95 protein-coding genes, 1 tRNA gene and 2 riboswitches (3 of these 98 cut by a window edge) are annotated in these 115,343 nt (G+C 68.1%); of the genes, 61 read left to right on the forward strand and 35 right to left on the reverse strand.

All coding sequences use genetic code 11. The features are described 5' to 3' along the window. The 6 genes from FFI87_RS00545 to FFI87_RS00570 all read left to right on the forward strand — a co-directional run. On the forward strand, positions 1–68 hold the 3' portion of the coding sequence (locus tag FFI87_RS00545; RefSeq protein ID WP_006756468.1) for a F0F1 ATP synthase subunit delta. Its footprint begins 472 nt before the window's first position; the window shows 68 of its 540 coding nt (coding positions 473–540); its start codon lies off the left edge, out of view; it ends in the stop codon at positions 66–68. A 44-nt stretch (positions 69–112) separates the two neighbouring features. Further along, positions 113–1,654 (forward strand): F0F1 ATP synthase subunit alpha, encoded by a 1,542-nt coding sequence (gene atpA, locus FFI87_RS00550; protein WP_011655619.1) that lies wholly within the window; start codon positions 113–115, stop codon positions 1,652–1,654. Between the two features lie 69 nt (positions 1,655–1,723). Next, the gene (atpG, locus tag FFI87_RS00555) at positions 1,724–2,599 is read left to right on the forward strand and encodes a F0F1 ATP synthase subunit gamma (RefSeq protein WP_006751770.1); all 876 of its coding nucleotides are present in this window, start codon (positions 1,724–1,726) and stop codon (positions 2,597–2,599) included. Positions 2,600–2,665: 66 nt separating this feature from the next. Continuing rightward, positions 2,666–4,060 (forward strand): F0F1 ATP synthase subunit beta, encoded by a 1,395-nt coding sequence (gene atpD / locus FFI87_RS00560; protein ID WP_012362765.1) that lies wholly within the window; start codon positions 2,666–2,668, stop codon positions 4,058–4,060. Between the two features lie 152 nt (positions 4,061–4,212). Then, entirely contained in the window at positions 4,213–4,638 is a 426-nt protein-coding gene (locus tag FFI87_RS00565; RefSeq protein ID WP_006477288.1) for a F0F1 ATP synthase subunit epsilon, read from the forward strand. Between the two features lie 253 nt (positions 4,639–4,891). After that, positions 4,892–6,619 carry an AMP-binding protein gene (locus tag FFI87_RS00570; RefSeq protein WP_138846898.1) on the forward strand — a complete coding sequence of 576 codons (1,728 nt, stop codon included), beginning with the start codon at positions 4,892–4,894 and terminating at the stop codon, positions 6,617–6,619. Positions 6,620–7,320: 701 nt separating this feature from the next. Here FFI87_RS00570 and FFI87_RS00580 read toward each other — a convergent pair. Further along, complete coding sequence (locus FFI87_RS00580) at positions 7,321–8,133, reverse strand: transporter substrate-binding domain-containing protein (protein WP_138846897.1); 813 nt, start codon at positions 8,131–8,133, stop codon at positions 7,321–7,323. 149 nt (positions 8,134–8,282) lie between these two features. Between FFI87_RS00580 and hemE the strand changes: the two genes are divergently transcribed. From hemE to FFI87_RS00605, 4 genes are all read left to right on the forward strand, one after another. Then, positions 8,283–9,377, forward strand: coding sequence for a uroporphyrinogen decarboxylase (hemE, locus tag FFI87_RS00585; RefSeq protein ID WP_279607256.1), 1,095 nt, complete (start codon positions 8,283–8,285; stop codon positions 9,375–9,377). Between the two features lie 448 nt (positions 9,378–9,825). Beyond that, positions 9,826–12,087, forward strand: a complete 2,262-nt coding sequence (locus tag FFI87_RS00595; RefSeq protein ID WP_138846895.1) for a primosomal protein N' — start codon at positions 9,826–9,828, stop codon at positions 12,085–12,087. Between the two features lie 365 nt (positions 12,088–12,452). Then, the gene (gene putA, locus FFI87_RS00600; RefSeq protein ID WP_138846894.1) at positions 12,453–16,385 is read left to right on the forward strand and encodes a trifunctional transcriptional regulator/proline dehydrogenase/L-glutamate gamma-semialdehyde dehydrogenase; all 3,933 of its coding nucleotides are present in this window, start codon (positions 12,453–12,455) and stop codon (positions 16,383–16,385) included. An 84-nt stretch (positions 16,386–16,469) separates the two neighbouring features. Next, complete coding sequence (locus tag FFI87_RS00605; RefSeq protein WP_138846893.1) at positions 16,470–17,609, forward strand: branched-chain amino acid ABC transporter substrate-binding protein; 1,140 nt, start codon at positions 16,470–16,472, stop codon at positions 17,607–17,609. A gap of 106 nt (positions 17,610–17,715) precedes the next feature. Here the strand turns inward: FFI87_RS00605 and FFI87_RS00610 are convergent, their stop codons facing one another. The 4 genes from FFI87_RS00610 to FFI87_RS00625 form a co-directional block, all read right to left on the reverse strand. After that, entirely contained in the window at positions 17,716–18,003 is a 288-nt protein-coding gene (locus FFI87_RS00610; RefSeq protein WP_138846892.1) for a contact-dependent growth inhibition system immunity protein, read from the reverse strand. 12 nt (positions 18,004–18,015) lie between these two features. Further along, a complete protein-coding gene (locus tag FFI87_RS00615; RefSeq protein ID WP_138846891.1) occupies positions 18,016–18,849 on the reverse strand; it encodes an RNase A-like domain-containing protein in 834 nt (277 codons plus the stop codon). Positions 18,850–19,226: 377 nt separating this feature from the next. Continuing rightward, entirely contained in the window at positions 19,227–20,735 is a 1,509-nt protein-coding gene (locus FFI87_RS00620; RefSeq protein WP_138846890.1) for a class I adenylate-forming enzyme family protein, read from the reverse strand. Positions 20,736–20,785: 50 nt separating this feature from the next. After that, positions 20,786–22,438, reverse strand: a complete 1,653-nt coding sequence (locus FFI87_RS00625; RefSeq protein ID WP_138846889.1) for an acyl-CoA dehydrogenase family protein — start codon at positions 22,436–22,438, stop codon at positions 20,786–20,788. 119 nt (positions 22,439–22,557) lie between these two features. Here FFI87_RS00625 and FFI87_RS00630 point away from each other — a divergent pair, with 119 nt between their 5' ends. The 4 genes from FFI87_RS00630 to FFI87_RS00645 all read left to right on the forward strand — a co-directional run bounded on the left by FFI87_RS00630 (position 22,558) and on the right by FFI87_RS00645 (position 26,962). Beyond that, on the forward strand, positions 22,558–23,226 hold the full coding sequence (locus FFI87_RS00630; RefSeq protein ID WP_138846888.1) for a TetR/AcrR family transcriptional regulator: 669 nt from the start codon (positions 22,558–22,560) through the stop codon (positions 23,224–23,226). Between the two features lie 233 nt (positions 23,227–23,459). Next, on the forward strand, positions 23,460–24,614 hold the full coding sequence (locus tag FFI87_RS00635; protein ID WP_138846887.1) for a pyridoxal phosphate-dependent aminotransferase: 1,155 nt from the start codon (positions 23,460–23,462) through the stop codon (positions 24,612–24,614). Between the two features lie 115 nt (positions 24,615–24,729). After that, on the forward strand, positions 24,730–25,518 hold the full coding sequence (locus FFI87_RS00640; RefSeq protein ID WP_012362778.1) for an ABC transporter substrate-binding protein: 789 nt from the start codon (positions 24,730–24,732) through the stop codon (positions 25,516–25,518). Positions 25,519–25,531: 13 nt separating this feature from the next. Next, positions 25,532–26,962 carry an FAD-binding oxidoreductase gene (locus FFI87_RS00645; RefSeq protein ID WP_138846886.1) on the forward strand — a complete coding sequence of 477 codons (1,431 nt, stop codon included), beginning with the start codon at positions 25,532–25,534 and terminating at the stop codon, positions 26,960–26,962. 26 nt (positions 26,963–26,988) lie between these two features. On the opposite strand, the gene FFI87_RS00650 is transcribed toward FFI87_RS00645, so the two are convergent. The 3 genes from FFI87_RS00650 to FFI87_RS34740 all read right to left on the reverse strand — a co-directional run bounded on the left by FFI87_RS00650 (position 26,989) and on the right by FFI87_RS34740 (position 28,775). After that, complete coding sequence (locus FFI87_RS00650) at positions 26,989–27,561, reverse strand: PadR family transcriptional regulator (protein ID WP_138846885.1); 573 nt, start codon at positions 27,559–27,561, stop codon at positions 26,989–26,991. A 68-nt stretch (positions 27,562–27,629) separates the two neighbouring features. After that, the gene (gene cadR / locus FFI87_RS00655) at positions 27,630–28,061 is read right to left on the reverse strand and encodes a Cd(II)/Pb(II)-responsive transcriptional regulator (protein ID WP_012362781.1); all 432 of its coding nucleotides are present in this window, start codon (positions 28,059–28,061) and stop codon (positions 27,630–27,632) included. A 51-nt stretch (positions 28,062–28,112) separates the two neighbouring features. Next, the gene (locus FFI87_RS34740) at positions 28,113–28,775 is read right to left on the reverse strand and encodes a hypothetical protein (protein ID WP_261378575.1); all 663 of its coding nucleotides are present in this window, start codon (positions 28,773–28,775) and stop codon (positions 28,113–28,115) included. Between FFI87_RS34740 and FFI87_RS00660 the strand changes: the two genes are divergently transcribed. Together FFI87_RS00660 and FFI87_RS00665 are read left to right on the forward strand one after the other, a co-directional pair. Continuing rightward, positions 28,713–30,827 carry a heavy metal translocating P-type ATPase gene (locus FFI87_RS00660; RefSeq protein ID WP_138848520.1) on the forward strand — a complete coding sequence of 705 codons (2,115 nt, stop codon included), beginning with the start codon at positions 28,713–28,715 and terminating at the stop codon, positions 30,825–30,827. The two genes, FFI87_RS34740 and FFI87_RS00660, sit on opposite strands and share 63 nt — an antisense overlap. A 10-nt stretch (positions 30,828–30,837) precedes the next feature. Beyond that, complete coding sequence (locus tag FFI87_RS00665; protein ID WP_138848440.1) at positions 30,838–31,203, forward strand: zinc ribbon domain-containing protein; 366 nt, start codon at positions 30,838–30,840, stop codon at positions 31,201–31,203. 16 nt (positions 31,204–31,219) lie between these two features. Here FFI87_RS00665 and FFI87_RS00670 read toward each other — a convergent pair whose 3' ends face one another. Continuing rightward, complete coding sequence (locus FFI87_RS00670) at positions 31,220–31,699, reverse strand: GyrI-like domain-containing protein (protein WP_138848439.1); 480 nt, start codon at positions 31,697–31,699, stop codon at positions 31,220–31,222. A gap of 425 nt (positions 31,700–32,124) precedes the next feature. Here FFI87_RS00670 and FFI87_RS00675 point away from each other — a divergent pair, with 425 nt between their 5' ends. Further along, entirely contained in the window at positions 32,125–33,588 is a 1,464-nt protein-coding gene (locus FFI87_RS00675; RefSeq protein WP_011655639.1) for a mechanosensitive ion channel, read from the forward strand. Positions 33,589–33,625: 37 nt separating this feature from the next. On the opposite strand, the gene FFI87_RS00680 is transcribed toward FFI87_RS00675, so the two are convergent. Then, positions 33,626–33,877, reverse strand: coding sequence for a hypothetical protein (locus FFI87_RS00680; protein ID WP_138848438.1), 252 nt, complete (start codon positions 33,875–33,877; stop codon positions 33,626–33,628). A 277-nt stretch (positions 33,878–34,154) separates the two neighbouring features. On the opposite strand from FFI87_RS00680, the gene eat reads away from it, so the two are divergent. The 3 genes from eat (at position 34,155) to eutC (ending at position 37,867) form a co-directional block, all read left to right on the forward strand. Continuing rightward, entirely contained in the window at positions 34,155–35,567 is a 1,413-nt protein-coding gene (gene eat / locus FFI87_RS00685; protein ID WP_138848437.1) for an ethanolamine permease, read from the forward strand. Positions 35,568–35,678: 111 nt separating this feature from the next. After that, entirely contained in the window at positions 35,679–37,076 is a 1,398-nt protein-coding gene (locus FFI87_RS00690) for an ethanolamine ammonia-lyase subunit EutB (RefSeq protein ID WP_138848436.1), read from the forward strand. Next, on the forward strand, positions 37,073–37,867 hold the full coding sequence (eutC, locus tag FFI87_RS00695) for an ethanolamine ammonia-lyase subunit EutC (RefSeq protein ID WP_138848435.1): 795 nt from the start codon (positions 37,073–37,075) through the stop codon (positions 37,865–37,867). Before FFI87_RS00690 ends, eutC begins: the two co-directional genes overlap by 4 nt. 30 nt (positions 37,868–37,897) lie before the next feature. On the opposite strand, the gene FFI87_RS00700 is transcribed toward eutC, so the two are convergent. Continuing rightward, positions 37,898–38,782 carry a LysR family transcriptional regulator gene (locus FFI87_RS00700; RefSeq protein WP_138848434.1) on the reverse strand — a complete coding sequence of 295 codons (885 nt, stop codon included), beginning with the start codon at positions 38,780–38,782 and terminating at the stop codon, positions 37,898–37,900. Between the two features lie 154 nt (positions 38,783–38,936). On the opposite strand from FFI87_RS00700, the gene FFI87_RS00705 reads away from it, so the two are divergent. Further along, positions 38,937–40,544 (forward strand): MFS transporter, encoded by a 1,608-nt coding sequence (locus tag FFI87_RS00705; RefSeq protein WP_138848433.1) that lies wholly within the window; start codon positions 38,937–38,939, stop codon positions 40,542–40,544. 103 nt (positions 40,545–40,647) lie between these two features. Here the strand turns inward: FFI87_RS00705 and FFI87_RS00710 are convergent, their stop codons facing one another. Then, positions 40,648–41,076, reverse strand: coding sequence for a pyridoxamine 5'-phosphate oxidase family protein (locus tag FFI87_RS00710; protein ID WP_012362790.1), 429 nt, complete (start codon positions 41,074–41,076; stop codon positions 40,648–40,650). 317 nt (positions 41,077–41,393) lie between these two features. Between FFI87_RS00710 and FFI87_RS00715 the strand changes: the two genes are divergently transcribed. The 3 genes from FFI87_RS00715 to FFI87_RS00725 all read left to right on the forward strand — a co-directional run bounded on the left by FFI87_RS00715 (position 41,394) and on the right by FFI87_RS00725 (position 44,970). After that, positions 41,394–42,920: an aldehyde dehydrogenase family protein gene (locus FFI87_RS00715; RefSeq protein ID WP_011655645.1), complete on the forward strand. Its 1,527-nt coding sequence runs from the start codon at positions 41,394–41,396 to the stop codon at positions 42,918–42,920. A gap of 287 nt (positions 42,921–43,207) precedes the next feature. Then, positions 43,208–43,750, forward strand: a complete 543-nt coding sequence (locus tag FFI87_RS00720) for a hypothetical protein (RefSeq protein ID WP_138848432.1) — start codon at positions 43,208–43,210, stop codon at positions 43,748–43,750. 185 nt (positions 43,751–43,935) lie between these two features. Continuing rightward, a complete protein-coding gene (locus FFI87_RS00725; protein WP_138848431.1) occupies positions 43,936–44,970 on the forward strand; it encodes a helix-turn-helix domain-containing protein in 1,035 nt (344 codons plus the stop codon). Between the two features lie 60 nt (positions 44,971–45,030). Here FFI87_RS00725 and FFI87_RS00730 read toward each other — a convergent pair whose 3' ends face one another. Both FFI87_RS00730 and FFI87_RS00735 read right to left on the reverse strand, forming a co-directional pair. Then, the gene (locus FFI87_RS00730) at positions 45,031–46,134 is read right to left on the reverse strand and encodes a glycosyltransferase family 9 protein (RefSeq protein ID WP_138848430.1); all 1,104 of its coding nucleotides are present in this window, start codon (positions 46,132–46,134) and stop codon (positions 45,031–45,033) included. Next, complete coding sequence (locus FFI87_RS00735; protein WP_138848429.1) at positions 46,131–47,834, reverse strand: thiamine pyrophosphate-binding protein; 1,704 nt, start codon at positions 47,832–47,834, stop codon at positions 46,131–46,133. Before FFI87_RS00735 ends, FFI87_RS00730 begins: the two co-directional genes overlap by 4 nt. Positions 47,835–48,127: 293 nt before the next feature. Here FFI87_RS00735 and FFI87_RS00740 point away from each other — a divergent pair, with 293 nt between their 5' ends. Together FFI87_RS00740 and FFI87_RS00745 are read left to right on the forward strand one after the other, a co-directional pair. Further along, on the forward strand, positions 48,128–48,589 hold the full coding sequence (locus tag FFI87_RS00740; RefSeq protein ID WP_138848428.1) for a hypothetical protein: 462 nt from the start codon (positions 48,128–48,130) through the stop codon (positions 48,587–48,589). Then, positions 48,586–48,870, forward strand: coding sequence for a type II toxin-antitoxin system RelE/ParE family toxin (locus FFI87_RS00745; protein WP_138848427.1), 285 nt, complete (start codon positions 48,586–48,588; stop codon positions 48,868–48,870). Before FFI87_RS00740 ends, FFI87_RS00745 begins: the two co-directional genes overlap by 4 nt. A gap of 43 nt (positions 48,871–48,913) precedes the next feature. On the opposite strand, the gene FFI87_RS00750 is transcribed toward FFI87_RS00745, so the two are convergent. The 8 genes from FFI87_RS00750 to FFI87_RS00785 form a co-directional block, all read right to left on the reverse strand. Continuing rightward, on the reverse strand, positions 48,914–50,302 hold the full coding sequence (locus FFI87_RS00750) for an L-serine ammonia-lyase (protein ID WP_138848426.1): 1,389 nt from the start codon (positions 50,300–50,302) through the stop codon (positions 48,914–48,916). A 30-nt stretch (positions 50,303–50,332) separates the two neighbouring features. Next, a complete protein-coding gene (locus tag FFI87_RS00755) occupies positions 50,333–51,469 on the reverse strand; it encodes an alginate lyase family protein (protein ID WP_138848425.1) in 1,137 nt (378 codons plus the stop codon). Positions 51,470–51,621: 152 nt separating this feature from the next. Beyond that, entirely contained in the window at positions 51,622–54,549 is a 2,928-nt protein-coding gene (gcvP, locus tag FFI87_RS00760; RefSeq protein ID WP_138848424.1) for an aminomethyl-transferring glycine dehydrogenase, read from the reverse strand. Positions 54,550–54,608: 59 nt separating this feature from the next. Further along, the gene (gene gcvH / locus FFI87_RS00765) at positions 54,609–54,989 is read right to left on the reverse strand and encodes a glycine cleavage system protein GcvH (protein ID WP_006754103.1); all 381 of its coding nucleotides are present in this window, start codon (positions 54,987–54,989) and stop codon (positions 54,609–54,611) included. A 114-nt stretch (positions 54,990–55,103) separates the two neighbouring features. Further along, positions 55,104–56,222, reverse strand: coding sequence for a glycine cleavage system aminomethyltransferase GcvT (gene gcvT, locus FFI87_RS00770; protein ID WP_006754102.1), 1,119 nt, complete (start codon positions 56,220–56,222; stop codon positions 55,104–55,106). A gap of 84 nt (positions 56,223–56,306) precedes the next feature. Next, a riboswitch (glycine riboswitch) is annotated at positions 56,307–56,441 on the reverse strand. Between the two features lie 31 nt (positions 56,442–56,472). Continuing rightward, positions 56,473–56,577, reverse strand: a riboswitch (glycine riboswitch). 112 nt (positions 56,578–56,689) lie between these two features. Then, on the reverse strand, positions 56,690–57,058 hold the full coding sequence (locus FFI87_RS00775; protein ID WP_011655654.1) for a hypothetical protein: 369 nt from the start codon (positions 57,056–57,058) through the stop codon (positions 56,690–56,692). A 227-nt stretch (positions 57,059–57,285) separates the two neighbouring features. Then, positions 57,286–58,338: an oxidoreductase gene (locus FFI87_RS00780; protein ID WP_138848423.1), complete on the reverse strand. Its 1,053-nt coding sequence runs from the start codon at positions 58,336–58,338 to the stop codon at positions 57,286–57,288. Positions 58,339–58,562: 224 nt separating this feature from the next. After that, the gene (locus FFI87_RS00785) at positions 58,563–59,285 is read right to left on the reverse strand and encodes an SGNH/GDSL hydrolase family protein (RefSeq protein WP_138848422.1); all 723 of its coding nucleotides are present in this window, start codon (positions 59,283–59,285) and stop codon (positions 58,563–58,565) included. 282 nt (positions 59,286–59,567) lie between these two features. Between FFI87_RS00785 and FFI87_RS00790 the strand changes: the two genes are divergently transcribed. After that, positions 59,568–61,655: a UvrD-helicase domain-containing protein gene (locus FFI87_RS00790; protein WP_006751043.1), complete on the forward strand. Its 2,088-nt coding sequence runs from the start codon at positions 59,568–59,570 to the stop codon at positions 61,653–61,655. An 88-nt stretch (positions 61,656–61,743) separates the two neighbouring features. Here FFI87_RS00790 and FFI87_RS00795 read toward each other — a convergent pair whose 3' ends face one another. After that, positions 61,744–62,652 carry a c-type cytochrome gene (locus FFI87_RS00795; RefSeq protein WP_138848421.1) on the reverse strand — a complete coding sequence of 303 codons (909 nt, stop codon included), beginning with the start codon at positions 62,650–62,652 and terminating at the stop codon, positions 61,744–61,746. 261 nt (positions 62,653–62,913) lie between these two features. On the opposite strand from FFI87_RS00795, the gene FFI87_RS00800 reads away from it, so the two are divergent. Further along, positions 62,914–62,989 (forward strand) — tRNA-Arg (locus FFI87_RS00800). Between the two features lie 241 nt (positions 62,990–63,230). Beyond that, a complete protein-coding gene (locus tag FFI87_RS00805) occupies positions 63,231–64,817 on the forward strand; it encodes a TIGR04222 domain-containing membrane protein (RefSeq protein ID WP_138848420.1) in 1,587 nt (528 codons plus the stop codon). A gap of 27 nt (positions 64,818–64,844) precedes the next feature. Here FFI87_RS00805 and FFI87_RS00810 read toward each other — a convergent pair whose 3' ends face one another. From FFI87_RS00810 to FFI87_RS00835, 6 genes are read right to left on the reverse strand one after another with little or no spacing between them, the layout of a single operon-like run. Next, positions 64,845–67,634 (reverse strand): glycosyltransferase, encoded by a 2,790-nt coding sequence (locus FFI87_RS00810; RefSeq protein ID WP_138848419.1) that lies wholly within the window; start codon positions 67,632–67,634, stop codon positions 64,845–64,847. Beyond that, positions 67,631–68,839, reverse strand: a complete 1,209-nt coding sequence (gene rffA, locus FFI87_RS00815; protein WP_138848418.1) for a dTDP-4-amino-4,6-dideoxygalactose transaminase — start codon at positions 68,837–68,839, stop codon at positions 67,631–67,633. Before rffA ends, FFI87_RS00810 begins: the two co-directional genes overlap by 4 nt. A 60-nt stretch (positions 68,840–68,899) precedes the next feature. Beyond that, entirely contained in the window at positions 68,900–69,550 is a 651-nt protein-coding gene (locus FFI87_RS00820) for a class I SAM-dependent methyltransferase (RefSeq protein WP_138848417.1), read from the reverse strand. A 10-nt stretch (positions 69,551–69,560) separates the two neighbouring features. Continuing rightward, positions 69,561–70,268 carry a WbqC family protein gene (locus FFI87_RS00825; RefSeq protein ID WP_138848416.1) on the reverse strand — a complete coding sequence of 236 codons (708 nt, stop codon included), beginning with the start codon at positions 70,266–70,268 and terminating at the stop codon, positions 69,561–69,563. A gap of 5 nt (positions 70,269–70,273) precedes the next feature. Beyond that, positions 70,274–71,659 (reverse strand): NAD(P)/FAD-dependent oxidoreductase, encoded by a 1,386-nt coding sequence (locus FFI87_RS00830; protein WP_138848415.1) that lies wholly within the window; start codon positions 71,657–71,659, stop codon positions 70,274–70,276. Next, positions 71,656–72,441, reverse strand: a complete 786-nt coding sequence (locus FFI87_RS00835; RefSeq protein WP_138848414.1) for a class I SAM-dependent methyltransferase — start codon at positions 72,439–72,441, stop codon at positions 71,656–71,658. Before FFI87_RS00835 ends, FFI87_RS00830 begins: the two co-directional genes overlap by 4 nt. Before the next feature lie 404 nt (positions 72,442–72,845). Here FFI87_RS00835 and FFI87_RS00840 point away from each other — a divergent pair, with 404 nt between their 5' ends. Genes FFI87_RS00840 through FFI87_RS00865 form a run of 6 tightly spaced genes read left to right on the forward strand, consistent with a single transcriptional unit; the run spans position 72,846 to position 84,040 of the window. Beyond that, on the forward strand, positions 72,846–74,642 hold the full coding sequence (locus FFI87_RS00840; protein ID WP_138848413.1) for a tetratricopeptide repeat protein: 1,797 nt from the start codon (positions 72,846–72,848) through the stop codon (positions 74,640–74,642). Further along, positions 74,639–75,580: a UDP-glucuronic acid decarboxylase family protein gene (locus FFI87_RS00845; RefSeq protein WP_175661374.1), complete on the forward strand. Its 942-nt coding sequence runs from the start codon at positions 74,639–74,641 to the stop codon at positions 75,578–75,580. Before FFI87_RS00840 ends, FFI87_RS00845 begins: the two co-directional genes overlap by 4 nt. Continuing rightward, positions 75,577–76,782, forward strand: coding sequence for a class I SAM-dependent methyltransferase (locus tag FFI87_RS00850; protein ID WP_138848411.1), 1,206 nt, complete (start codon positions 75,577–75,579; stop codon positions 76,780–76,782). The genes FFI87_RS00845 and FFI87_RS00850 overlap by 4 nt, the downstream gene beginning before the upstream one ends. A gap of 12 nt (positions 76,783–76,794) precedes the next feature. Then, on the forward strand, positions 76,795–79,296 hold the full coding sequence (locus tag FFI87_RS00855) for a tetratricopeptide repeat protein (protein WP_138848410.1): 2,502 nt from the start codon (positions 76,795–76,797) through the stop codon (positions 79,294–79,296). Continuing rightward, on the forward strand, positions 79,293–81,779 hold the full coding sequence (locus tag FFI87_RS00860; protein ID WP_138848409.1) for a tetratricopeptide repeat protein: 2,487 nt from the start codon (positions 79,293–79,295) through the stop codon (positions 81,777–81,779). The genes FFI87_RS00855 and FFI87_RS00860 overlap by 4 nt, the downstream gene beginning before the upstream one ends. Next, positions 81,776–84,040, forward strand: a complete 2,265-nt coding sequence (locus tag FFI87_RS00865) for a tetratricopeptide repeat protein (RefSeq protein WP_138848408.1) — start codon at positions 81,776–81,778, stop codon at positions 84,038–84,040. Before FFI87_RS00860 ends, FFI87_RS00865 begins: the two co-directional genes overlap by 4 nt. 148 nt (positions 84,041–84,188) lie before the next feature. Here FFI87_RS00865 and FFI87_RS00870 read toward each other — a convergent pair whose 3' ends face one another. From FFI87_RS00870 to FFI87_RS00880, 3 genes are all read right to left on the reverse strand, one after another. Continuing rightward, positions 84,189–84,485, reverse strand: a complete 297-nt coding sequence (locus FFI87_RS00870) for a flagellar protein FliT (protein WP_011655674.1) — start codon at positions 84,483–84,485, stop codon at positions 84,189–84,191. A gap of 35 nt (positions 84,486–84,520) precedes the next feature. Then, the gene (gene fliD / locus FFI87_RS00875) at positions 84,521–85,942 is read right to left on the reverse strand and encodes a flagellar filament capping protein FliD (RefSeq protein WP_012362817.1); all 1,422 of its coding nucleotides are present in this window, start codon (positions 85,940–85,942) and stop codon (positions 84,521–84,523) included. Positions 85,943–86,129: 187 nt separating this feature from the next. Further along, positions 86,130–86,954 carry a flagellin domain-containing protein gene (locus FFI87_RS00880; protein WP_012362818.1) on the reverse strand — a complete coding sequence of 275 codons (825 nt, stop codon included), beginning with the start codon at positions 86,952–86,954 and terminating at the stop codon, positions 86,130–86,132. 541 nt (positions 86,955–87,495) lie between these two features. On the opposite strand from FFI87_RS00880, the gene rpsU reads away from it, so the two are divergent. Further along, complete coding sequence (gene rpsU / locus FFI87_RS00885; RefSeq protein ID WP_006401410.1) at positions 87,496–87,708, forward strand: 30S ribosomal protein S21; 213 nt, start codon at positions 87,496–87,498, stop codon at positions 87,706–87,708. Positions 87,709–88,072: 364 nt separating this feature from the next. On the opposite strand, the gene FFI87_RS00890 is transcribed toward rpsU, so the two are convergent. Beyond that, positions 88,073–88,678: a DNA-3-methyladenine glycosylase I gene (locus FFI87_RS00890; RefSeq protein ID WP_138848519.1), complete on the reverse strand. Its 606-nt coding sequence runs from the start codon at positions 88,676–88,678 to the stop codon at positions 88,073–88,075. A 141-nt stretch (positions 88,679–88,819) separates the two neighbouring features. On the opposite strand from FFI87_RS00890, the gene FFI87_RS00895 reads away from it, so the two are divergent. From FFI87_RS00895 to FFI87_RS00905, 3 genes are all read left to right on the forward strand, one after another. Then, complete coding sequence (locus FFI87_RS00895) at positions 88,820–89,701, forward strand: BadF/BadG/BcrA/BcrD ATPase family protein (protein ID WP_138848407.1); 882 nt, start codon at positions 88,820–88,822, stop codon at positions 89,699–89,701. Between the two features lie 23 nt (positions 89,702–89,724). After that, on the forward strand, positions 89,725–89,910 hold the full coding sequence (locus FFI87_RS34400; protein ID WP_186381711.1) for a hypothetical protein: 186 nt from the start codon (positions 89,725–89,727) through the stop codon (positions 89,908–89,910). A gap of 115 nt (positions 89,911–90,025) precedes the next feature. Further along, entirely contained in the window at positions 90,026–90,859 is an 834-nt protein-coding gene (locus FFI87_RS00905; RefSeq protein ID WP_138848406.1) for a Cof-type HAD-IIB family hydrolase, read from the forward strand. Positions 90,860–90,964: 105 nt separating this feature from the next. On the opposite strand, the gene aqpZ is transcribed toward FFI87_RS00905, so the two are convergent. Further along, a complete protein-coding gene (gene aqpZ / locus FFI87_RS00910) occupies positions 90,965–91,705 on the reverse strand; it encodes an aquaporin Z (RefSeq protein WP_011655679.1) in 741 nt (246 codons plus the stop codon). Positions 91,706–92,003: 298 nt separating this feature from the next. Between aqpZ and FFI87_RS00915 the strand changes: the two genes are divergently transcribed. Further along, a complete protein-coding gene (locus FFI87_RS00915) occupies positions 92,004–92,300 on the forward strand; it encodes an H-NS histone family protein (RefSeq protein ID WP_006751072.1) in 297 nt (98 codons plus the stop codon). A gap of 103 nt (positions 92,301–92,403) precedes the next feature. On the opposite strand, the gene FFI87_RS00920 is transcribed toward FFI87_RS00915, so the two are convergent. Then, positions 92,404–93,468, reverse strand: a complete 1,065-nt coding sequence (locus FFI87_RS00920; protein WP_012362822.1) for a glycosyltransferase family 4 protein — start codon at positions 93,466–93,468, stop codon at positions 92,404–92,406. 666 nt (positions 93,469–94,134) lie between these two features. On the opposite strand from FFI87_RS00920, the gene flhD reads away from it, so the two are divergent. Further along, entirely contained in the window at positions 94,135–94,455 is a 321-nt protein-coding gene (gene flhD, locus FFI87_RS00930) for a flagellar transcriptional regulator FlhD (protein ID WP_006751074.1), read from the forward strand. 94 nt (positions 94,456–94,549) lie between these two features. Beyond that, positions 94,550–95,104: a flagellar transcriptional regulator FlhC gene (gene flhC / locus FFI87_RS00935; RefSeq protein ID WP_012362823.1), complete on the forward strand. Its 555-nt coding sequence runs from the start codon at positions 94,550–94,552 to the stop codon at positions 95,102–95,104. Positions 95,105–95,283: 179 nt separating this feature from the next. Next, positions 95,284–96,144, forward strand: coding sequence for a flagellar motor stator protein MotA (gene motA / locus FFI87_RS00940; protein ID WP_006755770.1), 861 nt, complete (start codon positions 95,284–95,286; stop codon positions 96,142–96,144). A gap of 13 nt (positions 96,145–96,157) precedes the next feature. Next, a complete protein-coding gene (motB, locus tag FFI87_RS00945; protein ID WP_138848405.1) occupies positions 96,158–97,177 on the forward strand; it encodes a flagellar motor protein MotB in 1,020 nt (339 codons plus the stop codon). A gap of 179 nt (positions 97,178–97,356) precedes the next feature. Then, positions 97,357–97,734, forward strand: coding sequence for a response regulator (locus FFI87_RS00950; RefSeq protein ID WP_006755772.1), 378 nt, complete (start codon positions 97,357–97,359; stop codon positions 97,732–97,734). A 33-nt stretch (positions 97,735–97,767) separates the two neighbouring features. Next, positions 97,768–99,999: a chemotaxis protein CheA gene (gene cheA, locus FFI87_RS00955; RefSeq protein ID WP_138848404.1), complete on the forward strand. Its 2,232-nt coding sequence runs from the start codon at positions 97,768–97,770 to the stop codon at positions 99,997–99,999. Between the two features lie 48 nt (positions 100,000–100,047). Beyond that, entirely contained in the window at positions 100,048–100,563 is a 516-nt protein-coding gene (cheW, locus tag FFI87_RS00960; protein ID WP_006755764.1) for a chemotaxis protein CheW, read from the forward strand. Between the two features lie 37 nt (positions 100,564–100,600). Next, positions 100,601–102,547, forward strand: a complete 1,947-nt coding sequence (locus tag FFI87_RS00965; RefSeq protein ID WP_138848403.1) for a methyl-accepting chemotaxis protein — start codon at positions 100,601–100,603, stop codon at positions 102,545–102,547. 3 nt (positions 102,548–102,550) lie between these two features. Beyond that, the gene (locus FFI87_RS00970) at positions 102,551–103,528 is read left to right on the forward strand and encodes a CheR family methyltransferase (protein WP_138848402.1); all 978 of its coding nucleotides are present in this window, start codon (positions 102,551–102,553) and stop codon (positions 103,526–103,528) included. Continuing rightward, the gene (gene cheD, locus FFI87_RS00975; protein ID WP_012362828.1) at positions 103,525–104,286 is read left to right on the forward strand and encodes a chemoreceptor glutamine deamidase CheD; all 762 of its coding nucleotides are present in this window, start codon (positions 103,525–103,527) and stop codon (positions 104,284–104,286) included. Before FFI87_RS00970 ends, cheD begins: the two co-directional genes overlap by 4 nt. Beyond that, positions 104,283–105,374, forward strand: a complete 1,092-nt coding sequence (locus FFI87_RS00980; protein ID WP_006754881.1) for a chemotaxis response regulator protein-glutamate methylesterase — start codon at positions 104,283–104,285, stop codon at positions 105,372–105,374. The genes cheD and FFI87_RS00980 overlap by 4 nt, the downstream gene beginning before the upstream one ends. A 67-nt stretch (positions 105,375–105,441) precedes the next feature. Next, positions 105,442–105,837, forward strand: coding sequence for a chemotaxis response regulator CheY (gene cheY, locus FFI87_RS00985; RefSeq protein WP_006754880.1), 396 nt, complete (start codon positions 105,442–105,444; stop codon positions 105,835–105,837). A 1-nt stretch (position 105,838) separates the two neighbouring features. Continuing rightward, positions 105,839–106,570: a protein phosphatase CheZ gene (gene cheZ, locus FFI87_RS00990; protein ID WP_006754879.1), complete on the forward strand. Its 732-nt coding sequence runs from the start codon at positions 105,839–105,841 to the stop codon at positions 106,568–106,570. 286 nt (positions 106,571–106,856) lie between these two features. Beyond that, the gene (locus FFI87_RS00995; RefSeq protein ID WP_138848401.1) at positions 106,857–107,360 is read left to right on the forward strand and encodes a DUF2844 domain-containing protein; all 504 of its coding nucleotides are present in this window, start codon (positions 106,857–106,859) and stop codon (positions 107,358–107,360) included. 16 nt (positions 107,361–107,376) lie between these two features. Then, complete coding sequence (locus FFI87_RS01000; RefSeq protein ID WP_138848400.1) at positions 107,377–108,603, forward strand: DUF3443 domain-containing protein; 1,227 nt, start codon at positions 107,377–107,379, stop codon at positions 108,601–108,603. A gap of 162 nt (positions 108,604–108,765) precedes the next feature. Beyond that, on the forward strand, positions 108,766–109,263 hold the full coding sequence (locus tag FFI87_RS01005) for a VOC family protein (protein ID WP_012362831.1): 498 nt from the start codon (positions 108,766–108,768) through the stop codon (positions 109,261–109,263). A gap of 360 nt (positions 109,264–109,623) precedes the next feature. Beyond that, positions 109,624–110,004 carry a DUF805 domain-containing protein gene (locus FFI87_RS01010; protein ID WP_012362832.1) on the forward strand — a complete coding sequence of 127 codons (381 nt, stop codon included), beginning with the start codon at positions 109,624–109,626 and terminating at the stop codon, positions 110,002–110,004. A gap of 275 nt (positions 110,005–110,279) precedes the next feature. Continuing rightward, a complete protein-coding gene (gene flhB, locus FFI87_RS01015; RefSeq protein ID WP_138848399.1) occupies positions 110,280–111,479 on the forward strand; it encodes a flagellar biosynthesis protein FlhB in 1,200 nt (399 codons plus the stop codon). Further along, positions 111,476–113,578, forward strand: coding sequence for a flagellar biosynthesis protein FlhA (gene flhA / locus FFI87_RS01020; RefSeq protein ID WP_138848398.1), 2,103 nt, complete (start codon positions 111,476–111,478; stop codon positions 113,576–113,578). The genes flhB and flhA overlap by 4 nt, the downstream gene beginning before the upstream one ends. Then, positions 113,575–115,343: the 5' portion of a flagellar biosynthesis protein FlhF gene (gene flhF / locus FFI87_RS01025; protein ID WP_138848397.1), read on the forward strand. The gene runs 4 nt beyond the window's last position; 1,769 of the gene's 1,773 nt are visible here — the first part of the coding sequence; the start codon lies at positions 113,575–113,577; its stop codon lies beyond the right edge, outside the window. Before flhA ends, flhF begins: the two co-directional genes overlap by 4 nt. Further along, on the forward strand, positions 115,340–115,343 hold the 5' end (the start) of the coding sequence (locus FFI87_RS01030; protein WP_012362835.1) for an AAA family ATPase. 815 nt of this gene lie beyond the right edge of the window; only the first 4 of its 819 coding nucleotides appear in the window; the start codon lies at positions 115,340–115,342; the stop codon falls past the right edge of the window. The genes flhF and FFI87_RS01030 overlap by 8 nt, the downstream gene beginning before the upstream one ends.

Genomic DNA, 115,343 nt, shown 5'->3' on the forward strand with positions numbered 1-115,343 from the left:
GCGACGAAGTGCTCGACACCTCGGTTCGCGCGCGCCTCGCATCGATGCAGGCTGCCTTGACCGCCTGAGCGCCACGCCGGCACGCAACAGAATTGACTATCAGGAGCGAATAATGCAACTCAATCCCTCTGAGATCAGCGAGCTGATCAAGAGCCGGATCCAGGGCCTTGAAGCGAGCGCAGACGTTCGCAACCAGGGCACCGTGATCTCCGTGACCGACGGTATCGTGCGCATCCACGGCCTGTCGGACGTGATGCAGGGCGAAATGCTCGAGTTTCCGGGCAACACGTTCGGCCTCGCGCTGAACCTCGAGCGCGACTCGGTCGGCGCTGTGATTCTCGGCGAATACGAACACATCTCGGAAGGCGACGTCGTCAAGACGACGGGCCGCATTCTCGAAGTCCCGGTGGGTCCGGAACTCGTCGGCCGCGTGGTCGACGCGCTCGGCAACCCGATCGACGGCAAGGGCCCGGTCAACGCGAAGCTGACCGACGCGATCGAAAAGATCGCTCCGGGCGTGATCTGGCGTAAGTCGGTGTCGCAGCCGGTGCAGACGGGCATCAAGTCGATCGACGCGATGGTGCCGATCGGCCGTGGCCAGCGTGAGCTGATCATCGGCGACCGTCAGTGCGGCAAGACCGCGGTGGCGATCGACGCGATCATCAACCAGAAGGGCAAGGACCTGGTCTGTATCTACGTCGCGATCGGCCAGAAGGCTTCGTCGATCATGAACGTGGTGCGCAAGCTCGAAGAAACGGGCGCGATGGAATACACGATCGTCGTCGCCGCTTCGGCCTCGGATTCGGCCGCGATGCAGTACCTCGCACCGTACGCCGGCTGCACGATGGGCGAATACTTCCGCGACCGCGGTCAAGACGCGCTGATCATCTATGACGACTTGACCAAGCAAGCGTGGGCATACCGTCAGATCTCGCTGCTGCTGCGCCGCCCGCCGGGCCGTGAAGCCTACCCGGGTGACGTGTTCTATCTGCACTCGCGTCTGCTCGAGCGTGCTGCTCGCGTGTCGGAAGAGTACGTCGAGAAGTTCACGAACGGCGAAGTGAAGGGCAAGAGCGGCTCGCTGACGGCACTGCCGGTCATCGAAACGCAGGCTGGCGACGTGACCGCGTTCGTTCCGACGAACGTGATCTCGATCACCGACGGCCAGATCTTCCTGGAAACCGACCTGTTCAACGCAGGCATCCGCCCGGCAATCAACGCCGGCGTGTCGGTGTCGCGCGTCGGCGGCGCCGCTCAGACGAAGGTCGTGAAGAAGCTGTCGGGCGGTATCCGTACCGACCTCGCGCAGTACCGTGAACTGGCGGCATTCGCGCAGTTCGCATCGGACCTCGACGAAGCGACCCGCAAGCAGCTCGAGCGCGGCCGCCGCGTGACGGAACTGCTGAAGCAGCCGCAGTACCAGCCGCTGCAGGTGTGGGAACTGGCCGTGTCGCTGTACGCCGCGAACAACGGCTACCTCGACGATCTCGACGTGAAGCAAGTGCTGCCGTTCGAGAAGGGCCTGCGCGACAACCTGAAGACCAGCCACGCTGACCTCATCAAGCGCATCGAAGACACCAAGGATCTCTCGAAGGACGACGAAGGCGCGCTGCGCGCGGCGATCGAGTCCTTCAAGAAGTCGGGTGCCTATTGATCCGCGAGTGACACACTGAGGCCGCGCGGGTGCTGATGTGCCCGCGCCGCTTCGGTCAAGGAGCAAGCTATGGCTGGAATGAAGGAAATTCGCGGCAAGATCAAGAGCGTGCAAAACACGCGCAAGATCACGAAGGCGATGGAGATGGTGGCCGCATCGAAGATGCGCCGCGCGCAGGAACGCATGCGCGCCGCTCGTCCGTACGCGGACAAGGTCCGAGCCATCGCCGCGCACATGAGCCGTGCGAACCCGGAGTACCGCCACCCGTTCATGGTGGCGAACGACGGCGCGACGACGGCCGGCATCATCCTTGTCACGACGGACAAGGGTCTGTGCGGTGGTCTGAACACCAACGTGCTGCGTGCGACGGTGCAGAAGTTCAAGGAGCTGGAAGAGAAGGGCCAGAAGGTCGAAGCCACCGCGATCGGTAGCAAGGGCCTCGGGTTCCTGAACCGCTTCGGCGCGAAGGTGATGTCGCAGGTCGTGCACCTCGGCGACACCCCGCATCTGGACAAGCTGATCGGCGCCGTGAAGACGCAGCTCGACCTGTACTCGGAAGGCAAGCTGTCGGCGGTTTATATCGCTTACACGCGCTTCGTCAACACGATGAAGCAGGAAGCCGTGATCGAGCAGTTGCTGCCGCTGTCGTCGGAGCACTTCGAGGCCGATGACGGTACGCCGGCCACGTCGTGGGATTACATCTACGAGCCGGACGCGCAGGCAGTCGTCGACGAACTGCTCGTGCGTTACGTCGAGGCGCTGGTTTACCAGGCTGTCGCGGAGAACATGGCGTCCGAGCAATCGGCGCGGATGGTCGCGATGAAGGCCGCGTCCGACAACGCGAAGACGGTGATCAGCGAACTGCAGCTCGTATACAACAAGAGCCGCCAGGCCGCGATTACGAAAGAACTGTCGGAGATCGTCGGCGGCGCAGCCGCTGTTTAAGCGCGCGCCCGGGACGACAACTGCGCCTTTGCGCGAGTAAAGAATCAGGTATTTAAAGGAAAAGCGATGAGTACTGCTGCTTTGGTAGAAGGCAAGATCGTACAGTGCATCGGCGCCGTTATCGACGTGGAATTCCCGCGCGAGAGCATGCCGAAGATCTACGACGCGCTCATTCTCGATGGCTCGGAACTGACGCTCGAAGTCCAGCAGCAGCTGGGTGACGGCGTGGTCCGTACCATTTGTCTGGGTGCATCCGACGGCCTGCGCCGCGGCCTGACCGTGAAGAACACGGCAAAACCGATTTCGGTGCCGGTCGGCAAGCCGACCCTCGGCCGTATCATGGACGTGCTCGGCCGTCCGATCGACGAAGCCGGCCCGATCGAAAGCGAACATACGCGTTCGATCCACCAGAAGGCTCCGGCGTTCGACGAACTGTCGCCGTCGACCGAACTGCTCGAAACGGGTATCAAGGTCATCGACCTGATCTGCCCGTTCGCGAAGGGCGGCAAGGTTGGCCTGTTCGGCGGTGCTGGCGTGGGCAAGACCGTCAACATGATGGAGCTCATCAACAACATCGCGAAGGAACACGGTGGTTACTCCGTGTTCGCGGGCGTGGGCGAGCGTACCCGTGAAGGGAACGACTTCTACCACGAAATGAAGGACTCGAACGTTCTCGACAAGGTCGCGCTGGTGTACGGCCAGATGAACGAGCCGCCGGGCAACCGTCTGCGCGTCGCGCTGACCGGCCTGACGATGGCCGAGCACTTCCGTGACGAAGGCCTCGACGTGCTGTTCTTCGTCGACAACATCTACCGTTTCACGCTGGCCGGTACCGAAGTGTCGGCACTGCTCGGCCGTATGCCGTCGGCAGTGGGCTATCAGCCGACGCTGGCTGAAGAAATGGGCAAGCTGCAGGAACGCATCACGTCGACCAAGAAGGGCTCGATTACGTCGGTTCAGGCCGTGTACGTCCCTGCGGATGACTTGACCGACCCGTCGCCGGCCACGACCTTCGGCCACCTGGACGCAACCGTCGTTCTGTCGCGTGACATCGCTTCGCTGGGTATCTACCCGGCGGTCGACCCGCTCGACTCCACGTCGCGCCAGATCGACCCGAACGTGATCGGTGAAGAGCACTACTCGATCACCCGTCGCGTTCAGCAGACGCTGCAGCGCTACAAGGAACTGCGCGACATCATCGCGATTCTGGGCATGGACGAACTGTCGCCGGAAGACAAGCTGTCGGTCGCACGTGCGCGTAAGATCCAGCGTTTCCTGTCGCAGCCGTTCCACGTCGCTGAAGTGTTCACGGGTTCGCCGGGCAAGTACGTGCCGCTGAAGGAAACGATCCGTGGCTTCAAGATGATCGTCGACGGCGAGTGCGACCACCTGCCGGAACAGGCGTTCTACATGGTCGGCACGATCGACGAAGCCTTCGAAAAGGCCAAGAAGATCTCGTAAGGGGCGGGCGTAACGCAGCGGGCGCCGTGCGTCCGCGATGGATACCATGATGGTATCTTTTCGCGGATCGGAGCCCACGCGACACGCTCAACCCGCCGTGCATGGGATCGGAGTCAGCGCTGAAGCGCTCACTCCGATCGACAGGAGTTCATATGGCAACCATCAAAGTAGACGTCGTCAGCGCGGAAGAGCAGATCTTCTCGGGCGAGGCGAAATTCGTCGCGCTGCCGGGCGAAACGGGTGAGCTGGGCATTCTGCCGGGCCACACGCCGCTGATCACGCGGATTCGTCCGGGTGCGGTGCGCATCGAAGTCGAGGGCGGCAACGACGAATTCGTGTTCGTCGCGGGCGGCATTCTCGAAGTGCAGCCGGGCGCCGTGACGGTGCTCGCCGACACCGCGATCCGCGGCAAGGACCTCGATGCGGCGAAAGCCGAGGAAGCGCGCAAGCGTGCCGAGGAAACGCTGCAGAACGCGAAGTCTGACCTCGACCTCGCAAAGGCGCAATCCGAGCTCGCGACCGCGATGGCGCAGCTCGAGGCGATCCAGCGCCTCGCGAAGATTCGTAGCCGGCACTAAGCCGCCGCGTATCCCGCGTAAGAAAGCAGCCTTCGGGCTGCTTTTTTTCGTCCGTCGTTTTCGTCTGTTTTTTTGCGGGCCGGATCGTATCGTCCGGTCGTGCTATTTCGTCCGTGCGCCGCGATTTGATGTCAGAGTATCGTCAGCGGCGCGCGGCATCATGCGTGCAGAGGCGGTCCGCCGCACTCGCGGCGGAGCAGGCGCGCGTGAGCCGCGTGCCGGGCCGATCAGACAAAAACGGACGGAGACATCGATGGCAGCAGACCTTGACGTGGGGGCGCTGATCGCGCCCGAAAACGGACTGTCGTACGTGCGCGGCGCGACCGACGTGCCGCTATCCGAAGCGACCATCAGCCGGTTCCTGCTCGACACGGCCGGCCGCTTTCCCGATCGTCCGGCCGTCGTGTTCCGCGAACAGCAGGTGCGCTGGACCTGGCGCGAGTTCGTGCACGAGGTCGACGTGCTCGCGGCCGGCCTGGCCGCGCTGGGGATCGTGAAAGGCGATTGCGTCGGCATCTGGTCGCCGAACCGCAGCGAATGGCTGCTCACGCAATTCGCGACCGCGCGCCTCGGCGCGGTCCTCGTCAACATCAATCCGGCCTACCGGCTCGCGGAACTCGAATATGCGCTGAACAAGGTCGGCTGCAAGGCCGTGATCGCGGCCGAGCGCTTCAAGACGTCGGCCTACGTCGAGATGCTGCAGACCATCGCGCCGGAGCTCGCGAGCGCGACGCCGGGCGACCTGCGGGCGGCGCGCGTGCCGAGCCTGCGCACGGTCGTGTCGATGGGAGAAGTCGCGCCGGCCGGCATGTTCCGCTTCGCGGACGTGATGGCGCGCGGCCGCGATACGCTCGACGTCGCGCGGCTCGATGCGATCGGCGCGACGCTCGCGGCCACCGATCCGATCAACATCCAGTTCACGAGCGGCACGACCGGCAGCCCGAAGGGCGCGACGCTCACGCACCGCAACGTCGTCAACAACGCGCGCTTCATCGCGATGGCGATGCGGTTCAGCGAGCAGGACGCGCTGTGCATTCCGGTGCCGTTGTATCACTGCTTCGGGATGGTGCTGGCCGTGCTCGCGTGCGTATCGAAGGGCGCGGCGATGGTGTTCCCCGGCGAGGCGTTCGATCCGGTCGCGACGCTCGCGGCCGTCGCCGACGAACGCTGCACCGCGCTGCACGGCGTGCCGACGATGTTCATCGCGGAACTCGATCATCCGGAATTCGCGAAATTCGACCTGTCGACGCTGCGCACCGGGATCATGGCCGGCTCGCCGTGCCCGATCGAGACGATGAAGCGCGTCGTGTCGCAGATGCATCTGTCGGAGATCACCATCGCGTACGGGATGACGGAGACGAGCCCCGTGTCGTTCCAGAGCTCGACCGACGATCCGCTCGAGAAGCGCACGACGACGGTCGGCCGCATTCAGCCGCATCTGGAAGTGAAGATCGTCGATCCGGAAGGGCGCATCGTGCCGGTCGGCGCGACGGGCGAGCTGTGCACGAAGGGCTATTCGGTGATGCTCGGCTACTGGGACGACGACGCGAAGACGCGCGAGGTGCTGGTCGACGGCTGGATGCATACGGGCGATCTCGCGACGCTCGATGCGGATGGCTACTGCAACATCGTGGGCCGGCTGAAGGACATGGTGATCCGCGGCGGCGAGAACGTGTATCCGCGCGAGATCGAGGAATTCCTGTTCAGGCATCCGAAGATTCAGAGCGCGCAGGTGTTCGGCGTGCCCGATGCGAAGTACGGAGAGGAGCTATGCGCGTGGATCGTGCTGCGTGCGGACGAGCAGATGTCGGAGGACGACGTGCGTGCGTTCTGCAATGGCCAGATCGCGCACTACAAGATTCCGCGCTACATCCGCTTCGTCGACGAGCTGCCGATGACGGTGACGGGCAAGGTGCAGAAGTTCGTGATGCGCGAACGGATGATCGAGGAACTGAAGCTCGACGTGCAGAAGACCGCTTGAAACGACGGGCGGCCCGGAGTCGGGAAAAGCGCGGCGGCCTGCGGGGCGCTGCGTTTTCGATGGACGAAAAAAAGCGGGCTTATTAGCCCGCTAAAAACCACACGCTACGGGGTTAGCGCGAGGAGACCAAAGATGAAACCGTGTCCGGCGGGGGCCGGAAACGACTCCAACAGGGATGCCCCTCGGAAGGGCTTCGGTACGTGACCGACTGGCTCGCAGCGCTTCGCGTCCGCTCACACTTGGCACACGAGACCGCATCCGTGTTGAAACCGTTGAGGCCCATTGTGGGCGAATTAATGACCCCTCGCGGTAACAAAGTGTTTCAGGTTGTAACGCCCGTCAGATAAGGCTTTCCGGGATTTTTTGCTGTTTTCGGGATCCTGAAAATGGTCATATTTACTTATCGTTTCCGCAGAGTTTTTATCGTGTGCGCGCAATGCGTTTTTCATGCGTATCGGCGTCGGCGAATTGCCGATTTACACGACCGAACGTGCATCGCATGGCAGCTACCGCGTATGACGATTCATTCGTCGGAAAGATTTTGAAACGTGATCGACCGCCGCGATAGTCGGCCATTCGGCCAGTTTCACGGTTTTGCGACCACCGCGTCCCGCGCCAATGTGTAACGGCGCTTCGCATTCGGTGTCAGGGACGCGGGGTCGGTGAGCGTTATCGGCCGCCCTCGTCGTGCGCGATCACGCTTATTTCAGCCACTTGTCGGAAATCGCCTGGTACTCGCCGCTCGACAGCGCAAGGTGCAGCCACTGGTCGACATACTGCTGGAACGCGACGTCGCCGCGCGGCACCATGTACGCCTTCTCGCCGAACTGGAACGGCTTGTCCGGATGCACCGAGCAGAGGCCCGGATTCAGCTTTTGCTGCAGCAGCGTCTCGGACGCGTCCGTCACCATCACGTCTGCCTTGCCCGCGAGGATCTGCTTGAAGATCGTCACGTTGTCGGGATAGACGGTGAGGTTCGCGTGCGTGAAGAACTGCTTCGCGAAGCGCTCGTTGGTGCCGCCGGGGTTCACGATCACGCGGGTCTCGGGCCGGTCGATCTGCGCGACGGTCTGGTACTTGTCGACATCCGCGCAGCGCGCGATCGCCGTCTTGCCGTCGACCACGTACGGTTGCGTGAAGAACACGCGCTTCTGGCGCTCGAGCGTCGTCGATATGCCGCCCACCGCGATATCGCATTTCGCGACGAAGTCGTTGGTGAGGTTCGACCAGCTCGTCTTCACGAAGTCGGCCTTCACGCCGAGCGATTTCGCGAGCGATTCGCCCATGTCGATGTCGATGCCCTCGAAGCGGCCGTCCGTCCGGTAGTACGAATACGGCTTGTAGTCGCCTGTCGTGCACACGCGCAGCGTGCCGCGGGCGAGCACGTCGTCGAGGCGCGAGCCGGCGTTGGCGCTGGGGGCGGGGGACGCGGCTGCGGCGGTCTGAGCGTGCGCGGCGGTGCAGCACAGCAGGGTGGCGGCGGCGAGCGCGGCCAGCGGGGCGAATGTCTTCATCGGTCTCCTCCTTCGTTCGGGTTGATATCAGCGTCCGATCATAACGGAGCCCTCGCGCGCGTCATATGGCCGCCATCGCATCGGCATACGCAGCGGCGGGGCCCCGCTCCGGTAAAATGCCGCTTTGCCTTCGCATCGTCGCTCCTACCGTGGCCCATAACCTGCTCAACGACACCTTCCTGCGTGCGCTTCTGCGCGAGCCGACCGACTACACGCCGATCTGGCTGATGCGCCAGGCCGGCCGCTACCTGCCCGAATACAACGCGACGCGCGCGCGCGCCGGCAGCTTCCTCGGCCTCGCGAAGAATCCCGACTACGCGACCGAAGTGACGCTGCAGCCGCTCGAGCGGTTCCCGCTCGACGCCGCGATCCTGTTCTCGGACATCCTGACGATTCCCGACGCGATGGGTCTCGGCCTCGACTTCCAGGTCGGCGAAGGGCCGAAGTTCGCGCATCCGGTGCGCACCGAGGCCGACGTCGCGAAGCTCGCGGTGCCGGACATCGAAGCGACGCTGGGCTACGTGACGGGCGCCGTGCGCGAGATCCGCCGTGCGCTGACCGACGGCCAGGGGCGCCAGCGCGTGCCGCTGATCGGCTTCTCGGGCAGCCCGTGGACGCTCGCGTGCTACATGGTCGAAGGCGGCGGGTCGGACGATTTCCGCACGGTGAAGTCGATGGCGTATTCGCGCCCCGACCTGATGCACCGGATCCTCGACGTGAACGCGCAGGCCGTGGCCGCGTACCTGAACGCGCAGATCGAAGCCGGCGCGCAGGCCGTGATGATCTTCGATACGTGGGGCGGCGCGCTGGCGGACGGCGCATACCAGCGCTTCTCGCTCGACTACATCCGCCGCGTGGTCGGCCAGCTCAAGCGCGAGCACGACGGCGAGCGCGTGCCGGTGATCACGTTCACGAAGGGCGGCGGGCTGTGGCTCGAGGAAATCGCGGCGACCGGCGTCGACGCGGTCGGGCTCGACTGGACGGTCAACCTCGGCGCCGCGCGCGAGCGCGTCGCGGGGCGCGTTGCGCTGCAGGGCAACCTCGACCCGACGATCCTCTTTGCACCGCCGGCCGCGGTGCGCGAGCAGGCGCGCGCGGTACTCGACAGCTACGGCAATCATCCGGGCCACGTATTCAACCTTGGCCACGGCATTTCGCAGTTCACGTCGCCGGATCACGTCGCCGAACTCGTCGACGAAGTGCACAGCCACAGCCGCAAGATCCTTAGCGGAGCGGCGGGCTGAGCGCAAGCGCCGTCATGCTGCACCGCGGCGTGACGGCGTTTCGCAGTCGGCACTAAACAGGGCGCAAGCCCGCACCGGTTGCCGATTCATCGCTTGTCAAGACTTGACTTATGCACATTTTCCACGTTGCAGCGCGGTAGAGCCCTGTATCGGTCGAATTGTCTCGCTATGGTTTGGGAATTTGAATAGCAGCCTTATGGAATAAGGCTTCGCGGGATGCGGCAGCGGGCGGGCCAAATCGGCGGAAAGCACGGCCCCGCGCGCTTTGCGGCTGTTGAACGGCGAGTTCTCAACAAAGTTATCCACAGGCTGGTCAGGGTATACGGCGATTCCTAATGCGAATCCAAAACTTAGCGCCGAATCTGAAGTTTTACTTTAAGTTCGCCACCTTGACGCGAACGTGGGCGCCGGCCGTTCGCGCGCTGCGAACCGCCACCGGAGCGCGCTGATGGCCGATACCTACCTGCGCGTCGCGCTCGACCACCCGCTCGCCACCCTGTTCGACTACCGCTGCGACGTCCAGCCGGCGCCCGAGCCCGGCACGCTCGTCCAGGTGCCGTTCGGCAAGCGGCAAGTCGTCGGGCTCGTATGCGAAGTGACGACTCACACCGACGTGCCGCCGTCCCGGTTGCGCACGATCGACGCAATCTGTACCGAACTGCCGCCGCTGGCGCCCGACTGGCTCGCGCTCGTGTCGTTCGCGGCCGATTACTACCAGCGCGGCCGCGGCGAAGTCGCGCTGCCCGCGTTGCCGCAGGCGTTGCGCGATGCGCAGCGCTGGGGGCGGCTGCTCGCGCCGGAGGTCCGCTACCGGCTGAGCGAAGCCGGCCGCGCCGCGCTTCCCGACGCACTGCCCGCGCGCGGGGCCGCGCTGCGGCGGCTCGCGCAGGCGCTCGCCGACATCGATTCGCTGACGTTGCCCGACGTGCGTGCGTTGCATCCGAAGGCGGCCGCCACGCTCGACGACTGGGCGGCGCGCGGCTGGGTGGCGATCGAAGAAATCGGCTGGGCCGATGCGCCTGTGCCCAAAGCTGTGGATAACCTGTCGACAACCAGTGGACGAGCTGTGCCGCCAGCGCTCACCGACCAGCAGGCCGAGGCGCTCGACGCGATCCGCGCCGCGCAGGGTTTTGCGCCGTTCCTGCTGCATGGCGTGACGGGCAGCGGCAAGACCGAGGTCTATCTGCATGCGCTTGCCGCGCTGCTCGACGTGCGGCCCGACGCGCAGGCGCTCGTGCTCGTGCCCGAAATCAACCTGACGCCGCAGTTCGAGGCCGCGTTTCGCGCGCGCTTCGCGGGCACCCTCGCGGACGACGCGATCGTCACGCTGCACAGCGGGCTCGCCGAGGGCGAACGCGCGCGCAACTGGCTCGCCGCTCACACGGGCCGCGCGCGGATCGTGCTCGGCACGCGGCTCGCGGTGCTCGCGTCGCTGCCGACGCTCGCGCTGATCGTCGTCGACGAGGAGCACGAGCCCGCGTACAAGCAGCAGGAAGGGTTGCGCTATTCGGCGCGCGACCTCGCGGTGTGGCGCGCGAAACATCTCGGCATTCCGGTCGTGCTCGGTTCCGCGACGCCGTCGCTCGAAAGCTGGTGGCAGGCCGAGCAGGGGCGCTACACGCGGCTCACGCTGTCGCGCCGCGCGGTGGCCGACGCGACGCTGCCCACCGTGCGGCTGATCGATCTCGAAGAGGAGCGGCGGCGCGGGCGCGCGTCGCTGGGCGGGCTGTCGGGGCCGCTCGTCGCGGCGCTGAAGGCGCGGCTCGAGCGCGGCGAACAGAGTCTCGTGTTCCTGAATCGGCGCGGTTACGCGCCGCAGCTCGCGTGCGACGCGTGCGGCTGGGTCGCCGGTTGCCCGCGCTGCAGCGCCTACGTCGTGCTGCACAAGCCCGAGCATGCGCTGCGTTGCCATCACTGCGGCTGGGAAGCGCGTATTCCGCGCTCGTGCCCGGAATGCGGGAATGTCGACATCGCGCCGCTCGGGCGCGGCACGCAGCGCATCGAGGAGGCGCTCGCCGAGGCCGTGACGGGCGCGCGGATCCTGCGGATCGACGCGGACAGCACACGACGCAAGGGCAGCGCGCAGGCGTTGTTCTCGGACGTGCACGCCGGTGAAGTCGACATCCTGGTCGGCACGCAGATGATCGCGAAGGGGCACGATTTCCAGCGCGTGTCGCTCGTCGGCGTGCTCAATGCGGATACCGCGCTGTTCTCGCACGACTTCCGCGCGAGCGAGCGGCTGTTCGCGCAGCTGATGCAGGTGAGCGGCCGCGCGGGGCGCGCCGGGCTGCCCGGCGAGGTGCTCGTGCAGACGCGTTACCCGCGTCACGCGCTGTATCACGCGCTCGGCCGGCAGGATTACGTCGGCTTCGCGAATTCGACGCTCGGCGAGCGCCGCGACGCGCACCTGCCGCCGTTCGTCTACCAGGCGCTGCTGCGCGCCGAAGGACGCACGCTCGACGCGGCGCTCGCGTTCCTGCTGCAGGCCGCCGCCGCGCTGCCGGGGCTGCCGGGCGCCGATCGGGTGACCGTATACGACGCGGTGCCGATGACGATTGTGAAGGTCGCGAACGTCCACCGCGCGCAGCTGCTGCTCGAAAGCGCGTCGCGGGCGGCCCTGCAGCATGCGTTGCGCGCCTGGCAGCCGGAGCTGCGTGCGCTGAAGGGCGTACACCGGTGGAGCCTCGAGGTCGATCCGCTGGATATCTGATCCGAGCGGCACGCGCCGCAGCCGTCGGGCCGCGCGCCCACCACGTGGCACCCGGGCCGGCCGTCGAGCCCCTTTCCACACCCGCTTGGGGCGCCCGCCCGGCCGCCCAGTGCAACCATTTTTCCTCTCCGCCCTTCACCCCGCGGGTTGCCCACGCGCGCCAAATCGGCCCGATCAGGGAAAACACCGATCCGCCCACCACGGGCAACCCCTAGGTTGCAACGATCTAAGTGGCTGATTATATTGGCTAACTTGTGGGTGCAACCAATCTCGCAATTCGGTTGCACCTTTTTATTGCGTGCCGTAGGATTTCGCGCATCCTCTCACACCACATTGCCGGGCCCGCACCGGCGCACGAACCCACCATGGCAAGCACGACTCTCGGCGTCAAAGTCGACGACCTTCTCCGCTCGCGCCTGAAAGACGCGGCCGCGCGTCTCGAGCGCACTCCCCACTGGCTGATCAAGCAGGCGATCTTCGCGTATCTCGAGCGGATCGAGCACGGCCAGTTGCCGCCCGAGCTGTCGGGCCACAGCGGCGTGACGGAGCTCGCCGACGGTCAGGCGGCGGACAGCGACGACGACAACTCGCCGCATCCGTTCCTCGAGTTCGCGCAGAACGTGCAGCCGCAATCGGTGCTGCGCGCGGCGATCACGGCCGCGTATCGCCGCCCCGAGCCGGAATGCGTGCCGTTCCTGCTGGGCCAGGCGCGCCTGCCGGCCAACCTGCAGGCCGATGCGCAGGCGCTCGCGACGACGCTCGTCGAGGCGCTGCGCGAGAAGAACTCGGGCGGCGGCGTCGAAGGGCTGATCCACGAGTTCTCGCTGTCGAGCCAGGAAGGCGTCGCGCTGATGTGTCTCGCCGAAGCGCTGCTGCGCATTCCCGATCGCGCGACGCGCGATGCGCTGATCCGCGACAAGATCAGCAAGGGCGACTGGCGCTCGCACGTCGGCCACGCGCCGTCGCTGTTCGTGAACGCGGCGACCTGGGGGCTGATGATCACCGGCAAGCTCGTGACGACCAACAGCGAAGCGGGCCTGTCGTCGGCACTCACGCGCCTGATTGGCCGCGGCGGCGAGCCGCTGATCCGCAAGGGCGTCGACATGGCGATGCGCCTGATGGGCGAGCAGTTCGTCACCGGCGAGACGATTTCCGAGGCGCTCGCGAACAGCCGCAAGTACGAAGCGCGCGGCTTCCGCTACTCGTACGACATGCTCGGCGAAGCGGCGACGACCGAAGAGGACGCGCTGCGCTACTACGCGTCGTACGAGCAGGCGATCCACGCGATCGGCAAGGCGGCCGGCGGCCGCGGCATCTACGAAGGCCCGGGCATCTCGATCAAGCTGTCGGCGCTGCACGCGCGCTACGCGCGCTCGCAGCAGGACCGCACGATGAGCGAACTGCTGCCGCGCGTGCGCGCGCTGGCGCTGCTCGCGCGCCGCTACGACATCGGCCTGAACATCGACGCGGAAGAAGCCGACCGTCTCGAACTGTCGCTCGACCTGCTCGAGGCGCTGTGCTTCGATCCGGAGCTCGCGGGCTGGAACGGCATCGGCTTCGTCGTGCAGGGCTACCAGAAGCGCTGCCCGTTCGTGATCGACTACCTGATCGATCTCGCGCGCCGCAGCCGTCACCGCCTGATGATCCGCCTGGTCAAGGGCGCGTACTGGGACAGCGAAATCAAGCGCGCGCAGGTCGACGGCCTCGAAGGCTATCCGGTCTACACGCGCAAGATCTACACGGACGTGTCGTACCTCGCGTGCGCGAAGAAGCTGCTCGCGGCGCCCGACGCCGTCTACCCGCAGTTCGCGACGCACAACGCGTACACGCTGGCCGCGATCTATCACCTCGCCGGCCACAACTACTACCCGGGCCAGTACGAATTCCAGTGCCTGCACGGGATGGGCGAGCCGCTGTACGAGGAAGTCACGGGCCGCGACAAGCTGAACCGTCCGTGCCGCGTGTACGCGCCGGTCGGCACGCATGAAACGCTGCTCGCGTACCTAGTGCGCCGCCTGCTCGAGAACGGCGCGAACACGTCGTTCGTGAACCGCATCGCCGACAAGACCGTGTCGGTGAAGGAACTGGTCGCCGATCCGGTCGACGAGGCGTCGAAGATCGTGCCGCTCGGTGCGCCGCACGCGAAGATCCCGCTGCCGCGCAACCTGTACGGCGACGAGCGTCCCAATTCGATGGGCCTCGACCTGTCGAACGAACACCGTCTCGCGTCGCTGTCGTCCGCGCTGCTCGCGAGCGCGCATCATCCGTGGCGCGCGGCGCCGATGCTCGCCGACGACGCGCTCGCCGACGCACCGGCGCGCGACGTGCGCAACCCGGCTGACCTGCGCGACGTGGTCGGCACGGTCAGCGAAGCGACGGCCGAACACGTGAGCGCGGCGCTCGCGCATGCGGTGGCTGCCGCGCCGATCTGGCAGGCGACGCCGGTCGATGCGCGCGCCGACTGCCTGGTGCGCGCGGCCGACCTGCTCGAAGCGCAGATGCACACGCTGATGGGCCTGATCGTGCGCGAGGCCGGCAAGTCGCTGCCGAACGCGATCGCCGAAATCCGCGAAGCCGTCGACTTCCTGCGCTACTACGCGGCGCAGATCCGCGACGAATTCTCGAACGACACGCACCGGCCGCTCGGCCCGGTGGTCTGCATCAGCCCGTGGAACTTCCCGCTCGCGATCTTCATGGGCCAGGTGGCCGCTGCGCTGGCAGCCGGCAACACGGTGCTCGCGAAGCCGGCCGAACAGACGCCGCTGATCGCCGCGCAGGCCGTGCGCCTGCTGCGCGAGGCCGGCGTGCCGGCCGGCGCGGTGCAGTTGCTGCCGGGCACCGGCGAAACCGTCGGCGCGGCGCTGGTCGCCGATTCGCGCACGCGCGCGGTGATGTTCACCGGCTCGACCGAAGTCGCGCGCCTCATCAACAAGACGCTGTCCGCGCGCCTCGACCCGGACGGCAAGCCGATTCCGCTGATCGCGGAAACGGGCGGCCAGAACGCGATGATCGTCGACTCGTCGGCGCTCGCGGAGCAGGTGGTCGCGGACGTGCTGCAGTCGTCGTTCGACTCGGCCGGTCAACGGTGTTCGGCGCTGCGCGTTCTGTGTCTGCAGGACGACGTCGCGGACCGCACGCTGACGATGCTCAAGGGCGCGATGCACGAGCTGGCGCTCGGCAACCCGGACCGTCTGTCGACCGACGTCGGCCCGGTGATCGACGCCGAAGCGAAGCAGACGATCGACACGCACGTCGCGACGATGAAGGACAAGGGCCACACGGTCACGCAGCTGCCGGCGCCGGAAGCCTGTGCGCACGGCACGTTCGTGCCGCCGACGCTGATCGAGATCGGCAGCATCGACGAGCTCAAGCGTGAGGTGTTCGGCCCCGTGCTGCACGTCGTGCGCTACCGCCGCAATCAGCTCGACAAGCTGCTCGAGCAGATCCGCGCGACCGGTTACGGCCTGACGCTCGGGATCCACACGCGGATCGACGAGACGATCGCACACGTGATCTCGAACGCGCACGTCGGCAACATCTACGTGAACCGCAACGTGATCGGCGCGGTGGTCGGTGTGCAGCCGTTCGGCGGCGAAGGGCTGTCGGGCACGGGCCCGAAGGCCGGCGGCGCGCTGTACCTGCAGCGCCTGCTCGCGACGCGTCCGTCGGGCCTGCCGCGTTCGCTCGCGCAGATGCTGATCGCGGACGGCACGGTCGAAGGCGACCAGCGCGGCAACCCGGCGGCGGCGCTCACCACGCTGCGCGACTGGCTGATCGAGCAGCGCGAACCGGCGCTGGCCGCGCGCTGCGACGGCTACCTCGCGCAGGTGCCGGCTGGCGCGACCGCGGTGCTGACCGGCCCGACGGGCGAGCGAAACACGTATACACTCGGCCCGCGCGGCACGGTGCTGTGCGTCGCGGCGACGCCGAGCGGTGCGCGTGCGCAGTTCGCGGCGGTGCTGGCGACGGGCAACCGCGCATTGTTCGCCGGTGCGGCGGGCGAGGCGCTGGTCGCGGCGCTGCCGGCTGCGCTGAAGGCGCATGCGACCGTGCGCAAGCAGCCCGACGCGCCGTTCGACGCGGTGCTGTTCGAAGGCGACAGCGACGAGCTGCAGACGCTCGTGAAGGACGTCGCGCAGCGGCCGGGCCCGATCGTGTCGGTGCAGGGCGTGTCGGCGGGCGCGTTCGAGAACGGCGACGCGGAAGACTACGCGCTCGAGCGGCTGCTGACCGAGCGCTCGGTCAGCGTGAACACGGCCGCGGCGGGCGGCAATGCGAATTTGATGACGATCGGCTGACCATCCTTGCCGTTCGGATCAAACAAAGGAAGCGGCAAGGCGATCCCGAAGCCGCTCCATTTACCCTGGTACCAAGGAGATGCTATGCAACACACGATGAAAAAGGTGGCAGGCGCGACGTTCGTCGCTGTCATGTCGCTGGCGGGGACGGCCCATGCGGACGACGTGAAGATCGGTTACGCAGGGCCGATGACGGGCGCCCAGGCTCACTACGGCAAGGATATGCAGAACGGGATCGCGCTCGCGCTGGAAGACTTCAACGCGACGAACCCGAAGATCGGCGGCAAGCCGGTGAAGTTCATGCTCGAGACGCAGGACGACCAGGCTGACCCGCGCACCGGCACGACGGTTGCGCAGAAGCTCGTCGACGACGGCATCAAGGGCATGCTCGGCCACTTCAACTCGGGCACGACGATCCCGGCCTCGCGCATCTACGCGAACGCCGGCATTCCGGAAATCGCGATGGCGACGGCGCCGGAATACACGCAGCAGGGTTACAAGACGACCTTCCGCATGATGACGTCCGACACGCAGCAGGGCTCGGTGGCGGGCACGTTCGCGTCGAAGGATCTCGGCATGAAGAAGATCGCGATCGTCGACGACCGCACGGCCTACGGCCAGGGTCTCGCCGACCAGTTCGAGAAGGCCGCGAAGGCCGGCGGCGCGACGATCGTCGACCGTGAATTCACGAACGACAAGGCCGTCGACTTCAAGGCGATCCTGACCAAGCTGAAGGCGGCGAAGCCGGATCTCGTCTACTACGGCGGCGCGGATTCGCAGGCAGCGCCGATGGTCAAGCAGATGAAGGCGCTCGGCATGACCGCACCGCTGATGAGCGGCGAAATGGTGAAGACGCCGACGTTCCTGAAGATCGCGGGCAACGCGGCCGAAGGCACGATCGCATCGCTGGCCGGCCTCCCGCTCGACGAAATGCCGGGCGGCAAGTCGTACGCCGAGAAGTACAAGAAGCGTTTCGGCGAAGACGTGCAGACCTACTCGCCGTACGCGTACGACGGCGCGATGGCGATGCTGAACGCGATGAAGAAGGCCGATTCGACCGATCCGGCGAAGTATCTGCCGGTGCTCGCGAAGACCGACATGGCCGGCGTCACGTCGACCCACGTCGCGTACGACGCGAAGGGCGACCTGAAGAACGGCGGCATCACGATGTACAAGGTCGAGAAGGGCGAGTGGAAGCCGCTGAAGAGCATCGGCGGGAAGTAAGCCGCACGGTGTGGCAGGCTGGTTGCCGGCCCGCGGAATTGTGCGGTGCCGGTGAGCCTGCCGGGCCCGCCGCGAGCGCGAAGCGCTTGCGGCGGGTTTTGTTTTTTTATTGGCGGAGCAGGTTTTTGACTTGGTCGAGGAAGGATCGTGCCGTATGCCCCCATAATCTCACGCTGAATTGCGGGGCCCATGTGTTATCAAAAGCCTCATCCAGATCATGCGGATGGCGAGCTAGGAAATCGTCTATCTGAGCAATCAACTTTTCTCTGTCTGATGGCGTGCTGCATCCTATGTAATCGGCGATGATTTCTGGAATTGTATTTCCAAAGAGATCAGAATCTTCTCCGAAATAAATGGATATGAATTGGTCGAGCTCAAAGTGCTTTTCATGCATTTGTGGGTCCGATTATAGCAAAAACGCAGTTAAAATATAATATGGCATTGAATTATAGGCCGTTAGCTTTATTACTACTGCTACGCGACGTGACATAAAGCTGGAGTCAGCTTCCCGAGTAATGATTTGACCGACAGTGCGTCCAACGTCACTTACGAATTTTTGTTTGCTGTTTCGATGTGCTGAGGCAGTCCACCGTTCGATCTGATGGGCGTGGGTTCGTAGGACTTCTGAAACGGCCCATTCTGCGGTTCTTAAGTCGTTGAAGGATGACACGGCGCCAAGCCAAGGTTGGTATTTCAATCTCTCGCGTAGTTGAGCCTCTGTTTTTCCAACGTGTCTCGCGACGGTATGCCCGCCGAGCCGCGGATTCGTCGCCCTTGCCTCATGCTGCATCAGATTGATCCGTCCCGCCGTAATGCTCGACGCACGAATCGCCTTGATCGCGCCTGCGAGCCCGAACGGCACTGCAAGCTCCAGCGACAGCCCGACATGATCAGCCATTTCCGGCGGCGCTTTCGCCGCTTCGACCAGCTTGCTCACGCCGTGTTGCAATAGCGCGCTCGTCTGTCGCCCAGTCCAGACCTGGTTCAGGCCGGCTGCCCCCGTGTCGGCGCCGTGTACGCCGAACGCGACACAACCGAGTTTGGTGAGGCCGGTCGGTTCCGGCGCGACGCACAACGCCGCAGCGCCTGCCATCTCAAGCACGCCGCCCACGACGTGCAGGCCGCCCCATAACCGGTTGCTCAACATCTCGCCCGGACTGATCGTCTGGCGCTTCAGTACGGCAGCCAACTGGGCCGCACTCAGTATGACCTGAACTTCACCATCGTGGTCCTCGCGCATCGTTTCTCTCATATGGAAATAAAAATGAAAGAAACGACGTTAATACATTGATTGAATGGATATTTTTCGAGATTGGCGCTAACGGAGCGAATCCCTGAGCCGACGCGGCTTGTCGGTGGATCGAAACGTCACAAACGGTAAATGAAGGCCACACGGACGTTGGCGCAACTGGCTCCCACATCCACGTCAGTCGGGCACTTACGCTTTTCGTCGGAAGGCCGGCGATGTGCCTGTTCCGGCATCAATTCGATTCGCCGGGCGAGGGTATACGCCGGCAAGTATCAGGAGCGCTTCGGCGAAGTACCTGCCGTTGCGCGAAGACGAACATGGCCGGTGTCACGTCGACGCCCGTTGCGCGACTCGCACGTGCATCACCGTTATTCACGCCGCACGCGCAGCAAGAACTTCTGCAACTTCCCGGTCGGCGTGCGCGGCAGCGCCTGCCCGAACGCGAACTCTCGCGGTACCTTGTACGCCGCGAGCCGCTCGCCGCAGAACGTACGCAGCGCATCCGCATCGGGCGCCGCGTTCGCCCGCATCACCACGTGCGCGACGACCGTCTCGCCCCAGTCCGGATGCGGAACGCCGACGACGGCCGCTTCCACGATGTCCGAATGCGCGCCGAGCACGTCCTCCACTTCCTTCGAATAGACGTTCTCGCCGCCGGTGACGATCATGTCCTTCAGCCGGTCGACGATGAACAGATAGCCATCCTGATCGATCCGCGCGATGTCGCCGGTGCGATACCAGCCGTCCGGCGCGAACGCGGCGTGCGTGGCGGCCGCGTCGTCGAGATAGCCGAGCATCATGGAGTCGGTCTTCAGCCAGATCTCGCCGGTCTCGCCGGGCCGCGCACCGACGCCGTCCATCCGCACCACCCTCAGGTCGACGCCCGGGCCGCCGTGGCGGCCGATCGAGCCGGCCTTCGCGACCTGCTCGTCCGGATACAGTGTCGTGCCGGCGGGCCCCGCTTCCGTCATTCCGTACACCTGAAAGAACGCGTGACTGCGATACGCACGGGCAAGCCGTTCGGCCTGCGTGGCGCCGATCGGGCCGCCGCCGTACAGCCACGCGCGCACGCTCGACAGGTCGAACGCCGCGAAGCCGTCGATCGTGTCGAGCGGCAGCGTGTACGACACCGGCGCGCCGAAATACAGCGTCACGCGCTCGCGCTCGATGGTCTGCAGGAAGCGCAGCGGATGGTATTCGCGCAGCAGCACGACGGTGCCGCCCGCATACAGCGTGCCGCCGAACCAGTTGTTCAGCGGCGACGAATGCCAGATCGGCATCGCCATCAACGTGCGTTCGTTACGGCCGATGCCGGTCGCGAGCGCGGCCTGCATCGCCGCGAGCGTCACCGTGCGATGACTGTGCACGCAACCCTTCGGGCGGCCGGTCGTGCCGGACGTGTAGAGGATCTGCGCGATGTCGCCGTCGGCCGGCTCGATGCCCGCGAGGCCGTCCATCGTCGCGCACATCGTGTCGAAGTTCGGCACGCCGTCGAGCTCGCCCTCGGTCACGAGCCGCCGCGCCGGATGCACGACGCGCTCGACCACCGGCGCGAGCGCCACGTCGAACAGCAGCGCGGTGCTGCGGCTGTGTTCGAGCACGTAGTCGACTTCCGGCGCCTGCAGCTTGTGGTTGATCGGCACGAACGCCGCGCCGAGCCGCCATGCGCCGAACATCAGGTCGACGAAGGCCGGTGTGTTGAAGCACATCGCGGCGACGCGGTCGCCGGCCGCGACGCCGAGCGCGCTCAGCACGGCCGCCGCGCGGTGCGAACGCTCGCGCGCGGCCGCATACGTGATCGTCGCGGATTCGCTGACGAGGAACGGTTTGTCGGGCGTCGCACGGGCGGCGCGGTCGAGGGCGGCGACGAGGTTCATCGAGGCTCCGGGCGGGCGAACGAACGCGAATTCGGGTGAGCGGGCCGGCGTCAGGCCGGGTACGCGCGCTGCAGCAGCGCGGCGACGTCGATCGCATGCGGATCGAAGCCGCCCGCGATGCGGCCCCAATCGGGCGCGGCGAGCCGCGTCGCGACGAACGCGTCGGCGACCGCCGCCGGCGCATCGCGGCGCAGCAGGCACGCCTGGGCGACGAGCGCGAGCCGTTGCGCGAACACGCGGCCCGACGCCTCGAGCGTGTCGGCCGGCGCCGCGAGCATCGCGCGCAGCGCATCGAGCGCCGCGCGGATGCGCGGTTCGCCCGCGCCGAGGTCGGCTAGTTCGGCGAGCAGCGCCGCGGCCGCGTCGGGTTCGCGCGACACCGCGCGCAGCACGTCGAGGCACATCACGTTGCCGGAGCCTTCCCAGATCGAGTTGACCGGCGCTTCGCGGAACAGCCGCGCGATCGGGCCGTCGTCGACGTAGCCGTTGCCGCCGAACACTTCCATCACCTCGCCGGTCAGCTCGACCGCGCGCTTGCAGACCCAGAACTTCGCGGCGGGCGTGACGATCCGTTTCCACGCGCGTTCGCGCGGCGAGTCGTCGCGCTCGAACGCGTCGGCGAGCCGCATCGCGAGCGCGAGCGCGGCCTCGCTTTCGAGCGCGAGATCGGCGAGCACGGTGCGCATCAGCGGCTGCTCGGCGAGCGCGCGGCCGAACGCATGGCGCTGGCGCGTGTACGCGATCGCCTGCACGACGCCCTGGCGCAGCATCGCCGCGCTGCCGAGCACGCAGCTCAGCCGCGTGTAGGTGGCCATCTCGATGATGGTCGGAATGCCGCGGCCTTCGTCGCCGAGCATGATGCCCCACGCGTCGTTCAGCTCGATCTCGCTGCTCGAGTTGCTGCGGTTGCCGACCTTGTTCTTCAGCCGCTGGATCTCGACCGCGTTCTTCGTGCCGTCCGGCCGCCAGCGCGGCACGTAGAAGCACGACGGGCCGCCGGCCTCGGTGCGCGCGACGACCAGGTGCGCGTCGCACATCGGCGCGGAGAAGAACCACTTGTGGCCGCGCAGCCGGTATTCGCCGCCGCGCCCGCCCGCGCCGACCGCGGTCGCGAGCGTCGTGTTCGCGCGCACGTCGGAGCCGCCCTGTTTCTCGGTCATCCCCATGCCGAACCAGATCGAGCGCTTGTCGGCGACCGGCACGTCGCGCGGATCGTAGTCGTCGCTGTACAGCTTGTCGCGCAGCAGGTTCCACAGCGCGGGCTCCTTCTGCAGCACCGGAATCGCGGCCTGCGTCATCGTCGCCGGGCACAGCGTGCCGGCCTCGATCTGGCCGTGCAGGTAGAAGCCGGCGGCGCTCGCGGCCCAGCGGCCGGGGCGCGTATCGCGGAACGGGAGCGACACGAAGCCTTCGTTGCGGTACAGGCCGAGCAGCGTGTGCCAGGCCGGATGGAAGTCGACGCGGTCGATGCGCCGGCCGCGCCGGTCGAACGCGTTCAGCTCCGGCGTGTGGCGGTTCGCTTCGTCGGCGAGGCGTGCGGTGTCGGCGCTGCCGAGCCGCGCGCCGTATGCGTCGAGTCGCGGCACGGCCCAGTTGGCGCCCGCTCGGGCCAGCGCGTCGCGCAGCGCGATGTCGGTGGCGAAGAGGTTATAGTCGACCAGTTCGTCGAACTGGTTCGTGACGGCATGGTTCGATTCGGTCATCGGGCTGTCTCCGGTCTCGTGCTTCGCGGTCTGCCGCGCGGGTGCCGTGCCACTGGCGATCGCGCGCCAGCGCCGGCTTCCGGTCAAACGTCTATCCGCTGAATTTCAGAGTAGCAAATATGCCGCCGCGACATGTTCAGGTTCCGGCGCCGCCCGGCCAGCCGGCGGCGCAACCCGCGCCCGCGTTGCGCCGCCGGCCGCGCCAGTCGCGCGCGCAGGCCACGTCCGACGCGCTCCTGCAGGCCTTCGTTCAGCTTTTGCTCGAGCGCGGCTACGCGAAGGCGACGATCCGCGAGATCGCGGCCGTCGCGGGCGTGAGCATCGGCACCTTCTACGAATACTTCGGCGACAAGCAGAGCCTCGCCGCGCTGTGCATCCACCGGCGCGTGCAGGCGCTGGCCGACCGGCTGCGCGACGCGGCGCACGGCTTGGCCGGCGTGCCGCGCGCCGAACTCGCGGCCGCGCTGGTGGATGTGCAGGTCGACGCGATCGGCGCCGACGCCGCGCTGTGGAGCGCTTTCTTCGCGCTGGAGCGGCAGGTGTCGCCGCTCGCTGCGTACCGCCGGCATTACGACGCGTATGTCGCGCTGTGGCGCGACGCGTTCGCGCAGGCCGCCGATCCGCCGCCGGCCGCGCGGCTCGACGGGATCGCACGGATGGCACATACGATCTGCTACGGCGGCGTGTCGCAGGCGCTGCTCACGCTCGGGCCCTCGCTCGATTTCGCCGCATTGCGCGCCGAGCTTCAGGCCGTGCTGCGCGCCTATCTGGCGGCAGCGGACGAGTGACGCCCGCTGCGGCCGCACGGCCCTACGGGTAATGCCTGATTCGCATGCACGGCCGGCGGCACGAACGTGGCGTCGCGCCTTTCTGATGCAGGGCCATGAGAAAAATGCATGGCCTCCATGACGAACTTTCGGTTGTCCGCGGTTATTGGCTCGGGCTAAATCATCCCGCATGAGCCGGGCCGCGCGCGTTGCGTTGCGCGGGCCAGCCCGAAGGGACATCAGAAGGAGGAGTCATGCGAAGCGCCACCACGCCCCGTTCGAAACTGCCGGACGTCGGGACGACGATCTTCACGGTGATCGGCCAGCTCGCCGCGCAGCACGATGCGCTGAACCTGTCGCAGGGCGCGCCGAATTTCGCGCCCGATCCGGCGCTCGTCGAGGGCGTCGCGCGCGCGATGCGCGACGGCCACAACCAGTACGCGCCGATGGCCGGCCTCGCGTCGCTGCGCGAGCGGCTCGCCGAAAAGACCGAGGTGCTGTACGGCGCGCGCTACGACCCCGGCACCGAGATCACGGTGATCGCGAGCGCGAGCGAAGGGCTCTACGCGGCGATCAGCGCGCTCGTGCATCCGGGCGACGAGGTGATCTATTTCGAGCCCTCGTTCGACAGCTATGCGCCTATCGTGCGGATGCAGGGCGCGACGCCGGTCGCGATCAAGCTGTCGTCCGGGCATTTCCGCGTGAACTGGGACGAAGTGGCCGCGGCGATCACGCCGCGCACGCGGATGATCATCGTCAACACGCCGCACAACCCGACCGCGACGGTGTTTTCCGCCGACGATCTCGAACGGCTCGCGCAGCTCACGCGCGATACCGACATCGTGGTGTTGTCCGACGAAGTCTACGAGCACGTCGTGTTCGACGGCGCGCAGCACCAGAGCGTCGCGCGTCATCGCGAGCTGGCCGAGCGCAGCGTGATCGTGTCGTCGTTCGGCAAGTCGTTCCACGTGACGGGCTGGCGGGTCGGCCATTGCCTCGCGCCGGCGGAGCTGATGGGCGAGATCCGCAAGGTGCACCAGTTCATGGTGTTCTCGGCCGATACGCCGATGCAGGTCGCGTTCGCGGAGATCCTCGCGCGGCCGGAAAGCTATCTCGGCCTGTCGGCGTTCTACCAGGCCAAGCGCGACCTGCTCGCGCGCGAGCTGGCCGATTCGCGCTTCGAGCTGCTGTCGAGCGAAGGCTCGTTCTTCATGCTCGCGCGGTTCCGGCACTTCTCCGACGAGCGCGACAGCGACTTCGTGCTGCGCCTGATCCGCGATGCGCGCGTCGCGACGATTCCGCTGTCGGCGTTCTATGCCGACGGCACCGACGCGGGCGTGATTCGCCTCAGTTTCTCGAAGGACGACGCGACGCTGATCGAAGGCGCGCGGCGGTTGCGGTCGCTGTAAATCGCGGGCGCGAGCCCGCACCCAAGCAGGCGACATGTACGTCGCACCGATGGCCACGGATGGGACCGGAGCACGCGCCGAAGCGCGGCGCCGGTCGACAAGTCAGGAGATCACGATGAAGCACGGACACACCCTGAAACTCGCGTTTGCACTCGCATGCGCGCTCGGCGCCGGTGCGGCGTTCGCCGACGGCCAGACCCTGCGTTTCGGCCTGGAGGCGCAATACCCGCCGTTCGAATCGAAGGCGCCGAACGGCGACCTGCAGGGCTTCGACATCGACGTCGGCAATGCCGTCTGCCAGAGCGCGAAGCTGTCGTGCAAGTGGGTCGAGACGTCGTTCGACGGATTGATTCCCGCGCTCAAGGGCCGCAAGTTCGACGCGATCAACTCGGCAATGAATGCGACCGAACAGCGGCGCCAGGCGATCGACTTCACGACGATCATCTACCGCGTGCCGACGCAACTGATCGCGCGCACCGGCAGCGGCCTGCTGCCGACGCCGGAATCGCTGAAGGGCAAGCGCGTCGGCGTGCTGCAGGCGTCGATCCAGGAAACCTACGCGAAGGCGCACTGGGAGCCGGCCGGCGTGTCGGTCGTCGCGTACCAGGACCAGAACCAGGCGTATGCGGATCTCGTGGCGGGTCGCGTCGACGCGACGCTGGTGCTGGCGCCGGCCGGCCAGCGCGGCTTCCTGTCGCGTCCGGATGGCAAGGGCTTCTCGTTCGTCGGTCAGCCGGTGCGCGACGACAAGATTCTCGGCAGCGGGATCGCGTTCGGCCTGCGCAAGGGCGACGACGCGCTGAAGGCGAAGCTCGATGCGGCGATCGACAAGCTGAAGGCGGACGGCACGGTGAAGTCGCTCGGCCAGAAGTACTTCGGCGACATCGACATTTCCACCCGGTAAGCGGGCGCGCGCGATGCAGAGCCTGGATACGGCTGCGACGAAAGGCAGTCACGGCGCGGCGCCGCTGGCGGACGACGCGCTCGAGGCGGCGCTCGTCGCCGGCCTGGGCGACGCACTCGTCACGCGTGCGGCCGACATCGATCCGCACTACTTCACCGCATACAACGAGCCGGCCGGCGTGCGACCGCGCGCGCTGGTGCGGCCGCGCAGCGTCGACGACGTGTCGCGCACGCTTGCGCTATGCACGCGGCTCGGGCAGCCGGTCGTGCCGCAGGGCGGCCTCACCGGGCTCGCGCGCGGTGCGGTCGCGCTGGGCGGCGAGGTCGTGCTGTCACTGGAACGTTTCGCCGGCGTCGAAGCGATCGACGCGGCGGCAGGGACGATGACGGTGCGCGCCGGGACGCCGCTGCAGACAGTGCAGGAAGCGGCGGACGCGGCGGGTTTCACGTTCGGTGTGGATCTCGGCGCGCGGGGTTCGTGCCAGATCGGCGGCATGCTCGCGACCAACGCGGGCGGCACGCGCGCGATCCGCTACGGCATGATGCGCGAGCAGGTGCTCGGGCTCGAGGCGGTGCTGGCCGACGGTACCGTGGTGTCGTCGATGAACCGGATGCTGAAGAACAACGCGGGTTACGACCTGAAGCAGCTGTTCATCGGCAGCGAAGGCACGCTCGGCGTCGTCACGCGCGCGGTGCTGCGGCTGCATCCCAAGCTCGGCGCGCCGGCCACCGCACTCTGCCGGGTGCACGGCTACGACGCCGTCGTCGCGTTGTGGAACCGCATGCGCGCACTACCGGAGATCGTCAGTTTCGAGGCGATGTGGCCGGCTTTCTACGACTACGTGGCGAGTCATACGCCCGGCGTCGTCGCGCCGTTCGCGGGCGACGGCAGCTTCGCGGTGCTGATCGAGTGCGCGACGAGCGCTCCGCGCGGCGATGCGCGTGAGGCACTGGAAACCGCGCTCGAGGATGCGATCGACATGGCGTTGGTGGACGATGCCGCGCTCGCGACCTCGGAGCGGCAGGCGCGTGACCTGTGGACCTTGCGCGAGGGCCTCGCCATCGATGCGCTGCCGCATCTGGTGAACTTCGACGTGAGCCTGCCGACCGGCGAACTCGGCATGTTCGCCGAGCGCTGCGAAGGGGCATTGCGCGCGCTTTGGCCCGACATCGTGTGTTTGTTCTTCGGCCACGTCGGTGACGGCAATGTGCATATCGGCGTATCGCTTGCAGGCATGCGCGACTCGGACGCCGACGCGATCGATCGGTGCGTGTATGCGGTTGTCCGCGAGATGGGCGGCTCGGTGTCGGCGGAGCACGGCATCGGCATGCTCAAGCGAGCCTATCTCGGCCACACGCGCGGCGAAGCGGAAATCGGCCTGATGCGGCGCCTGAAGGCCGCGCTCGATCCGGCAGGCCTGCTCAATCCCGGCAAGGTGCTTTGAGCGGCGCGAGCCGACGGTGACGCGCGTCAGCCGTCAACCCAGCGCAGCGCGCCGATCTTCAGGTGTTCGACGACGCTGCGGGCCCAGTCGAGCTCCGCGTTGAGCAGCACGAGCGCATGCTCGTTCTGCAGCAGGAACAGGCGCGGCACCTGATCGTTCTGCGCGGCGTTGCGCAACGACTCGAGACGTTCGCGCTCAGCTTCGAGCGCGGCGATGCGGCGCTCGAGTTGGTGGCGTGCGTCCTCCGCGTCGAGCAGCGGCAGGAATGCAAGGCCGGCGCCGAACGCCGGAAACTCGCGCGCGGGCTCGGCGAGCAGCGCATGCAGCCACGCCTGGCCGGCCGTGTGCCCGGCCTCGGTCAGCGTGTACAGCGTGCGCTCGGGAAACGCGCCATCGCGCTCGGTGTCGTGCACGGCGATCAGCCCGTCGCGCAGCAGACGGTCGATCGTCTGGTAGAGGCTCGTGCGCTGCCTCACGTTGACGACTTCGTCGTAGCCGCGCGCCTTCAGCTGCTGCAGCATCCCGTACGGATGCATCGGCGTTTCGGTGAGTGTCGCGAGGACCGCGAGCGCGAGCGGAGACGGGCGGCTCGATGTCATGAATAGTTATGTTATGGCTAGTAATAATATGACTAGTATTAACTAGACCATCATATTCCACAAGGGTTTCAGCCGAGGTGCGAGCGCTTCGCGGCCGGCGCGACGGTTTCCATCGTCGCAAGACCGTGCACGATTCCGCAATCCTCCACCGAATGTTCGCCGACGCACTGGCGGCGCAATTCGGTGAGCTGGTCGCGCAGATGCGTCAGTTCGGCGAGGCGCGCATCGACGTGGCCGATGTGCTCGTCGAGCAGCGTGTTGACCGAATCGCACGGGTCGGCCGGGCTGTCGGTGAGCTGCAGCAGCGTGCGGATTTCGTCGTGCGCCATGTCGAGCGCGCGGCAGTTGCGGATGAAGCGCAGCCGTTCGACGTGCACGTCGGTGTAGTTGCGGTAGTTCGCATCGGTGCGCTCCGCATCGGGCATCAGCCCCTCGCGCTCGTAGAAACGGATCGTTTCGGGCGTGCAGCGGGCCGCCTTGGCCAATTCGCCGATCTTCATGGCTTTCTCCGTTGCAAGGGTTGACCTTGTAGTGGCTTCAGGGTGTTAACTCTACACCGTCAAGCCATAGAGGAGGTTGTCATGACCGACGCGCAGCGTCCCCACGACCCACGACACCGTCATGCCGGCGGCGCCGCGACCTGCAGCGCCGACGCGCGCGACACGCAGGCGGCGACCGTTGCCGATGCGGGGCCGGCGGCCGGCGAGCACGCGCATGGCGACGCGGCAGCGCGCGGCGCGCAGCCGGATGGATGCGGTCACAACCATGACCACGATCACGCATCGGCGCATGGCACGGGGCATGATCACGGCGATCAGGCGGACCATGCGCACGGCGACGCGGCAGCGCGCGGCGCGCAGCCGCGTGGATGCGGTCACCACCATGACGACGATCACGCATCCGCGCGCGACCACGGCGACCACGCCGACCATGCGGCGCATGACCATGCTGGTCACGACCACGACCACGACCACGACCACGACCACGACCACGACCACGACCACGACCACGACCACGACCACGACCACGACCACGACCACGACCACGACCACGCCGCCGGCGCCTGCTGCGCGCCTGCCGCGCTGACGCTCGCGCCGCTGCCGGTCGCGCGGGCGACCGCATCGGGTCACGTGCGCTCCGCGTTCCGGATCATGCAGATGGACTGCCCGACCGAGGAAACGCTGATCCGCAAGAAGCTCGGCGGGATGCAGCAAGTGTCGGCGCTCGAATTCAACCTGATGCAGCGGATGCTGACCGTCGAACACGTGCCGGGCGCGCAGCCCGCGATCGAAAGCGCGATCCGCACGCTCGGGATGACGCCGGAGGCCGCTGCGGCCGACGCGCCGGCGACGCCCGTCGCGCCGCCGCCCGCGAAGCCGTGGTGGCCGCTCGCGCTGGCCGGCGTCGCCGCGATCGCATCCGAGGCCGTGAGCTGGGCCGGCCTGCCGGTGTGGCTGTCGGCCGTGCTGGCGCTCGCGGCCGTGCTCGCGTGCGGGCTGACCACCTACAAGAAGGGCTGGATCGCGATCCGCAACGGCAACCTGAACATCAACGCGCTGATGAGCATCGCGGTGACGGGCGCGATGGCGATCGGCCAGTGGCCGGAAGCCGCGATGGTGATGGTGCTGTTCACGATCGCCGAGCTGATCGAGGCGAAGTCGCTCGACCGCGCGCGCAATGCGATCCAGGGGCTGATGCAGCTCGCGCCGGACACCGCGACCGTGCAGGGCGCCGACGGCACGTGGCGCACGATCGAGGCCGCGCAGGTCGCGCTCGGCGCGGTCGTGCGCGTGAAGCCGGGCGAGCGGATCGGGCTGGACGGCGAAGTCGTCGCGGGCCGCTCGACGGTGAACCAGGCGCCGATCACCGGCGAGAGCCTGCCGGTCGACAAGACGGCAGGCGATGCGGTGTACGCGGGCACGATCAACGAGGCCGGTTCGTTCGACTATCGCGTGACGGCGGTTGCCGCCAACTCGACGCTCGCGCGGATCATCCACGCGGTCGAGCAAGCGCAGGGCGCGAAGGCGCCGACGCAGCGCTTCGTCGACCAGTTCGCCCGCGTCTATACGCCGATCGTGTTCGCGATCGCGCTGCTGGTGGCGGTGGCGCCGCCGCTCGTGGTGGGCGGCGCGTGGCATGACTGGATCTACCGCGCGCTGGTGCTGCTCGTGATCGCGTGCCCGTGCGCATTGGTGATCTCGACGCCGGTGACGATCGTGTCGGGGCTCGCGGCCGCGGCACGGCGCGGGATACTCGTGAAGGGCGGCGTGTATCTGGAAGAAGGCCGCAAGCTCGCGTGGCTCGCGCTCGACAAGACCGGCACGATCACGCACGGCAAGCCGGTGCAGACCGATTTCGACCTGCATGCAACGGACGTCGACGCCGCACGCATACGCCACCTCGGCGCGAGCCTCGCGGCGCGCTCCGATCACCCGGTGTCGCAGGCGATCGCCGTGGCGGCCCGCGACGCGCAGACGGCGGCGTTCGCCGAGGTGGACGCGTTCGAAGCGCTTGTCGGGCGCGGCGTGCGCGGCACCATCGACGGCGCACGCTACTGGCTCGGCAACCACCGGCTCGTCGAGGAGCTCGAACGCTGCTCGCCCGCGCTGGAGGCGAAGCTCGACGCGCTCGAGCGGCAGGGCAAGAGCGTCGTGATGCTGGTCGACGATACGCGCGTGCTCGGCATCTTCGCGGTGGCCGACACGATCAAGGACACCAGCCGCGCGGCGATCGCCGACCTGCACGCGCTCGGCATCCGCACCGCGATGCTGACCGGCGACAACCCGCACACCGCGCAGGCGATCGCGCAGCAGGCCGGCATCGACGATGCGCGCGGCAACCAGTTGCCCGAGGACAAGCTCGCGGCGGTCGAGGAGCTGTCGGCGGGCGGCGCGGGCGCGGTCGGGATGGTCGGCGACGGGATCAACGACGCACCGGCGCTCGCGCGTGCCGACATCGGCTTCGCGATGGGCGCGATGGGCACCGACACGGCGATCGAGACGGCCGACGTCGCGCTGATGGACGACGACCTGCGCAAGATTCCCGCGTTCGTGCGGCTGTCGCGCGCGACGCACCGTGTGCTGGTGCAGAACATCGGCTTCGCGCTCGGCGTGAAGATCGTATTCCTCGGCCTCACGGTCGCCGGGCTCGGCACGATGTGGATGGCCGTGTTCGCCGACGCGGGCGCGAGCCTGATCGTCGTCGGCAACGGGTTGCGGCTGCTGTCGAAAACAGGTGTGTTCGACAGCGCGCAGACGCAGCGATGAGGTGCCGGTGATGAGCTTTCTGAAACGGATCCTGAGCGGCCACGGGCGTGGTCATGCCGGCGGACACGGTGATGGCGGCCATGGCGGCGGGCATCACGGCGGAGCGGGCCGGGAAGGCCACGGCGGCCACGAAGCGCGCGGCCGTGATCGTCACGGCTGGGGGCGGCAGCCGTCGGCCGATGCGCAACGCGGCCCGGGCGGTAACGTGCCGCTGCGCCAGCTCGCCTGCGCGGGCTGCGGCGCGATCAACGCGGCGGATGCGCGTTTCTGCGCGCAGTGCGGCGCATCGCAGCGCGGCACCGCGTGCAGCCGCTGCCACGCGGCGCTGGCCGCCGACGCGCGCTTCTGTCCGAACTGCGGGACGCAGGCCGGGTAACGCTCCAGCCCGCCGATCAACGCAGCGGCAAATGAATCTCGGTGCGCAAGTCGGCCGGCGCCGCATCCATCGGCGTATTCAGATACAGCTCGAACGGCGGCGCGTCGGCGGCTTCGCGGCCCGCCTGACGCAGCCAGTCGCCGTACAGCCACTGGTAAGCCGCCTTCAGGTTCGCGTAGGGTCCCGTATGCAGCAGCACCGCGTACTCGCCAGCCGCGACCGTCACGCGCTCGACGGGCGGCGCCGGCTCGACGTCCGGCGCGCCGTCGGCCGGCACGAAGCACGCTTTCGCGCGCAACTGCGCTTGCGGCGTGGTATCGGGATCGTCGTAGAAGATTCCGATCATCTTCGCGCCGGGGCCGATCAGCCCGTGCTGCCCGACCCACGCGCCGATCTGTCCGAACGCGTCGCCGATCTTCAGGTACGCGCCTGTATGCGCCACCGCATAACCGCGCAGTTCCGGCAGCCGCCGGATCTCGACTTTATGCGTGAACATGTCTTCCTCTCCTCTTTGTAACGGATAAATCGGCCGGTGGATTCGCCCCGTCGCACCATCCGCACGACCGACTTGCCGCACAGCGCGCGACGCGTTGCGTGTCGCATTGCGGAGCCCACGCCACTGCCCCGGCTTTCATCTCGACGCTCCCGCGTGCATCCCCGGCACGAATCGACGCCACGGTAGCACGCTGCCAATCGATGAATCTTGCGGAAATACGTAGGACCACCAAATCCGCCCCTTTTTATTTCGAACAAATTGGGTCTCGTCCCCGTCGATCTTGTCTAAAGTTAAAGACGGTGAAATCGGGTGAACGTGTCATTTTTCTCGGGTAAGTTGGTCGGGCCGCACTGCACGGTTTTCGAAGTACGCAGGTAGTTCGTCGATGTTCAATGGCAACGCCACGTTTTTCGGGAGAACAAGAAATGGATGCTTCCAGCTTCATCACGTCGCTGCAGACCACGCTAGGCGGATACCTGCCCAAGATCGCCGGTGCGATCGGCATCCTGGTGATCGGCTGGCTGATCGCCGTGGTGGTGCGGGCCGGCACGCTCCGGCTGCTCAACGCGCTGAAGGTCGATCAGCGGATCACCGAAAGCACCGGCCAGGGCGCACGCGTCGAGCGGATCATCGCCGGCGGCCTGTTCTGGCTCGTGCTGCTCGTCACCGCGGTGGGCATCTTCAACGTGCTCAATCTCTACGCGGTATCCAATCCGTTCTCGCTGCTGGTCACGCACATCGTCAACTACCTGCCGAATCTGATCGGCGGCGCGGCGCTGACGCTGATCGCATGGTTGATCGCGTCGCTGCTGCGCAGCCTCGCGAACCGCGCGCTGCGAGCGAGCAAGGTCGACGACAAGCTGTCCGAAAGCGCGGGCATGCAGCCGATGAGCGGCTATCTCGGCGACGTGCTGTTCTGGCTCGTGATCCTGATGTTCCTGCCGGCGATTCTCGGGTCGTTCGCGCTGTCCGGCCTGCTCTCGCCGGTGCAGGGGATGGTCGACAAGCTGCTCGCGATCGTGCCGAACCTGTTCGCGGCCGCGGTGATCGGCGTCGTCGGCTGGATCGTCGCGCGCGTGCTGCGCGGCCTCGTGACGAACCTGCTGGTTGCCGCCGGCGCCGACCGCCTCACCGCGAGTCTCGACAGCCCGACGCCGGTGCGCGTGTCGAGCCTGGTCGGCACGATCGTCTACGTGTTCGTGTTCGTGCCGACGCTGATCTCCGCGCTCGACGCGCTGAAGATCGACGCGATCTCGATTCCCGCCACCAACATGCTGAACCAGTTTCTCGGCGCGGTGCCGGACATCGTCGCGGCGATCGTGATCGTGCTGGTCACGTACTATTTCGCGCGCTTCGTCGCGTCGCTCGCGCAGCGGCTGCTGGAAGCCGCCGGCGTCGACGGGCTGCCGGCCATGCTCGGCGTCGAGCGCGTGTTCTCGGGGATCCTGCAGCCGTCAGTGCTGGTCGCGCGGCTGATCGTGTTCTTCGCGATGCTGTTCGCGGCGGTCGAGGCCGCGAACCGGCTCGGCTTCACGCAGGTGCGCGACGTCGTCACGCTGTTCATCGAATTCGGCGGCCACGTGCTGATGGGCGGCGTGATCCTCGTGATCGGCGTGTGGCTCGCGGGCCTCGCGCGCCGCGTGATCGAGCAGGCCGATCGCGAACACAGCGTGCTGTTCGCGCGGATCGCGCAATTCGCGATCCTCGGCCTTGTGTTCGCGATGGGGCTGCGCGCGATGGGCATCGCCAACGAGATCGTGCAGCTCGCGTTCGGCCTCGTGCTCGGCGCGATCGCGGTGGCGGTTGCGCTGTCGTTTGGCCTCGGCGGCCGCGAAGCGGCCGGCAAGCTGCTCGACCGCTGGTTCAACCAGCGCGGCGGCGGCCAGTAAGGTGGGCCCGGCCGCCGAGCGCGGCCGGGCGCGATGCTCAACGTAACCGCGGGCGCTCGTCGCCGCTGCGTGCAGCGTGGCGGCGCCTTCGGTTCGTCACGTAACGCCACGCGTACCAAACGAGCAACCCCGCCAGCGTGATTGCCAGCACGTTCAGGAACGATATCGTCAGCCAGAACGCATCGTAGAAGCGTCCGGTGTCATCGCCGTGCAGTTCGTACAGATCTTCGATCCATTGCGCGACCCAATTCGGGTAAGTCGGGAAGTACGCGGCGTTGTGCGTCCACACATATTGGTAGAGAAGGGTCGCGGCGATCAGCCAGACAGTCAGCGTAACGCTTCGCTTGAACCTGCCGACCCAAGCCGGCCCGCATCATCGGCGTCGGCCTCTGTGATGCGACGGTCGCGACCGCTTCGCTTGCCGACGGCACGAGACCGTAGGGTTTCCGTCAGCGAAACACCCGCCCTCATCTTTGCCGAATTTCGATAACACGTCCTTTAATGACTCTCTAGCATCGATTCTCAGTCGCGCGGGCCGGCAGGCCGGCGCCTTTCAGGAGAATCCGATGAAAGCAGAGTCGAATGGCCGGCCCGCCGCCGGCGCCAAGTCGTCCGGCCAGCCCGCGCTGCAGCAGACGCTCGGGACCTGGCAACTATGGGGCATCGCAGTCGGCCTCGTGATTTCCGGCGAATACTTCGGCTGGAGCTACGGCTGGGCGAGTGCCGGCACGCTGGGTTTCGTGATCACCGCGGTGTTCGTCGCGGCGATGTACACCACCTTCATCTTCAGCTTCACCGAACTGACGACGTCGATCCCGCATGCGGGCGGCCCGTTCGCGTATGCGCGCCGCGCGTTCGGCCCGGCGGGCGGCTATCTCGCCGGCGCGGCGACGCTCGTCGAGTTCGTGTTCGCGCCGCCCGCGATCGCGCTGGCGATCGGCGCGTACCTGCACGTGCAGTTTCCGGGGCTCGAACCGAAACACGCGGCAATGGGTGCGTATCTCGTCTTCATGGCGCTGAACATCGTCGGCGTGCAGATCGCCGCGACGTTCGAGCTGGTCGTCACGCTGTTCGCGATCTTCGAGCTGCTGGTGTTCATGGGCGTGGTGTCGCCGGGCTTCGCGTGGAGCAATTTCACGAAGGGCGGCTGGTCGGGCGCCGATCATTTCAGCGTCGGCGCATTCCACGGGATGTTCGCGGCGATCCCGTTCGCGATCTGGTTCTTCCTCGCGATCGAAGGCGTCGCGATGGCCGCGGAGGAGGCGAAGAACCCGAAGCGCTCGATTCCGATCGCGTACGTGGCCGGCATCCTGACCCTCGTCACGCTGGCGATCGGCGTGATGGTGTTCGCCGGCGGCGCCGGCGACTGGACCAAGCTCGCGAACATCAACGACCCGCTGCCGCAGGCGATGAAGTACATCGTCGGCGCGAACAGCGGCTGGATGCACATGCTCGTGTGGCTCGGGCTGTTCGGGCTGGTCGCGTCGTTCCACGGGATCATCCTCGGCTATTCGCGCCAGATCTTCGCGCTGGCGCGCGAGGGCTACCTGCCCGAATGGCTCGCGAAGGTGCATCCGCGCTTTCGCACGCCCTATCGCGCGATTCTCGCGGGCGGCGTGGTCGGGATCGCCGCGATCTACAGCGACGAGCTGATCCAGTTCGGCGGCCAGACGCTCACCGCGAACATCGTGACGATGTCGGTGTTCGGTGCGATCGTGATGTATATCGTAAGCATGGCGGCGCTGTTCAAGCTGCGCCGTTCGCACCCGGACATGGCGCGGCCGTTCCGCGCGCCACTGTACCCGTTCTTCCCGGCGTTCGCGATCGTGGCGGCGCTGGTCTGCCTCGGGACGATGGTGTACTTCAACGGGCTGGTGGCGATGGTGTTCGTCGCGTTCCTCGCGCTCGGCTACGCGTACTTCCTCGCGACCCGTTCGCAGCGCGCGAGCGCGCCGGGCGACGTGGCGCTCGAGGAGTGAGGATGGCGAACCCGCACGGCCGCGCCTGACGGCATCCGGCGCGCCCCGTCGAACGGGCGCGCCGTCGGCGTCCGGCACGGATGGGCAAGGACTGGCAAGGAGATTCGAACGATGGCCTACACGGAGACGATCGGCCCGCGCACGTACCGCTTCGCGGACCTGAAGACGCTGCTCGCGAAAGCGAGCCCGTTGCGCTCCGGCGACCAGCTCGCCGGCGTCGCGGCGGCGAGCGAGGAGGAGCGCGTCGCCGCGAAGATCGCGCTCGCAGGCGTGCCGCTGAAGGCATTCCTGAACGAGGCGCTGATTCCGTACGAACACGACGAGGTCACGCGCCTGATCCTCGACGATCACGACGCGGCCGCGTTCGCGGAAATCTCGCACCTGACGGTCGGCGATTTCCGCAACTGGCTGCTGTCGCCCGTGGCCGACGGCGCCGCGCTCGAGCGGATCGCGCCGGGCCTCACGCCGGAGATGGTCGCGGCCGTGTCGAAGCTGATGCGCAACCAGGACCTGATCGCGGCCGCGCGGAGGCGCCGCGTGGTCACGCGCTTTCGCAACACGGTCGGGCTCGCCGGCCGGATGTCGGTGCGGCTGCAGCCGAACCACCCGACCGACGACGTGAAGGGCATCGCCGCGTCGATGCTCGACGGGCTGATGTACGGCTGCGGCGACGCGATGATCGGCATCAACCCGGCGACCGACAGCCTCGCGGCGATCGTGAAGCTGCTCGCGATGATCGACGGGTTCCGCGAACGCTACGGCGTGCCGACGCAGTCGTGTGTACTCACTCACGTGACGAACACGATCGCCGCGATCGAGAAGGGCGCGCCGGTCGACCTGGTGTTCCAGTCGATCGCGGGCACCGAGAAGGCGAACGCGAGCTTCGGCATCTCGCTCGCGCTGCTCGGCGAGGCGCGCGAGGCCGCGTTGTCGCTCGGGCGCGGCACCGTCGGCAACAACCTGATGTATTTCGAGACGGGCCAGGGCAGCGCGCTGTCGGCGAACGCGCACTTCGGCGTCGACCAGCAGACCTGCGAGGTGCGCGCGTACGCAGTCGCCCGCAAGTTCGATCCGTTCCTCGTGAACACGGTGGTCGGCTTCATCGGGCCCGAATACCTGTACGACGGCAAGCAGATCATCCGCGCGGGGCTCGAGGATCACTTCTGCGGCAAGCTGCTCGGCGTGCCGATGGGCTGCGACATCTGCTACACGAACCACGCGGAAGCCGACCAGGACGACATGGACACGCTGCTGACGCTGCTGGGCGCGGCCGGCATCAACTTCATCATGGGGATTCCGGGCGCGGACGACGTGATGCTGAACTACCAGAGCACGTCGTTTCACGACCAGCTGTACGTGCGCGAGGTGCTCGGCCTGCGCCGCGCGCCCGAGTTCGAGGAGTGGCTGGAGACGATGGAGATCGCCGACGCGCACGGCGCGCTGCGCGTGGCGAGCGCGCGCGTGCCGCTGCTCGCGGGCGCGAACGACTGGATGGGGATTTCCGCATGAGCGACGCCGTCGAAAAGAACCCTTGGGCGCAGCTGAGGTCGTTCACGAACGCGCGGATCGCGCTCGGCCGCGCGGGCAACAGCCTGCCGACCGCGCCACTGCTCGCGTTCAACCTGTCTCACGCGCAGGCGCGCGACGCCGTGCACCAGCCGCTCGACACGGACGCGCTGCGGCGCGACATCGAGGCGGCCGGGCTGCTGCCGACGCTCGGCGTGCAGAGCGCCGCGCCCGACCGCGACCACTATCTGCGCCGGCCCGACCTCGGCCGCAAGCTGTCGGACGACAGCCGCGGGCTGCTGGCCGGCTACGGCGCGGCGCTCGACGATGCGCCCGATGTGGTGTTCGTGGTCGGTGACGGGCTGTCGGCGTTCGCGGCCGCGAAGCAGGCGCTGCCGCTGCTGCAGGCCGTGCGGCCGCGGCTCGACGCGGACGGCTGGCGGATCGGCCCGGTGGTGGTCGCGACGCAGGCGCGCGTCGCGCTCGGCGACGAGATCGGCGAGCTGCTGCGCGCGAAGGTCGTCGCGATGCTGATCGGCGAACGGCCGGGGCTCAGCTCGCCCGACAGTCTCGGCGTGTACCTGACGTGGGCGCCGAAGGTCGGCTGCCACGACGCGCTGCGCAACTGCATCTCGAACGTGCGGCCCGAGGGGCTCCCGCATGCCGCCGCCGCGCACAAGCTGCATTACCTGATGACGCAGGCGCGCCGGCTCGGGCTCACGGGTGTCGGGCTGAAGGACGACAGCGATGCGCTGCTGCCGCAGGCGGACGCCGAGCGGATCGGCGCGGAATGACGGGGCGGGGGTGCCTAGCGCGTCAGCCGTCTACTTGAGCAGCCGCTCGCACAGGAAGTCGACGAACACGCGCAGCTTCGGCGACAACTGCCGGCTCGACGGCCACACGATCGAGAACTGCCCCGGCGCGATCCGGTAGTCGTCGAGCACGGTGACGAGCGCGCCGGTGTCCAGCGCGTCGCGCGCGAGGAAGTCGGGCATGTAGCCGATGCCGAGCCCCGCCATGACCGCGCCGCGCAGCGCTTCCATGTTGTTGCAGGTCATAGCGGTGCGCAGCTTCAGCGGCGTGCCGTCGCGGGAGGCGAGCGCCCAGTCCTGCAGCTTGCCGGTGGTCGGGAAGCAGTAGCGCACGCAATCGTGCGCTTCGAGATCGTGCGGCGCGCGCGGCGTGCCGGCCCGCGCGAGATACGCGGGCGTCGCGCACAGCACGAACGCGAACGGGCCGAGCCGCCGCGACATCAGGCTCGAATCCGACAGCGGACCGCTGCGGATCACCGCGTCGAAGCCGCCTTCGACGACATCCACCATCCGGTCGTTGAAATCCAGGTCGAGCTCGACGTCCGGATAGCGCTGCCTGAATTCGGGCAGCACCGGCAGCAGGAACCGGTAGCCGATCACCGGCAGGCTCACGCGCAGCTTGCCGCGCGGGCGCTGCGCGGAGGCCTTCACGGTCGCTTCCGCATCGCGGAAATCCTCGAGGATCCGCTGGCAGCGTTCGTAGAAATGGCGCCCTTCGTCGGTCAGCGTGACGCGCCGTGTCGTGCGGTTGAACAGGCGAACGCCGAGCGACTGCTCGAGCCGCGCGATCGTCTTGCCGACGGCGGACGCGGAAATGCCGAGCGCACGGCCGGCCGCGACGAAGCTGAGCGCTTCGGCGGTGCGGACGAACGCGGCGATGCCGTTCAGGTTTTCCATCGACATAAGCGGGCCGGCAAGAAGCGGAGAAGAGACAGATTGCGGAATATTAGTCCGTTATATCCGGAGTCTTGCACGGTTTTTCGCTGATTGAATCGGATTTATCTTTGATCGCTCTGGCGGCGCATCCGCGCCCGCTTTTCGAGGAGCGATGATGGATCACCCGTTTTCACCCGATTCGGCCAGCTCGGCGCGCCGGCGCGCGTGGGTGCTGGCCGCCGTCTGCATGGCCGCCGTCGCGCTGCCGTTGTCGTTTTCGGGCGGCGCGGTCGCGACGCCCGCGATCGGCCGCGACCTGCACGGCGGGCCGGTCGCAATGAACTGGATCACCAACGCGTTCATGCTCGCGTTCGGCAGTTTCCTGATGGCGGCGGGCGCGCTGGCCGACCAGTTCGGCCGCAAGCGCGTGTTCGCGATCGGCGTCGGCGGCTTCACGCTGATGTCGGTCGCGCTCGCGTTCGCACCGTCGATGCTCGCGCTCGACCTGCTGCGCGCCGCGCAGGGGCTCGCGGCGGCCGCGGCGCTGGCGGGCGGCACGGCCGCGCTCGCACAGGAGTTCGACGGCGCGGCGCGCACGCGTGCGTTCAGCCTGCTCGGCACGACGTTCGGGATCGGGCTCGCCTTCGGGCCCGTGCTCGCCGGCGGCCTGATCGCGCACTACGGCTGGCGCGCGATCTTCGTCACGGGCGCCGCGGCCGGCGCGCTGTCGCTCGCGTTCGGGCTGCCGCGCATGCACGAATCGCGCGATCCGCACGCGACGGGGCTCGACTGGCCCGGCACGACCGCGTTCACCGCCGCGCTCACGCTGTTCACGTTCGGCGTGATCGAGGCGCCCGCGCGCGGCTGGACGCATCCGCTCGTCGTCGCGCTGCTGGCGGGCGCGGCGCTCGGCGCATGCGCGTTCGCCGCGATCGAGACGCGCGTCGCGCGGCCGATGCTCGACCTGTCGCTGTTCCGGATTCCGCGCTTCGTCGGCGTGCAGGTGCTGCCGGTGTCGACCTGCTGCTGCTACATCGTGCTGCTCGTCGTGCTGCCGCTGCGCTTCATCGGCATCGACGGTTTCAGCGAGATCGACGCGGGCTGGCTGATGCTCGCGATTTCCGCGCCGATGCTCGTCGTGCCGTTCGTCGCGGCGACGCTCACGCGCCGGCTGTCGGCCGGCGTGATCTCGGGGCTCGGGCTGTTGCTCGCGGCGGCGGGCCTCGTGTGGCTGGACGTCGCGCTGCGCGGCGGCGCGGGGCGCGCGGCGATCGCGCCGATGCTCGCGATCGGTGTCGGGGCCGGCATGCCGTGGGGGCTGATGGACGGGCTGTCGGTCAGCGTCGTGCCGAAGGAGCGCGCAGGGATGGCGACGGGGATCTTCAGCACGACGCGCGTGGCGGGCGAGGGGATCGCGCTCGCGATCGTCGGCGCGGTGCTCGCGACGCTCGCGCACGCCGATTTGCGGCGGATGGCGGCGGGCACGTCCGGCGCGACGCTGCGGGCCGCCGCGCGGCTCGCGACCGGCGATCTCGCCGGCGCGGCGGCCGTGTTGCCGGGCGTCGATCGTGCGGCGCTGCTCGCGAGCTATACGCACGCGTTCGACCGGCTGCTGATCGGGCTCGCGGTCGTCACGGTGCTGTGCGCGGGCGTGGTGTTCGCGTTTCTTGGCGCGCGGCCGGCGGTTGCGCAAGGGCGCGGCGATGAAGGTGAGCCGCCGCGTGGCGAAGCGCCGGCGCTGCGCCGGAGCGAACCGGCGTGTGCGGACGCAAACGGGCGCTGAGCATGGTGTCGTCGGGGTGGCGGCTTCCAGCAATGGCAGCGACAGCGCGCGCGCATGCCTTCATCGCCGTGGCCGCATGCCGACGGCTATCCGCACGGCGCCGTCACGCCAGCACGAGCGGCGGCAGCCCCGCTTCGGCGCGCGCGTGCGCGCTTTCGACTTCGACGACCACGTAACGCAGCGCAGTCGGCCACAGGTGCGCATGGCTTCCCGCGTCCTCGTCGATCGTCGCGCGCCCTTGCACGAGCCACGTCGTCTGCCGGACGAAATCGACGAACAGCAGTGCAATCGCCGGATTCACGAGCAGGTTGCCGATCGTGTTGAACAGGTTGTTGCCCGCGAAGTCGGGCAGCACGAGCGTACGGCGATCGGGCAGGTCGACCAGCGGCGCGAACGAACCGTCCGCGCGCGGCTGCCGGCCGCGATACGAGCAGTCGCTGTCGCCCGCCGCGTTCGCGGTCGCGACGAGCAGGAACGCCTGTTCGCGGATGAACGCGACGGCATCGTCGCTGAGGGGGCCCGGTTCGTTCATGGTGTCGGTCGGCGCGTGGCCGCGGCGTGCGGATTCGCGTTGCGCACGCAAGCGACATGCCATGCGGCGCGCGTGGCGCGCGGCGACGCCTGCACAGGTGCGCTGTGAAAAATCCGAACACCCGCCGCGTCGCTGTGCCGTCGCGGTGTTCAGAATCGGCACACTCGTTTCCCGTGCGCCGGCACCGCGCCCGGCGGGCGGCCGGACGCACCGCTCCTGTTCCGTTTTCGGCCCGTGTGGCACGCATGTTGCGTAAACCGTGCAGCGCGATCCAACCGGCGCTGCATTCACACAAGCACGATGAACAGGAGACATGTATGAACCCGTTTGACCTGAAGCAACTGGGCCTCGACGTCGAATATCCGTACCGTCAGCAGTACGACAACTACATCGGCGGCAAGTGGGTTCCGCCGGTGAAGGGCGAGTATTTCGAGAACGTGTCGCCGATCAACGGCAAGCCGTTCTGCCGCGTGCCGCGCTCGAGCGCCGACGACATCGAGGTCGCACTCGACGCGGCGCACGCCGCGCGCCGCAAGTGGGGCAAGACGTCGGTCGCCGAGCGCGCGAACCTGCTGCTGGCCGCCGCCGACCGGATGGAAAAGAACCTGAAGCTGCTCGCGGTGGCCGAGACGATCGACAACGGCAAGCCGCTGCGCGAGACGATGGCGGCCGACCTGCCGCTCGCGATCGACCACTTCCGCTATTTCGCGGGCTGCATCCGCGCGCAGGAAGGCGGCATTTCCGAGATCGACGACAACACGGTTGCGTATCACTTCCACGAGCCGCTCGGCGTCGTCGGCCAGATCATCCCGTGGAACTTCCCGCTGCTGATGGCCGCGTGGAAGCTCGCGCCGGCGCTCGCGGCGGGCTGCTGCGTGGTGATGAAGCCAGCCGAGCAGACGCCCGCGTCGGTGATGGTGCTGATGGAGCTGATCGGCGACCTGTTCCCGGCAGGCACGATCAACATCGTGAGCGGCTTCGGCAAGGAAGCGGGCGAAGCGCTCGCGACCAGCAAGCGGATCGCGAAGATCGCGTTCACGGGCTCGACGCCGGTCGGCAAGCACATCCTGCGTGCGGCGGCCGACAACCTGATCCCGTCGACGGTGGAACTGGGCGGCAAGAGCCCGAACATCTTCTTCGCCGACGTGCTCGACCAGGACGACGCATTCCTCGACAAGGCGCTCGAAGGCCTCGCGATGTTCGCGCTGAACCAGGGCGAGGTGTGCACGTGCCCGTCGCGGATCCTGATCCAGGAATCGATCTACGAACGCTTCATCGAGAAGGCCGTCGCGCGTGTGGAGCGCATCAAGTCCGGCCACCCGCTCGACATGCAGACGATGATCGGCGCGCAGGCGTCGCAGCAGCAGCTCGACAAGATCCTGTCGTACATCGACATCGGCCGCGACGAAGGCGCGCAATGCCTGACGGGCGGCGAGCGCACGGCACCGGGCGCCGATCTCGGCACGGGCTACTACGTGAAGCCGACGATGCTGTTCGGCAACAACAAGATGCGCGTGTTCCAGGAAGAGATCTTCGGGCCGGTCGCGTCGGTGATGACGTTCAAGGACGAGCAGGAAGCGATCGAACTCGCGAACGACACGTTCTACGGGCTCGGCGCGGGCGTGTGGACGCGCAACGGCACGCGTGCGTACCGGATGGGCCGCGAGGTCGAGGCGGGCCGCGTGTGGACCAACTGCTACCACCTGTACCCGGCGCACGCGGCGTTCGGCGGCTACAAGCAGTCGGGCATCGGTCGCGAGACGCACAAGATGGCGCTGTCGAACTATCAGCAGACGAAGTGCCTGCTGGTCAGTTACCAGGCCGAGGCGCTCGGGTTCTTCTGATCGCCCGAAGCAGGGGTGAAGTGCCGGGGCCGGCCGGGCGGCGGTGGAATGCTGCCCGGTACGGTTGCCGGTTCACGATTCCCGGTTGCCGATTCCGGGCAAGGTTCGACGCTCGGGTGACGCATTGGCCGCCGTCGTCGAGCGGTGCCCGCGGCGATGCAATGCGCCGACGGCCGCTCGCCCGGCACTTCGCCGCTTTCGCCGCGAGACATTCGACACGCGGCGTCGCCAACCCCCGGCAGTCGCGCGGCCGCGTCGCGCACCGGTGGGCCCCACGGAAAACCAGCATGGCAGAACCATCCCGATCCTATCCGCGCCACCCGGTGTTCCACGCGGGCGAGCTCGACGCACATCACCGGTTCGGCGTCGCCGACGAAGCCGAGCGGATGAGCGACGTCGTGACGACACGGCTGAGCATCGGCGTGCGCCAGTTCGTCGAGTCGCAGCCGTTCATGTTCGTCGGCACGACGCGCGGCGGACCGGCGCGCGTGACCTGCGACATCGTGCAGGGCGTGCGCGACGCGAACGGCGATCTGTGGCCCGTCGTGCGCGTGATCGACACGAAGACGCTGCGTTTCGCGCTGCCGACGCCCGGCGACGGCGACCGGATCGATGCGCGCGAATGCGACGGCCGCGGCGTCGGGCTGCTGTTCATCGATTTCGTGCGCGGCATCCGCTACCGGATCAACGGCCGCGCGACGCTGCGGGCCGATCAGCCGGAAGCGGACGCGGCGCCCTGGCCGGCCGGCAGCCCGATCGTCGAGGTGGCGGTCGCGCAGGCGTATGGCAACTGCGGCACGCGGGTCGTGCGGTTGCAGCCGCGCACCTAGCGCGTGGCCGGGCCGCCGGCGGCATGCATGCCGCACCCGCGCGGTGCGCGGCACGCCGCCTCCGGGTGCGCCCGCATGGCGCGCGGCGGCCGTACGGCGTGCAATGACGGGCTTGTCGCCGGGCCGCGCGGTTCGGCACGGGACTTGCGTGATGGGCGCGGTCCCGGGCAGGTGAGGAGAACACGATGGAGCAACGAACGGAGTGCATGGCCGAACCGACGGCCGAGGACACGCGGTGCAGCGCGCAGGGTGACGATGCGCTGGCCGGCCAGGCCGTGGTCAGCGTCGCGCACGACGCCGACGAGCAGGCGCGCAACCTGATCGGCTGGCGGCAGACCTACGACCAGCTCGCGGCCGGCCGCTTCGTCGGCACGCTGACCGAGCTGCCGCTCGACACGATGAAGCTGTTTCGCGAATCGACCAGCCACCTGCTGCGCCAGGCGTGCGAGGTGCGCGGCGACGCGTACTGGTTCGGCATCCCGCTGGTGAGCGACGGCAGCGCGCGCGTCGATGCATGCCGTATCGGCCCCGGCGGGCTCGCGTTCCGGCCCGGCAACGTTGAATTCGAATTGCTGACGCCCGCGCAGTTCTCGATCTACGGCGTCGTCGTGCGCGGCGACGTGTTGCGCCGTTACGCGGAGGAAGTCGAGCATCGCGCGCTCGACGAGCGGCTGTTCGCGCAGCACGTGATTCAGGTTGGCGACACGCGGCTCGCGCGCCTGTGCGCGCTGCTCGGCCGCCGGCTCGACGGTGCGGCGGCCGTCGGCGGCCCGCTGCCCGACGCGCAGCGCGACGAGCTGCAGGCCGAGGTGCTGGGCGCGCTGTTCGACGCATGCGCGCAACCGGCGGACGATGGTGCGGGCGGCGCGCCGTCAACCCGGCGCTGGATCGTCGAGCAGGCGCGCGAGTACGTGCTGGCGCACCGCGCGCGCCCGGTCGGCGTGCCCGAGCTGTGCGAGCAGTTGCACGTGAGCCGGCGCACGCTGCAGTACTGCTTCCAGGACGTGCTCGGCATGGCGCCCGCGACCTACCTGCGCACGCTTCGGCTGAACGGCGCGCGGCGCGACCTGTGCGGGCGGGCGGCCGGTTCGGTGCAGGACGTCGCGGAGGCGTGGGGCTTCTGGCACCTGAGCCAGTTCGCGACCGACTACCGGCGGCTGTTCGGCAAACGGCCGTCGGAGACGCTGCGCGATCGCGCCGTGATGGTCGCGGCCGGGTGAGCGTGGCGGCGGCGCGTGCAGGCCGCTGAAGGTTCGATCTTCCGGGTGACTTCCGTTTTTCTATTCGGCCGCGGCGGCTGCAGCGGCCGCTCCGCGCGGCGCCGGCCACGGCAGCGCATCCCAGTCGATCGCCTGGTAAGCGGCTTCGACCGCCGTCAGATCCTCCGGCCGCTCGCTGCGATGCAGCCCGCGCAATTCGGCCGGCACGTCGAGCTCGACCGGCACGCAGTGCGGATAGTCGCGCACGCGCAGCGCCGGCCCGATCGTCGTGAAACAAGCGAGCGTCGGCACGTCGAAGCCGTCGGCGACATGCAGCGCGGCCGTGTCGGGCGCGAACAGCACGCTCGCACCCTTGACCCAGGCAATGAAGTGCGCGGTGTCGGGCGCGTGGCGGCTCACGTCGACGTAGGCCGGATGCGCGACCGGGCCGAACCCGACAACCGGCAGCCCGTAACGCTGCACGAGCCGCTCCACGAATGCCGCACGCAGCGCGGGCGGCACGCTGCGCACCGCGGTGCTCGCCGTCGGGCAAAACAGCACGTACGGCCGCTGCCATTCGGCCGGCAGCGTGGGCAGCGGCAGCCGCGCGAGCCAGCGATTGCGCTTCGCGGCGGCCGGCACCGTGGCCGGATCCACCCCGAGCGCGTCGAGGAAGAAATCGATCATCGGCTGCTGTGCGAACGCGGGCCAGTACAGATGATTGCCGAGATCGATGCACGGCGCGTGCGCGGGCAGCGCGTCGGCGGCGTACGGCAGCGCGCGTGACGGCGCGACGACGTCGGCCGCGAGCGCATACAGCGCTTCGACGTAGCGCGGTGCGCGGGCCGGCCGGTACAGCGTGAAGCGCACGCCGGGATGCATCGTGCGCAGCGCGGCGAGCGCGGTCAGCCCGATCACCGAGTCGCCGAGTGCGACACCCATCCCGTTGATCACGTGCACGTCAGATGTGCGGCCGTAATCGCGCCGGAACGGCCGATGAACGGCATGCAGCAGGCCGAGCGCCGCCGCGGCCGGCACGCAGCCTTCCGCGCGGTCGCTGCCGTGCTCGATGTCGTACGGCGCGACGAGCGTGCCGTCGGGCGCGAGCAGCGTGCCGGGGAGGACGAGCGCGTCGTCGTGCGACAACGCGAGACTGGCCGGTGCGGCGTGCGTGTCCATGATCATGCGCCGCGTGCCCGGCGGCCCTGCTCGCGGATCTGCTCGAGCGTCGCGGCCGGCGTGCTGGCGTCCTGCGGGATGCGGATCTCGATCAGCGCCGGCAGTCCGCAGGTCAGCGCGCGCTCCAGTGCCGGCGCGAAGTCGGCGGTGCGCTCGACCGTCTCGCCATGCGCGCCGAACGCGCGCGCATACGCGGCGAAATCGGGGTTCGTGAGCCCCGTGCCGTGCACGCGCCCCGGATAGTTGCGCTCCTGATGCATGCGGATCGTACCGAAATGCCCGTTGTTGACGACGATCGCGACGATGTTCAGCCCGTACTGCATCGCGGTGGCCAGTTCGTTGCCGGCCATCATGAAGCAGCCGTCGCCGGCGAGCGCGACGACGGCCCGCTCCGGATACAGCGACTTGGCGGCGAGCGCCGCGGGCAGCCCGTAACCCATCGCGCCGCTGGTCGGTGCGAGCTGCGAGCGGAAGTGGCGGTACGCGAAGTGGCGATGCAGCCAGATCGCGTAGTTGCCGGCGCCGTTGGTCAGGATCGCGTCGTGCGGCAGGCGCTCGCGCAGCTGCACCATCACGTCGCCGAGCTGGACGTCGCCGGGCATCGGCAGCGGCGCATGCCATTCGCGGTACGCGCGGTGCGCGTCGGCGGCCGTGTCGGCCCATGCCGGGTGCGCCGGCGGTTCGAGCGCGGCGAGCGGCGCCGCGATCTCCGGCATCCCCGACACGATCGGCAGGTCGGCCGCATACACGCGGCCGAGTTCGTCCGCGCCCTGGTGCACGTGGATCAGCGTCTGGCGCGTTTTCGGGATGTCGAGCAGCGTGTAGCCGCCCGTCGTCGCTTCGCCGAGGCGCGGGCCGAGCACCAGCAGCAGGTCGGCGTCGCGAATCCGCTTGCCGAGCGCGGGATTGATCCCGAGGCCGACGTCGCCCGCGTAGTTCGGGTGCGCGTTGTCGAAGGTGTCCTGGAAGCGGAACGCGCATGCGACCGGCAGTTGCCAGCGCTCGACGAAGGTGCGCAGGTTCGCACATGCGTCGGGCGTCCAGCCGCTGCCGCCGACGATCGCGAACGGCCGTTCCGCATGCGCGAGCCGTTCGCGCAGCTCGTCGAGCTGCGTGGCCGACGGCGACGCCGCGACACGTTTCGCGGCCGGCACGACCGGTTGCGACGCGCACGCTTCGGACAGCACGTCCTCCGGCATCGCGAGCACGACGGGGCCCGGGCGACCGGAAGTCGCGACGTGGAACGCATGGCTCAAGTATTCGGGAATGCGGCGCGGGTCGTCGATCTGCGCGACCCATTTCGCCATCTGGCCGAACATCCGCCGGTAGTCGATTTCCTGGAAGGCTTCGCGGTCGAGGTGCTCGCGTGCGCACTGGCCGACGAACAGGATCATCGGCGTCGAATCCTGGAACGCGGTGTGCACGCCGATCGACGCGTGGGTCGCGCCGGGCCCGCGCGTGACGAACGCGATGCCGGGGCGGCCGGTCAGCTTGCCGACCGCCTCCGCCATGTTCGCGGCGGCCGCCTCGTGGCGGCAGACGACCGTCTGGATGCGCGCGGTGTGATCCGCGAGCGCATCGAGTACGGCGAGGAAGCTCTCGCCCGGCACGCAGAACGCGCGTTCGACGTGATTGGCGAGCAACGCATCGACGAGCAGTCGCGCGCCGGTGGTGACGCTCTGCTCGAGATCCTTGGAATGCGACATGGGCTGCCGTCTCCTTGGTAGCGGGACGTACAGCTTACGCCGGTTGGCGGGGCACCGGTACGCCGGCCGGTGAAAAGTGTCGGATCGGGGGCGCTTCGGAACGCGCGCCGGGGTTTCCGCTGGCCGAACGGCCGGCTTGTGCCTACGCCCTGGGCGGTGAAAAGTATCGCTATGGATGTTGGGTCGGAATCTGTGTCGACCCGGAACTGGCGTATCCCAATCAACAATAAAATGAGATGCCATTCAATAGTAAAATTCAGCGAACGGATGGATAAACCGCATCGAGGATCACCATGGCAACCGAAACGATCGATCAAAAGACGCTGACGGAACTGGTCGAAGCCGGCGCCGTACGCGCGGCCCGCGTGGTCGGCTGCGGCAACGGCTGGGCGCTCTCGGCCCGTTGCGGCGCGCACGACCGTTTCCTGTCGGCCAAGCGCGGCGACGTGCGGGTGTTTCGCCGTTTGGAAACATTGGTCGGATTTCTACGCGACATCGGCATCACCCGGTTCGATGTGGATGCGTCGGCATTCGACCCGGATGCGGCCGGCCGGGCGACCCGGCCTGATCGCGCAGCCGCGTTGAGGGCGGCGCACGAGGCAGCGGCCCACGATCGCTGGTTTCGCGAGCAGGTGCAACAGGCGCTGGACGATCCGCGGGCGCCGATTCCCGACGCCGAGGTCAGCGCCGACTTCGCGTCGCGCCGTGCGGCGCTGCGTGAGCGGCTCGCGGGCAGACGAGGGGATGCTACTTGACCCTTGCGCTGTACTGGAATCCGAAGGCGTACGAGGATCGCGCCGCGATCATGGACTACATCGGCGAGGACGACCCGCTGGCTGCGCTCGAACTCGACGAACTGCTGGAAGAAAGGGCACGGTCGTTGCCGGCCCATGCCGAGTTGTATCGGCAAGGGCGGGTGGCGGGTACGCGCGAGCTGGTGGTCGCGCCGAACTACGTGCTCGTGTATCGCATCCGACCAGCCGACGGGATCGTGGAGGTCCTCCGGGTGTTGCATGCGCGACGGCAGTGGCCGTGATGCAGGGGCCTCGATTCGCCCCGCATTACCGTGCGACCCCGCATCAACACTCGACGATATTCACCGCCAGGCCACCCCGCGAGGTTTCCTTGTACTTCGTCTTCATGTCGGCGCCCGTCTCGCGCATCGTCTTGATCACCGAGTCCAGCGACACGTAGTGCGAGCCGTCGCCGCGCAGCGCCATGCGCGCCGCGTTGACGGCCTTCACGGACGCCATCGCGTTGCGCTCGATGCACGGGATCTGCACCATCCCGCCGACCGGGTCGCAGGTGAGGCCGAGGTTGTGCTCCATCCCGATCTCGGCCGCGTTCTCGACCTGGCGCGGCGTGCCGCCGAGCACGGCCGCGAGCGCACCGGCCGCCATCGAGCACGCGACGCCCACTTCGCCCTGGCAGCCCACTTCCGCGCCCGAAATCGATGCGTTGATCTTGTAAAGAATGCCGATCGCCGCGGCCGTCAGCAGGAAGTCGATCACGCCCTGTTCGTTCGCGCCCGGCGTGAAGCGCGTGTAGTAGTGCAGCACCGCCGGAATGATGCCGGCCGCGCCGTTGGTCGGCGCGGTGACGACGCGGCCGCCGGCCGCGTTTTCCTCGTTGACGGCGATCGCATACAGGTTGATCCAGTCGATCATCGACAGCGGATCCTGCAGCGCCTGTTCGGGGTTGCCGGTCAGCGTGCGATACAGCTGCGGCGCACGGCGCTTCACCTGGAACGGGCCGGGCAGGTTGCCGTCGGCGTCCGGGTTGCCGATCCCGCAGCCGCGCGACACGCACGACTGCATCACGGCCCAGATCTTCAGCAGCCCGTCGCGCGTCTCTTCCTCGGTGTGCCACGCGCGCTCGTTTTCCCACATCAGCCGCGCGATCGATTTGCCGGTCGCCTCGGTCAGCGCTAGCAGCTCGGCGCCGGTGCGGAACGGGTGCGTCATCTGCTCGGCCGCGCTCAGCACCTTCGTGTTCGGCGCGCCGGCCGTCACGACGAAGCCGCCGCCGACCGACAGGTAGGTGCGCTCGACCAGCACGTCGCCGTTCGCGTCGGATGCGCGCAGCTTCATCCCGTTCGGGTGTTCGGGCAGCGCCTGCCGGTAGAACGCGATGTGCTCCTTCAGCACGAACGGCACCGGATGCGTGCCGAGCAGCGCGAGCTGCTTCGACTTGCGGACGTCGTCGAGCCGCGCGTCGATCGTGTCGGGATCGACGGTATCGGGCGCGTCGCCAAGCAGGCCGAGCATCACGCCGCGGTCGGTGCCGTGGCCCTTGCCGGTCGCGCCGAGCGAGCCGTACAGCTCGACCTTTACGTTGGCCGTCGCGTCGAGCAGCCCGTCGCGCTCGAGGCCCTGGACGAACATCAGCGCCGCGCGCATCGGTCCGACCGTGTGCGAACTGGACGGGCCGATGCCGATCTTGAAGAGGTCAAACACGCTGACTGCCATTTTGATATCTGCCTTGCTTTGAGAATGATGCTAGCGCGCCTGCAATGGCAGGCACGCGGCCAGCCATGCGGGCGGCATGACGGATAACTGCCGCGCGACACGGGCATAGCGCCCGTCGAGCCGCGCGGCCAGATGAAAGAGTTCGGTGGCGTTTTTCGGGTCCCACTGCCCCGTGTAGCCCGGCAAGCCGGCTTCGCGGCGCTTCGCGTCGAACGGCACCGGCGAATTCACGAATTCCTCGTGGGTCTTCTCGCCGAGCGCGTACGGCACGAGCCAATCGAGCGCGGCCGCGAGCGACGCGCCGTTCGCGCCGCGCTCGCGCAGCCAGTTGCGGTTGAAGCGGCGCGCGGCGAGCGCGGCCGTCACCAGCGGCTGCAGGTCGTACACCGCGTAATGCAGCGCATCGCGTTCGTCGAAATCCCAGGTCTTGCCGTCCGGACCGATGTTGTCGGCGAGATGCTCGACGAACAGCCGCTGCGCGGCGTTCATCATCTTGCGGTCGCCGAGCGTGAACGCGGACAGCGCGATCAGCTTGATCCGGTGGCTCTGCCAGTTGTTGCGCCACGTGCCGGTGAGCGGGCGCTTCTGCGCGTCGATCTGCGCGACATAGCCGGCGCCCAGCTTCGCGATGAACGCCGCGGTTGCGTTGCGCGTCTTGACCGGCAGCGCGCTCGCCGTCATGTCGTACGCGACGATCAGGCTGTCGAAGCGCGTCTCGTCGATCGGGTTGAAGCTCGGCTGGTAGGTCGACACCCACGCGGACAGGAAGCGGTCGACGAGCTGCAGGTAGCGCGGCGCATTCGTCACGCGCCACGCGAGGGCGGCGTCGCGCATCAGCTCCATGTCCTTCAGCGCGTCGGCGCTCTGGTCGTAGATGCCTTCGTGCGGCAGCGTGCCCTCGGTGTGCACGCGCGGCATCGCCTTCGGCTGCTCGCCGATGCGCGCGTCGACGCTGCGGATCAGCGCCTGCACACCCGGCTCGGCCTGTATCGTCTCGCTCGCCTGCAACGCGGGCGCCGCGCAGAAATTCATCGCCGCGCGCGCGCTGCCGGCCGTGCCGAGGCCGACGGTAGCGAACGACAGCGACGCGACGAGCAGCGGCACGAAGCGGCGCGTGCGCGGCCGCTCCTGCGTTGCACCCTGGCCCGGAAACATCGGACGCACCATGCGGAACTCCTTGATTGGCTGGATCGCGTGTGATGTTAGCCGGATTGGCGGGCGAGCGTGAATCGATTGGCCGGGCGGCGAACGCAAAAACCGCACGCAACCGTCGGTTGCGTGCGGTGTGGTCATGATCGGACTCCGGCGCGCGGCAGGCGTTATGCGTAGTCCGACATCGGCACGCACGAGCAGAACAGGTTGCGGTCGCCGTAAGCGTTGTCCGCACGGCCGACCGGTGGCCAGTACTTGTTCGTGCCGAGCGAGGCGACCGGGTACGCGGCCTGCTCGCGCGAGTACGCGTGCGGCCACTCGTTCGCGGTCACGACGGCGGCCGTGTGCGGCGCGTGACGCAGCGGGTTGTCCTCGCGATCGGCGCGGCCTTCCTCGACCGCGCGGATTTCCTCGCGGATCGCGATCATCGCGGCGATGAAGCGGTCGAGTTCTTCCTGCGATTCCGATTCGGTCGGCTCGACCATCAGCGTGCCCGGCACCGGGAAGCTCATCGTCGGCGCGTGGAAGCCGTAGTCCATCAGGCGCTTGGCGACGTCGTCGACGCTGATGCCGCTCGTTTCCTTGATCGGGCGCAGGTCGAGAATGCACTCGTGCGCGACCAGCCCGCCCGGGCCCGAATACAGCACCGGGTAGTGCGGCGCGAGGCGCTTCGCGATGTAGTTCGCGTTGAGGATCGCGGTCTCGGTGGCGGCGGTCAGGTTCTTCGCGCCCATCATCGCGATGTACATCCACGAGATCGGCAGGATCGATGCCGAGCCGTACGGCGCGGCCGATACCGCGCCGATGCCGTCTTCTTCGCGCGTGTAGCCGGTCGAACGCTGGTTCGGCAGGAACTTCGCGAGGTGCGCGCCGACCGCGACCGGGCCGACGCCCGGGCCGCCACCGCCGTGCGGGATGCAGAAGGTCTTGTGCAGGTTCAGGTGCGACACGTCGCCGCCGAACTGGCCCGGCGCGGTCAGGCCGACCATCGCGTTCATGTTCGCGCCGTCGACGTACACCTGGCCGCCGTGCGCATGGACGATCTCGCAGATCTCGCGCACGTTCTGCTCGAACACGCCGTGCGTCGACGGATACGTGATCATGATCGCCGCGAGGTCGTTCGCGTGCTGCTCGGCTTTCGCCTTGAGATCGGCGATGTCGACGTTGCCCTGCGCGTCGCACGCGACGACCACGACCTTCATGCCGGCCATGTGTGCGGAGGCCGGGTTCGTGCCGTGCGCGGAAGCCGGGATCAGGCACACGTCGCGATGCGCTTCGCCGCGCGATGCGTGGTACGCGTGGATGATCAGCAGGCCCGCGTACTCGCCCTGCGAGCCGGCGTTCGGCTGCAGCGACACGGCCGCGTAGCCGGTGGCCGCGACGAGCATCTGCTCGAGCTGGTCGATCATCTCGCGGTAGCCGACGGTCTGCTCGGCCGGCGCGAACGGGTGGATTCTGCCGAACTCGGGCCACGTGACCGGCAGCATTTCCGACGTTGCGTTCAGCTTCATCGTGCACGAGCCGAGCGGGATCATCGAGCGGTCGAGCGCGAGATCCTTGTCCGACAGGCTGCGCAGGTAGCGCAGCATTTCGGTCTCGGAATGGTGGCGATTGAACACGTGGTGCGTCAGGTACGCGCTCGTGCGCTCGAGGCCGGCCGGCAGCGCGGCGACGCCGGCTGCGCCCGCGTCCAGCGCGTCGACGGACGGCGCGGTGCCGCCCGCGGCCCGCGCGAACACGGCGAGGAGAGCGGCGAGGTCGTCGCGGGTCGTCGTTTCGTCGAACGACACGCCGACTTGCGTGGCGCTCACGCGGCGCAGGTTGATGCGGCGGGCCTTCGCGAATTCGTGGACCTGCGCGGTGCGCGCGCCGGTGTCGATCGTCAGCGTGTCGAAGAACGTGTCGTTGACGGTCGCGAAGCCGAGCTGCTTCACGCCGGCGGCGAACAGCGCCGCGATGCGGTTCACGCGCAGCGCGATCGTCTTCAGGCCGTGCGGGCCGTGGTAGACCGCGTACATGCTCGCCATGATCGCGAGCAGCGCTTGCGCGGTACACACGTTCGACGTCGCCTTCTCGCGGCGGATGTGCTGTTCGCGCGTCTGCAGCGCGAGGCGCAGCGCGGGCTTGCCCTGCGCGTCGACGGTCACGCCGACGAGGCGGCCTGGCATCTGGCGCTTGAATTCGTCGCGCACCGCGAGATATGCGGCGTGCGGGCCGCCGAAGCCCATCGGCACGCCGAAGCGCTGCGTGTTGCCGACGGCGACGTCCGCGCCCCATTCGCCGGGTGGCGTCAGCACGGTCAGCGCGAGCAGGTCGGCCGCGACGACGACATGGCCGCCGGCCGCGTGGATCGCTTCGGTGAGCGCGCGGTAGTCGCGCACGTCGCCGTTGACGCCCGGATATTGCAGCAGCACGCCGAACGCGTTGGCCTGCGCGGCGTCGGCTGCCGGGCCCGTCTTCACTTCGATGCCGACCGGCAGCGCGCGCGTGCGGATCACTTCGAGCGTCTGCGGCAGCACGTCGTCGGCGACGTAGAACACGTTCGACGCCGGCTTGCCGGTGCGCTGCAGCAGCGTCATCGCTTCGGCCGCGGCGGTGGCTTCATCGAGCAGCGATGCGTTCGAGATCGCGAGGCCCGTGAGGTCGGCGACCATCTGCTGGAAGTTCAGGAGCGCCTCGAGGCGACCCTGGGAAATTTCGGGCTGGTACGGCGTGTAGGCCGTGTACCACGCCGGGTTTTCGAGCACGTTGCGCAGGATCACGGCCGGCGTGTGCGTGTCGTGATAGCCCTGGCCGATGTATGAGCGGAACACCTGGTTCTTGTCCGCGAGGGCACGCAGCGCGGCGAGGGCTTCGGCCTCGCTCTTCGGCTGCGCGAACGGGCCGAGCGGCAGCGTTTCGGCGCGGCGGATCGAGGCCGGGATCACGGCCTCGATCAGGGCGGCGCGCGACGCGAAGCCGAGCGTGTTGAGCATGGCCTGCTGGCTGGCGGCATCGGGGCCGATGTGGCGTTCTGCGAACGCGTCGTGCGTTTCGAGCGCGGCGAGCGAGAGGGGCGTGCGGTTCATCAGACGGTCCGGGTGTTCGAGCTTCATGGCGTGACTCTGGTCCCGCGCGGGCCGGCTGGCCGGCCGCGCGGTTCGGGTAAGGAAAATTAGTCGATCAGCTTGCCGTATGCGTCGGCGTCGATCAGCTTGTCGGTCGATGCGCCGTCCGCGAGCTTGATCTTGAAGAGCCACACGCCGTATGCGTCGCTGTTCACTTCCTCCGGCGAGTCGGCGGCTTCTTCGTTGATGGCGATGATCTCGCCGGACACCGGCGAGTAGATGTCGGATGCCGCCTTCACCGATTCGACGACGCCGACTGCGTCGCCTGCGCTCACCGACTTGCCGACTGCCGGCAGCTCGAGGAAGACGATGTCGCCGAGCGTGCTCTGCGCGTGATCGGTGATGCCGACCGTCAGCGTGCCGTCGGCTTCGGTGCGGATCCACTCGTGTTCGTCGGTGTACTTCAGATCGGCCGGGACGTTGCTCATCGGATGCTCCTGGATAAAAGGTATGTTCGTTATGCTGGCGCGCCGCCTGGGCGCGCCGGATGGGGTTGCGCCGGGCGCCATTTCCCGGCTTGCCGGGAGGCGGGCCCCCGGTCGTTACGCAGCGAGGACCTTGCCGTTGCGCACGAACGGCAGTTTTACCACGCGCGCGGGAAGTTGCTTGTCTCGAATCTGCACATGTATGGTGTCGCCGACGTGGACGGCCGCTGGCACGCGTGCGAACGCGATCGATTCCTGCATCGACGGCGAGAACGTGCCGCTCGTGATCTCGCCTTCGCCGTGCGGCGTGACGACCTTCTGGTGCGCGCGCAGCACGCCGCCCGCCTTGCCGTTTTCCTTTTGCAGGATCAGGCCGACGAACGCGGCGCGCGTGCCGTCGCGCTCGAGCGCGGCGCGGCCGACGAAGTCGCGCGGTGCCGACAGATCGACCGTCCATGCGAGGCCCGCGTCGAGCGGGGACACGGTCTCGTCCATGTCCTGGCCGTACAGGTTCATGCCGGCCTCGAGGCGCAGCGTGTCGCGCGCGCCGAGCCCGCACGGGCGCACGCCGTTTTGCTGCAGCGCGGTCCACAGCGCTTCGACGTGCACGGCCGGGACGATCACTTCGAAGCCGTCTTCGCCGGTGTAGCCGGTGCGCGCGACGGTGAGCTCGCCGAACGGCGTGCCGGCGACCCGCGCGGCGTTGAACGGCTTCAGTTCGCTGGTGGCGGCGCGCGCGGCGGGCACCGTCGTCCAGACCTTTTCACGGGCGTTCGGGCCTTGGACGGCGACGATCGCGAAATCGCGGCGCGGCGCGATGGTCAGGCCGTAGCCGCCTTGCTCGTTGAGCTGGTTGAACCACGCGATGTCCTTCTCGGCCGTGCCGGCGTTGACGACGACGCGGAAGAAGTCTTCGGTGAAGTAATAGACGATCAGGTCGTCGATGACGCCGCCCTGCGGATTGAGCAGGCATGAGTAGAGCGCCTTGCCGGGGGTCTTGAGCTTGCCGACGTTGTTCGCGATCGCGTGTTCGAAGAACGCGCGCACGCGGCTGCCGGTGAAATCGACGACGCACATGTGCGACACGTCGAACATGCCGGCGTCGGTGCGCACGGCTTCATGTTCTTCGATCTGCGAGCCGTAGTTGACGGGCATGTCCCAGCCGCCGAAGTCGACCATGCGGGCATTGAGCGCGCGGTGCGCGGCGTTGAGCGGGGTGTGATTCAGTGCAGTCATCGAGGCCTCAGGCAAGGCGCTTGCGCGCGGGTCAGAACGGCCATGTGCCGACCGCCGCGGCCGTGTGCCTGCGAGCGATCCGGTACATGCCCCTCTGTCCTCGATACCTGAGAGATTGCGCTGCGGCCACAGGCCGGCGAACGCGCGCCCCTTCGGTGGGCAGCTTGCCCCGCGCCGCATGGGCGCAACGGGCTACTGCCGCTCTCCAGAGTGCGGGGAGTGCGGCCCGCGCAATGCGCGGACGGGATTCCCCGACGCGGTCGGTCCTTTTGCCTGAGAGTTTGCGGGTGTGCCCCTTCGGCGGCGCGACCGGCGTTCCTAGCTACGCGGTCACACGCTCTCCCGACGCGTGCGGGCGACTGTACGCGAGCGGGTGGACGTTGTCAATTTGAGCAAAAGAATGTCGCTTCGCGACAAGCGGCGACGTGGGGCGCCGCCGCTTTTGCCGGCACCGGCGGGCGCCGGCGTCACTCGCCGATCGCGCGCGCGGCCGTGTCGAGTTCCTGGTTCAGCACGCGCTGCTCGTCGCCGGACAGGCCGCCGTTGTGCTGGGTCGACATGTCGTTCGCTTCCTGGCGGATCACGTCGAGGCGGTGGTGCAGCTGCGCGCCGTACGGCGGCGGGTAGTAGCCGCCGTTGACGCGTGTGTCGATCCGGCGGTGCAGGTTGTCGATCCGGCCCTGGACCTCCTGCATGCGCTCGTTCGCGATGACCTGCGGATTCGGTCGCGCGGGAGGCGGCGGCGCCTGCCGGACTGGCCGCTGCGGCTGCACGACACACGCGGCGAGCGAGGAAACCAGGACGCAGCATGCCGCTGCGCGAATCAACCGTTGCATCACATTCTCCTGACGGTTTGGAGTCGGATCGACTTTTTGAGAAACGCGTCAGACCGGGCGACCGCTGACTTTCGTTCCCGCACCATTTGTAACGGAATGTTCGAGGCGGCCCGCCGTGGGGTGCTGGCCCATGGCCGCCGCCGGCGTGCGGCGCGGCGCGGAGTGGCCCGGATTGACGCGGGACGGCGGCTTTGTGGCCGGGTCGGCACCGACCCGGCCGGCGGCCGTCAGACGGTGCGGCGCACGAATGGTACCCGGCGGCCTTCGTGCTCGCTCTGCGCGGCAAGCTCGATGATCGTCATCACGTCGACCGCGTCCTGCGGCGTGACCGGGAACGGTGCGCCGTCGTGGACCGACGCGGCGAGCGCGCGATAGAACTCCGCATACTGGCCGTCGAGCGTCGGCACCGGCCGCTCGACCTCGACCTCGCCTTCGAGCGTGCGCAGCACGCCGGGCGGGTTGCCGCCGCCGAACTCGACGTGGTCGGGCGTGAGGCCTGCCTTCAACTGGTCTTCCTGCGTATCGAGCCCGAACTTCTGATAGCTGCCGCACGTGCCGTGCAGCGTGAAGCGCGCGGGCTCGATCGCCGACAGCGCGCTCGCGTGCAGCGCGACGTCCTTGTCCGGATAGCCGAGCAGCAGGTGCACGAAATCGGGCGCCGTGCCGTTGTCGCGGCGCGTCTTGACCGTCGCGCTGACCGTGTCGGGCAGCCCGAACAGCGCGAGCGCCTGGTCGATCAGGTGCGGGCCGAGGTCGAGCAGCAGGCCGCCGCCGCGGGCGGGCTCCTCGCGCCAGCGCGTGCGCGGAGTCGGGCGGAAACGGTCGAAGTGCGACGCGAAATACGTCAGCCGGCCGAGTTCGCCGGATTCGACGATGCGGCGCACGGTGAGGAAGTCGCCGTCCCAGCGGCGGTTGTGGAACGGCGCGAACAGGCGGCTGCGCGCGTTCGCGAGCCGCGCGAGCGCGAGCGCCTCGTCGGCGGTGAGCGTGACCGGTTTGTCGACGACGACGTGACGGCCGGCTTCGAGTACCTGGCGCGCGAGCGGGAAGTGGGTGTCGTTCGGCGTGGCGATCACCACGCAGTCGATATCGTCGAGGCCGAGCAGCGTATCGAGATCGGGGACGATGCGCGCGCCCGGATACGCGGCGCGTGCGCGATCGGGCTGCCCCGTCGCGATCGCGGCGACCTCGGTGCGGCCGCTCGCGGCGATCACGGGCGCGTGGAACGTCGCGCCGGCGAAACCGAAACCCATCAAACCAATCCTGAGCAATGACGACATGGCAATCCCTGGCTGCGTACGAAACGAAAGGATGGCGCGCCGTGGCGGCGCGTGGATGACCGGCTATTTTGGCATGGCGCGGCAGCACGCATCGAGGCCTTCGGCAAAACGCGCAGCAGGCGGCGGCGGATGCGCGGTCGTGGCCGGCGTTTGGCGTGGCATCGGAAGGGTACTGGCGCGGTTGGTCGGGCCGCGGGCGGCATAGGGGCGCCGCCGGGAGGCCGTCAGCGTGGCGCGTGATCCGGCGCGCGCTGCCGCGGCAGGGCGGCGGCCACCTGCGCGGCCCACGCGGCGCAGGCCGCCGCGCCCGGATGAAAGCCGTCGGCGGCCATCAGGTGGCGTTCGAGCGGCAGCGCGACGCGCAGGAACGTGCAGTTCGGCCGGGTCGCGGCCCAGTCGGCGAGCGCGGCGTTGAGCCGCTTCGCGCGCAGCCCGAGATACCACGCGAGCGGCTGCGGCAGCGCCGGAAAGCGCTCCATCGGCGGCACCGCCGACAGGATCACGTGCCCGACTTCAAAGCGCGCGGCGAGCAGCCGCACGAGTTCGGCCTGCTGCGCCTGCCAGCGGGCCGGCGGCACGCCGCCCGTCACGTCGTTGACGCCGAGCGAGGTCACGGCCACGTCGAACGACTCGGCCGGCTCGGTCGCGAGCCAGTCGACGAGCTCCCGCGTGGTCAGGCCGGTGCGCGCGAGCAGCTTCCAGCCGACCCGGTGGCTGGCCGCGAGCGTGCGCGCCAGCTGCCCGGACAGCGCGTCGTGCTGCGACGCGACGCCGACGCCCGCGGCGGCCGAATCGCCGACCACCAGCACGCGTAGCGGCGGGCCGTCGCCGGCCACGCCGTCGCGCGGGCCGGCCGCCTCGGGCAGCCGCGGCGTGACGCGGCGCACGTGGCGCCCCTGGAGGAACAGCAGCGGGCCGAGGGTGGCGGTGGCGAACGGGTATCCCATGAAATCGATCCGGTGTGACGATGCTGGCGGGCCCGGCGCGCAGGTGCGCCGACATGCGTCCATTGTGGCCGATCGGGCCGCGGATGGGGCCGGATTGGCCGATCGGACAGGGGGCGAAACGACAGCCTGCCTGCGCGATCCCCGTGCGGCGGGGTTCCCGAAAAGTACGCCGCCGACGTGTTAACATGCGCGTCCTGCCCCGTGTGTCCGCCTGCATTCCAGGCCTGCCGCGCGCGGCATCCTCCCGGCGTCTCGCCGTCAACCGCAACATCATCCGCCATCATGTCCGCAGGCCTCAACCCCGCTCAGAACGAAGCGGTGCGCTACCTCGACGGTCCCTGCCTCGTGCTCGCCGGCGCGGGCAGCGGCAAGACCCGCGTGATCACGCAGAAGATCGCGCACCTGATCGAAGCGAAAGGCTTCGAGCCGCGCCACATCGCGGCCGTCACGTTCACGAACAAGGCAGCCGCCGAAATGCGCGAGCGCGTGTCGAAGCTGCTGGAGGGCAAGACGCTCACCACGCCCGGCAAGGAAGGCCGCAAGGTGCCCGTCAACCAGCTCACCGTGTGCACGTTCCACTCGCTCGGCGTGCAGATCCTGCGCCAGGAGGCCGAGCACGTCGGGCTGAAGCCGCAGTTCTCGATCATGGATTCGGACGATTGCTTCGGGATGATTCAGGAGCAGATCGGCACCACCGACAAGGGCCTGATCCGCAAGATCCAGAGCACCATTTCGCTGTGGAAGAACGGCCTGATCATGCCCGACGAGGCGATGACGATCGCGGCCAACGAGGACGAGCACCAGGCGGCGCTGGTCTACCGCAACTACGTCGCGACGCTGCATGCGTACCAGGCGGTCGACTTCGACGACCTGATCCGCCTGCCGGCCGAGCTGTTCGCGAAGAACGAACAGGTGCGCGACCGCTGGCAGAACAAGCTGCGCTATCTGCTGATCGACGAATACCAGGACACCAACGCGTGCCAGTACGAGCTGCTGAAGCAGCTCGCCGGCCCGCGCGCCGCGTTCACGGCGGTGGGCGACGACGACCAGGCGATCTACGGCTGGCGCGGCGCGACGCTCGAAAACCTCGCGCAGCTCGGCAAGGATTTCCCGAAGCTGCACGTGATCAAGCTCGAGCAGAACTACCGGTCGACCGTGCGGATCCTGACCGCCGCGAACAACGTGATCGCCAACAACCCGAAGCTGTTCGAGAAGAAGCTGTGGTCCGAGCACGGGATGGGCGATTCGATCACCGTCACGCCGTGCAACGACGAGGAACACGAAGCCGAATCGGTCGTGTTCCGGCTGTCCGCGCACAAGTTCGAGCGGCGCGCGCAGTTCCGCGACTACGCGATCCTGTATCGCGGCAACTTCCAGGCGCGGATCTTCGAGCAGGTGCTGCGGCGCGAGCGGATTCCGTACGTGCTGTCGGGCGGCCAGTCGTTCTTCGACAAGGCCGAGATCAAGGATCTGTGCGCGTACCTGCGCCTGATCGCGAACGCCGACGACGATCCCGCGTTCATCCGCGCGGTCACGACGCCGCGCCGCGGGATCGGCAACACGACGCTCGAGGCGCTCGGCTCGTTCGCCGGCCAGGCCAAGGTGTCGCTGTTCGAGGCCGTGTACATGGGCGGGATCGAGGCGCGGCTGTCCGCGCGGCAGGTTGAGCCGCTGCGGATGTTCTGCGACTTCATCCAGCGCCTGACCGATCGCGCGGACAAGGAGCCCGCGACCGTCGTGCTCGACGACATGATGGAGGCCATCCACTACGAGGCCTACCTGTACGACGCGTTTGACGAGCGGCAGGCGCAGTCGAAGTGGCAGAACGTGCTCGAATTCCTCGAGTGGCTCAAGCGCAAGGGCACGAAGCCCGAGACGGAAGCCGTCGACGGCGAGGCCGAAGGGTTCCACAACGCGGACGGGCTCGCCGATACCGGCAAGAACCTGCTCGGCCTGATTCAGACCGTCGCGCTGATGTCGATGCTCGAAGGCAAGGACGAGGATCCGGACGCCGTGCGGCTGTCGACCGTCCATGCGTCGAAGGGCCTCGAGTATCCGCACGTGTTCCTGGTCGGCGTCGAGGAAGGCATCATGCCGCACCGCGGCGGCAGCGAGGACGACGGCCCGATCGACAGCGAACGGATCGAGGAGGAGCGCCGGCTGATGTACGTCGCGATCACGCGCGCGCAGCGCAGTCTGCACCTGAACTGGTGCAAGAAGCGCAAGCGGGCGCGCGAGACGGTCGTGTGCGAGCCGTCGCGCTTCATCCCCGAGATGGGGCTCGACGAAGCGCCGCCGCCGACGCCGGAGGAAGCGCCGATGACGCCGAAGGACCGGCTCGCGAGCCTGAAGGCGTTGTTGCAGAAGTGATGTGCGCGCTGGCCGTCGTTTCGGCCTCGGCAAAACAAAACCCCCGCGATGCGCGTGCATCGCGGGGGTTTTTTCTGGCCGGCAGGCGTTACTTTGCCGCGTTGACCATGTAGTCGACGGCCGCCTTCACGTCGGCGTCGGACGCGTTCGATCCGCCCTTCGGCGGCATCGCGCCCTTGCCGTGCAGCGCGTAGTTGTAGACGGTATCCATCGACTCCTTCAGGCGCGGCGCCCAGTCCTCCTTGCTGCCGAACTTCGGCGCGCCCAGCACGCCGGCCGCGTGACACGCCTGGCACACCTGCGTGTACAGCGCCTTGCCGGCCGATGCGGCGTCGGCGCTGGTGGGTGCGGCCGCGGGCTTTTCGCCGGCCTTCGGAATCGCGGCGATCGCGGCCATTGCGGCGGCGGCTTGCGCGTTCGATGCGTCGGCGCCCGATGCGCCTGCCGTGGCCGCCGCGCCCGCCGCGCCGCTTGCTGCCGGCGCCGCATTGGCGGCCGGGGCAGCCGGCTCGGGGAAGTTCGCGCCGTCGTTGTTCGCCATGTAGACGATCGCACGGGCGATTTCATAGTCGCTGACGTCGTCGGGGTTCGTGCCGCCGCGCGGCGGCATCGCGCCCTTGCCGGACAGCGCCGTCTTCAGCAGCGTGTCGAAGCCCTGCGAGATGCGCGGCGCCCAGTCGTCCTTGTTGCCGACCTTCGGCGCGCCGGCGGCGCCCGTGCCGTGACAGGTCACGCACACGGCCTTGTAGACTTCCTCGCCGGTCTTGTACGTGCGGGGCGCGTTGGCGTCCTTCACGTCGACCTTCGCGATCGGTGCGATGCGCGCGGCGACCTGTTCGTCGGAGAGCGCGTCCGTGCCTGCGCCCGCACGGAACGCATGGTTGGCATAGGTGGCAAACAGGACGATCACGGCGATCGGAATCGCGAATGATGCGATGACAACGGCAATCAGCTGCCCGGGAGTTTTGACGGGAGATTCGTGGGGTGCTTCGCTCATGCTTGCCTCGTCTCCATTAATAGGAATTGTGAGCGCGGTGCAACGGCAAATGGCAGTCCAATGAAGCACGGACGATTATAGACGGAACGTTTACATCACGGCGAGCGGTGCGAAGGCGCGTGTTTACCCGCACGAAAGGGGGCCGGGTGGGGTTTCGGGCGGGCACGGTGGACGCGTCATGGGAAACCGGGTATCCTTGCCGTCTTGCCAATGGTGGGCGGCCGGTTTATCAGGGTCGGTTCACTGTTGTCACTGTCATATGCGCCCGTAGCTCAATGGATAGAGTACTGCCCTCCGAAGGCAGGGGTTGCTGGTTCGATCCCAGCCGGGCGCGCCAAGTCTGCCTGATTCCAGGCACCGAACTTCCCGATCCGTTTGTCCCGAATTCGCTGAAGCGCTGAATTGCGCGATCGGCTGAGTCCGTATGGCTCTCGATATCGCGTCGTCTCGTCAGCTCCGTGGCATCCACCGCCCGTTTCCCGCGCCGGTTCGCTGCCGCGCCGTCATGCGAGAATTCCCCACCGACAACTCCAAGCGTCGATCGCGGCGGCCGTCCGCGCATCGCGCCGACTCTCCCGATGGCAGCCATCCCGTCTCTCCCGAGCGCACGCGATGCCCGCGCGCTGACCGATGCGCAGCAGGCGCTCCTCACGCGCCTGCTCGCCTATTCCCCCGACGACCCGCACGCCCTGCTGCCCTACAGCCGCCGCCTCGCCGAAGCGGAAGGCTGGACGCATGCGCACGCATTGGCCGTGATCGACGAATACAAGCGCTTCGCGTTTCTCGCGCAGGCAGCCGGACACCCGGTCACACCGTCGATCGCGGTCGATGCCGCATGGCATTTCCACCTGCAATACACGCTCGAATACTGGGACGTGTTCTGCGCCGGCGTGCTGCGCGCGCCGCTGCATCACATGCCCGGCACCGGCGCGCCGGACGAAGCCGCCGTGTACGCGCGGTGCTACCAGGACACGCTCGACAGCTATCGCCGCCTGTTCGGCTGCGAACCGCCCGCGTCGATCTGGCCGCGTCCCGAACCTCGACCCACCGACGCCGGAACACCGCACACGAATGCAACGAAGGCAGCGCCAGGCACGAACAGGCCGACAGAACCGCCGTCCGCCGCCATTCCGGCAGGCCGCCGCATCTGGCGCGACCGCCTGCCGAAGGCCATCGTGCCGGCCGCCGCCGCGAGCGTCATCGCGACCGCCGCATCGGCGCGCGATTTCGATGTCCTGAACTACACGGGGCCGCAGTTTCTCGCGTTCTATCTGCCGGTCTGCATCGTCGCGCTGCTGCTGATCGTGGTGCTGCAGCAGATCGAATACCGCTGCCGGCGCCGACGCGCACAAGCCTTCTCGTCGGTCTTGACGGCCGAGGAGGCCGCCTATCTGATGGGCGACGAATCGCGGGCCGTGCAGGTCGCGACGCTGTCGCTCGTTCAGGCGGGCGCGATCGACCTGTCGATGGGCGGGCGGCTGGGCGCGCGCGTGCGCAGCGTCGATCCGACGCGGGGGGGTGCGTATGCAGACGAGTGCGCGTGGCTGGCCGCGCTACCGGACGGCGAGGCCAGCTTCGGCGCGTTTCGTCAGTTGCTTGCGCGACGCGTGTCCGATTACGCGAACGCGCTGCGCGGGCGTAGGGGCGCGTGGCTGTGGGAAGCGGGCGAGATGCGGGCAGCACGAATGGGTTCGCGCGCGATCGCGCTGGCCGTGCTCGGCACGGGCGCGGCGAAACTCGCGGTCGGGCTGAGCCGCGGCCGGCCGGTGCTGCTGCTCGTGATCAGCATGGCCGTGTTTGCAATCGCGTACCGGATCGTCACGCGACGCCTGACGGGATTCGGGCGCGGCGGCCTGACGGTCGGTGCGAGAGCTGCGCTCGCCGAACACCAGCGCGCACGCCGTGACGAGCCCGATTCACCGGACGCGGTGCTATGGGCAACCGCATTGTTCGGCGCGGGCGCGCTGGCCGGCACCGCGTGGGCCGCGCATTCGATGGCGCTGATGGAGCCGCCGCCGGTGCCGCCCATGGCCGCGCGCGGCGGCGGCTCGTCCGGTTCCACGTCCAGCTCCTCCGACTCGAGCTCGAATTGCTCGTCGTCGAGTTCATGCAGCTCCAGCTCGTGCAGCTCGAGCAGTTGCGGCGGGTGTTCGTCGAGCAGCTGACGCACGAAGCTCCGTGCGCGGCCGTCGTCAGTCGATCGCGGCGTCCGCGATCGCCGTTTCCGGCGCGCTGGCGCCAATCTCCATGTCCGCCGCATCGATGATCGCGACCCAGTCGAACGCGGGCATTGCGGCCAGCTGGTCGGCGGTGGCCGCATACTCCTGCGCCGACGTACTCAGGTAGCGCAGCCGCTCCGTCCACTCGGGCAACGGTCCGGGCGACGTCGTCAGCACGACGCTCAGCAGATCGCGCTCGCCACGCGCCGCGACGATGCGCAGCGCGGCTTGCACGCGTTCGGCGTCGCCGGCGGCGTCGAGGATCAGCACACCGGGAATCGGCGCATCCCGCAGCGGCAAGCGCACGGCCGTGCCTTCACGTTCGGCGCACATCCGGTAGATCTCGCGAATCAGCGGCAGGCGCGCCTGCAGCGCGTCGTGCTTGCGCACGCGGGCCTGCGCGGTACGCGCGATCCGCCGGCGCAGCGCCGGCTGCGTGACCACGCGCTCGAGCGCGTCGTCCCAGGCGTGCGCGGTATCGCCGGCGAGCAATGCGTCGTCGCCGTCGCTCAGCGTGATGCGCACGGCCGGCCGGTCGCTCGCGACGACGGCGATGCCGGCGGCCGCGAATTCCTGCCGCTGGATCACGCTGGCCACGCCGTCGTCGGTATCGGCAAGCGGCATCAGCGCGACGTCCCAGTCGAGCGCGCGCAACTGCTGCGCGTAGGCGCGGTATCCGTCGGGCGCGGGCCGGAACTCGGCCGCCGGATGATCCACCCAGCCGGGCGGCACCTGGGCGCCGAGGAACTGCACGGCGATGCGGCCGGCATGACGCTCGCAAAGCGCGCGCAGCGCGGCGTCCACCCGCGCGAAGTTGGCCGGCAGCAGCGATGCGCCGGCGACGCCGATCGTCACGCGTGCATCGCCGCGTGCGGGCACCGCGCGCAGGAACAGGTCGAGATCGACGCTGTCGGGCAGCACGAACACGTTCGGATTCCACGGCCGGTACTGGCGCGCGAGGTCCGGTGTAGGGACGATGATCGCGTGCGCGTTGCCGAGCGTGAACGCGATGCCGGTCCATGTTGAGTCGGCCTGCGTCGTCGGCTGCGCGGCGAGCGGAAGATCGGTCGCGTAGATCACGGGCTTGTCGAACTCGAAGATCGCGCTCAGCGCCTTGAGCGGCAGCAGGCCCGGCGTGTGGCGATCGAGCAGCACGACATCGGCCGTGGCGATCGCCGCGCTGTCGGCCAGGCCGCTGACGAGCGTCCACTCGTCCTCGAGCCGCGCGAACGGCAGCGCGAAACGGCGCTGCACGGACGCACCGTCCACCGGATCGATCGCGTACGCGACGAGGCGCTTCTTCTGCCGCGTGCGCATCGCGGGCGGTTCGCCGCCGGGTGCCGCAATCGCCGCGAGCGGCCGCCGGCCCTGTTCGGCGAGCCGCGCGTACAGCGCGCCGTGGCGGGCGGCCTCGGCGTCGACGGGCAGCGCGTGTACCGCCGCATTCACGTGACGATACGTGGCGGCCATCGCGTCCGATGGCACCACCAGCGCATCGGCGCGGCGGATCGCGTCGCGCATGGCGGCGAGCCGGCGCGCGCTGCCGGCGATGTGCGGATCGTCGAGCGAAAACGCGTCGAGCGGCCGGTCGAGGTCGCAGACGATCGGCGTGTCGAGCGCGAACATCTGCTCGAGCGCGGCGCCGGACAGTAGGCTCGGCGTCGCGCCGTGCAGGACGATCACATCGGCCCGTTGCAGCACGTCGAGGTCGATGCCGTTCGCGCCGACGGGAAAGTCCACGGTCCATTCGCGCCCGGGCAACGAGAACCGCGCCGCGACATGCGCGTGCACGGCCGGCTCCGCGCACACGACGGCCATGCGCCGCGTCGCGGGCGCGGTCGGTCGCGCGGCGGCCGCACCGTTCGGGCCGGCGCGCTCATCGAGCTCATCGGCGCGTGCCTGGGTCTTGTCGACGAACTGCCGCAATTGCCGCCAGAACGTCGTCTCTTCTTCCCGATACACGTCGCGCGCTTCGTGCACGGTCGCCTTCGCGTGCGCGATTTCGTGCGGATCGAGCCCCCACGCGATGCCCTTGCCGCCCATCACCCAGCGTTCCGCATTCGGCATCGACGCGTCGTTCAGGATGCAGACGACCGGGCAGCCGCACAGCAGCGCCTCGAAGGCCGCGGTGGACCATTCGTACAGGTACAGGCATTCGACGCGGCGAAACAGCTCGGCGAGCTCGTGCGCGGAGCGCGGCGTCACGCGGCCCGAGATCTCGATCGAGTCGGCCGTCGCCGGATGCAGGTTGCCGCCGCGGCGCAGATGCCGGTTCAGGAACACGGCCGTGCCGCTGCGGGCCGCGTCGTCGACACCGTCGCAGTGGAAGATGCGCGTATCGACGAGCGGCATTCTCAGCAGGTCGGCGTGCCATCCGTCGGGCACGATCGACGGCCCGAACGCGAACACGAGATCGGTCGGCGCAAGCGCGATCGGCTTCGCGTTGATACGGCCCGGCTCCGCGAGCAGGTAGCGCGCGACGCAGCGCGCGTTGAACGGGTTCTCGTCGACGATTTCCGGATAGACGGCGACCGGGCTGCGGCCCGCGGCGTCATGCGCGTGCGCGACTTCCGGCGTCAGCAACGGCGTGCGCAAGTCGCGGTGCACGACCGTCGTGTTGACATAGGCCTCGCAGCCGAGCAGGTTCAGCGCGTGGCACAGGTAGTGCATCGCGCGCACGCCGCCGGAGGTCTGCAGGTACGGCGGCGCGAAGACGTAGTACGGATGGCCGAGCGACGCGAAGATGCGGGGTGAGTCGTTCATGAAAGGGAGGGCTCGAGGTGCGACGAAGCAGGGCGGACGGCCGGTCGCGCGCCGCTGCGGTAGAAGTCGGATACCACCTGAAGGACGCGGTCCTGCTCCGCGTCGCTCATCGCGTGGTACAGCGGCAGGCGCACGAGCCGGTCGGCGACGTCGTCGGTCACCTGCATGCCGGAGCCGCAGCGGCCGTAGCGGCGGCCCGCCGGCGAACTGTGCAGCGGCACGTAATGGAACACGGCGAACACGCCCGCGGCGCGGATCCGCTCGAGCAGCGCCGTGCGCTCGCCGAGGTCGCGCGCGAGGAAATAGAACAGATGGCCGTTGCCGGCTTCGCTCAGTGGCGTCGCGGGCAGCGTGAGGTGGCCGGCGTCGTGCAGCGGCCCCAGCGCATCCTCGTAGCGCTTCACGGTCGCGCGCCGCTGCGCGGTGATCACGTCCGCGTGCTCGAACTGCGCGTACAGGAACGCGGCGATCAATTCGCCCGGCAGATAGGACGAACCGAGGTCGACCCACGTGTACTTGTCGACCTGGCCGCGAAAGAACTGGCTGCGGTTGGTGCCTTTCTCGCGGATGATCTCCGCGCGCTCGACGAGCCGCTCGTCGTTGACGAGCAGCGCACCGCCTTCGCCGGCGATCACGTTCTTGGTCTCGTGGAAGCTGAGGCACGCGAGGTGGCCGAGGCTGCCGAGCGGCTTGCCCTTCCATGTCGACTGGATCGCCTGCGCGGCGTCCTCGACGACCCACAGCCGGTAGTCGTCGGCGAGGTGCGCGATCGTGTCCATGTCGCACGACACGCCCGCATAGTGGACCGGGACGATCGCGCGCGTGCGCTCGGTGATCGCGGCGGCGACCAGTCTTTCGTCGAGGTTCAGCGTATCGGGACGGATGTCGACGAACACGGGCGTCGCGCCGCGCAGCGCGAACGCATTGGCGGTCGACACGAACGTATAGGACGGCATGATGACTTCGTCGCCCGGGCCGACGTCGGTGAGGATCGCCGCCATCTCGAGCGCGGCCGTGCACGAGTGCGTGAGCAGCGCGCGATGGCAGCCGATGCGCGTTTCCAGCCACTGGTGGCACAGCTTCGTGAATGCCTGGTCGCCGGCGAGTCCGCCCTGTTCGACCGCCTTCGCGATGTAGTAGAGCTCCTTGCCGACGATGAACGGACGGCCGAACGGAATGCGGTCGAGATTGGGAGGAGCGAACATGACGGAACTCCGCGAAGGCGTGAAGAGGGGCAACGGGGCCGGCGGCTTGCGCGTGCGCGCTCAGCCATCCTTCCGGACGAGGATCGTGAATTCGTACAGCCCGTAGTCGTGCAGCAGCGCGACGTGGCGCGAGTAGCGGTGCTTGCAGCGATCGAACAGCGCGCACGGATCGGCGTAGTACAGCCGCTCGGGTCGCATGTGCGGCGGATCGGAATACGACGTCAGGCAGTTGAACGCGAAGCCGAGACGGCTCGTCGCGTGCAGCGTGTCGAGCGTTGCGTGGATATAGTCGAGCCACGCGTCGTCGCCGTGGCCGCGATGCACGTTGAAGATGCCCGACGCGATGCCATAGTCGGCGAGCGACGACGGCGTGTCGCCGACGTGGAACGACACGTCGCCGCGATCGCGATAGCGCTGCCGGGCTGCATCGATCATCTCCGGCGACACGTCGTTGCCCGCATACGCATGGCTGCGCCCGGCCGCATGCTCGTCGAGAAAATCCACCAGCGCGCCGTAGCCGCATCCGAGGTCGTTGACCGAGAAGCCGTCGGCCGCGGGCGCGACGATCTTCGTCAGTTGTGCAAACCGCAGCCGCTGGCCGTCCTCGCCGTTCCAGTCCACGCCGCGTGCGGTCTGGCCGTGCTCGGCCAGCCGCGCGCCGTAATAGGCGGCGACGTCTGCCAGCAGGCCCGAGTGTCGGGAATCGTGCATCGCGTAATCCTCAGTGTCGGCCGGTCACGACATGCCGGCGCGCATCCGGCCCGCAATGAAACAGCACGTCGAGCACCGTCACGCCGTGGACGAACTCGCCCCACAGCTGCGCGTACGGCGGATAGGCCGGATAGTCGAACCAGCGCACCGCGACCTGCGCGGCGGCGAACCGGCTTTCGTCGAGATAGTCGCGTGCGGCGGGGCCGGACAGGTATTCGGTCGCGCCGGCCTGCAGGCACAGGTTCAGCAGCTTGTCGGTGCGGTCGCCTTCCAGCGTGTAGTCGGACGACGACGACATGCGCGTGGCGATGCCGAGCTGCCGGTTAACCCAGGTCAGCATCGCGAGATTCAGCGCACTCAACGTGTCGTGCCGGCCGTGCAGGTAGAGCGCTTCGAGCTCCGGCGCGTAGCGCGCGAAATGCGGCGCGCGCGCGTAGTTCTGGCGCAGCCGCGTCCAGTGCTGTTCGGCCCACTCCGTGCCGTCGATCTCGGTTTCGCGAATGCTCTGGTGATAGCGCCCCTTCACCCGGACCGGCACGGTCAGCCACTGCACGCCTTGCGGCGTCTTGATCTGGTTGCGGTTGCGCCAGTCGCGCCGCGTGTACTGCGCGTCGTCGTACAGGATGAATTCGTCGGTCGCGGCGATCAGGTCGAAGTAGCCCTTCCACGGGATGTAGTTCGACTGGACGATCGCGACGCGTTTGGGCTGCGCAGTCATGTCGTTCAGACCGGAATGTGACCGTACCGGTACATGTCGACGAGTTCGGGCGGAATTCCCCAGTCGGTCGCGCCGAGCCGGTCGTGCAGCGCCTCGAGATCCGCGCGGATCGTGCGTTCGAGCTGCTCGACCATGCGGTTGCGCGCGGGCACGAAGTCGTGCTGGTAAGCGGCGTTGATCTGGTGGCGGACCGTCTTCGCGATCGCTGCATCGCGCGACAGGTTGCGGATCAGCGGCCGCTCGGGCGCCAGCTGCGCATAGCGCGAATCGATCGGCAGCCCGCGCATCGCGGCGACGAGGTCGCGGCACAGCACCGGCGACAGGTGGAAACCGTCGCGCTTGGTGCCGCCGAGAATCCACAGGTCGCGCACGCTGGTTTCGCCGATCAGCGGATACAGGTCGGACGTCGTCGGCCGCCAGCCGACGTTCACGTTGACGAGATTCGCGCGCGAGAACCGCGAGTTGATCTGGTCCATCGCGGATTTGAGCAGCGTGTACGCGCTGCCGGCGTGCCCGTGCTCGTGCGGCACCGGGCTGATGTAGTTGCTGGCGCCGACGAGCGTGCGGTCCGGACCGTACGGCGCCGAATAGACGCCGCACGCGAGGCCGCGGTTGGTCGTGCGCACGCAGTGCGTATGCACGTTTTCGCTGCTCTGCAGTTCGATCGACATGCCGATCCCGTAGAACAGCCGTTGCACCGGCAGCTCGGGCACGCTCGCCTGCAGCACGCGCGTCAGGTTCGCGCCGTTGCAGAGCACGAACCGGTCTGCGTCGAGCGTCGTGCCATCGCTCAGGCGTGCACCGGCCACGCGCCCGCCCGCGACGTCGATGCGTTCCACTTCGGCCGACACGAACGTGACGTTGCCGCCCTCGGCCACGCTGGCCTGGAGCGCATCGAGAAACTGTTTCGGGTTCGCCCAGCCTTCGCGCTTCAGATACACCGCATTCAGCGCGCGGAACTGCGGCAGCGGCTGGTAGTTCGGGATGCCGGCCGGATCGACCGCCTCGCACGGCTCCTCGAACTCGTGGCAAAAGCGCCGCATCGCCGCGAAGTTCTCGTCGTCGAGCGCGTCGGTCGCCGCGTTGTTCAGCACGTAGGTGCCGAAGCCGTGCGCGACCGCGCGATCCGGCGTGCAGATCTCCGCAAATACGTCGGGCCACGCGGCGGTCGCCGCGCGGCTCAGTTCGAACTTGAAGCGATCGATCGGCGTACCGAGCGAATCGCCTTCCAGTTCGGTGAACGAGTTGAGCATCGCGGCGGCCGCGCGCGTCGCCGAGCCGGGGCGCTGCGCCGGGCCGACGACGACGAGCTCGATGCCCGGCTCGGCGCGTTGCCAGGCACGGGCCGTCATCAGCCCGAGGATGCCGTTGCCGAGGATCGCGATCTTCATGGGCGCACCCCGCCGCCTTCAGGGAAGCTCAGATAGCAGAGCGACGGATACGACTTCGCCTTGTGGATCCGGTGCGGATGCTTGCCGAGCAGCTCGCGCACGTAGTGGATCCCTTCGGCCGGCGTCTGGCCGCCGCGCGTGAGTTGCCAGAACGCGACCACGCCGCCCGGCACGAGGCGCTTCATCACCGTCTCGAACGCCTGCCGGGTCGGGCCCGGCACGTTCAGGTCGAACCACGCGAGCGCGACCGGTTCGCCCGGATGCGTTTCCTCGTAGGCGGCCAGCGTGTCGCGGCAATCGCCTTCCCATACATGGTGCTTGCCGTTCACGTGGCCCATCGCGTTGTTGCGCTCGTGCAGCGACAGCAGGTTGCGCAGCAGGTCCGCATAGTCGCCGGCGAGCGAGTACGTGCCGTCGGAGAACAGCTTGCGGTCGCGCGAATCGCCGTCGGAGAAGCCCGCGTAGCCGGTGAACGTATCGAACGCGTGAATCCGGCGCTGGAAGTTCAGCGGCTCGAGGATCGCGCGGAAGTTTTCGCACAGCACGGCAGTCTGGCCGCGCCAGGTGCCGAGGTCGAGGATCGAGCCCGGCAGCGGCACGATCTGCTCGTAGACCTCGAACGTCGCGAGGATCCGCGCGAGCAGCGAGCCGCGCACGAACAGGCCGAGCGAGCGTTCGAACTCCTCTTGCGTCGCGGGATAGGTCTGCATCAGGTCGAACAGTTCGCGTCGTGCGGCGAGCTGGTCGTCGTTCGAGTTGGAGATGATTGAGGACTCGTGCATACACATGGCTCCAGGCGCTGAGGGTGGCTTCGGGGCATCCCCGGCCGCGGGCCGGCAAGCGGCTTGCGCCCTGCGCGATCGGCCGCGCGGTGGACGCCTCCAAGTCTGTGAACGAGTCTAGCGACCCGCGCGCCAATCAAATGCCGGATTAGCGGGCCGTTTTCCCCCGCATTTCGGGGAATGCCGGCACACGCCGGGGCCGGGCGCGAGTCGCAACCTTGATCGTCGTCAAGCCGGCCGCCGCACCTTCACACGAAAAGCGACCAAATCCGCCACCTGCTCCGCCGATTGGAACGGCGGGCCCACGCCGAGAATGCTGGCATGTCGAGGGCCGTCCGCGCGTGTGCGATGCCGGCCTCCGCGCGGTTGCGCGCTCCGTATCGAACTCACGCTGGCTTACCACGATGACTGATCTCACGCTGTCCGACTCCCCCGTCGCCACGATCGAAGCGGCGCTGGCGCTCCACCAGGCCGACCGGCTCGAGGAAGCCGAGACGCTGTACCGCCGGATCCTCGACGCCGATCCGCGGCACGCGGACGCGCTGCACCTGCTCGGCCTGATCGGTCACCAGTACGGGCGGTATCACGAGGCGACGGAACTGATCATGGCGGCGATCGAGATCAAGCCCGACGCGACCTACTACTACAACCTCGGCAACGTGATGCAGGCGAACAACCGCCCGGCCGCCGCCGCCGAGTGTTTCCGCCTCGCGATCGAGCTGCGGCCCGGCTACGTCGACGCCTATAACAATCTCGGCAACGCGCAGCGGCTCGCGGGCCATGCACGCGAGGCCGTCGACGCGTTCTGCCAGGTGATCGCGCTGCAGCCCGACCACGGGCAGGCCTACAACAACCTCGGCAACGCGTTGCTCGACCTGAACGAGATCCCGGCCGCGCTCGAGGCATACCAGCACGCGGTCGCGCTGCGTCCGGAACTGCCGGAGCCGCGCAGCAACCTGCTGTTCGCGTACCACTACAGCGACGCGTTCGACCCGCACGCGTACCTCGACGAAGCCGCGCGCTTCGATGCGCTCGTCACGCAGCGCGCGCAGCCGTACTCGACGTGGCGGGTCGACCTGAGCGCGCGCATCGGGCGGCCGCTGCGCGTAGGCATCGTGTCGGGTGACCTGAAGGCGCACCCGGTCGGCTATTTCATCGAAGGGATGCTCGCGCACGTGAAGCGCGAGCGCGTCGAACTGCATGCGTATCCGACGCGCGAGATCGAGGACGACGTGACCGCGCGCATCAAGCCGCGCTTCGCGTCGTGGACGTGTGTCGCCGGCCTCGACGACGCGGCGGCTGCCGCGCGCATTCACGACGACGGCATCGACGTGCTGATCGACGCATCCGGCCACACGATCCATAACCGCTTGCCGCTGTTCGCGTGGAAGCCCGCGCCGCTACAGGTGAGCTGGCCCGGTTACTTCGCGAGTACCGGCATGCGCGCGATCGACTACGTGCTCGGCGACCGCCACGTGATGCCGGCCGACGAGGCCGTGCATTTCGTCGAACGCGCGTGGCACCTGCCCGATAGCTACTTGTGCTTCACGCCGCCGGCCGTCGAGCTCGACGGCGGCCCGCTGCCGATGCTCGCGAACGGTTATCCGACCTTCGGCTATTTCGGCAAGCTCGCGAAGCTCACCGATCGCGTGATCGACGTGTGGTCGCGCGTGCTGCGCGACGTGCCGAACGCACGGCTGTTCGTGAAGGCGCCGCATCTCGACGATCCGCGCGAGCAGGACGCGCTCGCGGCCCGCTTCGCCGCGCACGGCATCGACGCGGCGCGTCTGCTGTTCGAAGGACGGTCGCCACGCGACGAATATCTGGCGGCCTACCGGCGCGTCGACCTGATGCTGAGCCCGTTCCCGTACCCGGGCGGCACGACGACGGCCGAGGCGCTGTGGATGGGCGTGCCGGTGCTCGGCCGCCGCGGCGCGCGGTTCCTGTCGCATATCTGCGAAAGCCTGCTGCACGCGGCGCGCCTGCCCGAATGGATCGCGGACGACGACGACACGTATGTCGCGAAGGCCGTCGCGTTCGCGCGCAATCCGGCCGAGCTGGCCGTGCTGCGCACGACGCTGCGTGCGCAGGTGCTGGCGTCGCCGTTGTGCGACGCGCCCCGCTTCGCGCGTCATTTCGAGGAGGCGCTGCACGAAATGTGGGTGCGCCGCGTCGACGCCGCACCGGGAGCCGCAGCGTGAACGGCCAGTCCGTCCTCGTCACCGGCGGCGCGGGCTTTCTCGGCTCGCACCTCTGCGAGCGGCTCGTGCACGCCGGCTACGACGTGATGTGCGTCGACAACTTCCACACCGGCAGCAAGCGCAACATCGAGCACCTGATCGGCCAGGTCAATTTCGAGGTGATCCGCCACGACGTGTGGCTGCCGCTCTACGTCGAAGCGGACCGCGTGTTCAACATGGCGTGCCCGGCGAGCCCCGTGCACTACCAGAGCGACCCGGTGTCGACGGTGAAGACGGCCGTGCTGGGCGCGATCAACATGCTCGGTCTCGCGAAGCGCTGCGGCGCGCGCATCCTGCAGGCGTCGACGAGCGAGGTGTACGGCGACGCGCAGCAGCATCCGCAGCAGGAAAGCTACTGGGGCAACGTGAACCCGAACGGGCTGCGCGCGTGCTACGACGAAGGCAAGCGCTGCGCCGAGACGCTGTTCTTCGACTATCACCGCCAGCATCGCGTCGATATCCGCGTGGTGCGGATCTTCAATACCTACGGGCCGCGCATGCGCGCGGACGACGGGCGCGTCGTGTCGAACTTCATCATGCAGGCGCTGCGCGGCGAGCCGATCACGTTGTACGGCGACGGCAGCCAGACGCGCTCGTTCTGCTACGTCGACGATCTCGTCGAAGGGCTGTTGCGGATGATGGACCAGGACGACGACACCGGCCCGATCAACCTCGGCAACCCGAGCGAGATCACGATCCGCGAGCTGGCCGAATGCGTGCTGCGGCTCACCGGGTCGAAAAGCCGCATCGAATATCGCCCGCTGCCGGCCGACGATCCGCTGCAGCGCCGTCCCGACATCGGCCGCGCGCGCCAGCGTCTGGACTGGCAGCCCGGCATCGCGCTCGAGGATGGCCTGAAGGAGACGATCGCCCATTTCCGCAAACAGGTGAATGCATGAGCCCCGACCTGATCGACGCCCCTTGCCCCGTCTGCGCGCATACGGTTGCCGCACCGTTCTTCCCGGCCGGCGAGCGCACGCTCGCGACACTCGCATGGCCCGCATCCGCCGAAGCGGCGCGCGGGCTGCCGCGCCATGCGCTCGACTTCGTGCAGTGCCCGCAGTGTTCGCACGTATGGAACCACCGCTTCAGCTACGACGCGATTCCGTATCAGAGCAACCCGAACCGGATGTTCAACAGCGGCGGGATCTGGAAAGGCCATCTCGCGGCCACGCGCGACCTGCTGCTCGGCACGCTGCCGGCCGAGCCGACGGTCGTCGAGATCGGCTGCGGCGAAGGCCATTTCGTGCGCGGCCTCGCACAGGCGAGCCGCGGCGGCCGTTTCGCCGGCTTCGATCCGAACGCGAGCACGGGCACCGGCAACGGCATCGAATTCCACGCGCGGCTGTTCGAACCCTTGGCCGACATGCCCGCGTTTCGTCCCGACGCGATCGTGATCCGGCACGTGCTCGAACACCTGACCGAACCCGCGAAGCTCGTCGAGCAGCTCGCGTGGGGCGCGTCGCGCCAGCCGAACGCGTGCTGGCTGTTCGCGGAAGTGCCGTGCATCGACCGCGTGTTCGAGACCGATCGCCTCGCCGACTTCTTCTACGAGCATGTATCGCAGTTCACGACGGAGTCGTTCCGCACGCTGATGGCGCGCGCCGGCGAGATCGTGACGCTCGCGCACGGCTACGACGGCGAAGTCGTCCATGCGCTCGTGCGGCTTGGCGTGCCCGCGCACGCATGCACGCGTGCCGACGCATCGTTGCGGTTCGCGGCGCGCTCGGTCGAGAATCGCGCGGCAATCGCGGGGCAGCTCGCGGAACTCGCCGGGTCGGGGCGGCGCGTCGCGATCTGGGGCGGCACGGGCAAGGCCGCTGCGTTCATCCATCACTTCGATGCCGATGCCGCGCGCTTTCCGCTCGTCGTCGATTCCGATCCCGACAAGGTCGGCACCTATGTGCCGGGCACCGGCCAGAAGATCGAATTCCGCGACGCGCTGAAAGCGGCGCCGGCCGACGTGATCATCATTCCGACGCAATGGCGCGCACGCGACATCGTCGCCGAGATGTCGCGCGAAGGGATCGCGGCCGCGGCCGTGATGATCGAGCACGACGGCCGACTGATCGACTTCGGGCGCGAACCGCATCCGTATTGAGCGGCGCGCGCGATGGAGTCGATTGAACTGCAATTGCGCGCGGCGCTCGCGCATCACGAGGCCGGACGTCTCGGGGAAGCAAAGACGCTCTACGACGCGATTCTTCATGCGCAGCCCGGGCAGCCCGATGCAATGCACTTCCTCGGGTTGCTCGCGTGCCAGTTGAAGCAGTACGGCGCGGGTCTTGCACTGATGGAGCGCTCGCTCGCCGCGCGGCCGGACGCGTCGTACTACAACAACCTCGGCAACATGCTGCGCGAATGCGGGCGGCTCGACGACGCGATCGCGCACTACCGCCGCGCGGTGGCGCTGCGTCCGGACTATCCGGAAGCGCACAACAACCTCGGCAACGCGCTGCGCGACGCGCGCGATCCGGCCGAGGCGATGCAGAGCTGTTCGCGCGCGATCGAACTGCGCCCCGGCTATGCGGAGGCATACAACAACCTCGGCAACGTGCTGCAGGACCTGGGCGAACTGGATGCGGCCGCGGCAAGCTACGGCAAGGCGATCGCCTTCCATCCCGTGTATGCGGACGCGCACAGCAACCTCGGCAACGTGCTGCGCGCGCAGGAGCGACACGCGGACGCGATCGCGCACTACCGTCGCGCGATCGAACTGAACCCTGCGCTGCGCGTCGCGTGTCACGGCCTCGGTCTGTCGCTGTGGGCGCTCGGCGAACTGAGCGAAGCCGTGAGCGTGCTGGGCGCCGCCGCGGCCGGGTCGGACGACGCGAGCCTGCACAACAACTACGCGGGCGTGCTGCGCGATGCGGGCGACCTCGACGCCGCCGCGGCGCACTACGCACGCGCGATCGCGCTCGATGCGTCGCTGGCTGTCGCACATGCGAACCTGAGCGGCGTGCGGCGCCGTCAGGCGCGTTATGCGGACGCGCTCGTGCATGCGCAGGATGCGCTTCGCATCGCGCCGGATCTCGCCGATGCGCACAACCAGGCGGGCAATGCTCACCACGGCCTGGGCGATCTCGTCGCGGCGCAAGCGTGCTACCGCACCGCGCTCGAGCTGAATCCGGCCGACAGCGGCGCGTGCCACAACCTGTCGGTCGTGCTGCTCAAGCGCGAGCGGCACGCCGAGGCGCTCGCGTATTGCCGGCGGGCGCTGGCGGGCGGCCGCCCGACCGTGTCGATGTACGTGAATCTTGGCGACATCCTGCGCGCGCAGGGCAACGTCGACGCCGCTGTGCCCGCGTATCGCGACGCGCTCGCGCTGGTGCGCGACGACGCGAGCGACGATGCGGCGGAGGTGCTCGGCCGCCTGCTGTTCGCCGCCGCGGCATCGGCGACCGTATCCCCCGCCGACTATCTGAACGACGCGCGCCGCTACGGCCGTCACCTCGCGGCGCGTTCGACGCGCTATACGCATGACGTGCGCGCACGCGCGGCCGACGCGCTGCACCGCCCGCTGCAGGTCGGCTTCGTATCCGGCGACCTGCGGCAGCACCCGGTCGGGATCTTTCTCGAAAGCGTGTTCGCGCATCTCGATCGCACGCGCGTTGCGCCGTACGTGTACACGACGTCGGACGAAGCGGACGCGATCACCGCGCGACTGAAGCCGCACGCGGCCGTCTGGCGTTCGATCGCCGGTTGTGATCCGCGAGCCGCCGCCCGCACGATTCACGACGACGGCATCGACGTGCTCGTCGACCTCGCCGGCCATACGCAGGCGAGCGGCCTGGCCGCATTCGGCTGGAAGCCGGCGCCCGTGCAGGCGAGCTGGCTCGGCTTCTTCGCATCGACGGGCTGCGACGCGATCGACTATTTCATCGGCGACGCGCGGACGTTGCCGGCCGACGAGGCCCATCACTTCGTCGAGCAGCCGTGGCATTTGCCGGACAGCTACCTGTGCTTCACGCCGCCGTCCGACGACGTCGCGGTCGGCCCGCTGCCGATGGCCGCGAACGGCCACGTCACGTTCGGCTGTTTCGGCAAGCTCGTGAAGCTCGGCGACGACGTCGTGCGCGTGTGGTCGCGCGTGCTGGATGCGCTGCCCGGCGCACGGCTGTTGCTGAAGGCGCGCGAACTCGAACAGGCGGCGGTGCGCGACGCGACCGCCGCGCGCTTCGCACGGCACGGGATCGACGCGAGCCGGCTGCTGTTCGATGGTGCATCGCCGCGCGCGGAGTATTTCGCGGCGTACAACCGGATCGATGTCGCGCTGAGCCCGTTCCCGTACCCGGGCGGCACGACGACGGCCGAGGCGCTGTGGATGGGCGTGCCGGTGCTCGGGATGAAGGGCGGACGGTTCGTCACGCACATCTGCGAGAGCCTGCTGCACGCGGCCGGGATGCCCGACTGGATCGCCGGCGATGAGGACGACTATGTCGCGAAGGCGGTCGCGGCCGCGCAGGACGGCGCGCGGCTGGCGGCGTTGCGCGCGACGCTGCGCGAACGCACGCTCGCGTCGCCGCTGTGCGATGCGGCACGCTTCGCGCGCAATCTCGAAGATGCCTTCGTCGGCATGTGGACACGCTATACGGAAACGGCACAGACAGCATGAACGATATCCAGCAGGCCCTGCAGGAGGCACTTGCCCACCACCAGGCCGGGCGTCTCGCACAAGCGAAGACGCTGTACGACGCGATCCTGCACGCCCAGCCCGGGCAGCCCGATGCGATGCACTTCCTCGGGCTGCTCGCATGCCAGCTGAAGCAGTACGACGCGGGCCTCGCGTTGATGGAGCGCTCGCTCGCCGCGCGGCCGGACGCGTCGTACTTCAACAACCTCGGCAACATGCTGCGCGAATGCGGGCGGCTCGACGACGCGATCGCGCACTACCGCCGCGCGGTGGCACTGCGTCCGGACTACCCGGAAGCGCACAACAACCTCGGCAACGCGCTGCGCGACGCGCGCGATCCGGCCGAGGCGATGCAGAGCTGTTCGCGCGCGATCGAACTGCGCCCCGGCTATGCGGAGGCATACAACAACCTCGGCAACGTGCTGCAGGACCTGGGCGAGCTGGACGCGGCCGCGGCAAGCTACGGCAAGGCGATCGCCTTCCATCCCGTGTATGCGGAAGCGCACAGCAACCTCGGCAACGTGCTGCGCGCGCAGGAGCGGCACGCGGACGCGATCGCGCACTACCGTCGCGCGATCGAACTGAACCCTGCGCTGCGCGTCGCGCATCGCGGGCTCGCCATTGCGCTGCGGGCCACCGACGATTTCGACGGCGCGCTCGAGCATGCGCGCGCGGGGCTCGAACCGGACGATGCGGAAGGCCATTGCACGCTCGGGCGGTCGCTGCGCAGCATGAACGACTTCGACGGTGCGGCGCGCTTGTTCGAGCGCGCGTGCGAGATCGATCCCGGCTACGCGCCGGCATGGTGCCGGCTCGGCGAGCTGCGTTGCCAGCAGGGCGAATACGAGGAATCCCTGCGCCTGTGCCGGCACGCGATCGAACTCGATCCCGAACTCGCGGATGCGTACAACTTCCTCGGTCTCGCGTATCACAACCTCGACCGCATGGCGGCGTCGGAGCTGAGCCATCGCCACGCGATCGACCTGAATCCGGACGACGCGGATGCGCACCACAATCTCGCGGCCGCGCTGTTCCGTCTCGACAAGCTCGACGAGGCGATGAGCGAATACCGGATCGCGCAGGAACTCGGCGTCGATCCGGTGAAGATCCAGCTGACGCTCGGCGACATCCTGTGGGCCAAGCGCGATTTCGCCGGTGCGGTCGCGGCGTTCCGCGAAGCCGTCGAACACGATCCGCACCGCGCTTACGCGCGGCTGCTGTTCAACATGTCGAGCTCGCCTGCGTTCGCGCCGGAGGAGTGGGTCGTCGATGCGCAGCGCTACGGAGATTACCTCGCGCGCGACGCGCGGCTGCTGTCGCATGACCGCGAGCAGCGTGCGCGGCAGGCGCGCGGCCGGCCGTTGCGCGTCGGCTTCGTGTCCGGTGACCTGCGTCAGCATCCGGTCGGGATCTTCCTCGAAAGCGTGCTCGCGCATCTCGATCGCACGCGCATCGAGCCGCATGCGTACGTGACCTTCGTGGTGGAGGACGACGTGACCGCGCGACTGAAAGCGGGCTTCGCGAGCTGGAAGAAGCTCACGTGCCTGAATCGCGACCAGGCCGCGCGGATGATCCACGACGACGGCATCGACGTGCTCGTCGATCTGGCCGGCCACACCAACTGGAGCGGGCTGCCCGTGTTCGCGCACCGGCCTGCGCCCGTGCAGGCGAGCTGGCTCGGCTTCTTCGCGACGACCGGCTGCCGCGCGATCGACTATTTCATCGGCGACCCGCATACGCTGCCGGCCGACGAGGCGCATCACTTCGTCGAGCAACCGTGGCATTTGCCGGACAGCTACCTGTGCTTCACGCCGCCGGCTTACGACGTCGCGGTCGGCCCGCTGCCGATGGCCACGAACGGTGGCGTGACGTTCGGCTGCTTCGGCAAGCTCACGAAGATCAGCGACGACGTGATCGCGCTGTGGTCGCGCCTGCTGCACGCGCTGCCCGATGCGCGGCTGATGCTGAAGGCGCACGAGCTCGGCGCGAGCGACCTGAATCGCGCGACGCTCGAGCGTTTCGCGCGGCACGGCATCGGCGCGCACCAGCTGATCCTCGAAGGCGGTTCGCCGCGCGCGGAGTATTTCAACGCGTACAACCGGATCGACATCGCGTTGAGCCCGTTCCCGTATCCGGGCGGCACGACGACGGCCGAAGCGCTGTGGATGGGCGTGCCGGTGATCGGGATGAAGGGCGGCCGCTTCGTCACGCATATCTGCGAAAGCCTGCTGCATGCGGCCGGGATGGGCGACTGGATCGCCGCCGACGAGGACGCGTATCTCGCGAAGGCGATCGCGTTCGCGCGCGATCGCGACGCGCTGGCGGCGTTGCGCGCGACGCTGCGCGAACGCACGCTCGCGTCGCCGCTGTGCGATGCGGCGCGGTTCGCACGCAATCTCGAGGATGCGTTCCACGGGATGTGGGCGCGCTACGTGGCCGGCGACACGGACGGCACCAGCACATGACGGGCGCTGTCGTGGAACGGTTGAACGCGGCGTTCGTGCACCATCAGGCCGGGCGCTTCGACGACGCCCGCGTGCTGTACGAGGCGATCCGGCGCGACGAGCCGGATCAGCCGGATGCGACGCACTTCCTCGGGCTGCTCGCGTGCCAGCTCGGCCAGTTTCCGGCCGGCCTCGCGCTGATGGAGCGCGCGATCGCGCTGCGCGCCGATCCCGTCTACCTGAACAACTTCGGCAACATGCTGCGCGCGCACGGCCGGCTCGACGATGCGATCGGCGCGTACCGGCGTGCGATCGCGCTCGCGCCCGACTATGCGGAGGCGCACAGCAACCTCGGCAACGCGTTGCGCGACGCGGGCGACGTGGATGCCGCGATGCTGAGCTGCGCGCAGGCGCTCGCGCTGCGCCCCGATTACGCGCCGGCATTCAACAACCTCGGTAACGCGCTGCAGGACAAGGGCGAACTGGACGCCGCAGCGCGTGCGTACGAGAAGGCGATCGCGCTCGATCCCGGCTACGCGCAGGCCCGCTTCAACCAGGGCAATGTATTGCGTGCGCAGTGCCGGCCCGACGAGGCGATCGCGTGCTACCGCGAAGCGATCGCGCTGCAACCGGATCTGCATACCGCTCATCACGCGCTCGGCGTGCTGCTGTTCGAGCGCGACGATCTCGAGGCCGCGATCGCGAGCCTCACCCGCGCGGCGGAATCGGGCGAAGCGGACTGCCTGTTCCATCTCGCGGCCGCGCTAGAGCGTGCGGGCGACCTCGACGGCACGGTGGCGAGCCTGCGGCGCGCGCTGGTGGCGGCACCCGATCGCGCGGACCTGCATCACCATCTCGCGCAGACGCTGGTCCGGCAGGGCAAGCGGCGTGAAGCGCTCGACAGCTGCCGGATCGCGCTGTCGCTGCCGAATCCGACCGCGCAAATGCATGCGGTGATGGGGGATATCCTCTGCGCGATGTGGCACCTCGATGCGGGGCTCGCGAGCTACGATCGCGCGCTCGAAATCGATCCTGCGTTCCGCAACGCACACTCGGGCCGCATGTTCCACGCGGCCGGCACCGACCGGCTGTCGCCCGCGCAACTGCTCGAGCGCGCGCGTGAATTCGGCACGCGGATGGCCGCGCAGGCGTCGCCGCGTACGCATGCGCCGCGGCCGGCCGCCGGGCGCGTGTTGCGTGTCGGGTTCGTGTCCGGCGATCTGAAGTCCCATCCGGTCGCGGTATTCCTGCTGAGCGTCGTCGCGGCGCTCGATGCGTCGCGCGTCGAGGCGGTGGCCTACGCGACGCAGTCGGTGGAGGACGATACGACCGCGGCGCTCAAGCGCCATTTCGCGCTGTGGCGCGACATCACCGCGCTCGACGACCACGCGGCCGCCGACCTGATCGCCAACGACCGCATCGACGTGCTGGTCGACCTGAGCGGCCATACCGCGTCGAATCGGCTGCCGTTGTTCGCATGGAAGCCGGCACCGGTGCAGGCGACCTGGCTCGGCTATTTCGCGACGACCGGCATCGCCGCGATCGACTACGTGATCGGCGATCGCCACGTGCTGCCCGACGACGAAGCCCATCACTTCGTCGAGCGGCCGTGGCGGCTGCCCGACAGCTATCTATGCTTCACGCCGCCCGCGCAGCCGCTCGACGTCGGGTCGCTGCCGGCCGCGCGCGAAGGTGTCGTCACGTTCGGCTGCCTGAACAATGCGAACAAGATCGGCGACGCCGTCGTCGCGCTGTGGTCGCGCGTGCTGCATGCGGTGCCCGGTTCGCGCCTGCTGCTGAAGTCGGCGCAGCTCGACGAAGCCGCGCTGCGGACGAGCATCGCTGCGCGCTTCGCGGCACACGGTATTCCGGTGGAGCGCCTGCTGCTGCGCGGCGGATCGAAGCGGCTCGCGCACATCGCCACGTACAACGACATCGACATCGTGCTCGATCCGTTCCCGTATCCGGGCGGCACGACGAGCATGGAAGGACTGTGGATGGGCGCGCCGTTCATCACGCGACGCGGCGACCGCTTCCTGTCGCATATCGGCGAAAGCATCCTGCATACGCTCGGGATGCCCGAATGGATTGCGGACAACGACGACGACTATGTCGCGAAGGCGGCCGCGTTCGCGCAGCGCCTGCCGCATGTCGCGGCCGTGCGGGCCGGGCTGCGCGAGCGGCTGCTGCGCTCGCCGCTGTGCGATGCGCCGCGCTTCGCCCGCCATCTCGAAGCGGGGTTCGCGCAGATGGTCGACGCGGCGGTGGCCGCCGCGCGCTAGTCGATTCCGCGCAGCCGGTCCGGCACGGTGCGGATTCGCATCCGTGCCGTTTCTGCTTCTTTCGCTCAAAAAAATAGCCGCCCGAAGGCGACTAGACGTTACGACATCGGCGCACGCTCGACGGCGGCGCGCGTTGTTGTTCGTGGGCTTACAGCATGCCGGTCGCCTGATAGAGGCCGGCCGCGCGAATCCGTTCGCGCGATGCGGTGAATTGTTGCGCGAGCTGATCGCGATCGGCCTGCGCGTCCTGCGCGATCGACGCGTCGATCTCCATGATCCGCCGGATCGTGTCGAGCGCTTCCGGCGTCTGCTCGGGCGACAACCCCATCAACAGCGGCGAGCGCGCGTCGGCCAGCGCCGCGACGCGTTCCCAGTCGCGCAGCGCGGTGGCCGACTGCATCGCGTGGGTCAGATGGAGTGCTTGATTCAGCGTATCGGTCGTCATGGTCGTCGTCCGGATGCGGCCTGCGAACAGGCGGCTTACTTGTTGGTGGCGAGCGCGCCGGCGCTGTTCGTGCCGCCGAACAGCTGGGTCAGGTACTTCGTGTTGTTCGCCATCGTCGCCATCAGGTTGTTCAGCGCGGTGAACTGCGCGTTGTACTGCGCGGTCAGCTGATCCGAATAGTTCTTCAGTTGCGTCGCCTGGTTGGACAGGTTCTTCAGGTCCGCGTTGAGCGCCGTGGTGCGCTGGTCGATCAGGCCGTTCGCCTGCGTGTACGTGTTGACCAGCTTGTTCAGCGTCTGGCCGACGCCGTTCGTCGTGTTGAACAGCGCGGCGACGGCCGGGCTGTTCGACGTGAGCGCGGTGTTCAGCGCGGTCGAGTCGACCTGCAGCGTCCCGTCGGCCTGCAGGTTGATGCCGATCGCCGCGAGCGAATAGGTCGTGCTCGGGCTGCCCGTCGTGACGCCGCCGCTGATCGCGGTCGCGAGACCGCTCGAGATCGTGTTGAGCATCGCGTCGCCGAGCAGCGGGCCTGCCGTCGACGTGTTCGGATCGTACGACGACAGCGACTTCGCGGTCGTCACGTAGCCGTTGTATGCATTGACGAATGCGTTGATCGCGCTCGTCGTGGCCGTCGTGTCCTGCGACAGCGTGACCGTCTGGGTCGTGTTCAGCGCGGCCGGCGTCAGGTTCAGCGTGACGCCCGTCAGCACGCCCGACACGCTGTTCGACGCGCTGCTCACCGGCGTGCCGTCGACGGTCAATTGCGCGTCCGCCGCCTTGGTCACGGTCGAGTAGCCGGACGTCAGCTTCGCGTTCACGCCGGTGCCGCTCACCGACACCGTGTTGGCCGCGCCGGTGTTGTTCGACTGGATCACGAGGTGCTGGCCGTCCGAGCCGGTGATGACCGACGCGGTGACGCCCGGGTTGCCGGCCGTCGTATTGATCGACGTCGCGATGTCGGACAGCGACGCGCCGGCCGCGACGTTGACGTTGAATGCCGCGTTGCTGCCGAGCGTGATGCTCAGCGAGCCGGCCGCGATCGTGTCCGACGACGTGATGCCCGCCGACGACAGCTTGTTCGCGCTCGCGAGCTGCGTGACGTTGACCGCGTACGAGCCGGCCACCGCCCCGCCGCCGCTCTTGACCGACGCGGTGATGCCGTTGCCGCTCGCGGTGGCCGCGAGGCCGCTCAGCGTCGAGCCGTTCGCGAGACCGGCGATCGCGGTCTGCAGCGCGGACAGCGCCGATTTCAGTTTGCCGACCGCGGACAGCTCGGTGTTGTCGCGCGTCTGCTTGGTCGTGAGGGTTTGAGTCTGACCGGCCGTCTTGGCCGTGACCAGCGCGGACACCAGCGAACTGACGTCGAGCGTCGAATTGGTCGCGCCGCTGATGATCGATTGTCCGGCCTGCGCCAGAAGACTGCCGATATCGGTCGTGCTCGTGCTCGTCGTGGTCATGCGGGTGCTCCAGTCGTTTGCGCGGTCGCGCGCGTTCCGGCGGGTCGCCGTGCTTCGATTTCAATGCAAGCAGGGAGGCAAGCCTCCCTGGAGTGTCGGGTCCGGGGTACCGGACCGGCGCCGTCGCGCGCCGCAACGCGGACGACGCCGTGCGCGCGGGCGGCGAGCCCGGCGCGGATGTTCCCGATTACTGCAGGAGCTTCAGGACCTGCTGCGGCAGCGAGTTCGCTTGCGCGAGCACCGAGATGCCGGCTTGCTGCAGCACTTGCGCCTTGCTCAGGTTCGCCGTTTCCGTCGCGAAGTCCGCGTCGGTGATCTGCGAACGCGCTGCGCTCATGTTGGTTGCCTGCGTTTGCGTCGTCGTGATTGCAGCCTGGAACGTGTTCTGTGCTGCACCCAGCGTTGCCTGGAACGTGTTGACGTTCTTCAGTGCCGTGTCGATTGCCGTGATCGCCGACTGTGCGCTCGTCTGGTCGCTGACCGTCAGGCCGCTCAGGCTCAGGCCTGCGCCCGTGCTCGTCCACACGGTCGCGCCGAAGTTGACGGCAACGGTCTGGTTCGCCGATGCGCCGACCTGGAACGTGACGTTGCCGGCGTTGCTCAGGATGGTCTGGCCGTTGAACGTCGTTTGCGTTGCCACGCGGTCGATTTCGCCCAGACGCGTCGTGACTTCAGCTTGCAGGTTTGCACGTGCGTTCGAGTCCAGCGAGCCGTCGCCGGATTCGACTGCCAGCGTACGGATACGCTGCAGGTTGTCGACGGTCGACTGCAGCGCGCCGGCTGCGGTCTGGATCATCGAGATACCGTTGTTCGCGTTTGCGACACCTTGCGTCAGCGCGTTGATCGCGGCCGTTTGCGTCGTCGAGATCGCGAGACCTGCCGCGTCGTCGGCTGCCGTGTTCACGCGCTTGCCCGACGACAGGCGGTTGATCGCTTGCGACAGTGCGCTTTGCGAGCCCGACAGGTTCGTCTGCGTCGTCAGCGAAAGGATGTTGGTATTGATGTTCAGCATTTGCTTCCTCTTTTTGGAAAATGCCTGAGTACAGACAGGGTCGTTTTCGGCGTTGCGCTTTATCGCGAGTGGCGCTGCCCGCCTTTCCTGGTTGACGGCGGCACCCGGCGAAAACTTTAGAGAGATGTTCGAGGAAATTCGGGACCGAAGAGTCGCGTCGCCGCGAAATCCGCGCCCGGCGTGGCCCGCAGCGATTTTGGCCGGGCCGTGTGCAGGTCTCGTTGGGCGGCTTGTGTGGCCGCGCCGCGTCGGGCGGCCAGCCGGCATCGACAAAAGGATGGTTTTGTCTGTGATTTCCTGATATGATGGCGGGCTGAATTGAGATTTTCTGTCACGCCTGTGCCGTCTCGGCATTCTTGCTGGCAGTCAAACGCGGCGCTGCACGTGGCTTGTGAAGCGTACCCGCGGTGCTTTCCGCCTCTCTTTTCCGGCCTCCGAGGCCGTATTTCCGCTCGTTTCGCCAGTTGTGGGGACGCCCGGATGGCCGGTGCGTGGCGCTTGGCCGCTACGTTTTTGACCGTTTAAGCAATTTAGGAACGACATGACGACGATTCTTCTGAAAGAAAACGAGCCGTTCGAAGTGGCGATTCGCCGCTTTCGCCGTGCTATCGAAAAAAATGGCCTGATCGCTGAACTGCGCGAACGCCAGTCCTACGAAAAGCCGACCGCAGTCCGCAAGCGCAAGAAGGCAGCAGCCGTCAAGCGCCTGCACAAGCGCCTGCGCAGCCAGATGCTGCCGAAGAAGCTCCACTAAGAGCGTCTGTCGGTTCGCCGCGAAACGGCGGAGCGTGCTTCGAAAGAAGCCGCTCCGCCGTTTTGCTTTTGGGAGGTGGGAAATGGGCTGCGGGGCAGGGCTTCGGGCTTTCGGTCTCGGTCTCGGTCCCGCGCCGGGCGGCTGTAACGCCTCCTGTCCAGCTGTGACCGCCTGACGGCAGCAAGGCGGATTCGACGGGGGTGCCGGTGGGCCGGAGTGGCCCCCGGTTCGTTCAGAAGCCGATCTTCGAGCTCAGGCACACCGCGCGGCGGATCGCCCGGCTTCACGTAATCGGCGTACTGGTTTTCCCGATCGCGGTGGTTCAGCACGTTGTCGATCGATGCGCGCAGCGGCGCCGTCGCCGTCAGCCCGCCTTGCGGCGCCGTGCCGGCTGCTGCTTGCCGCCGAGCGCCGCGCATTTGGCGTGACACGGGCAACCGGCCTCGTGGTCGTTGACCATCCCGGTTGCCTGCATCAGCGCATAGCAGATCGTCGAGCCGACGAACTTGCAGCCGTACGCCTTCAGCGCCTTGCTGAGCGCGTCCGACTGGGTGGTCGACGCGGGCGCGTCGCGATACGACTGCCAGGCGTTCTGCACCGGCATGTGATCGACGAACGACCACAGGAAGTGCGCGAGCGACCCGTGTTCGTCGCGAATGCGCTGCACGGCCAGTGCATTGGTCACCGCGGATTGGACCTTCGCGCGATTGCGCACGATGCCGGGATTCTCGAGCAGCTTCTCGATGTGCTTCGGCGTGAAGCGCGCGACGGCGTCGACATCGAAGTCGGCGAACGCCTCGCGATAGCCGGCGCGCTTGTTCAGGATCGTCGACCACGACAGCCCCGCCTGCGCGCCTTCCAGAATCAGCATCTCGAACAGGTGGCGATCGTCATGTGACGGCACGCCCCACTCGGTATCGTGATAGTGAGCGTCCGCTTCCGTCTTTACCCAGTTGCACCGCTGCGACATCATCCGCCTCGTTCCAGTGTCGATTCGATCGTGCCAGCATAGCGGAAGGCCCATTCACGGCATAGCTGGCCGAACGGCAGATGGGCGTGCGGCGCCGATCCGGTTAAGCTTGGCGCCTGTTCGAATCAGCAGGATCAACGCATGACGGCATTACTTTTTGCGATCGGCATCGACGGCGGCGGCACCGGCACCCGCGCGGTGCTGGCCGACCGGCACGGGCGCGAGCTCGCGCAGGGTCGCGGCGGCCCGTCGGGCCTCGGCTTGGGCATCGAGCGGGCGTGGGCGTCGATCGGCGCGGCCTGTGCCGACGCATTCACGCGGGCGGGGCTCGCGTTCGACTGGGCGCAGTGCGCGCTCGGCTGCGGGCTGGCGGGCGTCAACAATGCCGCGTGGCTCGCCGCGTTTCGCGCGCAGGCGCCGCTCGACGCGCTGGCGATCGAGAGCGACGCCTACACGACCGTCCTTGGCGCGCACGGCGGTGCGCCGGGCCTCATCGTCGCACTCGGCACGGGCAGCATCGCGGCGGCGCTGGACGCGGCGGGCGACTGCCGCATCGCGGGCGGCTTCGGCTTTCCGTCCGGCGACGAAGCGAGCGGCGCGTGGCTCGGGCTGCGCGCGCTGGCGTACGCCCAGCAGGCGCTCGACGGCCGTGCGCCGCGCGACGCATTCGCCGGCGCGCTGCTCGCGGAAGCGGGCGCGCACGATCGAGACGCACTCGTCCAGTGGTCGTGCGATGCGAACCAGACGATCTATGCGCGCCTCGCCCCGATCGTGCTCGCGCATCGCACCCATCCGTACGCGGCCGCGCTGATCGCGCAGGCCGGCGACGAGATCGGCAAGATGATCGACGCGCTCGATCCGCAGCAGGCGCTACCGGTCGCGCTGTGCGGCGGGCTGGCCGACGCGCTTGCACCGGCCGTGCCGGCACGTCACGCGAGCCGGCTGCGCGCGCCGCTCGACGATTCCGCGCACGGCGCGTTGCGGCTCGCGCTGCAGGCATTGAGGGCGGCTGAAGCGCGGTGAGTGGTTTGAGGAGGCCGGGCGCGGTGCGTGGGCTGAGCCGACCGGCTGGAGCAGGTGGGCGAGCTGAGCGGACTGCGCAGACCAAGCAGACCGAGCAGACCGAGCAGACCGAGCAGACCGAGCAGACCGAGCAGACCGAGCAGACCGAGCAGACCGACCGGATGGCAAGCAAGCCGGCCACTCCGTACCGGCAACGCGCGCAAGGCTGAACGGCTTGAAACCCGCCACCCCGCCGCCGCCGTTCCCCCAACCGCCCGACGCCCCACCGGGCGCGACGTTAAAATAGCGGTTCCGCAGCATCCTGCGCGCCATTTCCCCGCTCCCATGTACAAAGTCATCGCCACCGATCTCGACGGCACGCTGCTGAACAGCGACCACCAGCTCGATCCGTACACGATCGAGACCGTCCGCCGGCTCGACCGCGACGGCCTGCAGTTCGTGATCGCGACGGGGCGCCACTACGCGGACGTCGCCGGCATCCGCGACGTCCTGGGCATCCGGCCGTACCTGATCACGTCGAACGGTGCGCGCGTGCATGCGCCGGACGATACGGCGATCCATGCGCAGGACATCGATCCCGCGATCGTCCGCGGCCTCGTGCAGCCGGGTGTGACCGGCGCGCACGGGCGCGTGATCGTCAATCTGTTCACCGACCGCGGCTGGCTGATCGACCGCGAAGCGCCGCACCTGCTCGAATTCCACCAGGATTCGGGTTTCCGGTACGACGTGATCGACATGGCCGCGCACGACGGCGCGGACATCGCGAAGGTGCTGTACATCGGCGAGCCGGCCGATCTGGCGGTGGTCGCCGAGCAGATGCGCGTGCAGTTCGGCGATGCGCTGTACGTCACGTATTCGCTGCCCGACTGCCTCGAAGTGATGACCGCGAACGTGTCGAAGGGCCGCGCGCTGCGCGCGGTGCTCGCGCGGCTCGGCGTCGATACCGGCCACTGCATCGCGTTCGGCGACAACATGAACGACATCGACCTGCTCGAAACGGCCGGTCACGCGTTCATGATGAACAACGCGAATCCCGACCTGATCGCGCAACTGCCGCACATCCCGCGGATCGGCAACAACTTCGACGCGGGCGTCGCCCGCCACCTGCGCACGCTGTTCTCGCTCGAGGACATCGTCGACGGCGTCGCCGCTTCCTGAGCGCAAATGAAAAACGGGCGCCAGCGGCGCCCGTTCAAATTACCTGCCTCGATGTTGTTCGCCAGCGTGAGGCTCGCTGTTCTGCTCGCGTCACCCCGTAGTGTTTTATTCGCTTGTGCGAGCGGATGCGGGAAGCAGGTCGACGGCGTTGTCACGCCCCGCGACCAGCGGATAGATGATCCCGGCGATGGCCGCACCGATGATCGGCGCGATCCAGAACAGCCAAAGCTGGCCGATCGCCTCGCCGCCCACGAACAGCGCGGGGCCGGTCGAGCGGGCCGGGTTCACCGACGTGTTGGTGACCGGGATCGAGATCAGGTGGATCAACGTCAGGCACAGGCCGATCGCGATCGGCGCGAAGCCGGCCGGCGCGCGCTTGTCGGTGGCGCCGAGAATCACGAACAGGAAGAAGCCCGTCATCACGACTTCGCAGATGAACGCCGCGCCGAGCGAGTAGTGGCCGGGCGAGCGCTCGCCGAAGCCGTTCGTCGCAAAGCCGCCGCCGACGAGATCGAAGCCCGGCTTGCCGGTCGCGATCAGGTACAGCACGAACGCACCGAGCGTCGCGCCGACCACCTGCGCGACGATGTACGGCGCGAGATCGCGTGCCGGGAAGCGCCCGGCGACCGTCAGGCCCACACTCACAGCCGGATTCAAATGGCAACCCGAAATATGGCCGATCGCGAACGCCATCGTCAGCACGGTCAGGCCGAATGCAAGCGCGACGCCGGCAAAGCCGATGCCGAGGCCCGGAAAGGCGGCGGCCAGCACGGCGCTTCCGCACCCGCCGAGCACCAGCCAGAACGTGCCGAATGCCTCTGCAGCCAGACGCTGAGAAAGATTCATGTAGGGACCTCGTTCAAGTGGGTTGAAGACAAGCGGGCCGGCAGATGATTTATTCCGCCGTCCGGAATTGGTCTGGATTATAGGAAATGAATCGGGTTCAAGAGGGTCAACGATTGTTAAATTTGAATGCTGGCGAATGGCCTTTATTAGAATAAGTCCGCATTCTCCATATAGCCAAATCGGTTAAAGATGGCAGCATTAATTTTGAAGAGCAGGGCGGCAGTGCGGACGACGTAACGGGTGTTGGTGTTCCGGCCGGACTCGCCGGAGCCGCATCATGGAAAAAGGGAGTCGAAAAATGTCTCAATACGCGAAACTCAAGGCGCAGATCGCCGATCTGCAAGCTCAGGCGGATGACGTGCGCCGTCAGGAAGTGGCGACGGTGATCGCCGAAGTCCAGCGAATGATTGCCGAATATGGGCTCACGGCCCAGGATCTGGGCTTCGTGGAGCGCGCGCGGCGCGGGCGTCCGCCGAAAAAGGCGCCGCTGCCACCGAAGTACCGCGATCCGAAGTCGGGGGCGACCTGGAGCGGGCGCGGCAAGCCGCCGAATTGGATCGTCGGGAAAAACCGCGATCGTTTCCTGATCGAATGACCGCGCAAAAAGAAAGAGCCGCATCGACGATGCGGCTCTTTGGTTTTTCCGCGCCGATTTCGGCGCGAATTTTACGGAATATTTCCTGACGAATTTCGGGGCGTCAGGCGCCCGCGACCTGGCGCAAGGTCGGCCGTTTTGCTGCCGTGCAAAGCGATTCGTAGGTTTCGACGTAACGGCGCGCCATCGCTTTCGAGCTGAAACGCGTATCGAAGCGTGCGCGGATCGCGTCGCGCGACAGGCTGTCGATCCGGTGCAGCGCACCGACCGCACCCTGCACGTCCTCGACGATGAAGCCCGTCACGCCGTCCTCGATCACTTCCGGCACCGAGCCGCGGTTGAACGCGACGACCGGCGTGCCGCAGGCCATCGCCTCGATCATCACCAGGCCGAACGGCTCCGGCCAGTCGATCGGGAACAGCAGCGCCTTCGCGCCGGACAGGAACGCCGGCTTCTGCGCCTCGTTGATCTCTCCGATGAATTCGACATGCGCTTCGCCGAGCAGCGGCTCGATCACTTCCTTGAAGTAGTCGGCGTCGGCCTTGTCGACCTTCGCGGCGATCTTCAGCGGCAGCCCGCTTTTCGCGGCGATCCGGATCGCGGTGTCGACCCGCTTTTCGGGACAGATCCGGCCAAGGAACGCGAGGTATTCGGGCTTCACGTCCGGTTGCGGCGTGAGCAGTGTGTCGGGCAGCCCGTGATACACGGTACCGGCCCACGCGGCCTGCGGCAGCGGCTTGCGCTGCGAATTCGAAATCGAGACGACCGGCGCGTCCGGGAACGCGTCGAACACCGGCTGCAGCTCCGGCAGGTCGAGGCGGCCGTGCAGCGTCGTCACGTACGGCGTGTCGAGGCGCGACATCAGCGAGAACGGCAGGTAGTCGAGGTGGAAGTGCAGCACGTCGAATTCGTGCGCGACCCGCGCGACCTGCTCGATCAGGCGCATATGGGGCGCCATCGAATCGCGGATCGACGGGTCGAGCCGCAGTGCGCGCGGCCATGCCGCCTCGAGACGGGCCGACGTCACGGAGTCGCCGCTGGCGAACAGCGTCACATCGTGGCCAAGCTCGACGAGCGCCTCGGTGAGGTAGGACACGACACGCTCGGTGCCGCCGTAGAGTTTCGGCGGGACAGCTTCGTAAAGCGGCGCGATCTGGGCAATACGCATGGGCGTTCTCCGGTGTCGACCGGCGTGGGCGCTCGATGCGCATGCCGGTCCGATACAAGGTTGCGGAACTCGCCGACGCACGCGCTGTGCGGTACGTGGCCGGGTCCGGGGCAGGATGCGCCGGACGCCGGGCGGCAAGCTGCGGGGGCGGGGCGGTGCGCCTCACGCCGCCGCCCGTTTGAGTCCATTATCGATATCGCCTAGAAGGGTTCGAGTGTTTTTTCAAACACTTAAGGCTTGTTACACCGTGAAATACGAGAAAACCCCGATAAAAAGGGTCCGGAAACATCACGGCAGACAGACGCAACTATTGTTGCGCTATCGTGAAAAACCACTATAATTTTTACCGATTCACGCGCCGGCAGCCTTGCCGGACGGCCTCCAGCCGGATTCGTCCCATGCGGAACCGCATCTCCGACGAATTCACGCCCCCATTTCCCCCGCTTTTTGTCCCTTTCAATTCGCCTTGTCGGAAAAATTCCTACACGGTTTACAGACAAATCCTGCGCGGCATACGCCACTTCGCTGATACCGACATAAATCGGGTTTGGCCAAAATTCGCCCTGTAAGACTGATAAACGTGCCGGCGTAGGCCAATAGGGCCCGACCGAGCAAACGTTTTCATAACATGAAAGGCCAACAGCAAAGCTCTTTAACGGGGGAATCATGAGCGCCACTAGCGAAATGCTCAGTGAGATCAAAGAGGTCAACCTGTCGTACCTCCTCCTCGCGCAACGACTGCTGCGGGAAGACAAAGCGATGGGCATGTTCCGCATGGGCGTTTCCCAGGAACTGGCCGACGTGCTCGCGAACCTCACGCTCGCCCAGACCGTGAAGCTCGCCGCGTCGAACCAGATCCTGTGCCGTTTCCGCTTCGACGATCACGCGTTGCTGTCGTCGCTCGCCGACAAGGGTCGCAGCGACGTCGTCACGCACGCGCACTCGGCCATCCTGATGGCCGGCCAGCCGGTCGAAAGCGTCCGCTGATCCTTTTTTGCCTTGCGTTCGTCCCGGCGCGCCGCGCCGGCGGCCGGCGTATTGGCCACTCATCCGAACAACGTCAAGCGGACAGTTATTCACCATGGCAAGCAAAAGCGTCGTGATCGAGGTGAAGGAAATCACCCTCGCCATCGAACTGATCGAACTGGGCGCCCGCCTGCAGCTGCTGGAGGCGGAGACGAGCCTGTCGCGCGATCGCCTGATCAAGCTGTACAAGGAGCTGAAGGGCGTGTCGCCGCCGAAGGGGATGCTGCCGTTCTCGACCGACTGGTTCATGACGTGGCAGCCGAACATCCATTCGTCGCTGTTCTACAACATCTACCGGTTCATGCAGGACCACGGCCGCTGCGATCCGATCCAGTCGATCGTGAAGGCGTACCGGCTCTACCAGGAGCACGTGAACCTGTCCGGCGACGAAGCCGCGCTGAGTCTCACGCGCGCATGGACGCTCGTGCGCTTCTTCGACTCGGGGATGCTGCAGATGACCCCGTGCACGCGCTGCGGCGGCCACTTCGTCGCGCATGCGCATGATCCACATCAAGGTTTCGTGTGTGGCCTCTGCCAGCCGCCGTCGCGCGCCGGCAAGACTCGCAAGGCCGCCGCCGCGCGCGCCGAACTGGCTGCCGCCACGGCCTGAACGGCGCCGCACGCGGCTGAGCGGCAGCCGGACGGTTGCCGCGCGCCGCGCGAACCGGCCGGGGCTTGCTGGTAAACACCGCCGCGCCGCCGCGGCGCTGCCGCGAAAGTTTTCCTGCCGACTGCCGTAAACCTGATTAACGGCGGTCTCCCCGCCGGTTCTTTCGTGAGGGACAGGCAGTGCTGATTATCGTGGGAACACTCGTGACGCTGTTGTCCGTCTTCGGCGGTTATGCGCTGGCAGGCGGGCATCTGGGCGCATTGGTCCAGCCGCTCGAGATCCTGATGATCACCGGCGCGGGCGTCGGCGCGTTCATCCTCGGCAACGGCATGAAGACCATCAAGGCGACGCTGCGCGTGCTGCCGACGCTCTTCAAGGGCTCGAAGTACACGAAGGACGTCTATATGGAGCTGATGGCGCTCCTGTACGTGCTGCTCGCGAAGGCGCGCAAGGAAGGCACGCTGACGCTCGAAGCCGACATCGACGATCCGGACAAGAGCCCGATCTTCACGCAATACCCGAAGATCCTCGCCGATCGCCACATCGTCGAATTCCTGACCGACTACCTGCGCCTGATGGTGGGCGGCAACATGAACGCGTTCGAGATCGAGAGCCTGATGGACGAGGAGATCGAGACGCACCACACGGAAGGCGAAGGCCCCGCGCACGCGCTGATGCGCGTCGGCGACGCGATGCCGGCATTCGGGATCGTCGCGGCCGTGATGGGCGTCGTGCACACGATGGCGTCGGCCGACAAGCCGCCCGCGGTGCTCGGCGCGATGATCGCGCAGGCGCTGGTCGGCACGTTCCTCGGGATTCTGCTGTCGTACGGGCTGATCGGGCCGCTCGCGAGCCTCGCGGAGCAGCGCGTCGCCGAGTCCACCAAGATGTTCCAGTGCATCAAGGTGACGATCCTCGCGAGCCTGAACGGCTATGCGCCGGCGATCGCGGTGGAGTTCGGCCGCAAGGTGCTGTTCTCGACCGAGCGTCCGTCGTTCACGGAGCTCGAAGAGCACGTGCGCCGCGTGAAGGCAAAGTGACGCGGAGCGTTCGATGAGCAATGGCAAGGATCGCGCGATCGTCGTGAAACGGGTGGCCCCGCAGAAGAAGGGCCATCACGGCGGCGCATGGAAACTCGCGTACGCGGACTTCATGACCGCGATGATGGCGTTCTTCCTGCTGATGTGGCTGCTGAGCTCGGTCACGCCGGTGCAGCTGAAGGGGATCGCCGAGTACTTCAACACGCCGTTGAAGGCCGCGCTGTTCGGCAGCGGCGACCGCAGCTCGCAGGACTCCAGCATCATCAACGGCGGCGGCCGCGACCTGTCGAGCGCCGACGCCGGCACGCTGCGCCGCACCGACGGCACGACGTCGCTGGCCGATCGCGTCGCGAAAGCGGGCGACCAGAATTCGCGCGCGCAGGCGCAAGGCGCGCAGGACCGGCTCGAACAGGCGCGCCTGCACGACCTGCAGATCAAGCTGATGGCGGCGATCGAGGCGAACCCGACACTGCGCCAGTTCAAGCAGCAGATCCGCATCGATTCGACGCTGATGGGGCTGCGCATCGAGATCGTCGATACGCAGAAGCGGCCGATGTTCGCGATGTCGAGCGACCACGTCGAGCCGTACATGCGCGACATCCTGCGCGAGATCGGCAAGACGCTGAACGACGTGCCGAACCGGATCATCGTCCAGGGCCACACCGACGCGGTGCCGTACGCGGGCGGCGAAGGCGGCTACAGCAACTGGGAGCTGTCGGCCGACCGCGCGAACGCGTCGCGCCGCGAGCTGATCACGGGCGGCATGGACGAGGCGAAGGTGCTGCGCGTGCTGGGCCTCGCATCGACGCAGAACCTGAACAAGGCCGACCCGCTCGATCCGGAAAACCGCCGGATCAGCGTGATCGTGCTGAATCGCAAATCCGAAGACGCGCTGATGCGCGACGACGCGACGACCACGACGCTGTCGGCCGACGCGGCGGGCTCGAAGCTGCTGGCCCAGCAGCTCGGCGGCCCGACGCCGGCCGCGCGACCGGTGCTCGCGAGCGCCGTCGCCGTGGCGCCGAAACCCTGACGTTTCCCCGATTCCGAGACACGCATGAAACGATCGACACGCTCACTTTGTTCGCTGCCCCCCGAGGGGGCGCTCGGCCGCCCGCGGCCGGCTCTGCAAAGCCGGCCGGACGCACAGGCGCGAAGCGATGCTTCGCAAATTCCCTGCTGCGCCGTCGGGGCGGCCCCGCGGAGGCTGACATGATCCGGACCATTCTCGCGATCGACGACTCCGCGACCATGCGTGCGCTGCTGCAGGCGACGCTCGCGCAGGCCGGCTACGACGTGACGGTAGCGCCGGACGGCGAAGCCGGCTTCGACATGGCGGCCACCGTGCCGTACGACCTGGTGCTGACCGACCAGAACATGCCGCGCAGGAGCGGGCTCGAGGTGATCGCCGCGCTGCGCAAGCTGAGCGCGTACGCGGACACGCCGATCCTCGTGCTGACGACCGAAGGCAGCGATGCATTCAAGGACGCCGCGCGCGAAGCGGGCGCGACCGGCTGGATCGAAAAGCCGATCGACCCGGCCGTGCTGGTCGACCTGGTCGCGACGCTGTCCGAGCAGACGGCCTCCTGACATGAACGCGACGAATCCAACCGGTGACCGGGCATGACTCTCGACATCACGCAGTTCTACCAGACCTTTTTCGACGAAGCCGACGAGCTGCTCGCGCAGATGGAGCAGCTGCTGCTGAACCTCGACGTCGGCTCGCCCGACCCCGAGGACCTGGCCGCGATCTTCCGCGCCGCGCACTCCATCAAGGGCGGCGCCGCGACGTTCGGCTTTTCCGCGTTGACCGAGACGACTCACATCCTGGAGTCGCTGCTCGACCGGGCCCGCAACCATGAGCTGACGCTGACCAAGGAAATGGTCGACGCGTTCCTCGAGACCAAGGACGTGCTGTCCGACCAGCTGGTCGACTATCGCGCGAGCGCGGAACCGGACGCGGCCGCCGCCGCGACGATCTGCGCGAAGCTCGAACGCCTGAAGGCCGAGAGCGGCGCGGGTGCGCCCGCGGCCGCCGACGTCGCGCCGGCCGCGCCCGCCGTGGCGGCTGCACCGGCGCCGGCACCGGCCACCGGCAGCAACGGCGCGCCCGATCACGTGGTCGAACAGGCGGTCGCCGCCGCGCATCCGGCGGCCGACGTCGGCGCGGACGGCCCGCACCTGAAGATCACGCTCGTCGGCGTCGACCCGAAGGACCAGGCGCTGCTCACCGAGGAACTCGGCAATCTCGGCCGGATCGTCGGCCGTGAGGAAGCGGGCGCCGATCTCACGCTGTGGCTCGAATCGGACGTGTCGTCCGATGACATCACTGCCGTGTGCTGCTTCGTGATCGACGACAGCCAGATCCGCATCGCGCGCGGCACCGCGCCGGCCGCACCGGCGGCGCCTGCCGCCGCGCCGGCCGAATCGTTAGCCACGCCGGCAGCCGCGCCGGAGCCGGCCGCGCGGGTCGAGGTGTTCGCGCAAGCCCCCGGTGCCGCACCGGCCGCCGCCGCACCGCAGGCCCAGCCGAGCGCCGCCGCGCAACCGGCGCCGCAGCCGGCCCAGCAACCGCACGCCGAACCCGCGGCGCCGGCCGCCGTGCATCACGACGACAAGCGTCCGCGCCCGGCTGCCGCCGCAGCGGGCGCCGAAGGCAGCTCGATCCGGGTCGGCGTCGAGAAGGTCGACCAGTTGATCAACCTGGTCGGCGAGCTCGTGATCACGCAGGCGATGCTCGCGGAAACCGCGAGCGCGTTCGATCCGGCGCTGCACGACCGCCTGTTCAACGGGATGGCGCAGCTCGAGCGCAACGCGCGCGACCTGCAGGAAGCGGTGATGTCGATCCGCATGATGCCGATGGACTACGTGTTCAGCCGCTTCCCGCGGCTCGTGCGCGACCTGGCCGGCAAGCTCGGCAAGCAGGTCGAGCTCGTCACGTTCGGCCAGGCGACCGAGCTCGACAAGAGCCTGATCGAGCGGATCATCGACCCGCTCACGCACCTCGTGCGCAACAGCCTCGATCACGGGATCGAAACCGTCGACAAGCGCATCGCCGCCGGCAAGGACGCAGTCGGCCAGCTCGTGCTGTCGGCCGCGCATCACGGCGGCAACATCGTGATCGAGGTCAGCGACGACGGCGGTGGCCTGAACCGCGAGCGGATCCTCGCGAAGGCGGCGAAGCAGGGCATGCAAGTGTCCGACAACATCAGCGACGACGAAGTCTGGCAGTTGATCTTCGCGCCGGGCTTCTCGACCGCCGAGACCGTGACCGACGTGTCGGGCCGCGGCGTCGGGATGGACGTCGTGAAGCGCAACATCCAGTCGATGGGCGGCCACGTCGAGATCTCGTCGCAGGCCGGCCGCGGCACGACCACGCGGATCGTGCTGCCGCTCACGCTCGCGATCCTCGACGGGATGTCGGTGAAGGTCGGCAGCGAAATCTTCATCCTGCCGCTGAACTTCGTGATGGAGTCGCTGCAGCCGTCGAACGACGATATCTACACGGTCGGCAACGGCGAGCGCGTGGTGCGCGTGCGCGGCGAATACCTGCCGCTCGTCGCGCTGCACGAGGTGTTCTCGGTCGAGGACGCGCGCACCGATCCGACCCAGGGCATCGTCACGATCATGGAAACCGAGGGGCGCCGCTTCGCGATGCTGATCGACGAGCTGGTCGGCCAGCAGCAGGTGGTCGTGAAGAACCTCGAAACCAACTACCGCAAGGTGCACGGCATCTCGGCGGCGACCATCCTCGGCGACGGCAGCGTCGCGCTGATCGTCGACGTCGCGGCGCTGAACCGCGAAACCCGTGCGATGCACGGCGCCCGAGTCGGCGCCGAGCTCGCGATCTTCTGACTCTCGCCATTCAACCGATTGGGGGCACACGTGTCTGCTGAAGTCCAAATGATCAATCCGGCCGCGGCGAACGCGGCTACCAGAGGCCGCGACGCCGAGCATGGCGATGCGACGGGGCAGGAATTCCTCGTCTTCACGCTCGGCGACGAGGAATACGGGATCGACATCCTGAAGGTGCAGGAAATCCGCGGCTACGACAGCGTCACGCGCATCGCGAACGCCCCGGACTTCATCAAGGGCGTGATCAACCTGCGCGGCATCATCGTGCCGATCGTCGACATGCGGATCAAGTTCCATCTGGGCCGCGTCGAGTACGACCACCAGACCGTCGTGATCATCCTGAACGTGTCGAATCGCGTGGTCGGGATGGTGGTCGACGGCGTGTCGGACGTGCTGACGCTGCAGACGGACCAGATCATGCCGGCGCCGGAGTTCGGCGCGACGCTGACGACCGAGTACCTGACGGGCCTCGGCACCGTCGACGGCCGCATGCTGATCCTGATGGACATCGAGAAGCTGATGTCGAGCCGGGAAATGGCGTTGATCGAGACGCTCGGCGGGTAAGTGCGCCGCGCACGCAGGAATTTCGGGAGAATCTGCAATGTTGCATAACTGGTCGATCCGCACGACGCTCACGGCGGTCGGACTCATCCTCGTGTGCCTGGCCGCCGCGGTCGGCGGCCTCGGCCTTTACGCGCTCGATCACGCGAGCCGTTCGCTCGACGAGATCGCGCACGTCGATCTGCCGGCGATCCACACGCTCGACGACACGTCGTCGTACCTGCTGCGCGCACGCGTGTCGCTCGACCGCTTCCGCTCGCTGACCGAGGCCGGCAACACGGCCGACGCGAGCAAGGTGCTCGAGCGCGCGCAGGAGCTGTACACGAAGTCGAACCAGAACTGGCAGGCGTTCCAGGCGACGTCGAAGCTCGGCATCGAGCAGGCGCTCGTCGACGATCTCGCCGCGCGCTACGCGACGATCATGAAGGAAGGCGTCGAGCCGGAATTCGCGGCCGCGCGCGCGGGCGACATGGCGGCCTATCACGCGATCGCCGACACCAAGATCAGCCCGATGTTCGTCGCGTACGACCAGGCGGCGGCGGCCGTGGTCGCGTCGCTGCAGAAGCGCGCGGAAGACCGCCAGGCCGCGACGCAGTCGCAGATCTCGATGATGATCGGCCTGATCGCGGCCGGCGTCGCGATCGCGTTCGTCGTCGTGATCGCGATCCGCTTCGCGCTGCGCGGGCTGATCATCAATCCGCTCGAAGCCGCGATCGCGCACTTCGAGCGCATCGCCGGCGGCGACCTCACGCAGCCGGTGAACGTGTCCAGCACCAACGAAATCGGCCGCCTGTTCGGCGGCATCAAGCGGATGCAGGACGCGGTGACGACGATGGTGCAGGCCGTGCATCGCGGCACCGAGTCGATCGACGTCGGCGCGCGCGAGATCTCGACCGGCAACACCGACCTGTCGCAGCGCACCGAGGAGCAGGCCGCGTCGCTGCAGGAAACCGCATCGAGCATGGAGCAGCTGACGGGCACCGTGCGCCAGAACGCGGAGAACGCGCGGCAGGCGAGCCAGCTCGCGGTGAACGCGTCCGACATCGCGACGCAGGGCGGCGACGTCGTCGGCCAGGTCGTGTCGACGATGCAGGACATCGCGGCGAGCTCGGGGAAGGTCGTCGACATCATCGGCACGATCGAAGGCATCGCGTTCCAGACCAACATCCTCGCGCTGAACGCGGCGGTCGAAGCCGCGCGCGCGGGCGAGCAGGGGCGCGGCTTCGCGGTGGTCGCGGGCGAAGTGCGCTCGCTGGCCCAGCGCAGCGCGAGCGCCGCGAAGGAAATCAAGCAGCTGATCGGCGATTCGGCCGAGAAGGTCGAAAGCGGGTCGGCGCTCGTCGCGCGGGCCGGTTCGACGATGGACGAGATCGTGCAGGCCGTGCGCCGCGTGACCGACATCATGGGCGAGATCAGCGCCGCGTCGGACGAGCAGTCGACCGGCATCGAGCAGGTCAATCGCGCGGTCGGCCAGATGGACTCGGTCACGCAGCAGAACGCGGCGCTCGTCGAGCAGGCAGCGGCGGCGGCCGCGTCGCTCGAGGAGCAGACGCGCCAGATGAAGGCGATCGTATCGGGCTGGCGCGTCACGGGCGGCATCGCGATGGCGCCGGCGCGCGGCGCCGCGCGCCCGGCCGCACAAGCCCAGGCCCCGGCGTCGCCGTCGGAGAGCCGTCACGAAGCCACGCCGGCGGCGCCGGCAGCGCACGCACCGCAGGCCGCTGCCCAGCCGCCCCGCCGCACGGCGCCCGCGCCGCACGCCGCGGCACCGGCGACGCGCCACGCAGCAAAGCCCACGACGGATTCCGCCGCACGCGCATCGAAGGACGCGCCGGCCGCCGGCGGCTACGGCCCGCGTCTCGCGAAGGGCGCCGCAGCAGCGCCCAAGCCGGCCGACAAGCCCGCGCTGGTGCGTCCGGCGCTGAACGGCGAGAAGCCGGCGCTGGCCGCGGCCGGTGCCTCCGACGACGACTGGGAGACCTTCTAAGCCATGCCGTCCGCGCGCGCACCGTTTCGACCCGATGCACCGGATACCTCGCCCCGCGCGGGCGAGCCGGGGCGCGACTTCGCGTTTACCGGCGCGGATTTCGCACGCATCCGCGCGCTGATCCATCAACGCGCGGGCATCTCGCTGTCCGAGCACAAGCGCGACATGGCGTACAGCCGGCTGGCACGCCGGCTGCGCGCACGCGGCCTCGACACGTTCCGCGACTACCTCGACCTGCTCGAGCAGGAGGACGATCCGCTCGAGTGGGAGGCGTTCACCAACGCGCTGACGACGAACCTGACCGCGTTCTTCCGCGAGTCGCACCATTTCCCGATCCTGGCCGACTTCGTGAAGGGGCGTGCGGCGCCCGTGTCGGTGTGGTGTTCGGCGGCGTCGACCGGCGAGGAGCCTTACTCGATCGCGATCACGCTGATCGAGGCGCTCGGCGAATCGGCCGCGCGCGGCGCGTCGATCCTCGCGACCGACCTCGACACGCAGGTGCTCGCGAAGGCCGAGGCCGGCATCTATACGTACGACCAGGTCAAGCACCTGAGCCCGGAGCGGCTCAAGCGCTTCTTCCTGAAGGGCACCGGCGCGCAGGCCGGCCGCGTGAAGGTGCGCCCGGAACTGCGCGCGATGATCCGCTTCGAGCAGCTGAACCTGACCGATGCCGACTACGGGATCGCGAAGCCGTTCGACGCGATCTTCTGCCGCAACGTGATGATCTATTTCGACAAGCCGACGCAAGGGCAGGTGCTGTCGCGCTTCGAGCCGCTCGTGAAGCCGGGCGGGCTGCTGTTCGCCGGGCATTCGGAGAATTTCACGTACGTGTCGCAGGCGTTCCGGCTGCGCGGGCAGACGGTGTACGAACTGACGCGCGATGCCGCGCAAGGCTCGCGCCCGCGCGGCGCGACGCCGGCCGCCGCAGCGCCGCCGCGCGCGCCTGCGCGTGCCGCGCTCGCTTACGGAGAACGCGGATGAGCGGCCTGCCGATCGCGACCAATCGCTACTTCGACAACCACTTCGAACGCCCGGGCGTGAAGCTGCTGCCGAATGAGTTCTACACGACGTCCGAGGACATGGTGCTGATGACCGTGCTCGGCTCGTGCGTCGCCGCGTGCCTGCACGATCCGCTCGCCGGCATCGGCGGGATGAATCACTTCATGCTGCCCGACGACGGCGCCGATGCCGGCGCGGCCGCGTCGGATTCGATGCGTTACGGCGCATACGCGATGGAAGTGCTGATCAACGAACTGATCAAGGCCGGCGGCCGCCGCGAGCGCCTCGAGGCGAAGGTGTTCGGCGGCGCGGCCGTGCTGGCCGGGATGACGACGATCAACATCGGCGATCGCAACGCGGATTTCGTGCGCCGCTATCTCGCGCTCGAGCGCATCCGCATCACCGCGGAGGATCTGCAGGGCGTGCACCCGCGCAAGGTCGCGTTCATGCCGCGCACCGGGCGCGCGATGGTGAAGAAGCTGCGGCTGCAGGTGCCGGGCGTGACCGAGCGCGAAGCCGCGCTGGCGCGCGAGGCCGACCGCGTGCGGGCCGGCCGCCAGCGCGCGCACGTCGAGCTGTTCGCGGCGAAGCGGCCGGCCGCGCCGCCGCCGGCGCGCCCGCGCATCGAGCTGTTCGGCGCCCGCGGCGCCGGCGGCGCGCAGACGACGACTACCAAGACCGCCAGCCCGTATGCCGGCAGCCCGACCGCGGCCAACCTTTCGAGAAAGCAGGAGGCATGACCGCAGTGCAGAAGATCAAAGTGTTGTGCGTCGACGATTCGGCGCTGATCCGCAGCCTGATGACGGAGATCATCAACAGCCAGCCCGACATGACGGTGTGCGCGACCGCGCCCGATCCGCTCGTCGCGCGCGATCTCATCAAGCAGCACAACCCGGACGTCCTGACGCTGGACGTCGAAATGCCGCGCATGGACGGGCTCGACTTCCTCGAGAAGCTGATGCGCCTGCGGCCGATGCCGGTCGTGATGGTGTCGTCGCTGACCGAGCGCGGCTCCGAGATCACGCTGCGCGCGCTCGAACTCGGCGCGGTGGATTTCGTCACGAAGCCGCGCGTCGGGATTCGCGACGGCATGCTCGACTACGCGGAAAAGCTCGCGGACAAGATCCGCGCGGCGTCGCGCGCCCGCGTGCGGCAGACGCCGCAGCCGCAGGCCGCCGCGCCCACGGCGAGCGGCCAGCCGGCCGCGCCGATGATCAACAACCCGCTCGTCAGTACCGAGAAGCTGATCATCATCGGCGCGTCGACGGGCGGCACCGAGGCGATCCGCGAGGTGCTGACGCCGCTGCCGCCGGATGCGCCGGCGGTGCTGATCGCGCAGCACATGCCGCCCGGCTTCACCAAGTCGTTCGCGCAGCGGCTGAACGGCCTGTGCCGGATCGCGGTGAAGGAAGCCGAGCACGGGGAACGCGTGCTGCCGGGCCATGCGTACATCGCACCGGGCCATGCGCACCTGCTGCTCGCGCGCAGCGGCGCGAACTACATCGCGCAGTTGTCGGACGAGCCGCCGGTGAACCGCCACCGGCCGTCGGTCGACGTGCTGTTCCGCTCGGCGGCGCAGCACGCGGGCAAGAACGCGATCGGCGTGATCCTCACGGGGATGGGCCGCGACGGCGCGGCCGGCCTGCTGGACATGAAGCGCGCGGGCGCCCACACGTTCGCGCAGGACGAGGCGAGCTGCATCGTGTTCGGGATGCCGCGCGAGGCGATCGCGCTCGGCGGCGCGGACGAGGTCGTCTCGCTGGCCGAGATGAGCCGGCGCGTGATGGCGCGCCTGGCGACGATGGGCGATCGGGTGCAGCGCGTCTGAATCAAATGTCACGGGGCACGTGCGTTGCTACGAGCCCTGACGGTAACGAATCTGCAAAGGAACGACGATGGACAAGAGCATGAAAATCCTGGTGGTGGACGATTTCCCGACGATGCGCCGGATCGTCCGCAACCTGCTCAAGGAACTGGGCTACACGAACGTCGACGAAGCCGAGGACGGCGCGGCCGGCCTCGCGCGGCTGCGCGGCGGCGGCTTCGACTTCGTGATCTCCGACTGGAACATGCCGAACCTCGACGGCCTCGCGATGCTGAAGGAAATTCGCGCGGACGCGACGCTCACGCACCTGCCGGTGCTGATGGTCACGGCCGAGTCGAAGAAGGAGAACATCATCGCGGCCGCGCAGGCGGGAGCGAGCGGCTATGTCGTGAAGCCGTTCACGGCCGCGACGCTCGACGAGAAGCTGAACAAGATCATCGACAAGATGGCGAAGGCCGGGAGCTGACGTGAACCAGCCGATCCATGCAGCGCTCGCCAGCGCGGCGTTCAGCGCCGACAGCCACGCCGAAGGCGCCGATTTCGCGAGCGACCGGATCCTCGCGCGCATCGGCCAGGTCACGCGCGCGCTGCGCGACTCGATGCGCGAACTGGGGCTCGACAAGCACGTCGAGCGCGCGGCGGAAGCCGTGCCCGATGCGCGCGACCGGCTGCGCTACGTCGCGACGATGACCGAGCAGGCGGCCGAGCGCGTGCTGAACGCGATCGAGATCGCGAAGCCGGTGCAGGAGCGCATCCAGAACGAGGCCGAGGCGCTCGACGCGCGCTGGACCCAGTGGTACGCGGCCCCGATCGAGCACGCGGAAGTGCGCGAGCTGATGGACGACACGCGCACGTTCCTGCACGCGCTGCCCGACGCGACGTCGGCGACCAGCGCGCAGCTGCTGGAGATCATGCTCGCGCAGGACTTCCAGGACCTGACCGGGCAGGTGATCAAGAAGATCATGGACATGGTCTACCTGATCGAGCAGCAGCTGCTCACCGTGCTCGTCGAGAACATCGCGCCCGAGCGGCGCGAGCAGTTCGCGGCGACCGCCGCCGCGCTCGCGGCCGAGCAGATCAGCGCGACCGGCAGCCCCGAGTCGCTGCTGAACGGGCCGCAGATCGCGCCGGAAGGCAAGTCAGACGTCGTGCAGGACCAGGGGCAGGTCGACGACCTGCTCGCAAGCCTCGGCTTCTGAGGCGGCCCCGCGGCTTCTGATCGCATCGGCGCCGCTCCCTGTCGCGGAGCGGCCCGACGCGCATGGCTTTCGCCGGTTTCCCCCCACCGGCCGGGAGCGGGCTGTTGCGCGCGTCGTGCCCTTCGTGCCCTTCGTGCCGCGACGATTTGACACTCCGGCACACTCCGCAGGCATACTACGCGTCAGCAGTAACGACGCGTCATTTTTACGACTTTCATATGTTGGCCGGTGGCGCCGAGCCTGATGGGGCCCGCCGGCAACGAAGCCAGTCCCTTTGGGGGGGAACGTGAAGCTGAAACGCTTGGGCTGGGCCGCCGCGCACGCGACGGCTGCAATGGGTGTGCTGTGGAGCTTCCACGCACATGCCGAACTGGGCGGCGCGCCGATGTCGCCGCCGGCGGACGATCACGCCGCCACCGTGCGCGCGATGCAGCGCGCGATGCGCTCGGCCGACGGCGCGCAGGCGAGCACGGCCGCCTACACCGTCCGCGAGATCACGCTCGGATCGGGCACCGTCATCCACGAATACACGAGCGCCGCGGGCACCGTGTTCGGCCTTGCCTGGCGCGGGCCGAGCATGCCGGACCTCGCGTCGCTGCTCGGCAGCTATTTCCCGCAGTACACCGCCGGCGTCCAGGCCGCGCACGCGGCGCGCGGCTGGCGCGCGCCCGTGTCCGTCGATACGAGCGGGCTCGTGATCCGCACCGGCGGCCACATGGGCGCCTTCGCGGGCCAGGCGTGGCTGCCGGCCGCGCTGCCTGCCGGTCTGTCCGGCACCGACATCCAGTGACAGCGGGAGAGCGATCTTGAGAATTCCTCGTACCTTCAAGCGCTGGGTCGGCGTGCTGGGCCTGGCGGCTGCCACGGCCATGCTCGTGAGCGCATGCGGCGGCGGCGACGACAACAACGGCGGTAGCGGCGGCAACGTATCGGACGGCAATACCGCGAACACGGCCGTGATCACGGTCGGCAGCGGCGTCGCGCAAGTGATCAACATCCCGACCGTCACCCTGAAGATCTGCGCGCCGGGCACGTCGAACTGCCAGGTGGTCAACAACGTGCTGGTCGACACCGCGTCGTACGGGCTGCGGCTGGTCGGCAGCGCCGTGGGCGTGTTGAACAACCTGCCGCAGGTGACGAGCGGCGGCGCGCCGGTCGCCGAATGCGGGAAGTTCGTGTCGAGCTACACGTGGGGCACGGTGCGTACCGTCGACCTGACGATCGGCTCCGAGCACGCGGCTTCGCTGCCGGTGCAGATCATCGGCGACCTCGGCACGAGCAACGTACCGAGCTCGTGCACGAACGGCGGCGCGTCAGCCAACACGGCGCGCGACCTCGGCGCGAACGGCATCCTCGGCATCGGGCCGGCGCCGGTCGATTGCGGCACGAACTGCGCGACGTTGACGTCGGCGACGTACAACAACTACTACGCGTGCCCGAACGGCAATTCGAGCTGCACGGTGGCGCTGGTGCCGGTGGCGCAGCAGGTGGCCAACCCGGTCCATCGCTTCGCGACCGACAACAACGGCGTGATCGTGCAGATGCCGAACATCTCGAACAGCGGGCAGGGCAGCGCGACGGGCCTGCTGACGTTCGGAATCGGCACGCAGAGCAACAACGCGCTCGGGGCGTCGACGGTGTTGACGTCGACGACGACGGGCGACGTCAGCGCGACGTTCCTCGGCAGCAGCGCGATGGCGTTCTTCGATACGGGCTCGAACGCGTACTTCTTCGACGATTCGTCGCAGAGGAAGTGCTCGACCAATACGCAGTTCTATTGCCCGACCTCGTCGACCACCTATACGGCGACGCTGACCGGCAGGAACGGTGCGTCGGGCGGCGTGTCGATGCCCGTCGTGAACGCCGATGCGGTGTTCGCAAACGCGTCGACGTTCGCGTTCAACGACATCGCCGGCCCGTTCGGCATGTCCGGCTGGCTCGATCTCGGCATGCCGCACTTCTACGGCAAGACGATCTACTTCGGGATGGACAAGACGTCGACCGGCGGGCAGCAGCCTTACGTCGCGTTCTGAGCGCGCACGAACGGCAGCAAGAGGGGGCGAGCGATCGCCCCCTTTTTTTATCCCGGCGGCCGCGGCGGGCGGACTACGTACCGGGCGGCCGCGCCACGCCGGCATAGCGCCTACGATATAAGACCGGCACCGGTGCCGGCACGACATCGAGGAGACAGCGCCATGAGTCAGCGCATTCAACGCATCACGCCGTTTCTGTGGTTCGACCAGGACGCGGAGGCGGCCGCCCGCTTCTACGTGTCGGTGTTCGACGACGCGCGCATCCTGCACGTCGCCCGGTACGGCAAATCCGGCGCGCAGGCGTCGGGCCAGGCCGAGGGCACGGTGATGACGGTGTCGTTCGAACTCGACGGGCAGGCGTTTCTCGCGCTCAACGGCGGGCCGGTGTTTCCGCTCACGCCGGCCGTGTCATTCGTCGTCAATTGCCGCGACCAGCAGGAGATCGACCGCTACTGGGCGGCGCTGGCCGAAGGCGGCGACGAGCGCGCGCAGCAGTGCGGCTGGCTGCGCGACCGCTTCGGCGTGTCGTGGCAGGTGGTGCCCGTGCAGATGGCCGAGCTGATGACGGGCGACCCGGCGCGTGCCGAACGCGTGATGGCGCAGGTGATAAAGATGAAGAAGCTCGATCTCGATGCGCTGCAGCAGGCGGCGGCCGGCTAGCGCGAATGCCGGCCGGGAGGCGGTATTTTCGATGCGGGCATGCGACGCACGAAGCGATTCCCGGCCAGCCGGTAAATCGGTCGCGATCTGACCGGTTCGATTATCGATCGTGATCCGTTTCATCCTGGCGTAATCAATTCCTGGATTATCCCGCTGATATTTTTGTCGGGGCGTTGCGATCATAAAAATGGCGTGACATGCACTCGGCGATCCGGCGCGCCGTTGCTGTGGCCGCTCCGGCGCCATGAACGCGTCGCCACGGCGATCGGCACGCGAAAAGAGATGCGACGTGTGGAAATTCAAACTTATAATGCCCCCGTTGTTTCCGGGGTCGTCGATTAAAAACAGGAGGGCAATAAGATGAATTTCACCGAAGCCATTCGTTCCGTATTCAATCAGTATGCGAAATTCGAAGGCCGCGCACGCCGCGCCGAATACTGGTATTTCGCGCTGCTCACCGGCGTCGTGTCGATCGCCTGCCAACTGCTTGCCGCCGCCGGCCGCGAAAGTGGCGCGATTCCGCTGCTGCTGGCGATCGTCGCGCTGGTCGTGTCGCTCGCGCTGGTGCTGCCGAGCCTCGCGGTCACAGTGCGCCGCCTGCACGATACGGGCCGCTCCGGCTGGTTTCTGCTGATCGCGTTCATTCCGCTCATTGGCGGGATCCTGCTGCTCGTGTGGATGTGCTCGCGCGGCACGAACGGGCCGAACCGTTTCGGCACGGATCCGATTCCGGCGATCTGAGCGTTGCCTGCCCCGACGCGCGGCCGTCGCGTCGGGGGCGGGCCGATAGTTCACCGCCTCACCACCTCCTCCGCTTCACCACACCCCTCGCACACGCGTTTCCCCCACGATCCTCGGCCCGCCACACCCCACGCAGCCTCCCCCCGCACCGGCTTGCCCGATTCCCCGAAATACCCCCCTTTCCCGGCTTTGCTCGACCGATCGGCGTTTGACCCGCGCATGAATAATCGGTGTCACTGGAAAGCGGCATTTCGCCGTACCCGACTGGAGGCCCCGTGGCAGACGAGAGCGATCTCGACAGAACCGAAGCCGCCACTCCGAGGCGCCGCGAAAAGGCGCGCGAGGAGGGGCAGGTCGCGCGTTCGCGCGAGCTGGCTTCGTTCGCGCTGCTCGCGGCCGGCTTCTACGGTGCGTGGCTGCTCGCGGCTCCGTCGGGCGCCCATCTCCAGGCCATGCTGCGCGGCGCGTTCGCGTTCGATCGCGCCACCGCGTTCGACACGCACCGGATGCTGTCGGCGGCCGGCAGCGCGAGCATCGAAGGGCTTGCCGCGCTGCTGCCGATCCTCGCGCTCACCGGCCTTGCCGCGCTGCTCGCGCCGATGGCGCTCGGCGGCTGGCTGATCTCGCAGAAGACCTTCGAGCTGAAGTTCGACCGCCTGAACCCGATCTCGGGCCTCGGCCGCATCTTCTCGATCCAGGGGCCGATCCAGCTCGGGATGTCGCTCGCGAAGACGCTTGTCGTCGGCGGGATCGGCGGCATCGCGATCTGGCGCAGCAAGGACGAGCTGCTCGGTCTCGCGACCCAGCCGCTCGGCTCGGCGGTTGCCGATGCGATGCATCTGGTCGCCGTGTGCTGCGGCACGACGGTCGCCGGAATGCTGGTGGTCGCCGCGCTCGACGTGCCTTACCAAATCTGGCAGTACAACAAGAAGTTGCGCATGACGAAGGAAGAAGTGAAGCGCGAGCATCGCGAGAACGAGGGCGATCCGCACGTGAAGGGCCGCATCCGCCAGCAGCAGCGCGCGATCGCGCGGCGCCGGATGATGGCCGCCGTGCCGAAGGCCGACGTGGTCGTCACGAACCCGACGCACTTCGCCGTCGCGCTGCAGTACACGGACGGCGAGATGCGCGCGCCGAAGGTCGTCGCGAAGGGCGTGAACCTCGTCGCCGCGCGCATCCGCGAACTCGCGGCCGAGCACAACGTGCCGCTGCTCGAAGCGCCGCCGCTCGCGCGTGCGCTGTATCACAACGTCGAAATCGAACGCGAGATTCCCGGCTCGCTGTACTCGGCCGTCGCCGAGGTGCTCGCGTGGGTGTACCAGCTGCGGCGCTTCCGCTCGGAAGGCGGCGCCTTCCCGGCCGCGCCGGTCGATCTCGACGTGCCGGCCGACCTCGACAAGGGGACGTCGGTATCGGCCGACGACGCGCGTGAAGAAGCCGAGGACACGCTCGGCACGCAAGGGAACGCAGCATGAGCACCCCGACCACCGGCCTGTTCGCCAAACGCACGAACCCGTTCGCGGGTGCCAACCTGCGCGGGCTCGCGGGTCCGATCCTCATCTGCATGATCCTGGGGATGATGATCCTGCCGCTGCCGCCGCTGCTGCTGGATCTGCTGTTCACCTTCAACATCGCGCTGTCGGTGATGGTGCTGCTCGTCAGCATGTACACGATGAAGCCGCTCGACTTCGCGGCGTTCCCGAGCGTGCTGCTGTTCTCGACGCTGTTGCGCCTGTCGCTGAACGTCGCGTCGACGCGCGTCGTGCTGCTCGAGGGCCACACCGGCCCCGACGCGGCCGGCCAGGTGATCGAGGCGTTCGGCCACTTCCTCGTCGGCGGCAACTTCGCGGTCGGCATCGTCGTGTTCGTGATCCTGATGATCATCAACTTCATGGTGATCACGAAGGGCGCGGGGCGGATCGCCGAAGTGTCCGCGCGCTTCACGCTCGACGCGATGCCCGGCAAGCAGATGGCGATCGACGCCGACCTGAACGCGGGCCTCATCAACGAGGAGCAGGCACGCAAGCGCCGCCTGGCCGTGTCGCAGGAGGCCGAGTTCTACGGGTCGATGGACGGCGCGTCGAAGTTCGTGCGCGGCGACGCGATCGCGGGCCTGATCATCATGGCGATCAACGTGATCGGCGGGCTGATCGTCGGGATGGTGCAGCACGACATGAGCTTCACGGCGGCCGGCACCAACTACACGCTGCTGACGATCGGCGACGGCCTAGTCGCGCAGATCCCGTCGCTCGTGATCTCGACGGCGGCCGGCGTGATCGTGTCGCGCGTGGCGACCGACGAGGACATCGGCACGCAGATCACCGGCCAGCTGTTCACGAACCCGCGGGTGCTGAACATCACCGGCGCGATCATCGTGCTGATGGGGCTGATCCCCGGCATGCCGCACTTCGCGTTCCTCGCGCTCGGCGCCGGCGCGATCTGGCTGGCCCGCACGCAGAGCCGCCGCGCGGCCGCTCGCTTGGCCGCCGGCGACGTGACCGAGGTCGCGCCGCCCGCCGCGTTGCCGGGCGACAGCCACGAGGCGACCTGGGACGACGTGCAGCTGATCGACCCGCTCGGCCTCGAAGTCGGCTACCGGCTGATTCCGCTCGTCGACAAGAACAGCGACGGCGAACTGCTCAAGCGCATCAAGAGCATCCGCAAGAAATTCGCGCAGGAAATCGGCTTCCTGCCGCCGGTGATCCATATCCGCGACAACCTCGAGCTGCGGCCGAACGCGTACCGGATCGCGCTGAAGGGCGTGGAGATCGGCGCGGGCGAAGTGTTCCCCGGCCAGTGGCTCGCGATCAACCCGGGCCAGGTGACTGCCGCGCTGCCGGGCGCCGCGACGCAGGACCCGGCGTTCGGGCTGCCGGCCGTGTGGATCGACGTCGCGATGCGCGAGCAGGCGCAGGTGTACGGCTACACGGTGGTCGACGCGAGCACGGTCGTCGCGACGCACCTCAACCATCTGGTCGTCCAGCACGCGGCCGAACTGCTCGGCCGCCAGGAAGTGCAGGCGCTCGTCGAGCGCACCGGCAAGGATGCGCCGTCGCTCGTCGAGGACCTCGTGCCGAAGACGATCTCGCTCACGACCCTGCAGAAAGTGCTGCAGAACCTGCTCGAGGAAGGCGTGCCGATCCGCGACATGCGCACGATCCTCGAGGCCGTGTCCGAACACGCCGGCCGCGGCGACGCGTACGAGATCACCGCCGCGGTGCGGCTGTCGCTCGGCCGCGCGATCACGCAGCAGTGGTATCCGGGCGCGGGCGAGATGCAGGTGATGGGCCTCGATTCGAATCTCGAGCGCGTGCTGTCGCAGGCGCTCGCCACCGGCGCGAACCCGGGCCTCGAGCCCGGCCTCGCGCACAACCTTCTGACCGGCACGCAACAGGCGATGCTGCGTCAACAGAATCTCGGGCTGCCGCCCGTGCTGCTGGTGCAGCACGCGCTGCGCGCGATGCTCGCGCGTTTCCTGCGCCGCAGCCTGCCGCAACTGAAAGTGCTGTCGTATGCCGAAGTGCCGGACACACGCACGATCAAAGTCGTTAACGTCATCGGGGGTTCCGCTTGAACATTCGCAAATTCACTGGCGCGACCAGCCGCGACGCGCTTCGCCTCGTGCGAGAGGCCCTGGGCGCCGACGCCGTCGTGCTGTCGAACCGCACGCTCGATGACGGCAGCGTCGAAATCGTCGCACTCGCCGACTCGGACCTCGCCGCGGTCACGCCGCCGGCGGCCGCCCGCCCGCGCACCGTCGCGTCGCGCGCACCGGAATCCGTGCCGGCCGCGGCCGTGCCCGGCATCGTGTCGCGCCCGGGCGCCGCGCTCGCGCGCCCGGCCATGAATCCGTATGCAGCCGGCGACGGCGGGCTGCCGGACGTGTTCTCGTCGGTGTTCGGCGCAAGCGCCGAAGCGACGCAACCGGCCGCGGAACCGGCCGCCTTCGATGCTGACGCACACGCAACGGACGCGGCAGCGCCGTCGCCGGCTGCGCCCGCGCCCGCTGTCGGCGCGCCGGCCGCATCGTCCGAACCCGCACCGTGGCTCGTCGAGCACGCGAAGCGCCTGACGCAGCAGCGCGAAGCGCTGATCGCCCGCGCGCAAGCGGCATCGGCTGCGCCGCAAGCGCAGGCACCGGCCCGCATGCAGCAGGACGCGGCAGCCGCGACGCCGGCCGGCTGGGCGCGCGACATCGTGCGCAACGCCGAACGCCGGATGCCGTCCGCGGCCGCCGCCGTCCGCGCAAGCGAAACGAATCAAACGAACGCCGCGAAGCCGGCCGAACGCACGCGCCTGTCCGCCGAAGCGGCCGCCGCGGTGGCCGACGCGGTGAAGGCGCGCATCGAGAGCATCGTCAACGACACGGTGATGCACGAGCTCGGCGCGATGCGCGGGATGATGGAAGAGCAGTTCGACAGCCTGATGTGGCACGACCGCCAGCGCCGCAGCCCGGTGCACGGCGCGCTGACCAGGCACCTGTTCTCGGCCGGCTTCTCCGCGCAGCTGGTGCGCATGATGGTCGACAACCTGCCGTCCGGCGACGGCGCGCAGACCTTCGAGCAAGCCGCCGAATGGGCGCAGTCGGTGCTCGCGGCGAACCTGCCGGTGCTCGAGAACGAAGATGCGCTGATGGAGCGCGGCGGCGTGTTCGCGCTGATGGGGCCGACCGGCGTCGGCAAGACGACCACCACCGCGAAGCTGGCGGCGCGCTGCGTGATGCGCTTCGGCGCGAGCAAGGTCGCACTGCTGACCACCGACAGCTATCGGATCGGTGGCCACGAGCAGCTGCGCATCTTCGGCAAGATCCTCGGCGTGCCCGTGCACGCGGTGAAGGATGCCGGCGACCTCGAGCTCGCGCTGTCCGAGCTGCGCAACAAGCACATCGTGCTGATCGACACGATCGGCATGAGCCAGCGCGATCGCGCGCTGTCCGACCAGATCGCGATGCTGCACGGCGCGAACGCGCCGGTGCAGCGCCTGCTGCTGCTCAACGCGACGAGCCACGGCGACACGCTCAACGAGGTCGTCCAGGCCTACCGCAGCGCGGCCGAATATCCCGACCTCGCCGGCTGCATCCTGACGAAGCTCGACGAGGCGACCCACCTCGGCGGCGTGCTCGACACCGTGATCCGCTACAAGCTGCCCATTCACTACGTGTCGACCGGCCAGAAGGTGCCGGAGAACCTGTACGTCGCGTCGACCAAATTCCTGCTGAAGAGCGCGTTCTGTGTGCCGCGCGACGGTTCGCCCTTCGTGCCCGAGGACGAGGACATGCCGACGCTGCTTTCCGCACTGACCGCCCGTTCCACCGCCGATCTGCACGAGGTGCGATTTGG

The sequence above is a fragment of the Burkholderia sp. KBS0801 genome, assembly GCF_005937855.2.
Lineage (GTDB): Bacteria > Pseudomonadota > Gammaproteobacteria > Burkholderiales > Burkholderiaceae > Burkholderia > Burkholderia ambifaria.

Excerpts from the sequence above, each read along its gene's own strand:
- atpA (WP_011655619.1), top strand. The coding sequence starts at position 113 with ATGCAACTCAATCCCTCTGAGATCAGCGAGCTGATCAAGAGCCGGATC.
- atpG (WP_006751770.1), top strand. The coding sequence starts at position 1,724 with ATGGCTGGAATGAAGGAAATTCGCGGCAAGATCAAGAGCGTGCAAAAC.
- atpD (WP_012362765.1), top strand. The coding sequence starts at position 2,666 with ATGAGTACTGCTGCTTTGGTAGAAGGCAAGATCGTACAGTGCATCGGC.
- FFI87_RS00565 (WP_006477288.1), top strand. The coding sequence starts at position 4,213 with ATGGCAACCATCAAAGTAGACGTCGTCAGCGCGGAAGAGCAGATCTTC.
- FFI87_RS00570 (WP_138846898.1), top strand. The coding sequence starts at position 4,892 with ATGGCAGCAGACCTTGACGTGGGGGCGCTGATCGCGCCCGAAAACGGA.
- FFI87_RS00580 (WP_138846897.1), bottom strand. The coding sequence starts at position 8,133 with ATGAAGACATTCGCCCCGCTGGCCGCGCTCGCCGCCGCCACCCTGCTG.
- FFI87_RS00595 (WP_138846895.1), top strand. The coding sequence starts at position 9,826 with ATGGCCGATACCTACCTGCGCGTCGCGCTCGACCACCCGCTCGCCACC.
- putA (WP_138846894.1), top strand. The coding sequence starts at position 12,453 with ATGGCAAGCACGACTCTCGGCGTCAAAGTCGACGACCTTCTCCGCTCG.
- FFI87_RS00605 (WP_138846893.1), top strand. The coding sequence starts at position 16,470 with ATGCAACACACGATGAAAAAGGTGGCAGGCGCGACGTTCGTCGCTGTC.
- FFI87_RS00610 (WP_138846892.1), bottom strand. The coding sequence starts at position 18,003 with ATGCATGAAAAGCACTTTGAGCTCGACCAATTCATATCCATTTATTTC.
- FFI87_RS00615 (WP_138846891.1), bottom strand. The coding sequence starts at position 18,849 with ATGCGCGAGGACCACGATGGTGAAGTTCAGGTCATACTGAGTGCGGCC.
- FFI87_RS00620 (WP_138846890.1), bottom strand. The coding sequence starts at position 20,735 with ATGAACCTCGTCGCCGCCCTCGACCGCGCCGCCCGTGCGACGCCCGAC.
- FFI87_RS00625 (WP_138846889.1), bottom strand. The coding sequence starts at position 22,438 with ATGACCGAATCGAACCATGCCGTCACGAACCAGTTCGACGAACTGGTC.
- FFI87_RS00630 (WP_138846888.1), top strand. The coding sequence starts at position 22,558 with ATGCCGCCGCGACATGTTCAGGTTCCGGCGCCGCCCGGCCAGCCGGCG.
- FFI87_RS00635 (WP_138846887.1), top strand. The coding sequence starts at position 23,460 with ATGCGAAGCGCCACCACGCCCCGTTCGAAACTGCCGGACGTCGGGACG.
- FFI87_RS00640 (WP_012362778.1), top strand. The coding sequence starts at position 24,730 with ATGAAGCACGGACACACCCTGAAACTCGCGTTTGCACTCGCATGCGCG.
- FFI87_RS00645 (WP_138846886.1), top strand. The coding sequence starts at position 25,532 with ATGCAGAGCCTGGATACGGCTGCGACGAAAGGCAGTCACGGCGCGGCG.
- FFI87_RS00650 (WP_138846885.1), bottom strand. The coding sequence starts at position 27,561 with ATGACATCGAGCCGCCCGTCTCCGCTCGCGCTCGCGGTCCTCGCGACA.
- cadR (WP_012362781.1), bottom strand. The coding sequence starts at position 28,061 with ATGAAGATCGGCGAATTGGCCAAGGCGGCCCGCTGCACGCCCGAAACG.
- FFI87_RS00660 (WP_138848520.1), top strand. The coding sequence starts at position 28,713 with ATGCAGATGGACTGCCCGACCGAGGAAACGCTGATCCGCAAGAAGCTC.
- FFI87_RS00665 (WP_138848440.1), top strand. The coding sequence starts at position 30,838 with ATGAGCTTTCTGAAACGGATCCTGAGCGGCCACGGGCGTGGTCATGCC.
- FFI87_RS00670 (WP_138848439.1), bottom strand. The coding sequence starts at position 31,699 with ATGTTCACGCATAAAGTCGAGATCCGGCGGCTGCCGGAACTGCGCGGT.
- FFI87_RS00675 (WP_011655639.1), top strand. The coding sequence starts at position 32,125 with ATGGATGCTTCCAGCTTCATCACGTCGCTGCAGACCACGCTAGGCGGA.
- eat (WP_138848437.1), top strand. The coding sequence starts at position 34,155 with ATGAAAGCAGAGTCGAATGGCCGGCCCGCCGCCGGCGCCAAGTCGTCC.
- FFI87_RS00690 (WP_138848436.1), top strand. The coding sequence starts at position 35,679 with ATGGCCTACACGGAGACGATCGGCCCGCGCACGTACCGCTTCGCGGAC.
- eutC (WP_138848435.1), top strand. The coding sequence starts at position 37,073 with ATGAGCGACGCCGTCGAAAAGAACCCTTGGGCGCAGCTGAGGTCGTTC.
- FFI87_RS00700 (WP_138848434.1), bottom strand. The coding sequence starts at position 38,782 with ATGGAAAACCTGAACGGCATCGCCGCGTTCGTCCGCACCGCCGAAGCG.
- FFI87_RS00705 (WP_138848433.1), top strand. The coding sequence starts at position 38,937 with ATGGATCACCCGTTTTCACCCGATTCGGCCAGCTCGGCGCGCCGGCGC.
- FFI87_RS00710 (WP_012362790.1), bottom strand. The coding sequence starts at position 41,076 with ATGAACGAACCGGGCCCCCTCAGCGACGATGCCGTCGCGTTCATCCGC.
- FFI87_RS00715 (WP_011655645.1), top strand. The coding sequence starts at position 41,394 with ATGAACCCGTTTGACCTGAAGCAACTGGGCCTCGACGTCGAATATCCG.
- FFI87_RS00720 (WP_138848432.1), top strand. The coding sequence starts at position 43,208 with ATGGCAGAACCATCCCGATCCTATCCGCGCCACCCGGTGTTCCACGCG.
- FFI87_RS00725 (WP_138848431.1), top strand. The coding sequence starts at position 43,936 with ATGGAGCAACGAACGGAGTGCATGGCCGAACCGACGGCCGAGGACACG.
- FFI87_RS00730 (WP_138848430.1), bottom strand. The coding sequence starts at position 46,134 with ATGATCATGGACACGCACGCCGCACCGGCCAGTCTCGCGTTGTCGCAC.
- FFI87_RS00735 (WP_138848429.1), bottom strand. The coding sequence starts at position 47,834 with ATGTCGCATTCCAAGGATCTCGAGCAGAGCGTCACCACCGGCGCGCGA.
- FFI87_RS00740 (WP_138848428.1), top strand. The coding sequence starts at position 48,128 with ATGGCAACCGAAACGATCGATCAAAAGACGCTGACGGAACTGGTCGAA.
- FFI87_RS00750 (WP_138848426.1), bottom strand. The coding sequence starts at position 50,302 with ATGGCAGTCAGCGTGTTTGACCTCTTCAAGATCGGCATCGGCCCGTCC.
- FFI87_RS00755 (WP_138848425.1), bottom strand. The coding sequence starts at position 51,469 with ATGGTGCGTCCGATGTTTCCGGGCCAGGGTGCAACGCAGGAGCGGCCG.
- gcvP (WP_138848424.1), bottom strand. The coding sequence starts at position 54,549 with ATGAAGCTCGAACACCCGGACCGTCTGATGAACCGCACGCCCCTCTCG.
- gcvH (WP_006754103.1), bottom strand. The coding sequence starts at position 54,989 with ATGAGCAACGTCCCGGCCGATCTGAAGTACACCGACGAACACGAGTGG.
- gcvT (WP_006754102.1), bottom strand. The coding sequence starts at position 56,222 with ATGACTGCACTGAATCACACCCCGCTCAACGCCGCGCACCGCGCGCTC.
- FFI87_RS00775 (WP_011655654.1), bottom strand. The coding sequence starts at position 57,058 with ATGCAACGGTTGATTCGCGCAGCGGCATGCTGCGTCCTGGTTTCCTCG.
- FFI87_RS00780 (WP_138848423.1), bottom strand. The coding sequence starts at position 58,338 with ATGTCGTCATTGCTCAGGATTGGTTTGATGGGTTTCGGTTTCGCCGGC.
- FFI87_RS00785 (WP_138848422.1), bottom strand. The coding sequence starts at position 59,285 with ATGGGATACCCGTTCGCCACCGCCACCCTCGGCCCGCTGCTGTTCCTC.
- FFI87_RS00790 (WP_006751043.1), top strand. The coding sequence starts at position 59,568 with ATGTCCGCAGGCCTCAACCCCGCTCAGAACGAAGCGGTGCGCTACCTC.
- FFI87_RS00795 (WP_138848421.1), bottom strand. The coding sequence starts at position 62,652 with ATGAGCGAAGCACCCCACGAATCTCCCGTCAAAACTCCCGGGCAGCTG.
- FFI87_RS00805 (WP_138848420.1), top strand. The coding sequence starts at position 63,231 with ATGGCAGCCATCCCGTCTCTCCCGAGCGCACGCGATGCCCGCGCGCTG.
- FFI87_RS00810 (WP_138848419.1), bottom strand. The coding sequence starts at position 67,634 with ATGAACGACTCACCCCGCATCTTCGCGTCGCTCGGCCATCCGTACTAC.
- rffA (WP_138848418.1), bottom strand. The coding sequence starts at position 68,839 with ATGTTCGCTCCTCCCAATCTCGACCGCATTCCGTTCGGCCGTCCGTTC.
- FFI87_RS00820 (WP_138848417.1), bottom strand. The coding sequence starts at position 69,550 with ATGCACGATTCCCGACACTCGGGCCTGCTGGCAGACGTCGCCGCCTAT.
- FFI87_RS00825 (WP_138848416.1), bottom strand. The coding sequence starts at position 70,268 with ATGACTGCGCAGCCCAAACGCGTCGCGATCGTCCAGTCGAACTACATC.
- FFI87_RS00830 (WP_138848415.1), bottom strand. The coding sequence starts at position 71,659 with ATGAAGATCGCGATCCTCGGCAACGGCATCCTCGGGCTGATGACGGCC.
- FFI87_RS00835 (WP_138848414.1), bottom strand. The coding sequence starts at position 72,441 with ATGCACGAGTCCTCAATCATCTCCAACTCGAACGACGACCAGCTCGCC.
- FFI87_RS00840 (WP_138848413.1), top strand. The coding sequence starts at position 72,846 with ATGACTGATCTCACGCTGTCCGACTCCCCCGTCGCCACGATCGAAGCG.
- FFI87_RS00850 (WP_138848411.1), top strand. The coding sequence starts at position 75,577 with ATGAGCCCCGACCTGATCGACGCCCCTTGCCCCGTCTGCGCGCATACG.
- FFI87_RS00855 (WP_138848410.1), top strand. The coding sequence starts at position 76,795 with ATGGAGTCGATTGAACTGCAATTGCGCGCGGCGCTCGCGCATCACGAG.
- FFI87_RS00860 (WP_138848409.1), top strand. The coding sequence starts at position 79,293 with ATGAACGATATCCAGCAGGCCCTGCAGGAGGCACTTGCCCACCACCAG.
- FFI87_RS00865 (WP_138848408.1), top strand. The coding sequence starts at position 81,776 with ATGACGGGCGCTGTCGTGGAACGGTTGAACGCGGCGTTCGTGCACCAT.
- FFI87_RS00870 (WP_011655674.1), bottom strand. The coding sequence starts at position 84,485 with ATGACGACCGATACGCTGAATCAAGCACTCCATCTGACCCACGCGATG.
- fliD (WP_012362817.1), bottom strand. The coding sequence starts at position 85,942 with ATGACCACGACGAGCACGAGCACGACCGATATCGGCAGTCTTCTGGCG.
- FFI87_RS00880 (WP_012362818.1), bottom strand. The coding sequence starts at position 86,954 with ATGCTGAACATCAATACCAACATCCTTTCGCTGACGACGCAGACGAAC.
- rpsU (WP_006401410.1), top strand. The coding sequence starts at position 87,496 with ATGACGACGATTCTTCTGAAAGAAAACGAGCCGTTCGAAGTGGCGATT.
- FFI87_RS00890 (WP_138848519.1), bottom strand. The coding sequence starts at position 88,678 with ATGTCGCAGCGGTGCAACTGGGTAAAGACGGAAGCGGACGCTCACTAT.
- FFI87_RS00895 (WP_138848407.1), top strand. The coding sequence starts at position 88,820 with ATGACGGCATTACTTTTTGCGATCGGCATCGACGGCGGCGGCACCGGC.
- FFI87_RS00905 (WP_138848406.1), top strand. The coding sequence starts at position 90,026 with ATGTACAAAGTCATCGCCACCGATCTCGACGGCACGCTGCTGAACAGC.
- aqpZ (WP_011655679.1), bottom strand. The coding sequence starts at position 91,705 with ATGAATCTTTCTCAGCGTCTGGCTGCAGAGGCATTCGGCACGTTCTGG.
- FFI87_RS00915 (WP_006751072.1), top strand. The coding sequence starts at position 92,004 with ATGTCTCAATACGCGAAACTCAAGGCGCAGATCGCCGATCTGCAAGCT.
- FFI87_RS00920 (WP_012362822.1), bottom strand. The coding sequence starts at position 93,468 with ATGCGTATTGCCCAGATCGCGCCGCTTTACGAAGCTGTCCCGCCGAAA.
- flhD (WP_006751074.1), top strand. The coding sequence starts at position 94,135 with ATGAGCGCCACTAGCGAAATGCTCAGTGAGATCAAAGAGGTCAACCTG.
- flhC (WP_012362823.1), top strand. The coding sequence starts at position 94,550 with ATGGCAAGCAAAAGCGTCGTGATCGAGGTGAAGGAAATCACCCTCGCC.
- motB (WP_138848405.1), top strand. The coding sequence starts at position 96,158 with ATGAGCAATGGCAAGGATCGCGCGATCGTCGTGAAACGGGTGGCCCCG.
- FFI87_RS00950 (WP_006755772.1), top strand. The coding sequence starts at position 97,357 with ATGATCCGGACCATTCTCGCGATCGACGACTCCGCGACCATGCGTGCG.
- cheA (WP_138848404.1), top strand. The coding sequence starts at position 97,768 with ATGACTCTCGACATCACGCAGTTCTACCAGACCTTTTTCGACGAAGCC.
- cheW (WP_006755764.1), top strand. The coding sequence starts at position 100,048 with ATGATCAATCCGGCCGCGGCGAACGCGGCTACCAGAGGCCGCGACGCC.
- FFI87_RS00965 (WP_138848403.1), top strand. The coding sequence starts at position 100,601 with ATGTTGCATAACTGGTCGATCCGCACGACGCTCACGGCGGTCGGACTC.
- FFI87_RS00970 (WP_138848402.1), top strand. The coding sequence starts at position 102,551 with ATGCCGTCCGCGCGCGCACCGTTTCGACCCGATGCACCGGATACCTCG.
- cheD (WP_012362828.1), top strand. The coding sequence starts at position 103,525 with ATGAGCGGCCTGCCGATCGCGACCAATCGCTACTTCGACAACCACTTC.
- FFI87_RS00980 (WP_006754881.1), top strand. The coding sequence starts at position 104,283 with ATGACCGCAGTGCAGAAGATCAAAGTGTTGTGCGTCGACGATTCGGCG.
- cheY (WP_006754880.1), top strand. The coding sequence starts at position 105,442 with ATGGACAAGAGCATGAAAATCCTGGTGGTGGACGATTTCCCGACGATG.
- FFI87_RS01005 (WP_012362831.1), top strand. The coding sequence starts at position 108,766 with ATGAGTCAGCGCATTCAACGCATCACGCCGTTTCTGTGGTTCGACCAG.
- FFI87_RS01010 (WP_012362832.1), top strand. The coding sequence starts at position 109,624 with ATGAATTTCACCGAAGCCATTCGTTCCGTATTCAATCAGTATGCGAAA.
- flhA (WP_138848398.1), top strand. The coding sequence starts at position 111,476 with ATGAGCACCCCGACCACCGGCCTGTTCGCCAAACGCACGAACCCGTTC.